113 protein-coding genes and 4 tRNA genes (2 of these 117 only partly in view) are annotated in these 112709 nt (G+C 68.4%); 70 read left to right on the top strand and 47 right to left on the bottom strand.

The features are described 5' to 3' along the window. Positions 1–311 carry the beginning of a DUF7782 domain-containing protein gene (locus tag OHB12_RS13245; protein ID WP_327119395.1) on the bottom strand. 1210 nt of this gene lie to the left of the window's left edge, so 311 of the gene's 1521 nt are visible here — the first part of the coding sequence; its start codon is at positions 309–311; the stop codon falls past the left edge of the window. Positions 312–458: 147 nt separating this feature from the next. After that, positions 459–1199, bottom strand: coding sequence for a VOC family protein (locus tag OHB12_RS13240; protein WP_327119393.1), 741 nt, complete (start codon positions 1197–1199; stop codon positions 459–461). A 99-nt stretch (positions 1200–1298) separates the two neighbouring features. Here OHB12_RS13240 and OHB12_RS13235 point away from each other — a divergent pair, with 99 nt between their 5' ends. Next, positions 1299–2645 carry an MFS transporter gene (locus OHB12_RS13235; RefSeq protein ID WP_327119391.1) on the top strand — a complete coding sequence of 449 codons (1347 nt, stop codon included), beginning with the start codon at positions 1299–1301 and terminating at the stop codon, positions 2643–2645. A 41-nt stretch (positions 2646–2686) separates the two neighbouring features. Here OHB12_RS13235 and OHB12_RS13230 read toward each other — a convergent pair whose 3' ends face one another. Continuing rightward, positions 2687–3040 (bottom strand): DUF3099 domain-containing protein, encoded by a 354-nt coding sequence (locus tag OHB12_RS13230; RefSeq protein WP_327121072.1) that lies wholly within the window; start codon positions 3038–3040, stop codon positions 2687–2689. 147 nt (positions 3041–3187) lie between these two features. On the opposite strand from OHB12_RS13230, the gene OHB12_RS13225 reads away from it, so the two are divergent. Then, complete coding sequence (locus OHB12_RS13225; RefSeq protein ID WP_327119389.1) at positions 3188–3424, top strand: DUF3039 domain-containing protein; 237 nt, start codon at positions 3188–3190, stop codon at positions 3422–3424. A 61-nt stretch (positions 3425–3485) separates the two neighbouring features. Here the strand turns inward: OHB12_RS13225 and OHB12_RS13220 are convergent, their stop codons facing one another. Continuing rightward, on the bottom strand, positions 3486–4526 hold the full coding sequence (locus OHB12_RS13220) for a YihY/virulence factor BrkB family protein (RefSeq protein WP_327121070.1): 1041 nt from the start codon (positions 4524–4526) through the stop codon (positions 3486–3488). A gap of 293 nt (positions 4527–4819) precedes the next feature. Here OHB12_RS13220 and OHB12_RS13215 point away from each other — a divergent pair, with 293 nt between their 5' ends. Next, on the top strand, positions 4820–6571 hold the full coding sequence (locus OHB12_RS13215) for a DEAD/DEAH box helicase (RefSeq protein WP_442800088.1): 1752 nt from the start codon (positions 4820–4822) through the stop codon (positions 6569–6571). A 23-nt stretch (positions 6572–6594) separates the two neighbouring features. Here OHB12_RS13215 and OHB12_RS13210 read toward each other — a convergent pair whose 3' ends face one another. Continuing rightward, complete coding sequence (locus tag OHB12_RS13210) at positions 6595–7197, bottom strand: TetR/AcrR family transcriptional regulator (protein WP_327119387.1); 603 nt, start codon at positions 7195–7197, stop codon at positions 6595–6597. A gap of 107 nt (positions 7198–7304) precedes the next feature. Between OHB12_RS13210 and OHB12_RS13205 the strand changes: the two genes are divergently transcribed. After that, on the top strand, positions 7305–8045 hold the full coding sequence (locus OHB12_RS13205) for an SDR family NAD(P)-dependent oxidoreductase (protein WP_327119385.1): 741 nt from the start codon (positions 7305–7307) through the stop codon (positions 8043–8045). Here the strand turns inward: OHB12_RS13205 and OHB12_RS13200 are convergent, their stop codons facing one another. Next, positions 8046–8813: an AraC family transcriptional regulator gene (locus OHB12_RS13200; RefSeq protein ID WP_327119383.1), complete on the bottom strand. Its 768-nt coding sequence runs from the start codon at positions 8811–8813 to the stop codon at positions 8046–8048. A gap of 55 nt (positions 8814–8868) precedes the next feature. Here OHB12_RS13200 and OHB12_RS13195 point away from each other — a divergent pair, with 55 nt between their 5' ends. Beyond that, positions 8869–9438 (top strand): class I SAM-dependent methyltransferase, encoded by a 570-nt coding sequence (locus tag OHB12_RS13195; protein WP_327119381.1) that lies wholly within the window; start codon positions 8869–8871, stop codon positions 9436–9438. A gap of 39 nt (positions 9439–9477) precedes the next feature. Here the strand turns inward: OHB12_RS13195 and OHB12_RS13190 are convergent, their stop codons facing one another. Both OHB12_RS13190 and OHB12_RS13185 read right to left on the bottom strand, forming a co-directional pair. Next, on the bottom strand, positions 9478–10032 hold the full coding sequence (locus OHB12_RS13190) for a hypothetical protein (protein ID WP_327119379.1): 555 nt from the start codon (positions 10030–10032) through the stop codon (positions 9478–9480). After that, positions 10032–11789 carry a DEAD/DEAH box helicase gene (locus OHB12_RS13185; protein WP_327119377.1) on the bottom strand — a complete coding sequence of 586 codons (1758 nt, stop codon included), beginning with the start codon at positions 11787–11789 and terminating at the stop codon, positions 10032–10034. Before OHB12_RS13185 ends, OHB12_RS13190 begins: the two co-directional genes overlap by 1 nt. Before the next feature lie 158 nt (positions 11790–11947). Here OHB12_RS13185 and OHB12_RS13180 point away from each other — a divergent pair, with 158 nt between their 5' ends. Continuing rightward, positions 11948–12664, top strand: a complete 717-nt coding sequence (locus tag OHB12_RS13180; protein ID WP_327121066.1) for a TetR/AcrR family transcriptional regulator C-terminal domain-containing protein — start codon at positions 11948–11950, stop codon at positions 12662–12664. Positions 12665–12768: 104 nt separating this feature from the next. On the opposite strand, the gene OHB12_RS13175 is transcribed toward OHB12_RS13180, so the two are convergent. Continuing rightward, positions 12769–12963, bottom strand: a complete 195-nt coding sequence (locus OHB12_RS13175) for a DUF7455 domain-containing protein (protein WP_036538000.1) — start codon at positions 12961–12963, stop codon at positions 12769–12771. Positions 12964–13240: 277 nt separating this feature from the next. Here OHB12_RS13175 and OHB12_RS13170 point away from each other — a divergent pair, with 277 nt between their 5' ends. Next, positions 13241–13600, top strand: a complete 360-nt coding sequence (locus tag OHB12_RS13170) for a DUF952 domain-containing protein (RefSeq protein WP_327119372.1) — start codon at positions 13241–13243, stop codon at positions 13598–13600. Between the two features lies 1 nt (position 13601). Here the strand turns inward: OHB12_RS13170 and OHB12_RS13165 are convergent, their stop codons facing one another. Both OHB12_RS13165 and OHB12_RS13160 read right to left on the bottom strand, forming a co-directional pair. After that, entirely contained in the window at positions 13602–14249 is a 648-nt protein-coding gene (locus OHB12_RS13165; protein WP_327119371.1) for a response regulator transcription factor, read from the bottom strand. Next, a complete protein-coding gene (locus tag OHB12_RS13160) occupies positions 14246–15439 on the bottom strand; it encodes a sensor histidine kinase (RefSeq protein ID WP_327119369.1) in 1194 nt (397 codons plus the stop codon). The genes OHB12_RS13165 and OHB12_RS13160 overlap by 4 nt, the downstream gene beginning before the upstream one ends. Positions 15440–15532: 93 nt before the next feature. On the opposite strand from OHB12_RS13160, the gene OHB12_RS13155 reads away from it, so the two are divergent. Further along, positions 15533–16015, top strand: coding sequence for a cation:proton antiporter regulatory subunit (locus OHB12_RS13155; RefSeq protein ID WP_327119367.1), 483 nt, complete (start codon positions 15533–15535; stop codon positions 16013–16015). A 4-nt stretch (positions 16016–16019) separates the two neighbouring features. Beyond that, positions 16020–17204 carry a cation:proton antiporter gene (locus tag OHB12_RS13150; RefSeq protein WP_327119365.1) on the top strand — a complete coding sequence of 395 codons (1185 nt, stop codon included), beginning with the start codon at positions 16020–16022 and terminating at the stop codon, positions 17202–17204. Position 17205: 1 nt separating this feature from the next. Here the strand turns inward: OHB12_RS13150 and OHB12_RS13145 are convergent, their stop codons facing one another. The 3 genes from OHB12_RS13145 to ppgK form a co-directional block, all read right to left on the bottom strand. Beyond that, positions 17206–17964, bottom strand: coding sequence for a rhomboid-like protein (locus OHB12_RS13145; RefSeq protein WP_327119363.1), 759 nt, complete (start codon positions 17962–17964; stop codon positions 17206–17208). A 276-nt stretch (positions 17965–18240) separates the two neighbouring features. Next, the gene (locus OHB12_RS13140; protein WP_327119361.1) at positions 18241–19623 is read right to left on the bottom strand and encodes an RNA polymerase sigma factor; all 1383 of its coding nucleotides are present in this window, start codon (positions 19621–19623) and stop codon (positions 18241–18243) included. Between the two features lie 193 nt (positions 19624–19816). After that, the gene (gene ppgK, locus OHB12_RS13135; protein ID WP_327119359.1) at positions 19817–20575 is read right to left on the bottom strand and encodes a polyphosphate--glucose phosphotransferase; all 759 of its coding nucleotides are present in this window, start codon (positions 20573–20575) and stop codon (positions 19817–19819) included. Positions 20576–20774: 199 nt separating this feature from the next. On the opposite strand from ppgK, the gene OHB12_RS13130 reads away from it, so the two are divergent. Next, positions 20775–21677 carry an inositol monophosphatase family protein gene (locus tag OHB12_RS13130; RefSeq protein ID WP_327119357.1) on the top strand — a complete coding sequence of 301 codons (903 nt, stop codon included), beginning with the start codon at positions 20775–20777 and terminating at the stop codon, positions 21675–21677. Here OHB12_RS13130 and cei read toward each other — a convergent pair whose 3' ends face one another. Next, positions 21678–22355, bottom strand: a complete 678-nt coding sequence (gene cei, locus OHB12_RS13125; protein WP_327119355.1) for an envelope integrity protein Cei — start codon at positions 22353–22355, stop codon at positions 21678–21680. It lies immediately after the preceding gene. Positions 22356–22731: 376 nt separating this feature from the next. Here cei and OHB12_RS13120 point away from each other — a divergent pair, with 376 nt between their 5' ends. Further along, the gene (locus tag OHB12_RS13120; protein WP_014351871.1) at positions 22732–23034 is read left to right on the top strand and encodes a DUF4193 domain-containing protein; all 303 of its coding nucleotides are present in this window, start codon (positions 22732–22734) and stop codon (positions 23032–23034) included. A 22-nt stretch (positions 23035–23056) separates the two neighbouring features. On the opposite strand, the gene OHB12_RS13115 is transcribed toward OHB12_RS13120, so the two are convergent. Further along, the gene (locus OHB12_RS13115; protein ID WP_327121064.1) at positions 23057–23542 is read right to left on the bottom strand and encodes a DUF3093 domain-containing protein; all 486 of its coding nucleotides are present in this window, start codon (positions 23540–23542) and stop codon (positions 23057–23059) included. 103 nt (positions 23543–23645) lie between these two features. Here OHB12_RS13115 and dut point away from each other — a divergent pair, with 103 nt between their 5' ends. Further along, entirely contained in the window at positions 23646–24122 is a 477-nt protein-coding gene (dut, locus tag OHB12_RS13110; RefSeq protein WP_327121062.1) for a dUTP diphosphatase, read from the top strand. A 5-nt stretch (positions 24123–24127) separates the two neighbouring features. Then, positions 24128–25015, top strand: a complete 888-nt coding sequence (locus tag OHB12_RS13105; RefSeq protein ID WP_327119350.1) for a DUF3710 domain-containing protein — start codon at positions 24128–24130, stop codon at positions 25013–25015. A 12-nt stretch (positions 25016–25027) separates the two neighbouring features. Here OHB12_RS13105 and OHB12_RS13100 read toward each other — a convergent pair whose 3' ends face one another. Further along, entirely contained in the window at positions 25028–25756 is a 729-nt protein-coding gene (locus OHB12_RS13100) for an alpha/beta fold hydrolase (RefSeq protein ID WP_327119348.1), read from the bottom strand. 95 nt (positions 25757–25851) lie between these two features. Between OHB12_RS13100 and OHB12_RS13095 the strand changes: the two genes are divergently transcribed. The 3 genes from OHB12_RS13095 to OHB12_RS13085 all read left to right on the top strand — a co-directional run bounded on the left by OHB12_RS13095 (position 25852) and on the right by OHB12_RS13085 (position 27714). Then, positions 25852–26226, top strand: coding sequence for an OB-fold nucleic acid binding domain-containing protein (locus tag OHB12_RS13095; RefSeq protein WP_327119346.1), 375 nt, complete (start codon positions 25852–25854; stop codon positions 26224–26226). Positions 26227–26229: 3 nt separating this feature from the next. Further along, positions 26230–26925 (top strand): DUF3159 domain-containing protein, encoded by a 696-nt coding sequence (locus tag OHB12_RS13090; protein ID WP_327119344.1) that lies wholly within the window; start codon positions 26230–26232, stop codon positions 26923–26925. A gap of 165 nt (positions 26926–27090) precedes the next feature. Then, the gene (locus OHB12_RS13085; RefSeq protein ID WP_327119343.1) at positions 27091–27714 is read left to right on the top strand and encodes a sigma-70 family RNA polymerase sigma factor; all 624 of its coding nucleotides are present in this window, start codon (positions 27091–27093) and stop codon (positions 27712–27714) included. A gap of 36 nt (positions 27715–27750) precedes the next feature. Here the strand turns inward: OHB12_RS13085 and OHB12_RS13080 are convergent, their stop codons facing one another. After that, positions 27751–28422, bottom strand: coding sequence for a potassium channel family protein (locus OHB12_RS13080; RefSeq protein WP_327119341.1), 672 nt, complete (start codon positions 28420–28422; stop codon positions 27751–27753). Positions 28423–28424: 2 nt separating this feature from the next. Further along, the gene (locus tag OHB12_RS13075) at positions 28425–29090 is read right to left on the bottom strand and encodes a potassium channel family protein (RefSeq protein ID WP_327119340.1); all 666 of its coding nucleotides are present in this window, start codon (positions 29088–29090) and stop codon (positions 28425–28427) included. A gap of 161 nt (positions 29091–29251) precedes the next feature. On the opposite strand from OHB12_RS13075, the gene OHB12_RS13070 reads away from it, so the two are divergent. Next, positions 29252–31240, top strand: coding sequence for an APC family permease (locus OHB12_RS13070; RefSeq protein ID WP_327119338.1), 1989 nt, complete (start codon positions 29252–29254; stop codon positions 31238–31240). Positions 31241–31259: 19 nt separating this feature from the next. Then, positions 31260–32765 (top strand): class I SAM-dependent RNA methyltransferase, encoded by a 1506-nt coding sequence (locus OHB12_RS13065; protein ID WP_327119336.1) that lies wholly within the window; start codon positions 31260–31262, stop codon positions 32763–32765. 4 nt (positions 32766–32769) lie between these two features. Here OHB12_RS13065 and OHB12_RS13060 read toward each other — a convergent pair whose 3' ends face one another. The 3 genes from OHB12_RS13060 to OHB12_RS13050 all read right to left on the bottom strand — a co-directional run bounded on the left by OHB12_RS13060 (position 32770) and on the right by OHB12_RS13050 (position 35011). After that, positions 32770–33573: an enoyl-CoA hydratase gene (locus tag OHB12_RS13060; protein ID WP_327119334.1), complete on the bottom strand. Its 804-nt coding sequence runs from the start codon at positions 33571–33573 to the stop codon at positions 32770–32772. Positions 33574–34083: 510 nt separating this feature from the next. After that, on the bottom strand, positions 34084–34761 hold the full coding sequence (locus OHB12_RS13055; protein ID WP_327119331.1) for an SIMPL domain-containing protein: 678 nt from the start codon (positions 34759–34761) through the stop codon (positions 34084–34086). 31 nt (positions 34762–34792) lie between these two features. Beyond that, positions 34793–35011, bottom strand: a complete 219-nt coding sequence (locus OHB12_RS13050) for a hypothetical protein (protein ID WP_327119329.1) — start codon at positions 35009–35011, stop codon at positions 34793–34795. Positions 35012–35257: 246 nt separating this feature from the next. On the opposite strand from OHB12_RS13050, the gene dxs reads away from it, so the two are divergent. Then, complete coding sequence (gene dxs, locus OHB12_RS13045) at positions 35258–37156, top strand: 1-deoxy-D-xylulose-5-phosphate synthase (RefSeq protein WP_327119327.1); 1899 nt, start codon at positions 35258–35260, stop codon at positions 37154–37156. Between the two features lie 58 nt (positions 37157–37214). Here the strand turns inward: dxs and OHB12_RS13040 are convergent, their stop codons facing one another. Both OHB12_RS13040 and OHB12_RS13035 read right to left on the bottom strand, forming a co-directional pair. Continuing rightward, entirely contained in the window at positions 37215–38465 is a 1251-nt protein-coding gene (locus OHB12_RS13040; protein ID WP_327119325.1) for a ribonuclease D, read from the bottom strand. A 136-nt stretch (positions 38466–38601) separates the two neighbouring features. After that, on the bottom strand, positions 38602–39234 hold the full coding sequence (locus tag OHB12_RS13035) for a DUF3000 domain-containing protein (RefSeq protein ID WP_327119323.1): 633 nt from the start codon (positions 39232–39234) through the stop codon (positions 38602–38604). Positions 39235–39379: 145 nt separating this feature from the next. Between OHB12_RS13035 and hemE the strand changes: the two genes are divergently transcribed. From hemE to hemQ, 3 genes are all read left to right on the top strand, one after another. Next, positions 39380–40435: a uroporphyrinogen decarboxylase gene (gene hemE / locus OHB12_RS13030; RefSeq protein ID WP_442800029.1), complete on the top strand. Its 1056-nt coding sequence runs from the start codon at positions 39380–39382 to the stop codon at positions 40433–40435. Positions 40436–40520: 85 nt separating this feature from the next. After that, the gene (locus tag OHB12_RS13025; protein WP_327119321.1) at positions 40521–41882 is read left to right on the top strand and encodes a protoporphyrinogen oxidase; all 1362 of its coding nucleotides are present in this window, start codon (positions 40521–40523) and stop codon (positions 41880–41882) included. A gap of 287 nt (positions 41883–42169) precedes the next feature. After that, on the top strand, positions 42170–42865 hold the full coding sequence (gene hemQ / locus OHB12_RS13020) for a hydrogen peroxide-dependent heme synthase (protein WP_327119319.1): 696 nt from the start codon (positions 42170–42172) through the stop codon (positions 42863–42865). A gap of 159 nt (positions 42866–43024) precedes the next feature. Here hemQ and msrB read toward each other — a convergent pair whose 3' ends face one another. The 4 genes from msrB to OHB12_RS13000 all read right to left on the bottom strand — a co-directional run bounded on the left by msrB (position 43025) and on the right by OHB12_RS13000 (position 47250). Further along, positions 43025–43468, bottom strand: coding sequence for a peptide-methionine (R)-S-oxide reductase MsrB (msrB, locus tag OHB12_RS13015; RefSeq protein WP_327119317.1), 444 nt, complete (start codon positions 43466–43468; stop codon positions 43025–43027). Further along, positions 43465–44790 (bottom strand): glycosyltransferase family 87 protein, encoded by a 1326-nt coding sequence (locus OHB12_RS13010; RefSeq protein WP_327119315.1) that lies wholly within the window; start codon positions 44788–44790, stop codon positions 43465–43467. The genes msrB and OHB12_RS13010 overlap by 4 nt, the downstream gene beginning before the upstream one ends. Positions 44791–44900: 110 nt before the next feature. Beyond that, entirely contained in the window at positions 44901–46457 is a 1557-nt protein-coding gene (locus OHB12_RS13005) for an alpha/beta hydrolase (RefSeq protein WP_327119313.1), read from the bottom strand. 31 nt (positions 46458–46488) lie between these two features. Continuing rightward, entirely contained in the window at positions 46489–47250 is a 762-nt protein-coding gene (locus tag OHB12_RS13000; protein WP_327119311.1) for a pyrimidine reductase family protein, read from the bottom strand. 35 nt (positions 47251–47285) lie between these two features. Between OHB12_RS13000 and zapE the strand changes: the two genes are divergently transcribed. Together zapE and OHB12_RS12990 are read left to right on the top strand one after the other, a co-directional pair. Then, positions 47286–48302 (top strand): cell division protein ZapE, encoded by a 1017-nt coding sequence (zapE, locus tag OHB12_RS12995; protein ID WP_327119309.1) that lies wholly within the window; start codon positions 47286–47288, stop codon positions 48300–48302. A gap of 59 nt (positions 48303–48361) precedes the next feature. Beyond that, entirely contained in the window at positions 48362–49156 is a 795-nt protein-coding gene (locus OHB12_RS12990; RefSeq protein WP_327119307.1) for a tyrosine-protein phosphatase, read from the top strand. 38 nt (positions 49157–49194) lie between these two features. Here OHB12_RS12990 and OHB12_RS12985 read toward each other — a convergent pair whose 3' ends face one another. The 3 genes from OHB12_RS12985 to OHB12_RS12975 all read right to left on the bottom strand — a co-directional run bounded on the left by OHB12_RS12985 (position 49195) and on the right by OHB12_RS12975 (position 51458). Next, a complete protein-coding gene (locus OHB12_RS12985) occupies positions 49195–49689 on the bottom strand; it encodes a GbsR/MarR family transcriptional regulator (RefSeq protein WP_327119305.1) in 495 nt (164 codons plus the stop codon). Between the two features lie 73 nt (positions 49690–49762). Continuing rightward, complete coding sequence (locus OHB12_RS12980) at positions 49763–50530, bottom strand: ABC transporter permease subunit (protein WP_327119303.1); 768 nt, start codon at positions 50528–50530, stop codon at positions 49763–49765. Between the two features lie 43 nt (positions 50531–50573). Next, the gene (locus tag OHB12_RS12975; protein ID WP_327119301.1) at positions 50574–51458 is read right to left on the bottom strand and encodes an ABC transporter ATP-binding protein; all 885 of its coding nucleotides are present in this window, start codon (positions 51456–51458) and stop codon (positions 50574–50576) included. A 99-nt stretch (positions 51459–51557) separates the two neighbouring features. On the opposite strand from OHB12_RS12975, the gene OHB12_RS12970 reads away from it, so the two are divergent. Further along, positions 51558–52310: an alpha/beta fold hydrolase gene (locus tag OHB12_RS12970; RefSeq protein ID WP_327119299.1), complete on the top strand. Its 753-nt coding sequence runs from the start codon at positions 51558–51560 to the stop codon at positions 52308–52310. A gap of 7 nt (positions 52311–52317) precedes the next feature. Here the strand turns inward: OHB12_RS12970 and OHB12_RS12965 are convergent, their stop codons facing one another. Then, positions 52318–52857: a GNAT family N-acetyltransferase gene (locus tag OHB12_RS12965; RefSeq protein WP_327119297.1), complete on the bottom strand. Its 540-nt coding sequence runs from the start codon at positions 52855–52857 to the stop codon at positions 52318–52320. After that, positions 52854–54071: an MFS transporter gene (locus tag OHB12_RS12960; protein ID WP_327119295.1), complete on the bottom strand. Its 1218-nt coding sequence runs from the start codon at positions 54069–54071 to the stop codon at positions 52854–52856. Before OHB12_RS12960 ends, OHB12_RS12965 begins: the two co-directional genes overlap by 4 nt. A gap of 290 nt (positions 54072–54361) precedes the next feature. Here OHB12_RS12960 and OHB12_RS12955 point away from each other — a divergent pair, with 290 nt between their 5' ends. Continuing rightward, on the top strand, positions 54362–55918 hold the full coding sequence (locus OHB12_RS12955; RefSeq protein WP_327119293.1) for a flavin-containing monooxygenase: 1557 nt from the start codon (positions 54362–54364) through the stop codon (positions 55916–55918). Between the two features lie 519 nt (positions 55919–56437). Further along, entirely contained in the window at positions 56438–57409 is a 972-nt protein-coding gene (locus OHB12_RS12950; protein WP_442800028.1) for a LysR family transcriptional regulator, read from the top strand. On the opposite strand, the gene OHB12_RS12945 is transcribed toward OHB12_RS12950, so the two are convergent. Next, positions 57376–58449 (bottom strand): hypothetical protein, encoded by a 1074-nt coding sequence (locus OHB12_RS12945; RefSeq protein WP_327119291.1) that lies wholly within the window; start codon positions 58447–58449, stop codon positions 57376–57378. The two genes, OHB12_RS12950 and OHB12_RS12945, sit on opposite strands and share 34 nt — an antisense overlap. 501 nt (positions 58450–58950) lie before the next feature. Here OHB12_RS12945 and OHB12_RS12940 point away from each other — a divergent pair. Then, the gene (locus tag OHB12_RS12940) at positions 58951–59895 is read left to right on the top strand and encodes a hypothetical protein (protein WP_327119290.1); all 945 of its coding nucleotides are present in this window, start codon (positions 58951–58953) and stop codon (positions 59893–59895) included. Here OHB12_RS12940 and OHB12_RS12935 read toward each other — a convergent pair. Continuing rightward, entirely contained in the window at positions 59861–61090 is a 1230-nt protein-coding gene (locus OHB12_RS12935) for a sigma factor-like helix-turn-helix DNA-binding protein (protein ID WP_327119288.1), read from the bottom strand. The two genes, OHB12_RS12940 and OHB12_RS12935, sit on opposite strands and share 35 nt — an antisense overlap. Before the next feature lie 257 nt (positions 61091–61347). Between OHB12_RS12935 and OHB12_RS12930 the strand changes: the two genes are divergently transcribed. Beyond that, positions 61348–62571, top strand: coding sequence for a cytochrome P450 family protein (locus OHB12_RS12930; protein ID WP_327119286.1), 1224 nt, complete (start codon positions 61348–61350; stop codon positions 62569–62571). A 217-nt stretch (positions 62572–62788) separates the two neighbouring features. On the opposite strand, the gene OHB12_RS12925 is transcribed toward OHB12_RS12930, so the two are convergent. From OHB12_RS12925 to OHB12_RS12910, 4 genes are all read right to left on the bottom strand, one after another. Next, complete coding sequence (locus OHB12_RS12925; RefSeq protein WP_327119284.1) at positions 62789–63007, bottom strand: hypothetical protein; 219 nt, start codon at positions 63005–63007, stop codon at positions 62789–62791. Positions 63008–63422: 415 nt separating this feature from the next. Further along, a tRNA-Val gene (locus OHB12_RS12920) sits at positions 63423–63497 on the bottom strand. 1 nt (position 63498) lies between these two features. Then, positions 63499–63569: transfer RNA gene (locus OHB12_RS12915), tRNA-Cys, on the bottom strand. Between the two features lie 46 nt (positions 63570–63615). Beyond that, positions 63616–63689: transfer RNA gene (locus OHB12_RS12910), tRNA-Gly, on the bottom strand. Between the two features lie 423 nt (positions 63690–64112). On the opposite strand from OHB12_RS12910, the gene OHB12_RS12905 reads away from it, so the two are divergent. The 16 genes from OHB12_RS12905 (at position 64113) to OHB12_RS12830 (ending at position 81160) form a co-directional block, all read left to right on the top strand. Then, a tRNA-Val gene (locus OHB12_RS12905) sits at positions 64113–64184 on the top strand. A 327-nt stretch (positions 64185–64511) separates the two neighbouring features. Next, on the top strand, positions 64512–66734 hold the full coding sequence (locus tag OHB12_RS12900; RefSeq protein ID WP_327119282.1) for a bifunctional SulP family inorganic anion transporter/carbonic anhydrase: 2223 nt from the start codon (positions 64512–64514) through the stop codon (positions 66732–66734). 286 nt (positions 66735–67020) lie between these two features. Further along, positions 67021–69270 (top strand): bifunctional SulP family inorganic anion transporter/carbonic anhydrase, encoded by a 2250-nt coding sequence (locus OHB12_RS12895; protein WP_327119280.1) that lies wholly within the window; start codon positions 67021–67023, stop codon positions 69268–69270. A gap of 99 nt (positions 69271–69369) precedes the next feature. Further along, positions 69370–69801, top strand: a complete 432-nt coding sequence (locus OHB12_RS12890; protein ID WP_327119278.1) for a TIGR02611 family protein — start codon at positions 69370–69372, stop codon at positions 69799–69801. Continuing rightward, positions 69774–70409, top strand: coding sequence for a (2Fe-2S)-binding protein (locus OHB12_RS12885; protein WP_327119276.1), 636 nt, complete (start codon positions 69774–69776; stop codon positions 70407–70409). Before OHB12_RS12890 ends, OHB12_RS12885 begins: the two co-directional genes overlap by 28 nt. Before the next feature lie 324 nt (positions 70410–70733). Continuing rightward, positions 70734–72797, top strand: coding sequence for a threonine--tRNA ligase (gene thrS / locus OHB12_RS12880; protein ID WP_327119274.1), 2064 nt, complete (start codon positions 70734–70736; stop codon positions 72795–72797). Continuing rightward, on the top strand, positions 72794–73396 hold the full coding sequence (locus OHB12_RS12875) for an HIT family protein (protein WP_327119272.1): 603 nt from the start codon (positions 72794–72796) through the stop codon (positions 73394–73396). The genes thrS and OHB12_RS12875 overlap by 4 nt, the downstream gene beginning before the upstream one ends. A gap of 20 nt (positions 73397–73416) precedes the next feature. Beyond that, positions 73417–74112 (top strand): phosphatidylinositol phosphate synthase, encoded by a 696-nt coding sequence (gene pgsA, locus OHB12_RS12870; RefSeq protein WP_327119270.1) that lies wholly within the window; start codon positions 73417–73419, stop codon positions 74110–74112. An 88-nt stretch (positions 74113–74200) separates the two neighbouring features. Next, positions 74201–75169: a phosphatidylinositol mannoside acyltransferase gene (locus tag OHB12_RS12865; RefSeq protein ID WP_327119268.1), complete on the top strand. Its 969-nt coding sequence runs from the start codon at positions 74201–74203 to the stop codon at positions 75167–75169. Next, on the top strand, positions 75166–76290 hold the full coding sequence (locus OHB12_RS12860; protein ID WP_327119266.1) for a glycosyltransferase family 4 protein: 1125 nt from the start codon (positions 75166–75168) through the stop codon (positions 76288–76290). Before OHB12_RS12865 ends, OHB12_RS12860 begins: the two co-directional genes overlap by 4 nt. Further along, positions 76290–77330 (top strand): NUDIX hydrolase, encoded by a 1041-nt coding sequence (locus OHB12_RS12855; RefSeq protein ID WP_327121056.1) that lies wholly within the window; start codon positions 76290–76292, stop codon positions 77328–77330. Before OHB12_RS12860 ends, OHB12_RS12855 begins: the two co-directional genes overlap by 1 nt. A 56-nt stretch (positions 77331–77386) precedes the next feature. Further along, on the top strand, positions 77387–77581 hold the full coding sequence (locus OHB12_RS12850) for a hypothetical protein (protein WP_327119264.1): 195 nt from the start codon (positions 77387–77389) through the stop codon (positions 77579–77581). A gap of 188 nt (positions 77582–77769) precedes the next feature. Continuing rightward, a complete protein-coding gene (gene pdxS, locus OHB12_RS12845; RefSeq protein WP_327119262.1) occupies positions 77770–78690 on the top strand; it encodes a pyridoxal 5'-phosphate synthase lyase subunit PdxS in 921 nt (306 codons plus the stop codon). A gap of 24 nt (positions 78691–78714) precedes the next feature. Further along, entirely contained in the window at positions 78715–79599 is an 885-nt protein-coding gene (locus tag OHB12_RS12840; protein WP_327119260.1) for a LysR substrate-binding domain-containing protein, read from the top strand. Positions 79600–79774: 175 nt separating this feature from the next. Further along, on the top strand, positions 79775–80257 hold the full coding sequence (locus OHB12_RS12835; protein ID WP_327119258.1) for a hypothetical protein: 483 nt from the start codon (positions 79775–79777) through the stop codon (positions 80255–80257). 168 nt (positions 80258–80425) lie between these two features. Further along, positions 80426–81160 carry an SDR family oxidoreductase gene (locus OHB12_RS12830; RefSeq protein WP_327119256.1) on the top strand — a complete coding sequence of 245 codons (735 nt, stop codon included), beginning with the start codon at positions 80426–80428 and terminating at the stop codon, positions 81158–81160. Between the two features lie 55 nt (positions 81161–81215). Here OHB12_RS12830 and OHB12_RS12825 read toward each other — a convergent pair whose 3' ends face one another. After that, positions 81216–81842, bottom strand: a complete 627-nt coding sequence (locus OHB12_RS12825; protein ID WP_442800026.1) for a hypothetical protein — start codon at positions 81840–81842, stop codon at positions 81216–81218. A gap of 125 nt (positions 81843–81967) precedes the next feature. Between OHB12_RS12825 and OHB12_RS12820 the strand changes: the two genes are divergently transcribed. The 3 genes from OHB12_RS12820 (at position 81968) to OHB12_RS12810 (ending at position 84397) form a co-directional block, all read left to right on the top strand. Further along, positions 81968–82789, top strand: a complete 822-nt coding sequence (locus OHB12_RS12820; RefSeq protein ID WP_327119254.1) for an acyl-CoA thioesterase — start codon at positions 81968–81970, stop codon at positions 82787–82789. A gap of 93 nt (positions 82790–82882) precedes the next feature. Further along, positions 82883–83533, top strand: coding sequence for a pyridoxal 5'-phosphate synthase glutaminase subunit PdxT (gene pdxT / locus OHB12_RS12815; protein WP_327119251.1), 651 nt, complete (start codon positions 82883–82885; stop codon positions 83531–83533). A gap of 111 nt (positions 83534–83644) precedes the next feature. Then, a complete protein-coding gene (locus OHB12_RS12810; RefSeq protein ID WP_327119249.1) occupies positions 83645–84397 on the top strand; it encodes a YebC/PmpR family DNA-binding transcriptional regulator in 753 nt (250 codons plus the stop codon). Positions 84398–84604: 207 nt separating this feature from the next. Here OHB12_RS12810 and OHB12_RS12805 read toward each other — a convergent pair whose 3' ends face one another. From OHB12_RS12805 to OHB12_RS12795, 3 genes are all read right to left on the bottom strand, one after another. After that, positions 84605–84964 carry a metalloregulator ArsR/SmtB family transcription factor gene (locus OHB12_RS12805; RefSeq protein WP_327119247.1) on the bottom strand — a complete coding sequence of 120 codons (360 nt, stop codon included), beginning with the start codon at positions 84962–84964 and terminating at the stop codon, positions 84605–84607. Between the two features lie 113 nt (positions 84965–85077). Then, positions 85078–85284, bottom strand: a complete 207-nt coding sequence (locus OHB12_RS12800) for a DUF5988 family protein (RefSeq protein ID WP_327119245.1) — start codon at positions 85282–85284, stop codon at positions 85078–85080. A 41-nt stretch (positions 85285–85325) separates the two neighbouring features. Next, the gene (locus tag OHB12_RS12795; protein ID WP_327119241.1) at positions 85326–86330 is read right to left on the bottom strand and encodes an NADP-dependent oxidoreductase; all 1005 of its coding nucleotides are present in this window, start codon (positions 86328–86330) and stop codon (positions 85326–85328) included. 28 nt (positions 86331–86358) lie between these two features. Here OHB12_RS12795 and OHB12_RS12790 point away from each other — a divergent pair, with 28 nt between their 5' ends. After that, a complete protein-coding gene (locus OHB12_RS12790) occupies positions 86359–87339 on the top strand; it encodes a GlxA family transcriptional regulator (RefSeq protein WP_327119239.1) in 981 nt (326 codons plus the stop codon). Between the two features lie 57 nt (positions 87340–87396). On the opposite strand, the gene OHB12_RS12785 is transcribed toward OHB12_RS12790, so the two are convergent. After that, positions 87397–88830: an alpha/beta hydrolase gene (locus tag OHB12_RS12785; protein WP_442800025.1), complete on the bottom strand. Its 1434-nt coding sequence runs from the start codon at positions 88828–88830 to the stop codon at positions 87397–87399. Between the two features lie 391 nt (positions 88831–89221). Between OHB12_RS12785 and OHB12_RS12780 the strand changes: the two genes are divergently transcribed. The 4 genes from OHB12_RS12780 to ruvB all read left to right on the top strand — a co-directional run bounded on the left by OHB12_RS12780 (position 89222) and on the right by ruvB (position 92024). Next, on the top strand, positions 89222–89644 hold the full coding sequence (locus OHB12_RS12780; protein ID WP_327119237.1) for an acyl-CoA thioesterase: 423 nt from the start codon (positions 89222–89224) through the stop codon (positions 89642–89644). Positions 89645–89763: 119 nt separating this feature from the next. Next, complete coding sequence (gene ruvC / locus OHB12_RS12775; protein ID WP_327119235.1) at positions 89764–90333, top strand: crossover junction endodeoxyribonuclease RuvC; 570 nt, start codon at positions 89764–89766, stop codon at positions 90331–90333. Further along, complete coding sequence (ruvA, locus tag OHB12_RS12770) at positions 90330–90935, top strand: Holliday junction branch migration protein RuvA (RefSeq protein WP_327119233.1); 606 nt, start codon at positions 90330–90332, stop codon at positions 90933–90935. Before ruvC ends, ruvA begins: the two co-directional genes overlap by 4 nt. A gap of 6 nt (positions 90936–90941) precedes the next feature. After that, positions 90942–92024: a Holliday junction branch migration DNA helicase RuvB gene (gene ruvB, locus OHB12_RS12765; RefSeq protein WP_327119231.1), complete on the top strand. Its 1083-nt coding sequence runs from the start codon at positions 90942–90944 to the stop codon at positions 92022–92024. A gap of 77 nt (positions 92025–92101) precedes the next feature. Here the strand turns inward: ruvB and OHB12_RS12760 are convergent, their stop codons facing one another. Together OHB12_RS12760 and OHB12_RS12755 are read right to left on the bottom strand one after the other, a co-directional pair. Then, on the bottom strand, positions 92102–92683 hold the full coding sequence (locus OHB12_RS12760; protein ID WP_327119229.1) for a DivIVA domain-containing protein: 582 nt from the start codon (positions 92681–92683) through the stop codon (positions 92102–92104). A 116-nt stretch (positions 92684–92799) separates the two neighbouring features. Then, complete coding sequence (locus tag OHB12_RS12755; RefSeq protein WP_442800087.1) at positions 92800–93402, bottom strand: TetR/AcrR family transcriptional regulator; 603 nt, start codon at positions 93400–93402, stop codon at positions 92800–92802. Positions 93403–93521: 119 nt separating this feature from the next. On the opposite strand from OHB12_RS12755, the gene OHB12_RS12750 reads away from it, so the two are divergent. The 7 genes from OHB12_RS12750 (at position 93522) to OHB12_RS12720 (ending at position 102827) form a co-directional block, all read left to right on the top strand. Then, complete coding sequence (locus OHB12_RS12750; RefSeq protein ID WP_327119225.1) at positions 93522–95012, top strand: flavin-containing monooxygenase; 1491 nt, start codon at positions 93522–93524, stop codon at positions 95010–95012. Positions 95013–95194: 182 nt separating this feature from the next. Further along, the gene (yajC, locus tag OHB12_RS12745) at positions 95195–95572 is read left to right on the top strand and encodes a preprotein translocase subunit YajC (RefSeq protein ID WP_327119223.1); all 378 of its coding nucleotides are present in this window, start codon (positions 95195–95197) and stop codon (positions 95570–95572) included. A gap of 117 nt (positions 95573–95689) precedes the next feature. Further along, positions 95690–97348, top strand: coding sequence for a protein translocase subunit SecD (gene secD, locus OHB12_RS12740; RefSeq protein ID WP_327119221.1), 1659 nt, complete (start codon positions 95690–95692; stop codon positions 97346–97348). Between the two features lie 7 nt (positions 97349–97355). Then, the gene (gene secF, locus OHB12_RS12735) at positions 97356–98591 is read left to right on the top strand and encodes a protein translocase subunit SecF (protein ID WP_327119219.1); all 1236 of its coding nucleotides are present in this window, start codon (positions 97356–97358) and stop codon (positions 98589–98591) included. 20 nt (positions 98592–98611) lie between these two features. Then, positions 98612–100333: an ABC transporter substrate-binding protein gene (locus OHB12_RS12730; RefSeq protein WP_327119217.1), complete on the top strand. Its 1722-nt coding sequence runs from the start codon at positions 98612–98614 to the stop codon at positions 100331–100333. Positions 100334–100370: 37 nt separating this feature from the next. After that, positions 100371–100943, top strand: a complete 573-nt coding sequence (locus OHB12_RS12725) for an adenine phosphoribosyltransferase (RefSeq protein ID WP_327119215.1) — start codon at positions 100371–100373, stop codon at positions 100941–100943. A 294-nt stretch (positions 100944–101237) separates the two neighbouring features. Further along, positions 101238–102827: an ATP-binding cassette domain-containing protein gene (locus OHB12_RS12720; RefSeq protein WP_327119213.1), complete on the top strand. Its 1590-nt coding sequence runs from the start codon at positions 101238–101240 to the stop codon at positions 102825–102827. 83 nt (positions 102828–102910) lie between these two features. Here the strand turns inward: OHB12_RS12720 and OHB12_RS12715 are convergent, their stop codons facing one another. Beyond that, complete coding sequence (locus tag OHB12_RS12715) at positions 102911–103324, bottom strand: nuclear transport factor 2 family protein (RefSeq protein ID WP_327119211.1); 414 nt, start codon at positions 103322–103324, stop codon at positions 102911–102913. A gap of 80 nt (positions 103325–103404) precedes the next feature. On the opposite strand from OHB12_RS12715, the gene OHB12_RS12710 reads away from it, so the two are divergent. The 10 genes from OHB12_RS12710 to OHB12_RS12665 all read left to right on the top strand — a co-directional run. Beyond that, positions 103405–103905, top strand: coding sequence for a winged helix-turn-helix transcriptional regulator (locus OHB12_RS12710; RefSeq protein WP_327119209.1), 501 nt, complete (start codon positions 103405–103407; stop codon positions 103903–103905). Between the two features lie 477 nt (positions 103906–104382). Beyond that, positions 104383–106785 carry a RelA/SpoT family protein gene (locus OHB12_RS12705; RefSeq protein ID WP_327119207.1) on the top strand — a complete coding sequence of 801 codons (2403 nt, stop codon included), beginning with the start codon at positions 104383–104385 and terminating at the stop codon, positions 106783–106785. Positions 106786–107089: 304 nt separating this feature from the next. After that, the gene (locus OHB12_RS12700; RefSeq protein WP_327119205.1) at positions 107090–108688 is read left to right on the top strand and encodes a cutinase family protein; all 1599 of its coding nucleotides are present in this window, start codon (positions 107090–107092) and stop codon (positions 108686–108688) included. 56 nt (positions 108689–108744) lie between these two features. After that, positions 108745–109698, top strand: a complete 954-nt coding sequence (locus tag OHB12_RS12695) for a hypothetical protein (RefSeq protein WP_327119203.1) — start codon at positions 108745–108747, stop codon at positions 109696–109698. A 15-nt stretch (positions 109699–109713) separates the two neighbouring features. Then, a complete protein-coding gene (locus OHB12_RS12690; RefSeq protein WP_327119201.1) occupies positions 109714–110592 on the top strand; it encodes a MinD/ParA family ATP-binding protein in 879 nt (292 codons plus the stop codon). Continuing rightward, positions 110589–111251 (top strand): DUF6668 family protein, encoded by a 663-nt coding sequence (locus OHB12_RS12685; protein ID WP_327119199.1) that lies wholly within the window; start codon positions 110589–110591, stop codon positions 111249–111251. The genes OHB12_RS12690 and OHB12_RS12685 overlap by 4 nt, the downstream gene beginning before the upstream one ends. Positions 111252–111303: 52 nt before the next feature. After that, positions 111304–111600, top strand: a complete 297-nt coding sequence (locus tag OHB12_RS12680; RefSeq protein ID WP_327119197.1) for a hypothetical protein — start codon at positions 111304–111306, stop codon at positions 111598–111600. An 8-nt stretch (positions 111601–111608) separates the two neighbouring features. Next, positions 111609–111884 carry a hypothetical protein gene (locus OHB12_RS12675; protein WP_327119195.1) on the top strand — a complete coding sequence of 92 codons (276 nt, stop codon included), beginning with the start codon at positions 111609–111611 and terminating at the stop codon, positions 111882–111884. A gap of 31 nt (positions 111885–111915) precedes the next feature. Further along, complete coding sequence (locus tag OHB12_RS12670) at positions 111916–112572, top strand: hypothetical protein (protein WP_327119193.1); 657 nt, start codon at positions 111916–111918, stop codon at positions 112570–112572. Continuing rightward, a protein-coding gene (locus OHB12_RS12665) for a hypothetical protein (RefSeq protein WP_327119191.1) crosses the window boundary here: on the top strand, positions 112569–112709 show its start. Its footprint extends 672 nt past the window's final position; the window shows 141 of its 813 coding nt (coding positions 1–141); the start codon lies at positions 112569–112571; its stop codon lies beyond the right edge, outside the window. The genes OHB12_RS12670 and OHB12_RS12665 overlap by 4 nt, the downstream gene beginning before the upstream one ends.

The following is a 112709-nucleotide window of genomic DNA, read 5'->3' as shown; positions in this document are numbered from 1 at the left end:
CCGTCGCGGACGAGCAGGCCCGCGGCGACCGCTCGGCCGATGTCCACCGGCGCCAGCGCGGCGGCCACCTCCCGTTCAGGCAGGGCATCGCCGAGCAGCAGCAGACGGATGAGGGCGCCCAGTTCGCCGGCATAGCGTGCCGCGCGGCGCACCGGAACCGGCTCCGAGCGACCCAGTGCCGCGTGCGCGTCCGCGCCGAGCACCTCGAGCAGGGTATCGGCGTCGTAACCGACCCTGGTCAGGGCGGTGCGCAGGTCTGGGCAGAGCGCGGTGAGCAGCGATCCGGTGGTGGTCGATCGGTTCGTAGGCACATCAGTACTCTGCCAGCGCAACCATCCAGCACCGACCAGGCGTGTGCCCGGTCACCGCCCGGCACGCCAGGCGCTGCCCGAGGGTCTGGGTGCCGCGTGTTCCAGGCGCGACCAGTGCCGTGCCGGTACGTGATTCGTGAGCGGGTTTCAGACACCGTTCGGGTCGCGGGCGGTGACGCAGTACGGTGCGTCGCCTGGATCGGTCAACACGATCCGGTGTTCGTGGCGGTGCACCACGGTCGCGCCGAGCGACTCATGCCAGGCAGCGGTGGCGTCGATGTCACCGGCGGACAGGTCGACGTGTGCGCTGGTCGGGCGGTCCTCGCCGAGGCGCTGGAGCAGCAGCTGCACCGGCAGCTGCTGCGCGGGGCGCAGCCGGGCGAAGTCCGGAAGTCCGCCCTCACGGAACTCCCAGCCTGTCAATGACTTCCAGAACCGGGTCTCGGCGTCGTAGTCGGCGGGTCCGATGTCCAAGCACACCTGGTCCAGGCGCGAGAGCGTGCCGTCGGGCGCGTGCACGGCGGGGGCGGGCCTGCCCTTGACGCGGCCGCTGGGGGTGAAGCAGAACGTCTGGCCGCCGGGGGAGCGCAGCACGGCGTAGTCCGGGTGGTTCGCGACCAGCTCGGCGCCCAGCTCGAGTGCGCCGCGGGCGGCGGACGCGATGTCGTCGACGTCCAGGTCGAGGTGCACGCCGCCGAGGCCGGTCACCGCCTGCATCTTGATGCCCGCCGCGGCGAACAACGCGGGATCGGGCAGGAGGGTGAGGAACTCGTCGTTCTCGCCACGGCGAGGGGAGAGCTGGGTGTCGGTGACCGTGGACCAGAACTTCGCGCAGTTGTCGAAGCGCTGTGCCGGGCGGTCCAGGAAAGCCCAGATCCACCGAATCATGTTCACTCCTGTCTTGTTGCCCCGCCACACCCTAGGTACACCTCCCTGTGTTCTCGAGAAGAGCTGCGGTGTGCCGCGTTGGCACGAATTTGGTGTTTCATGGCGTTCTGGCCACTCGCTGCGGAGGCGAACTTCCGGCACGCTCAGCGGGTGACCGAACTGCAGACGCCGCTGACCCCGGTTCCCGTCGACACCGCGCGCCGGCCGCGCCTGCACCCCGCATGGCTGGTCGCATCGGTCGGTTTTGTCGCGCTACTCGGCGCCGCCGCCTTTCGGTCGGTGCCGAGCGTGCTCATGGACCCGCTGCACGAGGAGTTCGGCTGGTCGCACGGCACCATCGGCGCGGCCGTCTCGCTGAATCTCCTGCTGTACGGTCTGATCTCGCCATTCGCGGCGGCGCTGATGGACCGGTTCGGCATCCGCAGAGTGGTGACTTGCGCGCTGGTGCTGGTCGCCGTGGGCAGCGGGCTGACAGTGTTCATGTCCCAGCCCTGGCAGCTGATCCTGACCTGGGGCCTGCTGGTCGGCGTCGGGGTCGGGTCGATGTCGATGCCGTTCGTCGCGACCATCACCGGCCGCTGGTTCGTGCGGCAGCGCGGTCTGGTCACCGGCGTGCTCACCGCGGCGGGCGCGACCGGGCAGCTGATCTTCCTGCCGCTGGTATCGGCGCTGGCGCACGCGCACGGCTGGCGGTTGCCATCGCTGATCGTGGCGGGTGCCGCGCTGGCCGTGGCGCCGCTGGTGCTGCTGTTCATCCGGGACTACCCGAGCGATGTCGGCGCGACCGCTTACGGCGCCGAGCCGGGCAGCTCGGTCGGAGTGCGTGTGCGAGCGGCCGGTGGCGCGTCCCGCGCGCTGACCGTGCTCGGCAGGATCGCGCGCAGGCCCGGATTCTGGCTGCTTGCGGGGGGATTCGCGGTCTGCGGCGCGTCGACCAACGGCCTGGTCGGCACCCATTTCGTCAGCGCGGCGCACGACCACGGCATGCCGCCGACCACCGCGGCGAGCCTGCTCGCGGTCGTCGGTATCTTCGACGTCGCGGGAACCATCGCTTCGGGCTGGCTGACCGACCGTGTCGACCCGCGCTACCTGCTGATCGGCTACTACACGCTGCGCGGCTTGTCGCTGCTGATCCTGCCCGCGCTGCTCGGTCCGGACACGCAGCCGAGCCTGTGGGTGTTCATCATCTTCTTCGGCTTGGACTGGGTCGCCACGGTGCCACCGACGGTCACGCTGTGCCGGGAACTGTTCGGCAACGATGGCCCCGTCGCGTTCGGCTGGGTCTTCGCCTCCCATCAGATCGGCTCGGCCGTGGCGGCCACCGGCGCGGGCGTCATCCGTGACATGCAAGGCACCTACAACCTGGCCTGGTACCTCGCGGGCGCGCTCTGTGGTGCCGCCGCGGTGCTGTCGGCTGTCATCCGTCGCGCTCCGCAACTGTCCTGACTCCGGAATCTCCTCGGCGCCGTGGATTCGCCGCGCCGAACTCAGCTGTCGATGGCGTTGTGCGGGCGGGACTCGATGGCGGTGCGCGGCCGGTCCCAGCGGCTGGGCTCGTCCTTGCGCCGCGGCGGGCGGTCGTTGGCGATGAGAACCGCGATCCACGGCAGGGGGATGGAGGCGGCGATGATCAGGATGGACAGCAGGGGGTTGGCGAAGGTGCTGTAGGCGACCGCGGCCAGGACCAGGCAGGGGATGCGGAACGCCATAATGATGGTGTACCGGCGGACGCGGGCGCGGTGCTGGTCCTCCAGCGACGGCGCGGCCTCGGTGATCAGCACCGGGTGTTTGTCGTCACTTCCTGGGAAGTATCCGGCGGAACGGCGGGGCTGCGTCGGCATCGTCACGTCAGGGTGCTCTTCGCGGTCGCGGCCGTCGGCGGAGGGGGAATCGCCGTTCTGCTGCATACACCGAGTCTTCCACTAGCGGTCCGTCCACGCACACACCATGGTCAGCCTCTGATCCCGTGATGCGGCATCATGGAATGCGTGAGCACCGACACCATGGTTCGCCCGGATACGACGACCGACGAGACGACGGGCGACGACATCCCGAAGTTCTTCCACTATGTCAAAAAGGACAGGATCGCCGAGAGCGCCGTCATGGGCACTCACGTGGTCGCGCTGTGCGGAGAGGTCTTTCCGGTGACCCGTTCGGCCAAGCCCGGCTCGCCGGTATGCCCGGAGTGCAAGAAGGTCTTCGACGGCCTTCGCAAGGGCGACTGAGCGCTTTCGCCCCCACGCGGCATCGACGGCCGCGGCAATGGCACGCGCAACGGTGGCGCTGTCACGAATTATCGGACGAGGATCGTGCCGCCCCGCCGGTCGAGGGCGGCACGGTGCCGCTCTGGTCAGGCGTGGTCCGGGCCCGCGGAGATTCGTCCTCGGTCGGAGCTTCGGCGTCCGCACCGCTGTCGCCGCGCACCTGATTGGCGATCCACTCCTTCACCTGCTCCATACGCGTCGCGCCGGCGGGCCAGAATTCCTGCACTGCGGCGTTGAACTCGGCGCCGAGGATCACCGCGAAGCCGAGGAAGTACGTGAACAGCAGAAACGCGATCGGGGTCGCCAGTGCGCCGTAGGTGACGCCGGTCCTGGTGACCCACGCCAGGTAGCGTCGCAGCACCTCGCTGGCCGTCATGAAGAACACCCCCGCCACCAGAGCCCCGCCGAAGAGCCGGTGCCAGGGCAGCGATGTGTGCAGCGCCAGCTTGTACAGGGTGGTGAGCCCGATGATCAGGAGCAGGCCGACACCCGGGTAATAGAAGAAATCCAGCAGCTGTAATCCGGTCGCCCGCCAGGCCGAGGGCAGCACCCGGCCGATCAGCGTCGGCCCCAGCGCCACCAGCGGCAGGATGAACACCGCCGCCACCAGGAACAACACATACAGCAGCAGCGCGAAGATGCGCTGCCACACCGGATGCCGCGCGTCCTGCTGGTCGTGCGCCTCGACGATCGCGTCGACGAACGTGGCCATCGCCGACGATCCGGCCCACAGCGACAGCACGAATCCGACCGACACCACCGCGCCCCGCCCGCGTCCGAGCACGTCTTGCACCGTCGGCTGGATCAGATCCGACACCACGGTCGCGCTGAACAGGTCGCGGCTGAAAATGATGATCTTGGACTCGACGATCTCCACCGTGTCCGGGCCGAACCATCCCCCGACGTACCCGAGGCTGCCGAGCACCCCGAGCAACAGCGGCGCGAGCGAGAGCGTCTGCCAGAACGCCGCCGCGGCCGACTTGGCGAAGATCGAATCCTCCCATGCCTTCTGCGCCACCCGCACGACCAGCGCGACCATCTGCCTGCCCGCGTGCGCCGCCATCGTGCCCGCCCGGTCGGCCCAGGCCCGGGTGCGCACCGCGACGGCGCGCGAGCGTGCGCCGGTCCGCGGCGGATCGCCGGTGAGGGTGGTGTCGTCGGTCATCGTGCCTACAGCATCGCGCACTTCGCGTGTTCGCATCGGTTTGTCGGTGCGACGTGTCGGTGGGCATCGGGTGAACCTCCAGCGTCTTGGCAGGTGACGTGTGATGCCGATCGCGCACACCGCGTCGGTTTGGCGACACGCCGTGCCGGGCGGCTAGGGTCGTCTGCGTGACTGGGTCGGGTGGCGCCGCTGTGGCGGGAGAAGCGGAGACGCCGAGCGATTCGGGAGCAGTGAGCACCGCCGTCGGCGGTGCGCTACGCGCCTGGCAGCGACGTGCGCTGACGAAATATTTGGCCACCGCTCCGCGGGACTTTCTCGCGGTGGCCACCCCGGGCGCGGGAAAGACCACGTTCGCGCTGCGCATTGCCGCGGAATTGCTGTCCGACCGCACCGTGGACCAGGTCACAGTAGTCGCGCCGACCGAGCACCTCAAGCACCAGTGGGCGCAGTCCGCGGCTCGCGTCGGGATCGCGCTGGACTCGCGGTTCTCCAACTCCACCGGAGGCACCTCGGGGGATTATCACGGCGTCGTGGTCACCTACGCGCAGGTCGCCGCGCATCCCTTCCGGCATCGGGTGCGCACCGAAAACCGCAGGACCCTGGTCGTTCTGGACGAGATCCACCACGCAGGCGATGCGAAGACCTGGGGTGACGCGACGGCCGAGGCGTTCGGAGACGCGACCCGCCGCATTGCGCTGACCGGAACCCCGTTCCGCAGCGACGACAGCCAGATCCCGTTCGTCGTCTACGAACCCGACGAGTCCGGCTTCCCGAAGTCCCGCGCCGACCACACCTACGGCTACGCCGAGGCCCTTGCCGACGGCGTCGTGCGCCCGGTGGTTTTCCTCGCCTACTCCGGCGAGGCGCACTGGCGCGACAGCGCGGGCGAGGAGTACTCCGCCCGTCTCGGTGAACCACTGAACGCCGAGCAGACCGCCCGAGCTTGGCGCACCGCGCTGGACCCGGCGGGCGACTGGATCTCCGCGGTGCTGCGCGCCGCCGATATCCGGCTGCGCCAGAAGCGCGCCTCCGGCATGCCCGACGCGGGCGGGCTGGTGATCGCCACCGACCAGGAACGCGCCCGCGACTACGCCGAACTGCTGGAACATATCTCGGGCGAGAAGCCGGCGCTTGTGTTGTCCGACGACCCGGCCTCCTCGAACCGGATCGCGGAGTTCGGCACTAACACCCAGCCGTGGATGGTCGCGGTACGCATGGTGTCGGAGGGTGTCGACGTGCCGCGCCTGGCGGTCGGCGTGTACGCGACCAGCGCCGCCACCCCGCTGTACTTCGCGCAGGCGATCGGCCGCTTCGTGCGCGCCCGCAAGCCGGGCGAAACCGCGAGCGTGTTTCTGCCTTCGGTGCCGGTGCTGCTGGATCTGGCCGCTCAGCTGGAGTTGCAGCGCGACCATGTCATCGGTAAGCCGCACCGGGAGAAGAACGGCCTCGACGATGAGCTGCTGGTCGACGCCAACAAGCAGAAGGACGAGCCGGGCGAGGACGAGAAACCCTTCGTCGCGCTGGCGGCCGATGCCGAACTCGATCAGGTGATCTACGACGGATCGTCATTCGGTACCGCCACCTTCGCGGGCAGTGACGAGGAGGCGGACTACCTGGGAATTCCCGGGTTGCTCGACGTCGAGCAGATGCGCGCGCTGCTGCGCGACCGGCAGGCCCGTCAGGTCGCCGACCGCGGCGGGGCCGCGGCCGTCCCGGACCCGGGCCCGCAGGTGGCCAGCGCCGCCGAACGCGTTGCCACTGCCGACCGGCTCGGCGAACTGCGCCGCGAACTCAACAGTCTGGTGGCCATGCACCACCACCGCACCGGCAAGCCGCACGGCGTGATCCACGGCGAACTACGCCGCGAATGCGGTGGTCCGCCCACCGCGCTGGCCTCCGCCCAACAACTGGGCGAGCGCATCGCCGCCCTGCGTCGAAAGTAGACGCCGCCCGCGCGAGTGTCGCGTCAGGTCATCGGGACAGGCCAGGCGGCCATGGCACAGTCGATGGAAGCGGTGAGGTCCGCCAGGGAGGCTCCGTCGCGGGCCTGGATGGACAGGCCGTAGAGGACCGTGGTGTAGAAGCTCGACAAGGCGGAGGTGTTCGTCCCCGCGGGCAGATCACCCTCGACGACACCGCGGTCGAGGCGCATGCGGATGCCTTCGGTTGTCTCGCGGCGCTTTTCGGTCAGGAAGTCGCGGATGCTCGCGCTGCGGGTGGTGTAGGTGGAGCCCGCGAGCACCACCATGCAGCCGTGCGGCTTGTTCTCCTCAGTGTAGGCGGCGGCGTTGTCCCGCAGCATCGCCTCGATGCCGGCCCGTGCGGTCGGCTCGTCCTGTAGCGCACGGTTGGTGTAGCCGCCGTCGGTCCGCCCGTACAAGCCGACGGCCTCGCGGAACAGCGCCTCCTTGCCGCCGAACGCGGCATACAGACTGGGGGAGTTGATGCCCATCGCGGCGGTGAGGTCGCTCATCGAGGAGCCCTCGTAGCCGTGCTCCCAGAACACCTCCATGGCACGGCGCAACGCGTCCGCGCGATCGAATGCGCGCGGTCGTCCCCGGTCGGCCATAACGGAATCCTTTCTGTGTCGATCGTTAAATATACCCATTGACACCGGTGCCTCCGATGCGGTTGGCTATTTATGTACTGATCGACACAGAATGTGGAGGAGTTTCGATGTCGGACCTCACGGGCAAAGTGGCACTGGTGACCGGCGGCAGCCGTGGGATCGGTGCGGCGATCGCCCGCCGCCTCGCCGCGGCGGGCGCGGACGTCGCGCTGACCTACCAGAACGCCCATGGGCAGGCGAAAACCGTGGCCGGTGAAGTCGAGGCACTTGGCCGCCGCGCGATCGCGATCCAGGCCGACAGTGCCGACGCCACCGCGGTGCGCACCGCGGTGGACCGGGCCGCCTCCGAACTCGGCGGGCTGGACATCCTGGTCAACAACGCGGGCATCTTCCCGGCCAAGCCCTTCGAGGAGTTCACCGTGGCCGAGATCGATAACGCGCTCAACGTGCACGCCCGCGCCGCGTTCGTCGGCGCACAGGCCGCGGTCGCACACATGACGGATGGCGGCCGGATCATCAGCATCGGCACCAATCTGTCCGAGCACGCGCCCTTCGGAGGCCTCGCGCTCTACAACCTGAGCAAGTCGGCGCTGAGCGGCTTCACCAAGGCGTTGGCCCGCGAACTGGGCCCGCGCGCGATCACCGTGAATCTGGTGCAGCCAGGGTCCACCGACACCGACATGAACCCACAGGACGGCGACCACGCGCCGCTGCAGCGCGACCTCACCGCGCTCGGCCGCTTCGGCGCCGTCGACGACGTCGCGGCCACGGTGGCCTTCCTGGCCGGCCCGTCCGGCCGCAGCGTCACCGGCGCGTTCTTCACCGTGGACAGCGGCACCAACGCCTGATCATCCGGCGAAATACCGCCCCGGCGACACTCCGACCGCACGTCGAAACGCCGCGACGTACGCGCTCGGCGTCGCGTAGCCGACCCGGCCCGCGATCCTGGCGATCGGCAGCCCGGCCGCGAGCAACGGCAGCGAGGCGGCCAGCCGGATCTGGGTGCGCCACTGGCCGAAGCTGATTCCGGTCTCCGCCACGAACAGCCGGGCCAGCGTGCGCGGGCTGGCGGCGACATCGGCGGCGAACTCGGCGAGGGTCCGTCTGTCGGCCGGATCGGCGGTGAGCGCGGCGGCCACCTGCCGTGCACGGGGATCGGTGGGCTGATGCGCGCCGATCGGGATCACCTCGACCGGTTCCAGCAGATCGAACACCACCGCCTCGGCGCGCGTCCGGCGCGCCGAGGCGGTGTCAGGTGTGGTGAGCAGGTCGAACAGCTCATGCAGTAGCCGGGTCACTCGCAGCATGGTCGGCCCGCCGAAGGACACCGAGCACCGGTCGGGTTCGAGGTAGATGCCCCGCATCGCGGCGCCGTCGGAGGTGCCGGTGCGGTGCGCGGTGCCGCCGGGGATCCACAGCGCCCTGGTCGGTGGCAGCACCCAGCGGTTGTCGCGCACCTCGACGGCGATGACTCCCTGTGACGCCCAGGCGATCTGGTGCTGAGGATGTTCGTGCAGCTCGAACCAATGCCCGGCCGGGAGCACCCCGGCGCCGAACACCATTGCGGTCGCCCCGGGTGGGGCGGGCTGAACCATGGCGTGGCCGTTCTGCGACACAGTCTGTCACCGTAGTCTGTCGTGCCCGGCACGATCTTTTCCTAGCGTTGGCGTCATGGCGATGAACATTTTCCACCGGCTGCTGTGCCGCTCGTCGATGTGGGAGCGGACCACCGCGACGCGTATCGTGCCGTGGGCGCTGTCCGGCCTCGATCTCGGGGCCGAGGCCCTCGAGATCGGGCCCGGCTACGGCGCCAATGTGTCCGCGCTGCTGGACCGGACCACGACACTCACCGGCATCGAGATCGACCAGGCACTGGCCGCACGGCTGCGCGCCAGGCACGGCGGCGCGATGACCGTGATCGACGGCGACGGTACCGACATGCCGTTGCCGCCAGAGGAATTCGACTCCGTGGTGTGCTTCACCATGCTGCACCACGTGCCGACGGCATGGCAGCAGGACGCGCTGTTCGCCGAAGCCCTCCGTGTGCTGCGGCCTGGCGGGGTGTTCGCAGGTAGCGACGGGCTCGACGGGCGCCTGTTCCGGCTGATGCACCTGGGCGACACCTGCGTGCCGGTTCCACCGGAGACCGCCGCCTACCGGTTGCGCCGGATCGGCTTCACCGATGTCGAGGTCGACACCGGGACATCGAGTTTCCGCTTTCGGGCCAGACGGCCGGACTGAGTTGCGCTCTCCGGCGACCTCGATCGACGCGCCGGTGGCTCAGCTCGGCACCGTACCGAAGAAGTCCGTCGGGTCGAGCGCGCTGATCGGTGTCCAGCGTGCCGACGGTGCGGGCACTGCCGAATCGCGCGGCGCCGCATCGAAATAGCCCTGGACCTCCAGGGCGAGCCGCGGGTTTTCATCGATTCGGCGCGCCATCTCGTAGCACAGGGCGAGCACGTGCAAACAGCGCGAGGTACGGGCGGTGCACGAGCAGTCGGTGCCCGCGAGAACCGGTGCGAGCGCGATCCCGGCTGCGACGACCGCCCGGTGCATGTCATCGGTCAGCACGGTCGTATCCGGAACGATCTCCGCGATGGCGGTGATCGTCGTCCTGGTGAGCGGCGCGATCTCCAGGTGGGCCACCGAGGCCTGGCCGCCGCGATGGATGGCGGCGCGCGCGACCCCGCCCTCGAGGGTGGCCCGCACGCCGTTGTTCCGTGCGATGCTGCGGGCGCGGGGGAGCAAAGGATCGGGCCTGGTCTGCCGCAGCGGCTCGGCGAGGCGGACCCAGTCCATGCCCCATGCGGTATAGCCGAATTCGTTGTCCGCCATCAGCTCTCCCTCTTGCGGCGCAGGATTTCGATCAGCTGGTCGTCGCCGAGTCCGGCCAGCGCGGCGATGCCCGCCGCGTCGCCGAGGTCCGTCAGCGCCGCCTTGCGGTCGTGCATGCCCACGATGTGCTCCTCGACGGTGGTGGTCGAGGTGAGCGTGGTGACGGTGACCGTGCGGGTCTGGCCGATCCGGTGCACCCGGTCGGAGGCCTGCGCCTCCACTGCGGGGTTCCACCAGCGGTCGAAGTGGATGACGTCGGCGGCGCGGGTCAGCGTGAGACCGGTGCCCGCCGCGCGCAGGCTCAGCACCAGCACCGACGGACCTTCTTCGGTCTGGAACCTGGATACGATCTCGCCGCGTTCGGTCTGGCTCAGCCCGCCGTGGAAGAACGGCGCCGCCACCCCGAACTGTTCGGCGAGGTGACGCACGAGCAGCTCGCCGGTCTGCCGATACTGGGTGAAGACCAATGTCGGACTGGCGGTTTCGAGGTTGGTGGCCAAGATGTCGGTGCACAGGTCGAGCTTTCCGGACCGGCCGGCCAGTTCACCGAGATCGCCGGTGACCAACCCAGGGTGGTTGCAGACCTGCTTGAGCGAGGTCAACGCCGCGAGTACGCGGCCATGGCGTTCGATGCCGGAACCGAATCCATCATCGACGGCCTGCGCGAGCACCAGATCGTACAGCTCCTCCTGCTCGGCGGTCAGGTCGCAGAGCAGGTCGCTGTGGATCTTCGCGGGCAGTGCCGCAGCGACCTGGATCTTCTTGCGCGCCAGCACGACCGGTTCGATGGTGTCGCGCAGCCGCGCCGCGGCGGCTGCCGACCCCTCCTGGATCGGCCGAACGAACCGCCGCCGGAACTGCGTCCTATGCCCGAACAGCCGAGGCGCCACCAGGTGCAACAGCGCCCACAGCTCTTCGAGACGGTTCTCGACCGGCGTGCCGGTCAGCGCGACCGCCGCGGCGGCGTCGACCGCACGGGCAGCCTTGGCGACCTGGGTGCGCGGATTCTTCAGTGCCTGCGCCTCGTCGAACACCGCCGTAGCCCAGCGCCGCCCGGCGAGCAGCCCTCCGTGCAGTCGCAGGGTCGGATACCCGGTGACCACCACGGTCCCCGCATCGGCGGCGATCGCGCCGCCACGCCAGACGATCGCCCGCAGTCCCGGCGCGAACCGTCCGATCTCGTGCACCCAGTTTCCGACCAGTGAGGTCGGGCAGACCACAAGCTGCGGCCCCGCCTCGGCCCGTCCGAGTAGGAAGCCGATGGTCTGCACAGTCTTGCCCAGGCCCATCTCGTCGGCGAGCACCGCGCCGCCGTGCGCGTCGGTGGTCTCGCGCAACCAACCGACCCCACGCGCCTGGTAGGGCCGCAGCTGCGCCTTCAGGGCGGAGCGCAGTTCCGCCGTCACGGCTTCGGTCTCGCGTAAGACCCGCAATGCGCGCGCCGCCGACACGATCGCGGTGCCGCAGGCGTCCGGCACCGCGTGGGCGGCTACGGGCAGAGGTGGTCCTGTGCTGTCCATAGCGGCGTCAGCGTCGGCAGTGCGCAGTGCGTCCTGCCAGAGCAGGAGCGACCGACCCGGGTATTCGATGGCCAGGTCCGCGAAGGTCTCGGGATCCACGAGCGCGGCGGCGACGTCCGCGACCTCGATCGCTCCGCCCGCGCCGACCGGGACGGCCAGCGCGAGGGTCTCGCGGTCGCCGTAACCGTTCGGTGCGGGTCCGGTGCCGCGTCCCGTCCACGTCCAGAGTGCGAACATGTGCCGATCCGGCAGGTAGGTGGCGTGTGTGCAGCGCAGAACGAACCCCTTAAATCAACGTATGGCGTACGGAGTAAAGTAACAACGTACAGCGTACTGGATTTGTTCCGAGGAGCCCCTTGAGCGAGGAAATCGACGTCGAACAGGCGAAACAGCTGATGAGCCTGCTGTGGCGGCACGAGCGTCCACCGCGCCCCGCGGGCCGCGGGCCGAAGCAGACAGTCAGTGTGGACGCGGTGGTCGCCGCCGCGATCGCGCTCGCCGACCGGGAGGGCTACGCGAAGGTCTCCATTCGCGCGGTCGCCGCTGAGCTGGGATTGCGTCCGATGAGCCTGTACACATACGTGCCGAGCAAGGACGCCCTCACGGTTCTCATGGTCGACGCCGTCGCAGACGAGGACGCCCCCATCCCCGGGGATCTCTCGCCTCGCGAGCGTATGGCCGCCCTCTCCTGCCAGGTCCGCGCCGAACTGATCGCGCATCCCTGGCTGCTGGAGGTCTCACCCTGGCGGCTCGTGCTCGGTCCCGGCCGCATGCGCCGCTACGAACGGCAGCTCGCCGCGATCGAGGGCGTCGGCCTGTCGGATGTCGGCATGGACCGGGTGATCGCCGCGCTGTCGGAATTCGCCACGGGCAACGCCAGGGTGGCTGTCGCCGCCGCCCGCGACACGCGGCGGATGAGTGACGCCCGGTGGTGGGAGGTGCACGGCCCGTTGCTCGCCGAGGTCATGCCGTCGAGTCTGTTTCCGCTGTCCTCGCGAGTGGGCGCCGTTGTCGGCGAGTTGTACCAGGCGCCGGCCGACCCCGACGGCGGATTCGAGTACGGACTCGCCAGGCTGCTGGACGGCATCCTGCGCGAGGTGTCCGCGAACTGACCGGTCCCGGACATGTCAACAGCGGGCGACCTGTTGGTCGCCCGCTGTAGACGGAAACAATGTTCTGTTGTTCGATGCTGTTGTGTCAGGACGCGAGGAGCAGATCAGAGGGCGGGAGCGGACTCCGTGTCGATCACGGCGTCGAGCTCACGCAGCCGATCCATGTGTTCGTTCGCGTGGTGCTGGCAGAAGAGCAACTCTCCACCTGCGGGCAGTACGGCACGCACTCGGGCAGCCGCCCCGCAACGGTCGCAACGATCGACCGCGGTCAGTGGGGTGCTTGTCAGGGTTCCTGGCATGACTCCTCCGTCCTGGCTCCCGGTCCTGACGACCGTTCGCCTGGTGTGGGGCCCGTGGTCACTCACCACGAGCTCGCTACCGCTACTTCTCAGCAGGGGTATGACTACTCTGTCAGACGTTCGGGACGGGGGCATTGTTCCCGTGAGTGATTCTGTGTGTTTTCGATAACACGACCAGGGATTTTCGCTACGGGCGAACATTACAGGTCATGTCGTCGACCACCGCTCGATCACCACCTCGAATCGGCCGATCCAGTTGTCCACCGGGAGATTACCCGTGACCTACGACACTCACACGCTTGTTCACCTTTGTACGTTGGCCGAGTGGCTTTCCGCTCGACCGACGGGCGAGTACCGCGCGCCGTCGCTCGACGCGGCGGGGTTCATCCACCTCTCGGCGCCGCGGCAGGTGCACCTACCCGCCAACCGGTTGTACGCGGGACGGCGGGACATGGTGCTGTTGCGGATCGACCCCGGCCGCGTGGGATCGCCGATCAAATGGGAGCCGGGCGTGCCGACCGATCCCGAGTCGATGCTCTTCCCGCACCTGTACGGCCCACTGCCGGTGGGGGCGGTCACGGCCGTCGAGGAGTACCGTCCCGACGCGGACGGTGTGTTCGTCCCCCTCGGCAAGTGAGCTATCGGTCGCGGATCTCGCGGGCTGTGATGGCGGCCTGGACCCGCGACCGCACACCGAGTTTCGTCAGCACGCGCGAGACGTGCGTTTTGACCGTCGTCTCGCCGATGAAGAGCCTGCTTGCGATCTGCGCATTGGACAAGCCGTCGCCGAGGCAGTCGAGCACCTCGCGTTCCCGCTCGGTCAGGTCGTCCAGCCCGTCCGGAAGTGGTTGCGGTGCACCATGATTTGTCGAGGCGAACGCCGAGATCACCGCCGCGGTCACTTCGGGGGCCAGCACACCGTCACCCGCCGCGACGGCGCGCACCGCCGCGACCAGCGACTGGCCCGACGCGGATTTCAGCACGAATCCCGAGGCGCCCGCGCGCAGCGTGCGGAAGACGTACTCGTCCAGGTCGAACGTGGTCAGGATGAGCACCCTGGCCGATCCGTCGGCTGTGATCCGCGCGGTAGCGGCGATTCCGTCCACGCCGGGCATCCGCACGTCCATCAGCACCACGTTCGGACGCAGCGCGGTGGCCTGGGCCACCGCGACATCGCCGTCGGCGGCCTCGCCCACCACCTCGATGTCCTCCTCGACGTCCAGGATCATCCGCAGGCCCGCGCGGATCGCGGCGTGGTCGTCGGCGATCACCACCCGAATCGTCATGACTCGCCCCCGATGCCGAGCGGCAGCCGTGCCAGCACTTCCCAGCAGCCGGAATGTGGTCCGGCGTGGAAGCTTCCGCCGAGCGCGGCCGCCCGTTCGCGCATGTTCTCCAATCCGCGGCGCCCGCCTTCTGCCTCCGGGCGCGGCGGAGGCACCGGCGCGGTCGGATTGCGGATCGACAAGCGCAGTACCTCGTCCTCGGCGTGCACGTCGACGGAGACCTCCTGTCCCGGTGCATGTTTCATGGCGTTGGTCAACGCCTCCTGGACGATGCGGTACGCGGCCTGGTCGACCGCGCTCGGCAAGGCCGCGCCGTCGAGCGTCGATCGGGCACGCACCGTGATCCCGGCCGCACGCGCCGCGTCCACCAGGATCGACAGCTGTGCGAGCCGCCGCGGCGCGGCCACCTCGTCCTCGGCGCCGCTGCTGCGCAGCAACCCGATCATGGTGCGCATCTCCTGCAGTGCGCTGACGCTGTTCGAGCGGATGGACCGGATGATCCCCGCGAGCGCGGGATCGGTGTCGCCGCGGGCCAGCACCCCCAGCGCCGCCTCGGACTGGATCGCGATGGCCGACAGATGCCCGGCGATCACGTCGTGCAGGTCGCGCGCCATCGTGGTGCGCTCGTCGGCGATGGCCGCGCGGCGGTCGAGCTCGGCGACCAGGGTCAGCGCTTGTGCGCGGGTGCGTTCGGCGTCGGCGATCTCCTTGTGCGTGCGGACCGAGTTCGCCCACCAGATCGGCGTGGCCACGAAGCTGAACACCGCCACCAGCGCCAGCGCGACCGAACGCAGGTCCCCGGTCAGCGCCAGCGTCAGCGTCACGACGAAGCCGGAGAACGCCGACCAGCACACCGCGGTGATCCGCGAGGCTCGGCCTCCGGTGTACAACACGGCGGAGTAGATCAGGTCGGCGTAGATGATCCACACCGGCACCGTCGCGCCGAGATAAGTGTCCACGGCCAGCGGGACGAGACCACCGAGCATGGCCGACACCGGTTTTCGGCGACGGAAGAATGTCGCGACGCACAGCGTGGCCAGCACACCGAAGCGCATCCACAGCGACAGCTCCCCGCCGCGCTCGGTCATGGTGGACAGCCCGGCGAGAGACAGCGCCGCGCCGCCTGTGAAAGCGGTGAGCGCGCCGAGCGCATCCCGCGCCGTCTCCGGCAATTCCGACCACCGCCTCACGCCTCGATCACAGCACAGCGCTCTCGCCGCGCCGTCGGCCGAAGTGATGACCGTGCGGTTTATCTATTCGGACATCCGGCTAATCTGGGTATCGTGAACGTCGACGTCACCGCACTACCCGGGATCGGTGTCCGCAAGGACTTCGAAGTGCGCTCCGGGCGCCGCATCGGCGTGGTCGCGCACCGCGACGGTGACATCGACCTCATCGTCTCCAAACCCGACGATCCCGATGCCTGCGCCGCGCAGATCCCGTTGACCACCGATGAGGCGGCGGTGCTCGCCAACCTGCTCGGCGCGCCACAGCTGGTCGCCAAGCTCAACGACGACCACCGTGACCTGCCCGGGATCACCACCCGCCAGCTGCCGATCGGCGACGACTCCCCCTACGACGGTCGCACCCTCGGCGAGACCGAGATGCGCACCCGCACGAAGGTCTCCATCGTCGCGGTCATGCGGGCGGGGCAGCTGCATCCCTCGCCCGGCCCCGATTTCACTTTCACCGCAGGAGACCTGCTCGTGGTCGTCGGAACCCCGGACGGCTTGGACGCCGCCGCGAAGATCTTGACGCACGGCTGAGCACGTGACTGACACCGCGCTCGCCCTGATCGAGCTCGGAGCGGTTCTTTTCGCCCTCGGCATGCTGGGGCGTGTCGCGGGCCGAGTCGGCATGTCACCGATTCCGCTGTACCTGCTGGGCGGTCTCGCCTTTGGTCAGGGCGGCTTCATTCGGCTCGGTGCGGCCAACGAGTTCGGCCATATCGCCGGCGAAATCGGCGTCGTGCTGCTGCTGTTGCTGCTCGGCCTGGAGTACACGGCGGCGGAATTGGTTACCGGGCTGCGCCGCTCGTGGGCGGCCGGCCTGCTCGACATCGTGGCCAACGCGACGCCAGGCGCGCTGGTGGCGCTGATGCTGGGCTGGGGGGTCAACGGCGCGATCACGATGGCGGGCGTCACCTACATCTCGTCCTCGGGGATCGTCGCCAAGGTCCTCGACGATCTGGGGCGCCTCGGTAATCGCGAGACGCCGGTGATCCTGTCCATTCTGGTGTTCGAGGATCTGGGGATGGCGGTGTACCTGCCGATCCTCACGACGGTCCTCGCGGGGCTGAGCTGGGTCAGCGGGTTGCCCGCGCTGGGGATCGCACTGGTGACCGTCACGGTGGTGCTCTTCGTCGCGCTGCGTTATGGCCGCTATGTCTCGGCGATCGTGGACAGCGCCGACCGCGAGGTGTTCTTGCTGAAGCTGCTCGGTGCGGCGCTGTTGGTCGCGGGCGTCGCCTCGGCTCTGAGCGTGTCGGCCGCGGTGGGCGCGTTCCTGCTCGGCATCGCGATTTCCGGCTCTACCGCGGCCGAGGCGGCGAAGCTGCTCGAGCCGCTGCGTGATCTGTTCGCGGCGATCTTCTTCGTGGCCTTCGGCCTGAGCACCGACCCGAGGTCGATTCCGCCGGTGCTCGGGTGGGCCCTCGCACTCGGGGTGATCACCATGCTGACGAAGATCGCCACCGGATGGTGGGCCGCGGGCAGGCAGGGGATCCGCCGGATGGGCCGGGCGCGGGCCGGTGCGGCACTGGTCGCCCGTGGCGAATTCTCTATCGTCATCGCGGGGCTGGCGGTGAGCATGGGCGCGGTCGACGGGCAGCTCGCCGCCCTGGCCTCGGCCTACGTGTTGCTGATGGCGGTGCTCGGCCCGGTCGCGGCGCGGGTGGTCGAACCGATGGTCGGGCTGGTGCAGCGCCGGGTACCGCCCGCGCCCGCCGTATCCTGATTCAGGGCTGTGCTGTCTCGGCACGCAGGGAGGACTTGCGCTTCAGCCAGCGCCAGAACGTGGTCGCGGCAGCGCCGACCAGCAGGCCGATCGCGGCAGCGCACAGGTGGCCGTAGTCGGTGAAGGTCGGACCGATCCACAGTGCCGCGCCGAGCACCATCAGAATCGTGGCCGCCCACGCCAGCCGGACCACGCCGCGGAACCGGAACGCCAGCGCCGCCAGTACGGCCGAAAAGCCGTAGCTGGTGCCGACATCCGCGGCGACGGCCACCTTGTGGGGGATGAGGCCGTGATCGATGGCGTTCGAGATGCCGGTGACGGTCAGCAGCGTCGCCCCGATGTGCCCGGTGGCGAATAGAAGTATCCAGCGCCCGGTGCCCAGCCATCGCTCCGCGTAGGCCATCACGATCAGGAAGCCGGCGATGGTCGTCCAGGGAAAGCCGCCGTCAGTCCAGAAGGCCGAGGCCACCAACACCTGTACCGGGTTGTGCCGCATGTTGTAAAGGTTGGTCGAGGCGGAGAAGATCAGCCTCCGCTCGATCGTGCCGCCGACGCCGCGCAGCGTCCACCAGGTGACGAACAGAGTGAAGGCGTACGCGGTGCTGGCTGGGGCAGCCCCCAGATGCTCTCGAATCGTGGGCACGATCCGACGCGGCAGTCCAGGGCGGCGTAGCCACGCCCACGCGACGCGCAATTCGGCGCGGAGGTCGATGGTTCTGGTCCAGGGCGACCGAAACTGGCTGAGGGTCGAAGCAACCACCCCGCAAGTGTGCCGTGCGCGACGTGGTCGCACCGTGTGTCCCGCCCCTTGTGTGCTGTGTCACTGGCTCGCGGATCTCGACCGTAACGTGCGTTTCGCACTTGGGCAGCATTCGCTGCCACGCATCATGATCGCCGCGATCACACCGAGCACCCGAGGTGATCGTGTCGAGCAGATACGCGCCGCACGCATGCACCCCGAATGCGCGACGCCCGCATTCATTGGACGCTGGAACATGAAGCGGCACAACGAATGCAGGCGTCGCGGTGGAGTGACCTAGTCGAGATAGTCGCGCAGGACCTGCGAGCGGCTGGGGTGACGCAGTTTGCTCATGGTCTTCGACTCGATCTGCCGGATGCGCTCACGGGTCACCCCGTACACCTGGCCGATCTCGTCGAGGGTGCGCGGCTGGCCGTCGGTGAGGCCGAACCGTAGGCGGACCACGCCCGCCTCACGCTCTGACAGTGTCTCCAGCACCGACTGCAGCTGGTCCTGCAGCAGCGTGAAGCTCACCGCGTCCACCGCGACCACGGCCTCGGAATCCTCGATGAAGTCGCCGAGCTGGCTGTCACCCTCGTCGCCGATGGTCTGGTCCAGCGAGATGGGCTCACGTGCGTACTGCTGGATCTCCAGCACCTTCTCCGGCGTGATGTCCATTTCCTTGGCCAGCTCCTCCGGCGTCGGCTCGCGGCCGAGGTCTTGGAGCAGCTCGCGCTGGATGCGGCCGAGCTTGTTGATGACCTCGACCATATGCACCGGGATCCGAATGGTGCGGGCCTGGTCGGCCATGGCGCGGGTGATGGCCTGCCGGATCCACCAGGTCGCGTATGTGGAGAACTTGTAACCCTTGGTGTAGTCGAACTTCTCCACCGCGCGGATCAGACCCAGGTTGCCCTCCTGGATCAGGTCCAGGAACGCCATGCCGCGGCCGGTGTAGCGCTTGGCCAGCGAGACGACCAAGCGCAGGTTGGCCTCGAGCAGGTGATTCTTGGCTCGGTTGCCGTCGCGGACGATCCAGTTGAAGTCGCGGCGCATCGCGACCGGCAGTTTCTCGCCCTGCTCGGTGAACTCGCGCACCTTCTCCGCGGCGTAGAGGCCCGCCTCGATCCGCTTGGCGAGCTCGACCTCCTCCTCGGCGTTCAGCAGCGCGACCTTGCCGATCTGCTTGAGGTAGGCGCGGACCGAGTCGGCCGAAGCGGTCAGCTCGGCGTCCTTGCGGGCCTGGCGCAGCGCCTCGGACTCCTCTTCGTCCCAGACGAAATCGCCGGAGGCCTTGTCCGCGGCGGTCGGCTCGTCGGTCCCTTCGCTTCCGGTCCCTTCGCTTCCGGCTTCCTCGGCGACGTCGTCGACCAGTTCGTCGCCGTCGGCGAGATCTTCCTCGGACACCTCCAGCTCGCCGAGATCGTCGATATCGAGCGACTCGTCCTCGAGCGACTCGTCGGCACCGGGCTCGCCGTCCGGTCCCGCTTTCTTGGTTGTCTTCTTCGCCGGGGCCTTGGTCGCCTTGGCGGCCTTCTTGGCGGGCGCCTTCTTGGCGGCAGCGGCCTTCTTCGCTGGAGCCTTCTTGGCGGCAGCCTTGCGGACCGGCCGTGCTGCGGTTACATCTGCGGAGTCGGCATCGGCCGATTCGGCGGTCTGACGGGTATTCGTGGCTACCACGTACGCCCTTTCGTGACGGTCTCGTGCGGCGTCACGCCAGAGTGGTTTCCGGCGGAGCGGTCTGTCGGGTTGCACCGGCGGAGCGCCGGTCGGGGTTTCTCCGGCTCAGCCGGGCACGTTCCATTGTAACGATCTAACCAGGGTACCTATGGCACGATGCCAGGAACGGTATCCACCGCCGCGTCCGCGCGCCTCAGGGGGTGATGCCCGCATCGATCGCCATGGCGGCGCCGACAATACCCGCGGTGTTCCTCAGGTGCGCGGGGATGACCGGAGTTCGGTTGGTGAGCAACGGAATCCACTGGTCGGCGTCCCTGCTGATGCCGCCGCCCGCAACGAACACGGTCGGCCAGAAGAGGTTCTCCATCCCGATCAGCACCGTGCTGACCGCTACGGCCCACTGCTCGTAGGACAGGCCGTCGCGGTCCTTCACGGATGCCGCGGCGCGGTGCTCGCTCTCGGTGCCGCCGATCTCCAGATGGCCGAGTTCGGTGTTGGGCACCAGCGTGCCGTGCACCAGCAGTGCGGAACCGATGCCGGTGCCGAAGGTGAGCAGCAGCACGAGGCCGGCGAAATCCTTTGCCGCGCCGTAGCGGTCTTCGGCCAAGCCCGCCGCGTCCGCGTCGTTCAGAACGGTGACTTCGCGGCCGCCGAGCGCGTCGGAGAACAGTGTCCGCGCGTCGGTGCCGATCCACGATTTGTCGATGTTGGCCGCGGTCTGCGCTATGCCACCGAGTACCACCGCGGGCAGCGTGATGCCGACCGGGCCCGCCCACTCGGCTTCGGCGACCAGCTCGGCCACCGCCGCGGCGACGGCGAGGGGTGTCGCCGGATGCGGCGTCGCGATCTTGATCCGCTCGTGGATCAGGTCACCGGTGGTCAGGTCCACCGCGGCGCCCTTGACACCGCTGCCACCGATATCGATACCGAATGCGTGCCCGCGAGCGGACATGACCTACCCTCGTTTCCCTGTGCTGGCCGGTGTGATGACAGCGCCGCCGCGCAGGTCCCACAGCGCCGCACGGATGCGTTGCGGTGAGGTACCCGACGACGGCGCTGTGTCGTGCACGACAAGAGTAATGCGAGATCGATGCTGCGCGTTCCCCGAGGATCTGTGATGCGATAGGGGCGTGCCGGAAATCTCATCGTCAGTGACCGACTACAGCTCCGAATCCGTCGTCGCCATCGTCGCGCGCGGCGACGAGGCCGACCTGCGCCGCGTCGCGGTCGACCTCGCCGAGACCGCCGCCGCCCATGTCCGCGCCCGCCGCCCCGAGGTGTTCGGGCCCGCCGGCGCGTACGACGACGGCGCCGTGCAGACCAAGAGCCACGCGACCGACCCGGTGACCATCGTGGACACCGAGACCGAAGATCTGATCCGAAGACTTCTCGCCGAGCAGCGTCCCGGCGACCCGATCCTCGGCGAGGAGGGTGGCGGCAGCCTCGACGACGCGACCGCGGACACCATCCACTGGGTCGTGGATCCGATCGACGGCACCGTCAACTTCCTCTACGGCATCCCCGGCTACGCGGTCTCGGTGTCCGCGCTGCGCGGCGGGCGGCCGGTCGCGGGCGCCGTGGTGGACGTCGCGCGGGCGGCGACCTACAGCGCCGGGCTCGGGCTCGGGGCACTGTGCGTCGGCGCCGACGGCGCGGTGGAGCATCTGCGGTGCACGTCGGTCGAATCGGTCTCGATGTCGCTGGTGGCCACCGGATTCGCCTACGGCAGACAGCGCAGGACCAGGCAGGCCGAGCTGGTCGCGCAGGTGTTGCCGCACGTGCGTGACATCCGCCGCTTCGGCGCGGGCGCGCTGGACCTGTGCCATGTCGCGGCAGGCCGGGTGGACGCCTACTACGAGCACGGTCTCAACGCCTGGGACTGGGGCGCGGGGGCGCTGATCGCCGCGGAGGCGGGCGCGAAGCTGACCCTTCCGCCCGCGACGGCGCCGGGCACCGATGGTGACCTGGTGCTCGCCGCCGCGCCCGGCATCGCCGACGAACTCGGGGAGCTGCTGAACCGGGTCGGCGCTACCGAGCCGATTCCCGATCGCTGATCAGCAGCGAGCCTGCCGGGCCGCGTCGAGCAGCTCGATGTCGATCGAGGTCGAGTTGCCCGGCGCCGGGTTCTTCAGCGAACGCAGCACCTCCTCGGCGTCGTTGCTGGGCCGGATGTCCCGGAACAGGGAGCCGAGCACAAGATCGACCGTGTCGTCGCCGCGCTGATCCTCGATCAGCTCGGCGCACGGCGCGACCAACTGCACGGAGGCGGCGGCCGGACGGCCGCTTACCCCGAAGCGGATCTGGCCGGTGCATTCCAGGTCGCCGTTCACGTATACCGAATCGTTGCCATATTGGGTTCCCGGCGCGCTCGCGAAACCGAGGTCGCCGAGCTGGGCGGCGACGTGCGCGGCCTGACCGCGCTGGTTGTTCGCGTTCAGTACGCGTGCCTTGCTCGCCGCGAGCGCTGCGGGTTCCACGTCCTGCAGCCGACCCGCGCCGACCCGCTGGCCGAGCGGAACCGGCTGCGGCGCACCGGGGTCGGTGGCCGGACTCGGAGAGTTGCATGCCATCGCGGTCGTGTCGGCGTCGTGTGTCGTCAAGGCCTTGATCCAGACGATCCCGCAGATCAACGCGAGAACGCCGAGCATGATGAGCCAGGGCTGGGGGCGGCGCCGAAGGAAGGGGCGACCTTGCGGATCCGTCGCCCTGCCTTCGGTGATCAGTGAAACCACCAGCACACTCTACGAAAATGTGTTGCGGGCGGTGCACAAGGTCTCGGCGAGTTCCACGGATCGTGTCGATTGCCCCTCAGTTTCGACTCGTCTGTGTTTTGATTGCGACTTTTTCCCCAGGGTCCGCTATTGTCTGGCGGCCCAGATCGAATCACCGGCGGCGAAATCGGTGGTCGGTCGCGGGAACAAGAAGGGCATGCCCTGCGTTTACCGATCGCTATCCGGAGTGGATCCGCCCGATCCGCCCTGATAGGTGACCGGTGCACGTGTGACGTGCACCACCGGCGGGGCGGTACCGGTCGCCTCGATTTCGGCAGGAATCGGGTGTGAGCGGACCGGTCCGGGATATACGGAGTTAGGACGAGGGGAAGACGACATGGCAACCGACTATGACGCACCGAGGCGCACCGAATCCGACGATGTGTCGGAAGATTCGCTGGAGGAGCTGAAGGCTCGTCGTAACGAGGCACAGTCCGCCGTCGTGGATATCGACGAATCCGATACCGCGGAGTCGTTCGAGCTTCCCGGCGCCGACTTGTCCGAGGAAGTGCTGACGGTTCGGGTGATCCCGAAGCAGGCCGACGAGTTCACCTGCTCCAGCTGTTTCCTTGTTCATCATCGGAGCAGGCTGGCCAGCGACAAGGGCGGTCAGATGATCTGCATGGACTGCGCCGCCTGATCTCCCACGAGATCGGGCACTATCAGCCCGCGCTCGGAAGACCGAGCGCGGCAAGGACCTGTTCGGGCCGTCGCGTACTGACCAGCCAGTACGGCGTCGGGTCGTCCGGGTCGTCGAGTACGAGCAGAACCATCGGCCCGACCCAGGGGCGATGTTGTACATAGGCGGCGGGGTCGAGCTGGCGGCCTAGCGCCGCGCTTTTGGCGGTGGCGGCCACGGTGGCCGCGCGGGCCACGAAATTCACCGGCAGATGTGCGCGATCGGCGCGCAGCTCCGGTGTGCCGGCCGCATCCGGTAGCACTTCGACCCGGTGCCGGCTCAACCACAGCAGCACCCAGACCGGGACAGGAAACAACAGCGTATAAGGCAGCCAGGCGCGCAATCCGGGAGCGCCCATATGGATTTCCGCGGCGAGCAACCCTGTGATGGCAAACCCCACCGGCCACCACCACAGCGGCACCCATAGGCGCTCACGGTAGGGGTGTCCGGGCTGCTTTTTCTCGTCCATGGTCACGGGGTTGGGCTGGTCCGACACGAGTCAACACTAAGTCACGAGGGCGACCAGCCTACGCGTAGGCTCGTCCAACGTGAGCGCACTTTCACCCATACCAATGCTGCGGCTCGATCCCGGCATTCCCGTGCCCACGCGCGCCCATGACGGCGACGCGGGCGTGGACCTGTGCACCACACAAGACGTCATCCTGGAGCCGGGCGAGCGAATGCTGGTCGGCACCGGTGTGGCCGTCGCGCTACCGGTCGGCACGGTCGGGCTGATCCACCCGCGCTCGGGCCTCGCGGCGAAGACCGGGCTGTCGGTGGTGAACACCCCCGGCACGGTCGACGCGGGGTATCGGGGCGAGATCAAGGTGTGCCTGATCAATCACGACCCGCGCACGCCGATCGAACTGCGCCGAGGCGACCGGATCGCGCAGCTGCTGGTGCAGCGGGTGGAGCTGGTGGATTTCGTGGAGGTCGACTCGCTGGACGAGACGACACGGGGTGCGGATGGCCACGGCTCCAGCGGCGGTCACGCGAGCCTGATCGTGCGGACGAGTGGGGCGGGCCGGGCGACCGGCAAGGAGGCATGACGGGAATGTTCGGAAAGCGAAAGAAGTCGTCGGACCAGTACGCGGACGACCGATACGACGAGGCCGACGACTACGACGACGCCGAATACGGGCCGGCCGACGTCAACGAGTACGACTACGACGACTACGGCGACGATGCCCCGACCGACGAGCGCTCGTACGCGGGAGTGGACTTCGACGCCGACACGCCGCAAGGGCAGCCCGGCCCGTACGACTTCGAGGACGTCGCCGAGCTGCTGGAGAAGGTGTCCGAGAAGCGGCTCGACCTCGGATCGGTGCTCCTACCGGTCCCACCGGGCGGACAGCTGCAGGTCGAGATGACGCCGGATGGTCAGCCGCAGGCGGTGCACTTGGCCACCGAGCACGGCCGGATCACGGTCGCGGCCTATGCCGCGCCCAAGTCGGAGGGCCAATGGCGTCTGGTCGCCGCGGACCTCGCCGAATCGCTGCGCAAGGACGGCGCCAGGGTCTCGGTGGAGAACGGGCCGTGGGGCCGCGAGTTGCTGGCCATCACCGAGGGTGCCGACCTGCGTTTCATCGGCGTGGACGGCTACCGCTGGATGCTGCGTCTGGTCGCCGCCGGCCCCTCGGGTGCGGCGAACGACGGCAGTCCGCTGGTCAGGGCGGCGAGAGCCATCCTGAGCGAAACAGTGGTCCGGCGCGGCGAAGACCCGCTGCCGGTGCGTGAGCCGCTGCCGGTGGTGTTGCCGCAGCAGCTGTCCGAGCAATTGGCCGCGGCCCATCAGCAGCAGGTCGAGGCGCAGCAGCAGGCAATGTCGGCGCAGGCGGCCGCGGCGCAGACCGGGCCGCCCAGCGTCCTGCCCCCACGCATGCCCGAGGGACCGCGGCGCGGCGCGGACGGCTCGGCCATGCAGCAGCTCGGCTTGAACTGATCAGGCCCGAGTTCAGCCGAAGGCGCCGATTCCCACGTGTCCCAGGATCGCGGGGTCGGCGCCCAGCTCGTCCAAGGTGATCCGGTGCAGCCGCGAACGCGGCACCAGCGCCGCCCACTCCTCGGCCACCGCCGCCGGATGCACCGGGTCGTCGACGGCGGTGATCACGGCGACCGGCAGGGTGAAGGTGGCCAGCCGCTCGGCGTCCGGCCACTTGTAGTCGGCGGCCTCCTGCAGCGCCTCGGGCAGATGCGGCCATTGCGCCCGCCACGACTGGGTGAGCGCGTCAGCCAGCCACCGCGGGCTGCTGGCTCGCATTCGCTCGATCACCGCGGCCAGACCGTCGGCGCGCAGCTGCGCCGCGGTGGCAGCCGCGCTCAATGCGGCTGGACATGCGGCGGTGTCGGGTCCGGTCCACCCGGGCAGCGCCGCGACCACGCCCACGACTCGATCCGGATGCTCGGCCGCCCACTCCAGCGCGATCGCGGCGCCCAGCGAGATCCCGGCCACCAGCACCGGCCCCGAGCGGGCCGCCACGTCCAGCGCGGCCCGGCAGCTGGCGACCACGTCGCGCGGATCGGGTTCCACCGCGATCAGGTCGAGACCGCGCGCGGCGCCGGCCGGGCCGAACGCGCGCCTGGCGAAATCGGCGTCGGACCCGGTACCGGGCAGCGCTACGATGTGAGCGGGGTGTGCGGAGTCGAACATCGGTCCGAGCGTAGCGGGGGTGGCCCAGCCCATCTACAGTGGCGGTGTACGGCCCAGCCGGTCGTGAATTGGAAACCGATGATGGTGTGCGACCCACGCCATCTGCTCTATGCAGGAGAGCGTGCACAATGTCCGCAGCCTCAGGTTATTTTCGACGTCTGGGCCGCAGACTGACCGAAGACATCGATCAGTTGGATGCCGAAGAGTTGGCCGAGACATCGGAGGCATCAGGAGCTTGTCGGGCGTCGGAGTGTCGGCGCGGTGACGAGGCCACGATGCTCGGTAGGCTCCGCAGTGTCGAAGCGTGTCCCAAGTCCGCGGGCGCCAGTGTGCAGGCGGAGTTCTTCGACGGCACCGATGCCATCACCTTGGTGTGGATCGGGCGCAGGCGCATTCCCGGTATCGAGCCGGGTCGGCGCATCCTGGTCCGCGGCCGCGTGGGCGACCGCGACGGCCGCAAGGTGATCTACAACCCCTACTACGAATTGCGCGGGAACAGCTGACGTATGCCATCGAGCAACGACAACGCAGGCTCAGGCGATCACACCGGGCCGGATGCGCCCGACGGCCGTGACGAAGAACGTGCCGAGCAGACCCTCCTCGAACAACTGGGCGGATTCAGCGGCCTGATCTACTCGACGCTCCCTGTTGTGGTGTTCGTCCCCGTGAACAGTGTCGCCGGGCTGGCCGTGGCGATCTGGGCGGCCCTCGGCGTGGCCGCCGCCATCCTGGTCTGGCGCCTGGTGCGGCGTAGTCCGGTCCAACCGGCCATCTCCGGGTTCTTCGGCGTCGGGATCTGCGCCTTCATCGCGTACCGGATGGGCGAGGCCAAGGGGTTCTTCCTGTTCGGCATCTACACCAGCCTCGTCTACGCCGGGGTGTTCCTCGTCTCCATCCTGGTCCGCTGGCCGCTGGTCGGCGTGATGTGGGGCGTGCTGAACGGCCACGGCTCGGACTGGCGGTCCGACCGGAGGTTGGTGCGCTTCTACGACCTGGCCACCGCCACCTGGGTTGTGGTGTTCGGCGCCCGCTACCTGGTGCAGTCGCAGCTCTACGACACCGACCGGACCGGGTGGCTCGCGTTCGCGCGCATCGCCATGGGGTGGCCGCTGACCGCGGTGGCGCTGGCCGTCACCGTCTGGGCCGTCCGCCGCGCCGGCCATCTGCCCACCAAGACGGTGGCCGCCACCGAATCGGCCTGAACGTTAACCCTCCGCCGTCGCCCGGCGAAAACCACCGGGGTGGGGTGAGTCCCACCGCCGAGGTGGGTGGTTACCCACCCTGGGGTGCCTGGTTGCCGACCAGAGTTCGTCCGACGATCAATGCGTACCGAGAACACGCACTGATCGGCAAGGAAGGACTCGGACGTGGCTACCGAAAACATCACGGCACTGCCCGAGAACGACAACATCGCTCTGTCGGAGAGCCGCCGGGTATCGGCCGAGGTGGAAAAGCTGATCGGTCCCGCGGCCGAGGGCGACCGCCAGGCGGTCACCGAGATCGTCCGGATGGTGCACCCGCTGGTCCGCCACTACTGCCGTGCGCGCCTCGGCAACACCGCCCACCTGCAGGTCACCGTCGACGATGTCGTGCAGGAAGTCCTGCTGGCCACCGTCAACGCCATCCCGCGCTACCACGACCAGGGGAAGTCGTTCCTGGCCTTCGTCTACGGCATCGCGGCCAACAAGGTCGCCGACGCGTTCCGTCGCAAGCAGCAGCACCCCGCCTACCCGATGGCCGACGTTCCTGACTTCGCGTCCTCCGCCGCCGGACCAGAGGAATGGGCGCTGGCCTCCGAACGCAGCACGGCCACAAGGGAACTCATGAAGGTGCTGGCGCCGACACACCGCAAGGTGCTGGTCATGCGGATTGTGCTCGGCTGGTCCGCGGCACAGACCGCGGAGGCCATCGGCACCAGCCCCGGCGTGGTCCGGGTCATGCAGCACCGCGCGCTGAACAAGCTGCGCGCCGAGCTGAAGGTGGCCGCGTAACCGCCGACCGATCAGGACATCAGCCGTATCGGAGGGTTATGGCCGGATGCCGTGATTGGCGAGTTCCAACCGGAGGTCTTCCTCGGCCTCCAGCGAGGTCACGAACAACAGTTCGTCGTCGCCCTCGAACGGGTCGTCGGGCTGTGGCACGATCACCCGTCCGCCGCGCAGGATCGTCACCAGGGCGGCGTCGCGCGGCAGGGTGAGCGTGCGCACCGGCTTGCCTGCCAGCGCGGTGTCCGCGGGCAGCGTTATCTCCACCAGGTTCGCCTGGCCCTGACGCAGCGTCATCAGGCGAACCAGATCGCCCACGGACACCGCCTCCTCGACCAGCGAGGCGAGCAGCCGCGGTGTGGACACCGCGACATCGACGCCCCAGGACGCGTCGAAGAGCCACTCGTTGCGCGGGTCGTTCACCCGCGCCACCACCCGGCGCACCCCGAACTCGGTCTTGGCGAGCAGGCTGTGCACCAGGTTCGCCTTGTCGTCGCCGGTGGCCGCGATGACCACCTCGTACGTCTCCAGCCCGGCGTCCTCCAGCAGCGCGAGTTCGCAGGCGTCGGCGTGCACCCAGACGGCATCCGGGACCGCGGCGGGATCGAGGTGCTCGCGCTGACGTTCCAGCAGCATGACCCGGTGCCCGCCGCGCAGGAGCTCCCTGGCGATCGATCGCCCGACGGCGCCCGCTCCGGCGATGGCTACTTTCATATTCAGTCCTCGCTCGCTGGGGGCTTCGCCGCCAGGGCGACGGCCTCGCCCACAGAGCCGGACGCCGCGGCCACGTAGACGATGTCGTCGGCCTGGACGATGGTCTTGCTGTCGGGCAGCAGTCCCTGGCCGAATCGGATGATGAATGCCACTCTGGCCGCGATGGTCTGCTCCAGATCGCGCACGGTGCGGCCGTACCACTCCTCGTGCAGCGTCAGCTGCGTCACAGCAACTGTTCCGGTGGGATCGCGCCACGTGGTGGTGCTGGGGTCGCCGACGAGCGCCCGCAGGAACCGGTCGGTGGTCCACGGCACCGTCGCGATGGTCGGAATGCCGAGGCGCTCGTAGACGGCGGCGCGCTTGGCGTCGTAGATCCGGGCGACCACGCGCTCCACGCCGAACATCTCCCTGGCCACCCGGGCGGCGATGATGTTGGAGTTGTCGCCGGAGGAGACGGCCGCGAACGCGTCCGCACGCTCGATTCCCGCGCTGATCAGCACATCTCGATCGAAACCGACACCGGTCACCTGCTCACCGGGGAAGTCTGGGCCCAGGCGCAGGAAGGAACTGGGGTCCCGATCGATCACGGTGACGTCGTGCCCCACCCGGACCAGGGCGTAGGCCAGCGACGAACCGACGCGTCCGCAACCCATGATCACTACGTACACCGTGCAACCTCGTTCCTGGAACCATGGTGTTCGGTCTGCTCTGCTGTCCGGTCGAACCGTACCCGCCGAATGATTCCACCGGCCACGTTCCCCTTCCAACCGCCGGGCAAACCTGCAAGCCACCCGCGCGATCCACCGTCCGGGGGCCTATGCTCGCTCCAGTGTCCAAATTGACGACGGCAGCGAAACGAGTGCTGCTGGGTAGGCCTTTCCGCAGCGACTCGCTGGGCCACACCCTGCTGCCGAAGCGAATCGCGCTCCCGGTGTTCGCCTCCGATGCCATGTCCTCGGTCGCGTACGCACCCGAAGAGATCTTCCTCGTGCTGTCGGCCGCGGGCATCTCCGCCTACCTGTATGCCCCCTGGGTCGGCCTCGCGGTCGCCTTCGTCATGGCCGTGGTGGTTGCCAGCTACCGGCAGAATGTGCATGCCTACCCGTCCGGCGGCGGCGATTACGAGGTCGCCACGACGAACCTCGGTCCCAACGCGGGCTTGACCGTCGGCAGCGCGCTGCTCGTGGACTACGTGCTCACCGTCGCGGTGTCGATCTCCTCGGCCGCGTCCAACATCGGCTCGGCCATTCCGTTCGTCGCCACACACAAGGTGTTGTTCGCGGTCGTGGCGATCGCGACGCTCACCGCGATCAACCTGCGCGGGGTGCGCGAATCGGGCTCCGCTTTCGCCGTCCCCACCTACGCGTTCATCATCGGCATGTTCGTCATGCTCGGCTGGGGGCTGTTCCGGATCTTCGTGCTCGGCGAGGAGTTGCGGGCAGAATCGGCCGGATTCGGGTTGGACGCCGAGGACGAGCACCTGTACGGACTCGCGTTCGCCTTTCTCATCGCGCGGTCGTTCTCTTCCGGCTGTGCCGCGCTGACCGGTGTGGAGGCGATCAGCAACGGCGTGCCCGCGTTCCGCAAGCCCAAGTCGCGCAACGCCGCGACCACGCTGCTGATGCTCGGGACCATCGCGATCGTCCTGCTGATGGGCATTATCATCCTGGCTCAGAAGATCGAAATCGTCTACGCGCACAACACTTCTGATTTGATCGGCGCGCCGGCGGACTATCATCAGAAGACGCTGATCGCTCAGCTTGCCGAGACTGTGTTCGACGGCTTCCCGATCGGGTTCTTCTTCATTACGATCGTGACCGCGCTCATCCTCGTGCTTGCCGCCAACACCGCGTTCAACGGTTTCCCTGTGCTCGGCTCGATCCTGGCGCAGGACCGTTACCTGCCCCGGCAGCTACACACCAGGGGCGACCGGCTGGCGTTCAGCAACGGTATCCTTTTCCTCGCCGGTGCGGCCATCGCGTTCGTGGTGCTCTTCGGCGCCGAGGTGTCCAAGCTGATCCAGCTGTACATCGTCGGCGTATTCGTCTCGTTCGTGCTCAGCCAGACCGGGATGCTGCGGCACTGGACACGGCTGCTGCGCACCGAGACCGATCCGGGACAGCGGTCGCGGATGATGCGGTCCAGGGTGATCAACGCGGTGGGTCTCACCGCGACCGGCACGGTGCTGGTCATCGTGCTGATCACCAAATTCTTCGCGGGCGCCTACATCGCCATCTGCACCATGGTCGCGATCTTCATCGTGATGAAATTGATTCGCAGGCACTATGATTCGGTCGCGCGCGAGCTGGATGAACACGACTGGGACGGCGTGCTACCCAGCCGCTCCCACTCCATTGTGCTGGTGTCGCGGCTGCACCTGCCCACCCGCCGCGCGCTGGCCTACGCTCGCGCCACCCGCCCCGACACGCTCGAGGCAGTGACGGTGAACGTCGACGAGGCCGACACCAGGGCGCTGGTGCGTGAGTGGGAGCAGAGCGATATCACGGTGCCGCTCAAGGTCATCGAGTCGCCCTACCGCGAGATCACCAAACCCGTCCTCGATTACGTCAAGCGTGTGCGCAAGGATTCTCCGCGCGACGTCGTGACCGTGTTCATCCCCGAGTACGTGGTCGGCCACTGGTGGGAGCAGGTGCTGCACAATCAGAGCGCACTGCGGTTGAAGGGCAGGCTGCTGTTCGAGCCCGGCGTGATGGTGACCAGCGTCCCTTGGCAGCTGAGTTCGTCCACCCGGGCGAAGACGCCGGGCGTGGTCAATGCCGCGGGCGCGGTGCGGCGCGGGTACGAGGACCGGACATGACATTCGTGGGTGGTCCGGGATGAGCGGCTGGCTGGGAAGCACCTGCGAGGTGCGGCTCGGGCCGCCTGGGCACGGCGGCTTCTGCGTCGCACGGCACGAGGGACGTGTGGTGTTCGTCCGGCACGGTCTGCCCGGGGAGCTGGTGCGCGCGCGGGTTACCGAGGATCGGGGCGGCTCATTCTGCCGGGCCGACACCGTCGAGGTGCTCGAGGCGTCAACGGATCGGGTTCCGGCTACCTGCCCGGTGTCCGGCCCCGGTGGCGCGGGGTGCTGTGATTTCTCCTTCGCCACGCCGACAGCGCAGCGCGCGCTGAAGGCCGCCGTGGTCGCTGAGCAGCTCCGGCGGCTGGCCGGGATCGACCGTGAGGTGCTGGTCGAGCCGATCACCGGTTCCGGCGACGCGACCGGGGGGTGGCGCACGCGTGTGCGGCTGGCGGTCGACGAGCAGGGGCGTGCCGGTGTGCACCGGTACCGCAGCACGGAGGTGATTGCGGATCTGCGTTGCCCGCAACCGATTTCGGGGGCGCTGGACGGCGTCGCGGATCGGCTGTGGACGCCGGGCGGGGATCTGGTGATCGCGGTGGACGGAGACGGGATTCGACACATCGTCGAGCTGGCGCCCGCTCCGGATGCCGAGCGCGGCGGCCGCGGCGGCGATCGGCGCGGGCCCGGCGGGAGTGGGCCTCGGTCGGATTCCGGCAGTGGGGAAGCTCGCCATCCGCTCGGGGGCAACAACCGTTACGGAGGCAGGCACGGCGGCCGCGGTCGGCGCGGTGCCGAACGAGACGGCCGTGATCAGCGAACCGGCGGACGACGCGGCTCGGGTGGTCGCGGCGGCGATCGGCGGGGAAGCGAGTGGACCGCAGCGGATTCCACGCGGCGCGACGAGCGGCGAAACGCGGCTGCGCGGCGGGCCGCCACCCACGCGGCCCGCGACGAGTGGGTGTTCGCGGGAAGCGGGCGGGCGGTGGAGTATGTGGCAGGCCGTCGGTGGGAGGTCGGTGCGACGGGCTTCTGGCAGGCGCATCGGAGTGCGGCACAATGCTATTCGGACCTGGTGGCCGAGTGGTCGAGCCTGTCGCCCGGTGGGCGTGCCTGGGATCTCTACAGTGGCGCAGGTGTTTTCGCCGCGCGGCTGGCCGAGCAGGTCGGCCGGACCGGTGCGGTGCTCGCGGTGGAATCCGCCCGGCCCGCCGTCGCGGACGCGGCCGCCGCACTGCGTGATCTTTCGTGGCTGGAACTGCGTGCGCAGCGCGTGGAGCGCTGGGTGGTCGAGCACGTGGACGCGGCGGCGGCGGATGTCGTGGTGCTCGACCCGCCGCGCGCCGGTGCGGGCAAGGAAGTGGTGGGCGCGGTCACCGCGAGCGGGCCGACTCGAATCATCCACGTCGGGTGCGACCCCGCGGCGTTCGCCCGCGATCTAGGCCTGTACCGAGCAGCGGGCTACCAGCTCGCGGACCTGCGCGCATTCGACGCGTTCCCGGCGACGCACCACGTCGAATGCCTTGCGCTGCTGGAGCGTTGAGCAGTCAGTCCTCGTACACAGGCGGACGGCGATCGCGGCGGGCGCGGATGGCCTCGTCGAAATTACCGGTGGTCAAGCGGACGTAGAGCTGGGCCATGCCCTCGTGCTGCATGTGGGATTCGAAACTGCCCGCCTCCATGCCGCTCCACAGCATGCGTTTGGTGAGTTCGGTGCCGACCCGGCTGAAGCCGATGATCTGCTCGGCCAGGTCGTAGCAGGTGTCCAGGAGTTTTGCCGCGGGCACCGTACGGGTGACCAGACCGATCCGTTCGGCTTCGGTCGCGTCGACGTCGCGGCCGGACAACATGATCTCGAACGCGCGGGACGCGCCGATGGCGCGGGGCAACAGGTAGCTGATGCCGAGCTCGGCGGAGGTGAGTCCATTGTTGATGCCCGCGGCGCGGAAGTACGCGTCCTCGGCGGCGATCCGGATGTCGGCGCCGACTGCCAGGCAGAAGCCGCCGCCGATGGCCGCGCCGTTGATCGCGCCGATCACCGGCTGGTGCATGCGCCGCAGCGTGATCATCACGTCATTGAGCAGATCCATCGAGCGGCGCGCGACGTTGGTGACGGTCAGCCCGTCGATGTTCGGCACCTTCCCGGCGCCCTGCAGGTCGGCCCCCGAGCAGAACCCGTGTCCCGCGCCAGTGAGCACGATGACGCGCACGTTGTTGTCGGCGCTGGCCTCCTCGAGCGCCTCGCGCAGCGGAATCATCACGTCGAACGCCATCGCGTTCATCCGTTCGGGCCGATTGAGCGTCACCAAGGCGACGTGTGGCCGCGGTGTGTCGACGAGAACGAACGACATACGACCTCCCGATCGGTGGCGACCTCAATATAGGCACCACGGGCTCGGCGACGCGGCGAATTCGAGCGCGGGACGCACGCTCCGCCCCGTGACCCGACGCTCCGCCCCGTGCTGGCAGCCCGGGGCGGTTGCCGGTTCCGGGTCCCCGGCCGCGGCTGTCCGGATGGCGAACTACACGTCGGCGCAGAAGCCGACTTCCGTCCCGCAAGGCACACCCGGCCTTCGTTGTCGACATCGACGCAGTCGCCGCAGCGGTGTCGGCCGCGGGATACCCGGTCACGTGGGCTGATCCCGCCGAGATTCTGGGTCGGCGACGGTTCCACCCCCACGATCCGGTGGGCAACCAGCTGGCGTTCTCGGCCGAGGGAACGACGGCTGCCGCCTCGGACCACCGTCAGTCGGCTGATGAGCTCGGGCAACGGTCGACGTGCTCGCCGAGAAGGCGGGCGCGCAGGCCGCGGAGCGCGGGTCCCGGTCGGCAAGGGCGCTGCGGCGACCCGCCGTGCCGCGTCAATCCAGCTGCCAGGTGACGCGGATTCCCGCGGAGATCTCGCTTTCGCCCAGTTCGACCTTGACGGGGGAGGCGCCGTAGGCGTTCATCGGGGCGGACAAGGCCGCCATGCGGGGGACGGCTGGGGGCGCGGAGGAGGTGTTCTCGGTGATTTCGAGGACTTTGCCGAGAGAGCCTTGCGCGTGGTTCGCGTATTGCTCGCCCTTGGCGACGGCGTTCTCCCATGCGGCGTCGCGCGCCTGGGCGAGCAGCGACTCTTGGTCGGCGAAGGTGAGGGTGAGGCCGCCGAGACGGACGTCGTCACCGCCCACGTCGACGCAGTTGGCGATGATCACGGCGGGGCCGGGATCGGCGTTCCCCCCGATGTCGCGCAGGGCAATGGTCAGCGATGTGCTGGCGAGGTACCCGGTGATGCGATTGCCCTGGCCTTCGGTCCACACCGTTTCGGTGTGCACCGACAGTCCGCTGGTGGCGATGTCGGCGCCTACGACGCCATCGGACCGCAGCGACTGCGCGACCGCCGCCAGGCGCGCACCGGCCTGGCTGTAGGCGAGCGCGACTTTGCTCGCCCGCGATTCGATGGAGATCGTCACCCGCATCAGGTCCGGGGTGGCGCGGGCGGTGCCGTGCCCGAAGGTCGTGACGGTGCCTGCGCGTGAATCGGACTTTTTGCTCACGAATTCCTCCTCGATGGTCGTTCCGAACTGCTCAACGGGCCGTGGTGTCGTGATCGATGAATACCCGCCCACGCGGATCGTTCGGATCGAGGCTGGAGGCCAGGTGCCGGAGCTTCGCATCGGGATCGGCCGACGCTACCCGCACGCCGACCGAGGACAGCTCGCGCCGGCTGTACGCGGTGGCCATGCACAGGCCGAATGAATCGGGTTGCACCGCAGCCAGTTCCGGGGAGGAGGTCGTCCGGCGCACCGGAGTCGTCGCCGCGGGGCGGCTGGTGTACGTGCTCGACGATCCGCGCCACGACGCCGGGTTCGATTGTCCGCGAGACCACTTGCTCAGGCTGGGCCACGCTGCCACTCTAGGCCGGGTACCGTATGTCGAGGCTCACATTTCGGCGCGATGTCGGCTGGTGGTGACCGTTCTCGTGCGAGGGCACCTGCCGCCGCTCCGTAGACTGATCCGATCAGATGCGCTATCCGGAGGGAGCGAGTTCAGGTGGGAGTGCTTTCCCGGGTCGACACGCCCGAAGATCTGCGTCGGCTGACCGTGCCGCAGTTGCGCGAGCTGGCGGAGGAGATCCGTGAGTTCCTGGTGCGCAAGGTCGCCGCGACCGGTGGGCACCTCGGCCCCAATCTCGGTGTGGTCGAACTCACGATCGCCCTGCATCGGATCTTCGACTCGCCGGCCGACCCGGTGATCTTCGACACCGGGCATCAGGCCTACGTGCACAAGATCTTGACCGGCCGCAAGTCTCAATTCGAGTCGCTGCGCAAGCAGGGCGGTCTGTCCGGCTACCCGAGCCGGGCGGAGAGCGCGCACGACTGGGTCGAGTCCTCGCACGCGTCGGCGGCGCTGTCCTACGCGGACGGCTTGGCGAAGGCGTTCGCGCTGAGCGGGCAGGACCGGCATGTGGTCGCGATCGTCGGTGACGGTGCGCTCACCGGTGGCATGTGCTGGGAGGCGCTGAACAATATCGCCGCCGCCCCGGACCGGCCGGTAGTCATCGTGGTCAACGACAATGGCCGCTCCTACGCGCCCACCATCGGCGGTTTGGCCGACCGGCTGACCGCGTTGCGCACGCAGCCCGTCTACGAGCACGCGCTGGACGCGGGCAAGCGCATCCTGAAAAGCATCCCCCGTGTCGGCGAGTCCGCGTACTCGATGGTGCATGCGGTGAAAGCCGGGATAAAGGACGCGGTCAGCCCGCAGGAGCTGTTCAGTGACCTGGGTCTCAAGTACGTCGGACCGGTGGACGGCCACGACATCGCCGCCATGGAGGCGGCGCTGCGCCGGGCCAAGGACTTCGGTGGACCGGTCGTGGTGCACGCGGTGACGCAGAAGGGCCGCGGCTACGCCCCTGCGGAGAACCACGTGGCCGACCAGATGCACGCGTGCGACCCGATCGATCCGCTGACCGGCGTTCCGGTCGGTGGCGCGAAGGCGCTCGGCTGGACCTCGGTATTCTCCGAGGAGCTGATCGCGCACGCCGAGCGCCGCGACGACATCGTCGCCATCACCGCCGCGATGCCGGGGCCGACCGGGCTGGCGGCATTCGGCGAGCGGTTCCCGGAGCGGATGTTCGACGTCGGCATCGCCGAACAGCACGCCATGGCTTCGGCGGCAGGTCTCGCACTCGGCGGCATGCATCCGGTGGTCGCGATCTACTCGACGTTCCTCAACCGCGCCTTCGACCAGCTGCTGATGGACGTGGCGCTGCTGAAGCAGCCTGTGACCGTGGTGCTGGACCGCGCGGGCATCACCGGCTCCGACGGAGCAAGCCACAACGGTATGTGGGATCTGTCGGTGCTCGGCATCATCCCCGGGATCCGGGTGGCCGCGCCGCGGGACGCCGCGACGCTGCGCGAGGAGCTGGCCGAGGCGCTGGCCGTGCACGACGGGCCGACCGCGCTGCGGTTCCCGAAGGGCAGTGTCGCCGAGGACATCTCGGCCGTCGAGCGGCTGGACGGGGTGGATGTGCTCCGGATGGCCGAGCCGGAGGGCGGCTCCGTCCAAGCGGTGCACGGCGATGCATTGCTCGTCGCGGTGGGCTCGTTCGCGTCGGTGGCGCTGGAGGCGGCCAATCTGCTGGAGGCCGAAGGGGTTTCGGTCACCGTCATCGACCCGCGCTGGGTGCTGCCGGTGTCCGACACCCTGGTGAAGCTCGCCGAGAACTACCGGCTCGTGGTGACGCTGGAGGACGGCGGCTTGCACGGTGGGATCGGCTCGACGGTGTCGGCCCACCTCCGCAACTCCGGGCTGGACATCCCGACCCGCGATCTCGGTGTGCCGCAACAGTTCCTGGACCAGGCGTCGCGCGGCGAAGTGCTCGCGGAACTCGGGTTGAACGCCCCCGACGTCGCCCGCCGGATCGGTGGGTGGCTGGCCGCTCGCTGACACCGCCTGGTCACCGAATCCGCGCGCGTCGCTCGGGTTGAGGTCGCCGTGTTCTGAGTCAGTCGACGGGCAGCAACGCGACCGTCAACACCGGCACCGCCAGCTCGCGCTGCCAAGGCCGGGCGCCACCGGCCTTCAGGAACCCGTCGACGGCCGCGGAGAGTTCGGCGGGAAGGGCCCGGTTGTAGTCGGGCAGCCCGTCCCAGCACAGGCGACGGACCAGATCCGGTGCGAGCAGGTTCTCCACCGGAATCGCGTGCTCGGTCGACAGGTCACCCATCGCGGTCCGCGCCCCGGTCAGGCGGGCGGCGGCGGACGGGTCGCGCCGCTCCCAGCGGTTCACCGGCGGCGGACCGTCGAACGGCTGGGTCAGCGGTGGCAGCTCGCTGTCCGGCAGGGTACGGCCGCGCTCCACCGCGGCGAGCCATTCACGGGAGTACCGGCGCTGGCGCGGTCCGCCGAACACCGGAAGCGCGCGGAGCTGAGCGATCGACTTCGGTTCCGCGGTCGCCGCGGCGATGATCGCGGCATCCGGGAGGATGCGCGCGGGCGCCACGTCCCGGGCGCGGGCCAGCGCGTCGCGGGTGGCCCACAGCTCGCACACCACCGCGAGCTGCCTGTTCCGGCGCAGTGTGTGGATGCCGGAGGTGCGCCGCCAGCGCTCGGCTTTCGGCGCGGGCGGCTCCATCGTGCGGACGTGCTCGAATTCCTGTGCCGCCCAATCGGATTTGCCCTGTGCCGCCAAGTCGGCGGCCACCACGTCGCGTAGCTCCAGGAGCAACTCGACATCGAGGGCGGCGTAGTTCAGCCAGTCGTCCGGCAGCGGCCGGGTGGACCAGTCGGCCGCACCATGGCCCTTGCGCAGCGCCCGGCCGAGCAGGCGCTCCACCATCGCGGCGAGCCCCACGCGTTCCAAACCGGCCAGTCGGCCGCCCAATTCGGTGTCGAACAGCCGCGCCGGGCGTAACCCGAGTTCGGCGAGGCCGGGCAGGTCCTGGTCCGCCGAATGCAACACCCACTCCAGCTCGTTGATCGCCTCGGCCAGCGGAGCCAGCTCGCCGGTGACCGGAATCGGATCTATCAGGAACGTGCCCGCGCCCGCCCGGCGCAATTGGATCAGATACGCGCGCGCCGAATAGCGGAAGCCGGAGGCGCGCTCGGCGTCCACGGCCAGCGGGCCGGTGCCTGCGGCGAGGCGGGCGGCGGCCGCGGCGATGTCGGCGGCGGTGTCCAGTACCGGTGGCACGCCCTCCGCAGGCGCGAGCAGGGGTGTCGCGGCCGAGGGTTCGGTTTCGTCTGGTACGGACATGGTGTTGCACTTTACGTGCCGTCGCGCAGGCGCCGCCGTCCTATCGGGCATCCGTGTGTCGATTGGTCGCCCTCGGTGCACCTGGTCAACCGTGGGACGGCGGCTCGGCGCTGGTCATATCTCGGCGTCGGCGCACTCACCCCTGGTCGCCGGGCATGCCCGGCCGCATCTGGGTGATCCCGGCGGGCGGCAGCCCCGCAGCGTAGGCCAGCACCTCGCAGAAGGCTTCCACATGCGGGCGCATGTCGGTGGTGACCGCGGTCCACGAGGCGCGTAGCTCCAGCTGGTGCGCGCGCGGCGGACCGGCGATGTCGCCGTAGCGCACCGAGCTGGTCGAGGTCACGGTGCCGCCCAGCGCGGTGAACGGCTCGGCCCGCGACTCCAGCGCGTCCACCAGCCAGCTCCACGCGACCTCGGGCAATAGCGGGTCGGTGGCCAGCGCGGCATCGATGTCGGCCTGGATGTAGACGACCAGCCGCAGGGTGCCGTGCCACGTGTCGTCGCCGTCCGGGTCGTGCAGCAGGATCAACCTGCCGAACGCGTCGCCCTCGGAATCAATCGGTACCACACCGGTTTCCGGGTGTTTGACCTCGGCGCCTACCGCGTAGGAATACGGCGCGAGTCGTTGCGGCGGCCGGATGGGCGCGAGCTCGATCCGGGGGTGCACGGTAGCGGTGCCCATCGCATCGACCGCGGCGCGAAACTGAGCTGGCTCGCCATGGGGTCCCTCGGTCGGTGCGGCGCCGTCGCGGAAGTCGAGCGGTGTCACGAAAAGTGACGGTAGACCTTGTGCACCCGGCGCAGTCGGAGGCGCGCCGCTGTACTCATTGCGGCGTCCGCGGGGCCCTTCGTGGTTACACACACTGACGCCTCCGGGTCCGTCGCTTCCGCCGGGCCTGCTTACGATAGCCGTGATGAGCACTCATACCCGCCGCCGGTTGACCGATGCCCCGTTCCTGGCCGCCGCCACCGGCGCGCCGCCGAGCAGGCGTCCGGTGTGGTTCATGCGCCAGGCCGGACGCTCCCTACCCGAGTACCGCGAACTGCGCGCGGGCATCGGGATGCTCGAATCGTGCTTCGATCCGGAGCTGGTGTGCGAGATCACCTTGCAGCCGATCCGCAGGCACAACGTCGATGCGGCGATCCTGTTCTCCGACATCGTCGTTCCGCTCAAGGCGGCCGGCATCGACCTGGACATCGTGCCAGGTGTCGGGCCGGTGATCGCGTCGCCGGTGCGGACCGTCGGTGACGTGCACGCGCTGCCGCGGCTGCGGCCCGAGGAGGTCGGCGCGGTGACCGACGGCGTGCGACTGTTGATCGACGCGCTGGACGAGACGCCGCTGATCGGGTTCGCCGGCGCGCCGTTCACACTGGCCTCGTACCTGGTCGAGGGCGGGCCGAGCAAGAACCACGAGCGCACCAAGGCGCTGATGCACGCCGACCCGCGGACCTGGCACACGCTGCTCGGGGTGCTCACCGACATCACCATCGCTTTCCTCCAGGCCCAGCTGTCCGCGGGTGTCGACGCGGTGCAGCTGTTCGACTCCTGGGCGGGCGCGCTCTCGCTCGCCGACTACCGCAGCTTTGTGCTTCCGCACTCCGAGCGGGTGTTCGCCGAGATCGCTGACGCGGGCGTGCCGCGCATCCACTTCGGCGTCGGCACCGGAGAGCTGCTCGGCGCAATGGGAGAAGCGGGGGCAGACGTGGTCGGTGTCGACTGGCGGGTGCCGCTGACCGCTGCCGTCCGCCGCGTCGGACCAGGAAAAGCGTTGCAGGGCAACCTCGATCCGGCCGTGCTGTTCGCCGGGTCGGCGGTGATCGAGGCGGAGGCGCGCCGCATCGCCCGCGAGGCGGACGAGGCGATCACGCTCGGTGCCGCCGGGCACATCTTCAACCTGGGCCACGGCGTACTCCCGGACACCGACCCCGGCGTGCTGACCGCGCTGGTGGAGCTCGTCCACGAACTGTGAGGCTCAGGCAAGCGCCGTGCCGGCGGGTAAGGGTGGCGACACAGGCGCGATGAGCGGCGATCGCAGGGCACGTTACGGTCGAAGTATGCGTGTAGCGGTGGTCGGCGGAGGGATCAGTGGGCTGGTGGCCGCGTATCGGCTCCGGACGCTCCTCGGGCCGGAAGCCGACGTGCTCGTGCTCGACCGGGCCGAACGGGTCGGCGGAATCCTCTACACCGGTGAATTGGCCGGCGAGCCACTGGATCTCGGAGCCGAGGCGTTCGTCGGGCGGCGGCCGGAGGTGCCCGCACTGCTGCGTGAGCTCGAGCTCGAGTCGCAGCTGGTGACGCCCGCGGGCCTGCGGCCGCTGGTGTGGTCGGCCGGTGCCGCGCATCCGCTGCCGGTGGGCACGCTGATGGGTATCCCGGCGACCGCCGAGTCGATGCGAGGGCTGGTGGACACCGCGACGCTAGACCGGGTCGCCTCCGAGCCCGGCAGGCCGCTGACCTGGGAATCCGGCTCCGACACCGACGTATACGGCCTGGTCGCCGACCGATTCGGCGCGCAGGTCGCCGAGCGCAGCGTGGATCCGCTGCTCGGCGGCGTGTACGCGGGCAGCTCGCGCTCTATCGGTGTCCGCGCCGCGCTGCCCGCGCTGGCCGCGGCCCTGGACAGCGGCGCGGCCAGCCTCACCGCTGCCGTCGGCGCCGCGCTGCCGCCGCCTTCGAATGCGCCGGTCTTCGGCGGAATCCGCGACGGCTACCGAGTGCTCCTGGACGCGCTCGCCGCCCGCTCGGGTGCGAAATTCGTTACCGCGACACCGGGCACCCGCCTGGCGAGAGGGCTGCGCGGCTGGGTGGTCGACCCGATCGGGGCCGTCGACGCGGTGGTGCTCGCCACCCCCGCGCCCGTGACCGGTCGGCTGCTGGGCGCCGTCGCCCCTGCCGCCGCGACGGAACTGGCGGGCATCGAACTGTCCTCGTCGGTGGTGGTCGCTCTCGCGCTGCCACGAGACACCATGTTGCCGCGGAACTCCGGCATCCTGGTGGCCACTGGAGAACCGTTGCGCGCCAAGGCCTTCACCCTCTCCAGCCGCAAGTGGACCCACCTCGGTCAACGCGAAACCGCCCTCGTCCGAGCTTCTTTCGGCAAATTCGGGGACGATTCGACGCTGTCGTGGTCCGACGCCGAGCTGGTCGCCGCCGCCGCCGAAGACCTGGCCACTGTCACCGGGGTCGCCATCGAGCCCCGCTCGGCGGTCGTTCAGCGCTGGCCCGGTGGCCTGGCCCAGTACGCACCCGGCCACACCGCCCGCATCGCGGCCGTCGAAGCCGAGATCGGCTCCCTGGCCGGCCTCGCCGTCGCGGGTGCGTATCTGCACGGCGTCGGCGTGCCCGCGTGCGTCGCCTCCGGCACTGCCGCCGCGCATCGGATCGCGGCGGGAGTAGAAGCGTCCACCGCGGGCTGAACCGGGTCCAAGCCGTTCCGCCTCCCGCGCGACCGAGCCGTTCTGCCCGGGTGCGTATCGGCCGTCACCGAAATCTGTTATCGGCCAAAGACTTCCGCGGTGCGGCATGGCCGCGTCGATTTCGTGGTACGTACCCTGCCCGGAGACGCCGACATCTACGCCTGCGAGCCGACCGGGTGCTTGGACGAGAGCCGGGCATAGCGGAACGTTCGATGACCGGAGGTGGCATATCGAGCAGTTCATGCCCGGGAAGCCGGGCTTCTGTGGTCGGGTGGAAAGATGGCGCTATGGCGCGACTCGACTATCAAGCCCTGAACTCCACCATCCGTTACCTGATGTTCTCGGTATTCCAGGTACAGCCCGGAGTGCTGGGCGAGGAGCGGGACGCTGCGACCAAGGAGGCCCGGGCGTTCTTCGACGGACTCGCCGACCGCGGCGTCGTGGTGCGCGGCATCTACGACGTGGCGGGCGTTCGCGCCGACGCCGACTTCATGATCTGGTCGCACGCCGAACGCGTCGAGGACCTGCAGTCCGCTTACTCGGATTTCCGCCGCACCACCGAGCTGGGTCGCGCCAGCGTGCCCGTGTGGAGCAACGTGGCGCTGCACCGGCCCGCCGAATTCAACAAGAGCCACATCCCGGCGTTCCTCGCCGGTGAGGAGCCGGGCAACTACATCTGCGTCTATCCGTTCGTCCGCTCCTACGAGTGGTACCTGCTGCCCGACGACGAGCGACGCAAGATGCTCGCCGACCACGGCAAGGCCGCGCGCGGCTACCCGGACGTGCGGGCCAACACGGTCAGCTCGTTCGCACTGGGAGACTACGAATGGATCCTCGCCTTCGAGGCGCCGGAACTGCACCGGATCGTCGATCTGATGCGCGATCTGCGGGCGACCGAGGCCCGGCGGCACGTGCGCGAGGAGGTACCGTTCTTCACGGGCCCGTGGGTGCAGATCGAGAAGCTGATCGCTGCCCTGCCTTGAGCAGGTCGGGTCCCTGGACGGGGGCCGCGCAATCGGGGCGTAGGGACGTGGCCCGTGGCTACCGACCGGCACGAACGCGTCGCGCCAGTCCATGCCCCGGGTTTTTGGGGCATGCGCGTGATACGGCGAATCCGTACCCTTCCCCACAGCGCCAGGCTGTTACTCCGCTGCGCTGTCCGAGGGGTGCAGCCGCAGAGCTACGGAGTTGATGCAGTAGCGCTTGTCGGTGGGCGTGTTGTACCCTTCGCCCTCGAACACGTGGCCGAGGTGGCTGTGGCAGTTCCCGCACAGCACTTCGACCCGATGCGTGCCGAGCGAGTCGTCCGACCGCAGAATCACCGCAGCGGACGCCGACGGATCGAAGAAGGACGGCCAGCCGCAGTGCGAGTCGAACTTCTCGGTGCTGCGGAACAGCTCGGCGCCACAGGCCCGGCACGCGTAGACGCCTTCGGTCTTGGTGTCGGTGTACTCGCCGGTGAATGGACGCTCGGTGGCGGCCTCGCGCAGCACCGCGTATTCCTCGGGGCTCAGCTGCGACCGCCACTCCTGTGGCGTGAGCTGGATCCGCGGCGCGGGCAGCGGCGTGCCGGTTTCGGAACTCATTGCTCCACGCTAATACGCTTCTGCTCCACCGGTGCCGATCCATTGCGTGACCTGGGGGAATCAATGGCGGCGGTCTCGGAAGGTACGGAGCAGGACGCGGCAGGCGAGTCCGGCGCCCCGTCACGCGAATCCGGGGCAGAGCTCATCCAGGCGGGATCGATCCCGAACGGCAGCCGTCCTTCCCGCCGCGCGGCAAGGTAGCGGTCACTCAGCACACAGAACGCCACGATCAGCAGCAGACCCCAGCCGAAGGTGATGCGCAGGTACTCCAGGTTGCGGCCGACATTCTGCCAGCGGTCCGACAGCCACTTGTCGTAGCTCATGAACCCGAAGATGGCCAGCCATGCGGGCCAGTTGCGCAGCACCGAATTGCGCAGCACCACCGTCATCAGGAGTGGGAACAGCATCATCGAGTAGTACATCTGCCCGAGCGAGCTGAGCAGGAACGACGCGGTGAGTAGCACGCCGGACGAGGTGCAGACGAAGAACAGCTCGTCATCACGGTAGTAGCGGTACAGCAGCCATAGCGTGAGCAGGACGAGCACGCCCATCACGAGGCGCATGCCCCAGGTCAACCAGGGCGGCAGACCGTAGTACTCGCCGTTGCCGACGATCGCGCTGTTGAAGTAGTCACGGGATTCGAAAATGTAGGGGAAGGTGCGGGTGAAGAACTTGTCCGCGTCCTTCGACAGCGGCCAGGCGATCGCGGTCAGCGCGATCGGCACGCCGAGAGCGGTGACGAACACCTTCCACTGCCCGCGGACCAGCGCGATCAGCAGCAGCGGGGCCAGGGTCGGTTTCACCGCGATACTCAATCCGAGCGCCGCGCCCGCCCAGAGATCCCGCCGTTTCAAGAGCAGGAAGATGAAGGCCAGCTCCGCGAGCAGCACGCAGCCGTTGACATTGGTGAAGACCAGTGTGTTGATCACGGTCTCGGACATGAACATCGCCAGCAGCAGCGCGGGCGCGGCGACCGAGTTCAGCGTGTACCGGAACAGCCGCAGCAGCAGATACCACGCGATCAGGATCGCGATCGCGTTCAGTGCGATGAACAGCCAGCGTGACTTCTCGTAGTCGATGGCCGCGATCGGCGCGATCAGCAGGGTGCCACTCGGCGGGTACAGGTAGTGCGGGTCGACCGAGTCGAAATTCGCGGTGTAGACCGGCCGCCTGTTGAGGAAGTCCAGGGATGCCTGATAGACCGGCCGGTAGTCGTCGGTGATGAAACCATTGACAGCCTTGATGAAGACCCGGTTCAGCACGGTCATGACCGCCAGTGGCCAGAGTGCGAACTTGATCACCTCGGCGGTGGTGCGAGCCATCTGGGGCTCGAGCTGTCGAAGGAACACTGGGGCACGGTACACCGGATCCGATCCTGGTGGTTGCCGGGACCTGCCCGACGCGCCGCTCAGGCGGGCCCCGCGACCAGGGTTCAGGAAGGGCAGGCGGTCCCGTCGGCGGGGAGTTGGCCGTCCTTCAGATAGTCCAGCAGTGTCCGCTGCGCACAGCCGGAGTGAGCCGCGACCGGATGGCCCCAGCCCTGCCAGGTGAGTGTCGCGTGCCGCGCCCCCGCGGCGCCCAACGCGCCGGTCACCGACGACTGGCCGCCGTTGCCGACCACTGGATCGGCGACACCGCCGAGCACCAGCACCGGGATGCCCAGCTTCTCCGGCAGTGGCGGCGCGGCCGACACCGGCCAGGCCACGCACGCCAGCAGTGCGATCGCCGCCGCCTTGCCGAACACCGGGTACTTGCCGCCCCAGGTGCCCGCGAGCTCGGTGGCCTTGGCCGGGCTCGGCGGCAGCTGCGTGTCGGTGCAGCGGCTGACGAACTGACCGTCGCCCGCGGTGGCGGCCGACTCGCGCAGGATCAGGTTACCCAGCGGCCCGCGATCGCCGCGTCCCGCCGCGGCGAGCGCGTCGGACAGTTCGCCGACCCGGTTGGCTTGGTCGGCGCGCGGGCTGCCGAGAAAGCCCGACAGCACGGTGCGCAACGCGTTCGCGGAGATGTCGCCGAGCCCGCCCGATCCGGCCTTGTTCATCAGGTCGGTGATCGCTGCGCGCGGGTCCGTACCGAGCGAACAGCCCATGCCGACGCATCGCTGGGCAAACGCGGTCAGCGCGGCCTCGGCGCCCTGGACGACCTGTTCGGCGCGGGTGGTGGCGTCCGTGCCGACCGGCTCGGGAGAGTCGAGCATCAAGCGCGCGACATGGTCGCCGTATTTGCGGGCGTAGCTGAGCGCGACCTTCGCTCCGTTGCCGGTGCCGAGCAACGCGATGTGCTCGACCTGCCACTGCCTGCGCAGCTGCTCGATGTCGTCGGCGGCGTGCGGCGCGTCGAAGGTGCCCTCGTAGGGCTGCAGGAAGTCCCGGCAGGCGAGGGTGCCGTCCTGGCTCAAGGTGGTCATCGACGCCGCCGGATCGTCGGTCCCTGGTCCGAATTGGGCGTTGTCGGCCAGGCCGCGGCGGATCTGGGGATCCAGGCAGTCGATCGGCTGGGAGGTTCCGAGACCGCGCCGGTCCACCGCTACGATCGGGCGGCTGGCCAGCAGCGCCCCCGCCGAACCCACGGCCAGCCCCGCGAGGGTGGCGGTCGAGGAGCGGTCCGAGCCGGAGGTGAGCACCAGCGGCGGCACATCGGCTGGGGTCTGCGCCAGCCGGGCCCGCATCGCGCCGGTGCGGAAACTGCCGATCACGGCCCCCGCCGCATCGATCGGGGTCGAGTACTCGGCGCAGTCGAGCACCAGGCCCGCGGGCGCGGGGCCGAGGCCGAGCAGGTCCAGGGTCGGTTGGGTGCACTCGCGCCAGCTCAGATCGGTCTTCGGCAGCTCGGCGTTCGGCGGCGGGGGCGGGGCGGCCGAGGTCGTGGCGCCGCCCGCGACGGGCGGACGCTGGACCGCGACGCCAGGGCGGTCCGAGGGTCCCGCCCCGCAACCGGCGATCACGATCGAGAGTGTCGAGGCAAGCACGGCGGCCCGAGTCCAGCGCATCGCTACAGCCTGCCAGGTTCGTGCGGTTGTTTCATCGACGGGCCCACCGGGTGAGCATCGTGCCGTCATCGTCCAGCAAGACGTGCGCGCGAGTCATATGGGTGCGGAACTCGTGCGCGGACAGCGAGATTCGCCGCGCCGTACCGCCGACCAGCAGCGGCGCGGTGGTCAGGCAGAGCTCGTCGACCGCGTCGGCTTCGAGCAGCTCGCCGAACAGATGAGGCCCGCCCTCGGTGAGTATGCGCAGCAGGCCGCGCTCGCCGAGCGCGCGCAGCAGACCCTTGGGGGTCACTGCGATGTCCCCCGCCTCGATCACGTCGGCGCCCGCGTCCACGAGTTGATGCTTGCGGTCGGCGGAGGCGATCGCGGTGGTGATGATCAGCGGCGGCACCTGGGTGTCGGTGAACAGCCGTGCACCGGGGTCGAGCGCGGCACTGGCGGTGACCACCGCGATCGGGGGCGGTGCGCCGTCGGGATGGCCGCCGATCCCATGGTCGTGGAGTGCTCGGCGGCGCCGCGGGTCGGTGCGCGCTCCGCCGTAGTTCTCCGAGCGCACGGTGCCGGCGCCCACCAGGATCACGTCCGACAGCTCGCGCAGCATCATGAACACTGTCCGGTCGGCGGGGGTGCCCAGCCCCTCGCTCAGGTTTCCGCTGGTGGCGGCGCCGTCGATGCTGGAGACGAAATTGGCTCGCACCCAAGGGGCATCGAGCTGGGCCGGAAACGCGTACAACTGCGCGAGGTCGTCCGGGCTCAGCCCTGTGAGCTGGATCGCATTGTGGATACGCTGCATGAAACTAGATCACACCACGTCTTTAGGCTTCGTTCATGCAAGAACGCCTCGTCGATCGCCACCCGGAGGTTCCGGCCGACCAGCTCGTCGCCCAAATGGTGCCCCCGCCCATGTTCGACGAGGTGAGCTTCGCCTCCTACATTCCCGACCCGAATGAGCCGAGCCAGGCGGCCGCGGTCCGCAAGGCCGACGAGTTCGCCGGCCAGGTCGCCAAGATCCACAAGGCCGCGAGCAAGAAGAGCCTGTTCGGCAAGCGGAAGCAAGTGACCGGCGCGGGTCTGTACCTCGACGGCGGTTTCGGCGTCGGCAAGACCCATCTGCTGGCCTCGATCTTCCACAGCTCGCCGGCGCCCAAATCGTTCGGCACCTTCGGCGAGCTGACCAATATGGTCGGTGCGCTGGGCTTCGCCAACGCGGTCGAGCGGCTCTCGGCCAACAGCGTGCTGTGCATCGACGAGTTCGAGCTCGACGACCCGGGCGACACCATGCTGGTTTCGCGACTGCTGGCCGAACTATCCGCGGCCGGGGTGTCGATCGCGGCCACCTCGAACACGCTGCCGGGTCAGCTCGGCGAAGGACGTTTCGCTGCCCAGGATTTCCTGCGCGAGATCAAGAAGCTCGGTGCGATCTTCGAAGCAGTGCGCGTGGACGGACCGGACTACCGCCACCGCGACCTACCGCCGGCACCCGAACCGACCTCGCCCGATGACCTCGGCGAACGGGCCGTCGGCACAACGGGTTCCACGCTCGACGAGTTCGACGCGCTGCTGAAGCACCTGAGCACGCTGCACCCGTCCAAGTACGGCGCGCTGATCTCCGGGGTGTCGTCGGTGTTCATCTCGAACGTTCACCCGGTCACCGATCAGGCGGTGGCGCTGCGCGTTGTGGTGCTCGCCGACCGGCTATACGATGCGAGCGTCCCGGTCACCGTGTCCGGTGCGAAGCTCGACGAGATATTCTCGGCCGAGATGCTCGAAGGCGGTTACCGCAAGAAGTACCTGCGCGCCATCTCGCGCCTGCTCGCGCTGTCGCGGTTCGAGGTCCCGGCCTAGGGACGCCGGGACCTCGAACCGCGGGGGAGTGCAGTCGACCAGATGATCGGAACAGTCGCATGGCCCATCGTTCGTTTCGTGCCCCGGTTGCCCTGGCCACAGGGGTGGTTGTCGCCTTCGGGCCGGTGACCGGTGCGGCGCTCGCCGATCCACCCGCCGCCTCGGCCGTCGCGTCCGATCGGTCGCTGCCTCTGCAGGGTGTGCAGAACGCACGCGACATCGGCGGGTACCGCGCCCTCGACGGCCGGACCGTGCGCACCGGCTCGGTGTACCGCAGTGGGCAGCTGAACAACGCCACCCTGGACGATCTGGCCGCACTGACCGATCGCCAGGTCCGTGTGGTGCACGACCTGCGGACGGTCTACGAGCGCGCGCTCGGCCCGGACCGGATTCCGGCGGGCGCGACGGCAAACTGGGACGACGTGATCGGCCATGCCCCGCCTGAGGTCATGGCCGCCACCCTGACCGGGGGTGAGGGGCTCTACCGTGCGTTCATCACCGCTCCAGGCGCCGACGAGGCATTCGCCGCGGTGCTGCGCGACATCATCGACACCACCGACGGTGCCGTCCTGTTCCACTGCACCGCGGGCAAGGACCGCAGCGGCTGGACCACCGCGGTGCTGCTCACCGTGCTCGGCGTCGATCGTGCCACCGTCACCGAGGACTACCTGCTTTCCAACCAGTTCCGCAACGCGAGCCCGGATGACCAGCTCAACGGCGTGCGGCAGTCCTGGCTCGACGCCGCCTTCGACCAGGTGAACCGAACCTACGGCGATTTCGACACCTATGTCCGCGACGGACTGAAGCTGACCGACGCCGACGTCGCTGCCTTGAAGGCCGAACTGCTGGCCTGAACCGCCGGCGCACCGAGGCTCCGTGGAGCCCGGATGTTTCAGGAGGGTTTGCGCTCGGCGTCCCAGCGGTCGATCAAGGCGGGCAGTTCCTTGCCCATCCAGACGAAGAACTCGTGCATCTCCCGGAGACGGGCGGCCTCCTTGCCGTTCGGGTCGTCGAACAGGGCCAACCCGCGCGAGCTCATGGCGGTGAGGTCGCTGTACATGGTGCTCTGCTTGCGGGTCAACTCGGGCAGGACGCCGGGGCGGATCGAGTAATAGTCCCTGCGGTCGCCCGGCTTGGAGGTCTTATCCACCCAGCGCATGGTGACCAGGGACTTCAGCGCGTTGGAGATGGAGCCCTTGGATGCCTGCAGCGCGTCGGCAATCTGACCGAACGTCTGCTCCGGTGGATCAGCGATCAGTAGCCAGCCCGCGGCTCGGCCGGTCATGCGGACCAGGCCCATGCGTTCGAGCACGAGCGCGAAGTCCTCGACGAAGGCCAGCTGTTGGGGCGTGGGGGTGTCCGTCCGGTTCTCTTCCGCGGTGCTCATCGGTCGAGTATCCCTTCGGTGTCGGAGAGCGCGGAGCATGGGGCGGGCCGTGGCGGCCCGCCCGGGCGGCGGATCAGACCGCCAGATCGCGGCGGTCGAAGGCGGTCAGCGCCAGCGCAACCGCCGCGGCGGCCACGGCGGCGAGCACCACCAGGTGTACGACGTTCCAGCCGTTGATCACCGGCGAGTCGCCCACCGCGTAATAGAACGGTGAGAGCTTGCGCAGCCAATCGGCGCCCAGGTTGTTGGCCAGATAGCCGCAGAGCGCGACCAGCGACGCGAAACCCATTGTCAGCGAACGCCTTCCGGTAACGGCACCGGCCAGCAGCGTGATTGTGCCCACGACGAGTGCCAGCAGTCCGAGCCCGGTGCTCGCGGCGACGATGTTCCCGGTGGGCACGTCCATCCCGCCCGCGTTCGCGCCCGCGACGACGCTCAGGGTGAGCGCCGTCGCGACCAGCGCGGTCTGCACCGCCAGCGCGGCGAACCGCTGTCCGAGCAGGCTCATCCGCGCCACCGGCTGGGCGAGCAGCAGATCGAGTGTGCCGTTCTCCTCCTGGCTCACCGACCGTGCGGCGAAGGTCACTGCGAAGATCAGCATCAGCAGCAGGCCCATCAGGGAGAAGATCATCGAATGCAGAAATCCGGTGGCGCTGGCGAAGTCGCCGATGCCCATCGCGTCATAGATCCCGTTCTGTTCGAGGTTGTCCAGCGAACCTTGCTCTTTCAGCGATTGGAACGAGGGCAGGTAAACCATCGGCACCACGGCGATGGCGATCGACCATCCGATGAGGCCGCGCCGCTGTTCTTTCAGGGTTTGCGTGAAGACCGAACGCTTCATGACGAATTCTCCTGTGCGGTGAGTTGTGCGGGGTGCAGCGCGATCAGCGGCCGTAGAGGCTGAAGAAGATCTGCTCCAGATCTGGCTCGGTGGACAGCACACTGACCAGCTCGTACTTGGCCGCCATCTTGAACAGGGCGTCCACGTCGCCTTCGGTGGTGCAGCGCACCGTCTTTCCTTCGATGCTCAGGTCGTGCACGGCGGGCAACCTGGTGAAATCGTCGGCGAAGACGTCCTCGCCGAACACCAGTTCCACCGACCGCGGCGATCGGCGGCGCAGATCCTCCACGTTCTCGGTGCCGAGCAGATTGCCCGCTCGCATGATCACCGCGCGGTCAGCGGTCTGCTGTACCTCGGTGAGGATGTGCGAGGACATGAAGACGGTCTGGCCGTTGTCCTTGGCCTCGGTCACCAGGTCGAGGAAGCGCTGTTGCAGCAGCGGATCCAGGCCGGAGGTGGGCTCGTCCAGGATCAGCAGGTCGGGGTGGTGCATGAAGGCGGCGATGATGCCGACCTTCTGCTTGTTGCCCTTCGACATGGCTCCGACCTTTTTGGACAGGTCGAGGTCGAGCAGGTCGGCCAGTTCGGAGATCCGGCGCACGGCCACGGTTCCGCGCTGATCGGCGAGGAAGGTGAGCAGGTCGCGGGCGGTGTTGCGGCCCTCGATTTCCAGTTCGCCGGGTAGGTAGCCGATCTGCCTGCGCAGGTCGGCGCCGCCGTCGCGTGGGTCGACACCGAGCACCTCGACCCGTCCAGAAGTAGGGCGGATCAGGTCGAGCAGGATGCGAATGGTGGTGGACTTGCCAGCGCCGTTGGGGCCGAGGAAGCCGAAGACTTCGCCTCGGGCTACCTCGAGGTTCAGGTCGGTCAGCGCGATGTGCTTGCCGTAGTGCTTGGTCAGACCTTCCGTGCGGATCGCGGCGGTCATGATCCCTCCTGGAGGTTGTTCAATAGGAACGATTGGTTCAGTAAATACTGAACATCTAGAACATGTCAATCCTTCGTCTGGGCCCGCTACGATCCGGGCATGGCGACGTTCGAGACATGGGACGGGCTGGAGCTCAACTACCGGGTGTGGGAGGGCGAGGGCGTTCCGGTCGTCCTTCAGCACGGCGTGGTCGCCGACACCAACGCGAACTGGATGAGCACCGGGGTGGTCGGCGCATTGCGGGCTGCCGGGCACACCGTGGTGTCACTGGACGCGCGCGGGCACGGCCGTTCCGACAAGCCGCACGAGGCGGCGCGCTACTCGTGGGACGCGATGGCGCGCGACGTGCGCGCACTCTACGACGAGTTGGGCTTCGATCGCGTTGTGCAGGTGGGGTACTCGATGGGCGGGGTGATCTCGTTGCTGGTAGCCGCGGCCGACGAACGGGTGCGGCGCCTGGTGATCGGCGGCATCGGGTCGGGCGTCCTGGACTGCGGTGGTGTCGATCGCCGCGTCGTCGACCCGCCCGAACTGCAGGCGGCGATGCGCGGCGACGGCGCGGGTGCGCCGACGAAAGCGATGATGTTCCGTGTGCTCGCCGATGCCGTGCATGCCGACCTGGACGCCATCCGGGCGGTGGTGACCGGCCTCGACGACCGCCCGATCATGAGCCTGTCCGGCATCACCGTGCCCGCACTCGTACTGGCGGGTGACCACGACCCGTTTGCGGCCGAACCCGAGCGCCTCGCGGCGGCCCTGCCGAATGGCGCACTCAGCGTGGTGCCCGGCGATCACCTGATGGCTGTGCTGGCTCCCGCCTTCCACGCCGCCCTTGTGGATTTCGTTCGGTGAACTCGGCTCAGAAGACCAGGCGCATCACGTAGTCGTGGTGCAGCTGCGCGCCGACAGTGAACGTCCTGGTGCCGACCGTCGTGAATCCGTATTTGGCGTAGAAGCGCCGCGCCTGGAGGTTCTCCTGGTTGACGCCGAGCCACAGGCCGGGATAGTCGTCCTCCTTCGCCCGGTCCAGTGCGGCCCGCATGAGCGCGGTCGACACCCCGGTACCGTGGTGGCCGGGCAGTACGTACATCTTGCTGATCTCCACCACCGGATGCAGGCCGACCGCCTGGGCCACCGCCGGATCTGCGGGATCGGCAGCCACGAGCATTGCGTAGCCGACGATGTCGTCGCCCGCGATCGCCTTGAGCACAATCCGTGCCGGATCGCTCAGATACTCGCCGAAGCGTTCCCCCGACAGCACGTCGGTCAGGAAGATCTCGATGTCCTCGGGCGTCGCGTCCGGCGGACACGAGAGTGGAAAGGTCGCGGCCGCAACGTCACTGAGGGCCTCCGCGTCCCACAGCCCGGCCCGGTCGACGGTGACTGGGATGTTGCTCATTCGTCCAGTAGAGCATGTTCCTCCGCGGGTGCGGGAAGTTCGCCCTCCTCGTGGTGAGAAAGGAACATGCGGGCGAGCACGATCAGTGCGGCGGCGAAAAACAGGGGGACCATGAACCCTGCGCGGTGTCCGAAGGCGGCCGCGACGGCGCCGACCACGCCGCCGCCGACCAGGGTTCCCGCGTAGTTGAACAAGTTGAGGCGCGCGATCAGCGCGTCGAGTGCGCTGCCGCTGGTGAGCTGTCCGGCCGCACTGAAGCACAGCGGCGCGATCACCGGCATGCCGATGCCCGCGACGAGGAATCCGAAGATCGCGACCACCGGCCCCGGCGCGGCCACCACGATCGCCAGTCCCAGCACGCCGACGCTCGCTGCGATTCGCACCACCCGCCGCGGGCCGAAGCGGCGGACCAGTGGGTCGCCGCCCAGCCGCGCGATCAGCGACGTGCCCTGATAGGCGGCCAGCGCGAGCGCCGCGGTCGCGGAATCGGCGAGCAGGTCGTCGGTGAGATACAGTGCCGACCAGTTGCCTACCGCGAGGTCGATGGCGAAGACCAGCGCCATCGCGATGCCGAATGCCAGATAGGCGTGCACCGCGACGGTTCTATCGCCGGTGGTGACCGTCTCGGCGGGACTCGTCTCCGCGTCTCGCGCGGCAAGCAGTCGCGGACCGAGCGGCAACCCGGCCACGAGCACGATCCCGGCCGCCATGAGCAGCGATTCGCGTAGCGTCACATCCAGCGCCTCACACCCGGACACGAACAGCGCCCCGGTGATCGATCCCGCGCTCCACGCCGCGTAGAACGAGGACAGGATGAACGTTCCGTACCCGTGCTGGATGAACACCGCCTGCATATTCGTGCTCGCGTCGACGATGCCTAGCGCGATCCCGTAGCAGCCCAGCGCGATCAGCAGCACGGCCGTGTTCGGCGCGAACGCCGTCATCGTGCCGGTGAGCGCGACGAGTAACAGGCCGATGCGTAGTGTGTCACGGCTCGACCGATGCAGTGCCAGCCGCTCGGCCGCCATGCTGCCGCCGCCCGCCAGCAGCGAGACCAGCACCACCGAGCCGACGATCAGCCCGTCCGACAGGCCGAAACGCTCCTTCTGCTGCGGCAGTTCGGTAAGCACGACGGCGAAGAAGAAGCCCTGCAGGCCGAATGCGAACGAGTTCGCGATCCGGGCGCCCCGCAGGACGGGCGCGATCGAACTCATCTGCGCAGGGTAGCGGGCCCGCGGCGGAGGCGCGTGCGGAACGGGGCGCCGGCGATCGACAGCGGCGGTCGGATGGACGCTCCGACCGCCCTTCGCGGCGACTCGGTTGGCGCTGCCACCGGTGGCCGAGGCCGGCCGTGGACGACGCGGACCTGCGCTGCGGGCAAGCATCCTGATCCGCGGTCTGCTCGATCTGCGGGTGGCTTTCACGAGTCGCCCGCAATACGCTGAAGCGCTGTTTCGGCCGACCCGACTTTGCTGCGCGGCGTCGGCGACGTAGTCTCCTGCGCATGACAAGCGGAAGCCGCGTCGCGATCGTGGGTGCGGGTATCGCAGGTCTCGCCTGCGCGAAAGTGCTGAAACAGGAGGGTTTTCCGGTCGAAGTGTTCGACCGCACACCCGATGTCGGTGGCGTGTGGAGTGTGACCCGGCGATACCCGGGCCTGCGGACGCAGAACTCCAAGGACACCTATCACTTCTCCGACTTCCCGATGCCTGCGGACTATCCGCGTGTGCTGGACGGACAGCAGATGCAGGCATATCTTGCCGCCTACGCCGCGCGCTTCGGGCTGACCGAGCATCTGCGTCTGCAGACCGAGGTGGTCGCCGCGGATCCGGTGGACAGCGGGTGGTTGCTGGAAATTCGCGACGAGGGCGGAATTCACCGGACCTCGTGCGACCACCTGGTGATCGCCAACGGTGTGTTCAGCGATCCGGCGATGCCGGATTATCGCGGCGCGGACTTATTCGGCGCGGCTGGCGGGCGGTTGGTGCACGCGTCGGAATTTCTCGATCTGGAATCGGTGCGCGGCAAGTCGGTCGTCGTGGTCGGCTACGGGAAGTCCGCGTGCGACATCGCGACCGCGGTGAGCGATGTCGCGGCGTCCACCTCGGTAGTGGCCCGGCGGCTGTTCTGGAAGGTGCCGCGCACGCTGGCCCGGGTGATCGACTTCGAGCACCTGATGCTGACCCGTTTCGGCGAGTCGCACTTCCACTACCTCCGGCCCGGCCGGATGGACCGGTTTCTGACCGGTCCCGGCGAATCGGTGCGGATCAGTAACTTCGACCTGATCCAGGAGCTGGCCACCAAGCAGATGCGTCTCCGCGAACTCGGTCTCGTGCCCAGCGGCCGTGTCGAGGAGATCGCCGAGAGCACCATCAGCCTCGCCACCGAGGGCTTCTACGAGCAGGTCGCCAACGGACGGGTCGTGGTGCACCGCGACACCACTATCGCCGAGCTGGGCGGCGGCCCCAAGGCGGCTCCCGCGGTGCGATTGTCCACCGGGCAGGTGCTACAGGCGGACGTCGTAGTGTGTGCCACCGGTTTCCACCAGCGGGTTCCCTTCCTCACCCCGTACGTGCAGCGCAGACTGACCGACGAGCGCGGCAACTTCCGTCTGCACCGCCAGATCCTGCCGCTGGATGTGCCGAATCTGACCTTCGCAGGCTACAACTCGTCGGTGATCAGCACGCTCAACGCCGAGGTCGCCGCGCACTGGACCGCCGCGCTGCTCACCGGCAGGCTCGCTCTGCCGCCCGCCCAGCAGCTGAACGAGCAGATCGACACCCGCCTGCGCTGGATGGAGGAACGCGCCAACGGCCACCACGCGCACGGCACGGCGATCACTCCGTTCGCCATCCAGAACATCGACGAGATGCTCGCTGACCTGCAGTTCCGCCTGCCTCGCCGGACGCGGCTCGCCCAATGGTTCCGGAGGGTGAAGCCGGAGTCCTACCGCGGCTTGAACCGGTCGAAGGCGGGTACCGGACCGACCGCGCCGCGACGGTTTCCGATTGAGGCGGAGCTGTTGGCGAGCGAAGAGGAGAGCGGCCGGGTCAGCCGATAGGCGGCAGATGCGCGGCTGTGCGCCCCGGCTGGGCGGGCGAACGGTGCTCGCCGCAATCGGTGCCGAAGCCGCTGACACCGCGCCGCGCTCGACTACGCTCACGGTGGCGGCTGGAAGATTGCTCGCCACCGTGCTCGCGCCGTCGGCCGTGGAGATGATGGTGATTGGGCCGCGGCCTGCCTCGGTCGCGCCCAGCAGCGCGTAGGTCGACGCGTCGTACACGCTCCACAGGATTGTCCAGGAAGCGGGATCCGACCCGCCGTTGTCCCACCCGAGGCGGTCGTTCACCGCGACATGCACCGGCCTCGGCGTATCCGTTGTCGGGATGGCTACGTCGATTTCCGGACTGCGTGTGCGGCGTCTGTGTTCGGGGGGACCGGGCAGTGGGGAGTAGCGACGACGAGCCGGGAATCATCTGAGGCGAGAGCGACACGACGCCCACAGCAACATTGCGACTCGCCCTGGATTGTCACGACTGCAATGTCGGTAACCAATCATTGCATTGGTGATAATCCATGGGTGGAAGCGCTGGATATGAACCTGCTCGTAGCCCTCGACGCGCTCCTGGACACCAACAGCGTCACCCTGGCCGCGCAGCGCCTGCATACCTCGCCGCCCGCGATGAGCCGGACCCTGACCCGGCTGCGCGGTGCGCTTGGCGATCCGCTGCTCGTGCGCGCGGGCAGATCGCTGGTGCCGACCCCCCGCGCGCTGGAGTTGCGCTACGAGGTCAGCACCCTGGTCGAGCAGGGACGTTCGCTGCTGGCACCGCGTGGCGACCCCGATCCGTCGGCGCTGAGGCGGACCTTCGCTCTCCAGGCGGGCGACATGGTGCTCACCGAACTGGCCGCGCCCCTGCTGTCCGCGGCGCGGGCGCAGGCGCCCGGCGTGACGCTGCGGTTCCTGCCCGACAGCCTCGAGGGCACCTCGGCTCTGCGCGACGGACGCGTCGACCTCGAGGTCGGCGTGATCGATCACGCCGACCCGGAGACCACGGTGCGCAGGGTGCTCGCCGACCGGGTGATCGGTGTGGCCGCGGCCGACCATCTGCTGGTTACCGATCGCGTCACCGTCGCCGCCTACGCCGCGGCACGGCATCTGAGCATCTCGCGCAACGGCCGAGCGCACGGACCGATCGACGACCGTCTTGCCCTGCACGGCCGCACTCGGCGTGTGGTGGCCACCGTGCCGAACCTGACCAGTGCGCTGTTCGCCGTGCGCGGCAGCGACCTGGTCTGTCCGGCGCCCGCCCTGCTCAGCGCCTCCGCGCTACCCGCGCTCGGGCTGCGCGCGTTCGAGATCCCGCTACCGCTGCCTGAGGTCGCGATCGGGATGGCGTGGCATCCGCGTAACAGTGCCGACGGCGGTCATCGCTGGCTGCGCGATCTCGTTCAAGAGATCCTGCTGCGGTCGGCCGCCGCGGTCCGGCCGCAGAAACAGCGGCGCGGTAGAACCGATCAGGATACCGGCGGTGGGCTGGAGAGCCGGTAGTCATTGGACCTGCGCGGCGGGTCGGTGCGGTCGGACTGGTAGCCGGTCGAGTCCGGGTCGCCCGCAGGCGGTCCGAAGATATCGGAACGGCTGAGCGGAGTGGCGGCGGTCCGCTTGAGTTCGTCGAGCATGGCCTGCAGCTTGTCCACATGGGAGTTCTCGACCGGCATACGGTCTTCGTCGGTGGCGCGGTGCGCGCCCGTGAGCCCGGTGGCGTGCACGTCAGGAGTGGTCCCGTTCTCGGAACGGCCGTGGTTCCCGTCCGGGGAGGCGTCGTCGACGGAGGCGATGATGCTCTCGTACGCGGGATTCTCTCGGGACGGGGAGGGCTGCGGCGTCGCGACGGGTTCACGCGGTGCGGTGAGCGACTCCTGCTGCGCGGTGATCGGTTCCCGAGCCGTCGGCAAGTCGAGCGCGGGTTCGCGAGATATCGGCGCGGTGAAGTTGGGCGCGGGTTCGCGCGGGGTGTGTGCGGTGAAGTTGGGGGCGGGGGCGGTGAAGCTCTGCCCGGAAGTGGCGTTCGGTTCCAGCGCGGTCACCACGGGTTCGCGGGGCGGGGTGAAGCCCGACGGCGGCGCGGAGTTCAGCTCCTCCGCCAGGTGAACCGACTCGCGCGGTGTGTTCTGTCGAGGCACGCCGTTTCGGTGCCCGCGCGAGCTTTCGCGCGATTCGCCCGACCCGGAAGCCTGGGCTGGTGCGGCGTGGCGCTCCCGCTGTCCTGCGCCGCGTCGACCGGCGGCTGCCCGAGGTACGGGCGCCGGGCGCTCGTCCACGCTCTCGCGATCTCCGAAGGGCGTGCCCTCGCCGGACTCCAGGCGCTCCACCCTGGTATCGATGCCGGAAATGTCCTGGCCGGCATGGAAAGCCCACGCCTCCAGCTTGGCCAACCGGCTTTCGATGGTCTGCTCGTCCGCCACGGCGGGCGCACCGTCCATCCGCGCCGCCACCGCGTCCAGCTTGTCGCTGACCTCTCGGAGGGTCGCCGCGATACTCGATAACATCGCGCCGATCGACTCACCGGTCTGCTGACCGTGCTCCATCCAATACCCACTTCCCCGTATAGGCCCAGCTCGCCACTCGGCCGGACGATTCTATCCGCCCCATCGGTCATCCGCGGTTCGCGAAGAATCGGCGGTGCACCGATCCGTTGACCTGATCAAAGCAGCGTATTCGCACGGACTTCGGTCCATGCAGGCGGACGGCACCGCGATCCCGTTTGTCCGGAGCAGTGCCGCCCGGCCGGTCTGCCATTGTCCTGCAGGATCGCCTCGCCCACGATGGGGGTGTGCAGATCCGGCCGAAGCGGGCGATCAGCAGCGGATGGCGGCACTGTGAATCCGCCGATACCAGCGCGTTTTGCGGGATCGCATGGCATTATGAAACTCCTTGTGCCGCAGCGTACATCGCCCACTCCACCGAAAGCCATCGTGCGTGGCGCACCCGAGCGCGGGGTCAAGGGGGCTGGCGAGTTAGCGAAGTCTGACGCACTCTTGATGGCGTGGGTCGCCAGGCCTGCGGTGGTTTGTGCGGGGAGTGGTCGCGTGAGAACGAAGCAGCGGGCGGACATCGCCTGTGGGCGCAGAGCGATGCTCGCCGAATTGGGTATCGGGGACGGACCGGGCCGAGTTCGCGGGTCGTCGGTCGGCTACGCGTGCAAGTGCCCGGAATGTACCGCCGCGCAGTGGGATATGCAGCGGCTGAAGTACTGGCTGTGCGGCAGGCTGCTCGCCTATGGCGCCGACGAAGCCGAGGTGGACCGGCGGATCGGGACGTTACCGGTGGACGTCTACTGGCGCACAGGTGATAGGGAGTACGCGATCGAGGTGCGCGGCGGGCCGTTGGAACGCGCGCTCGCACAAGAGCACACCGCGCGACTGCGCGCCGCCGGTTGCGCGGACGTGCTGTGGCTGTGTCCTCCCGGCTACTGGGTGCCGTACCTGCACGCGCTGGGCATCGCGGACTTCGAGCCCGCCGGCTGCGACTACCGCGCGATCACGGGCGTATTGGACACCGAACACGCGATGGCGGCGCCGCGGCGTGAGCCGTTCGAGCTGCGTGACTTCATCGAGGGATGGGTGCGCGGCGACATCGTCTGGGGCTATCGGGATGAGAGGACAGGAGGCTGGGCCACCGTGACCGATTGGGAGCACCACACGAGAACACAGGCCACCGTCATTGCCCGGCAGCGCCAGGAGCTGGTCAACCAGCGAACCGCACTGGCGGTGACCCGGAAAACGTTGCGGGACAGGCAGAAGCACTTGGCGAAGCTCACCACGCGGCTGGAACGCGCGGAGCAAGCCGCGCAGGAGCGGGCTGAGGCCCTCGCCGCGGCTCGCCGCAAGATCGCCGACCATCACCGGGTGGACAATGCCCTGCGCAGCACCATCGTCAACCTCCAGCAGACCATCGGTCACTGGCAGTTGGTCACCTGCTGCGCGATGCTGCTGATCATCACGTTCGTGGCCGGGGCGATGGTGGTGCGCTGAGCCGGAACGGCGCGCGGTCCCACCGCCAGTCGTTGCGCAGCACCACCGTGAGGAAGTCCAGCAGTTCCAGCCCGGTCGCCCCGCGCACCTCGCGCAGTGCGGTCCAGTGCAGCGGACCACGCGCGACCAGATCGCGCAGCATGCTCTCGGTTGCCGTGGCGACCGGGCGCGCGAGCAGGTCGGGGATGCCGATCCTGCTTCCCGTCCAGACCAGCCACCCCCACCCATTGGCGTGCGCGTAGGCGCGACCGGCCGCCGCTTTCACCAGGTTGACGTGGAAAGCGACATGGCCGAGCGGCTCGACATCGATGAGCACCACCCGGCCGTCGGTGAGGCGGGCGACGATGGTCGGGTAGAGGACGCGCTCCGCACCGTCGAGGTCGTAGCCGACCGCGGCGGGCTGCTCCTGAAACGTCTCGACCAGATCGCTCGCGTTGAGGATCCACAGCAGCCGGGCCTCCAGGCCGGAGTCGAACGGCACGTCGCGTCCGACCTTGTCCAGGTAGAAGCGCCCGCGTCCGTCGTCGTCGCCGTCCACCGTGCGCGCGCAGGACGTGGGCACCGCGGCGGCGTCCGTTCCTGGCCAATCGACCTGTGCCAGCCAGGGATTGAGCTGACTGGTCGCGCGCGGCTCGGCGTCGCGCAGCTTGGCGAGGCGCCGGTTCGTCTTCTTCTGCCATGCCGCGATCCGCTGGGCCACGAACCCGGCGATCCGCTTCGCGTCCTCCGCCGCGTGCCCGGCCAGCCGCAGCTTCAGGTACGACAGCTCGGTGGCGGCGATGTCGGTGTCGGTCGTGTACGTCTCCACCAGCAGCGCCCGTACCAACTGCCGATCCATGGCGTCCAGCGGGTACCGCGCGCAGAGCACAGCGGGGGCCCGGTGCCCGGTCAACGGCGCCATCCGGATCATCTGGCCGACCGCCTTGGTGTGCAGCTGCCGTACCCGGTCGCGGGACAGGTCGTAGCGCGCGCCTATCCGGGCCAGAGTTTCGGGCTTCTCGCCGCGGACCCCGAGCCGAGCGGCCAGCAGTTCTCCGTCCTTGGCTTTGCGTTCGGCCTGCATCGCGATCAGCTCGGCGAGCACCTCGTTGACCTCTTCGAGCCCGAATGAGATGTCGTCCTGCAGATCGAGCAGCTCGGGATCGGTGTCCTCGGCAGCCGTCTTCCCGCGTGTAACCCCCGCGCTGACCGTCACGCGACAACCCCCTGACTCGGTTCCGGCTCTGTGCGGCACAGCGTATCCCCGCCCACCGACATCCGATCCTGGAGTCCGCGCACCTGCGCGCCGTATCGCACTGGCGCGGACAGTCCCCTCGACTTTGGTTTTGTGACACTCGACTTCAGGTTGTAGGCAGGATCCGTCAGTAGAACGGCCTGCCGGGCCCGCTCGGCGTGATACTCGTGCACGACCTCCACGACGGCTGGGGGGCTGACGCGCTGAAGGGAAATTCCATGACAACTAGCCTGCCCGCATTCCCAGCCGCGAACGAGGATCTACTCGACACTTGTATCCGGCTCCGGGAGATCGCGCCCGTGGTCGAGGTGGAGTTCCCCGGCGGCGTGCCCGCCTACCTGGCAGTGACCCACAACGCTGTCCGCGAGATTCTCGCCGGCGACAACAAGACGTTCGCCAGAGACCCGAAGCACTGGCCTGCCCTGCACAACGGAGCGATTCCGGAGGACTGGCCACTGCGTGCCATCGTGCAGGGCGACCACCTGTCCACCAAGGATGGCGACGACCATCGCCGTCTTCGTGGCTTGATCAGCAAGGCGTTCACTCCAGGCCGCGTGCAAGCGTTGGAGCCCCGGATCCAAGCGATCATCGACGAATTGCTGGATCAGGTGGTGGCCGCCGGCGATGGGGTCGACCTGGTACCCACCTTCACCGAAGCGCTGCCGATGGCGGTGATCTGCGAACTGTTCGGGGTGCCGGAGCCGGAACGGGCTCGGCTGCGGCATTGGACCGCCACTCTCCTGGCGCACACCACTCCTCCCGAGGAGGCGTTCGCGACCCAGAACGCCCTCATGGCGTACCTGCATGAACTGGCGGAGCGCAAGCATCGGGAGCCCGGCGACGACCTCACCACAGGCCTGGTGCAGGCCCGCGACGAGGACGACAAGCTCACCACCGAAGAACTGGTCGCCGTCCTGTGGATCATGCTGGTCGCCGGCCACGAGACCACGGTCCACCTGCTCGGATATGCCATCTTGGCGTTGTCTCAGCACCCCGATCAGCTCGAGCTGGCCAAGGCCGAGGACCGCTGGGCCGACGTGGTCGAAGAGACTGTGCGATACCGTCATTCGGTCATGATGACCAGTTGGCGGTTCACGCTGACGGACGTGACCGTCGCGGGGGTGGCCATTCCCAAGGGCAACGCGGTCGGCGTGGCTTACCAGGTGTGTGGCATCGACCCGACAGAGTACGGCGAGACCGCGAACCAGTTCGACATCACCCGAAAGCAGCAGGCCGGACATCTCGGCTTCGGCCATGGGCCGCGGTACTGCATCGGCGCCGGGTTGGCCCGCCTGGAGGGCCGGCTCGCGCTCGCCTCGCTGTACCGGCGGCTGCCGGAACTCAGCCTCGCGATCGACCCGAACGACATTCCCTACTCGCCGTCCTTCTTCACGATCGGCCCGCTGTCTGTGCCGGTCGAACTCGGCGGCGTGAAGCTGTAACCACATTCCGACGCGACGGCCGAGCCCCTCGGACCACGCTCCTTCGTCCCGGCCGACTATCGGCCTCCGACCCGGCGTGGTCCGCTTCGGGCAGAGCTTCTCTGCGCTACGCCCTTCGGCAATGACCCGGAAGTAGAACCCGGGCCGGTGACGGGGCGACCAGCAGCGTCGGCATCTCGGGCTCACCCAGGCGCATGCCGAGCCGGAAGTAGGTCGTTCATCGGTGTTCGGACGGGCACGCCGCCACCGACACCATGAACAGCCCGGTCTCGCCTGCGGTCGCGCCGAACCCGTAACCGACCTGTCGTGGGGTCTGGGTGAACTGCGGGATCAACGTCACCGCGGCGAACATGCCCACGCTGATCACGAGGGTAGCGGTATTGGTTGCGGCCAGCGCCTGACTGCTGACCAGCCGCAGATCGATCGGCGGGGCCACGGAACGCAGTTCTGTCGAGACGAACCAGATTCCCGATACTGCTGCGGCAACGAATCCAATGGCTGGGAATTCAGCAGTCGACCCGTGACCTCGGCGTCGACGCACCCCGATTCGATCTCTTCCTCGACACGCTGCTACGCGGCCTGCCCGCTCGCGCATCAAGCGATGTGCCCGCGGTGGAGCAGTAAGGCACTGGAACGCCTGACGTCAGTTTCACAACGCGCTTCGTGGACAGCTTCTGGACGACGGTGTGGGCTATCAGTGCGTGTAGACCCTCGAGACCAACGCCCGCCCCGTACCGCGATGACCCTGGAGGCCAGCAGATGGCATGTCGGGTAGAGCGGGTCCGTTGGGCAAATGTTGGGCACAAACAAAATCAGACCCGGCGAAAACCGGGTCTGACCTGGTGCTACGGTGGTGCGCGATACTGGGATTGAACCAGTGACCTCTTCCGTGTCAGGGAAGCGCTCTCCCGCTGAGCTAATCGCGCGAGGTGGAGACGGGAATCGAACCCGTGTGCACGGCTTTGCAGGCCGTTGCCTCACCACTCGGCCACTCCACCGTGTAAAGGGGGACGGCGTACCAATGTTGCCTGGCCCTACCTCTCGAGCGGATGACGGGATTCGAACCCGCGACCCTCACCTTGGCAAGGTGATGCGCTAGCCAGCTGCGCCACATCCGCATTTCGACCTCTCGGAGGCTTGTTCTGGCCTCCGTGGTGCGAGACAGAACATTAGCGGACGCTTCCTGAAAGGTACAAATCCGCTGGTAGAAAGGGGGAAATCGGGGAGGTCGCCTAGTGTGGCCGCAGTGGCGTGTGTGGTTGGTGAGGATCGGGGTTCGTCGGATGGCGCCATCGATCCAGGGGCTGGGATGGCATCGAGGATGTCCGCCGTGGCCGCATGGGGCAGGTGTCGGTGAACGAAGGCTGGTCGAGATCGCCCTCAGCCGATTCGGATCGTGCGGGCAGGCCAGCGGGATGGGGCGACAGCCTTTCGTCGACGTGTTGGACCGTCCCTGTCCGGGTGGCGATTTGGTGGACTGCCCGTGGCGCGTGCTAATGTTTCGTCTCGTCCGGAGGGTATCCCGCCCGGTACGAAGCTCAGGTCTCATAGCTCAGCGGGAGAGCGTCCGCCTCACACGCGGAAGGTCGCTGGTTCGATCCCAGCTGGGACCACTCAGTCGAAACAAGACCGGTGCGGTGTCCGCCCGGTCTTCTTTCATCTCTCGGTCGATCGACATCGCCAGTCCGGCCATTTGGTCGAGCATTCAACGTCGCCGCAAGCCATTTTGCAACACTGTGACTTGAGTCACAATTTGATAGCGGTTGCTCTCGTGGGCAGCAAAAACCTTTCCATGCGCTTTGCGAAGTCTTTACTATCAGTCGGGCCTTCGCGTCACGGGTCGCCGCTCCACGAGCGGTCGAGCGGCTCGCCGCTCGCATTCGATGCCAGAACATGTTTGACCGATGAACCGGATCGACTCGATCCGGCGAAGGAGAAATATGTCCACCGACACCGATTCCGTACCGCTGACGTCGCCGCGCGTGGGCCTTTCCGCACGTCTAGCCAGTATCGGTCGCAACGACCTGCCTGCCTCGATCGTGGTTTTCCTTGTCGCCCTTCCGCTTTCGCTCGGCGTCGCGGTGGCTTCCGGCGCCCCCGTCGCCGCGGGGCTGATCGCGGCCGTCGTCGGCGGCGTCGTCGCCGGACTACTCGGCGGCTCCGCGGTCCAGGTGAGCGGGCCGACCGCGAGCCTCACCGTGGTCGTCGCCGAGAGCGTGCACCACTTCGGTTGGGCAGCAACCTGTTTCATCACGATCGGTGCCGGAGTTCTGCAGATCCTGTTCGGGCTCAGCCGCGTTGCGCGCGCCGCACTGGCCATCGCCCCGGTCGTGGTGCACGGCATGCTCGCGGGTATCGGCGTGATCATCGCGTTGCAACAGGTGCACGTGCTGCTCGGCGGGAGTTCGCTCAGCTCGTCGTTCGCCAGTCTCGTCGCCCTGCCGAATCAGCTGAGGTCCGTGCACAAGAGTGACCTGTGCATCGGCCTCGTCGTCATCGTCATCCTGATCGCATGGCGGTTCGTCCCGAGTCGGATCAGGGCGATCCCGGGACCGCTGGTGGCGGTAGTGGCCGCGACCGTGTTGTCACTGGTCGTGCCCACCCACGTCGAGCGCATCGTGCTGGACGGCTCGTTGCTGGACTCCCTCGGCCTGCCCGCGGTGCCCTCCGGTAGCTGGATGGTCATTGTGCTGACCATGGTCACGATCGCTCTTATCGCCAGCGTGGAGAGCCTGCTGTCGGCCATCGCGGTGGACAAGGCGCGGCCTGGCACCCGCACCGACTTCGATCGAGAACTGATCGGGCAGGGATCGGCCAACGTCGTCTCCGGCCTGCTCGGCGGCCTGCCGATCGCGGCGGTCATCGTGCGCAGCATCACCAACGCGCACGCGGGCGCGCGCAGCAGGGCGGCGACGGTGCTGCACGGGGTCTGGATCCTGCTGTTCGCGGTGGCACTGGCCGGGCTGGTGCGGCAGATCCCCACCGCGGCGCTGGCCGGGCTGCTCATCCTGATCGGCATGCAGCTGATCAAGCTGGCGCACATCCGGCTGGCCAGGCGCACCGGCGACCTATATGTCTACGCGACGACGGTCTCGAGTGTCGTGTTCCTGAACCTGTTGCAGGGCATGGTGATCGGGCTCGCGCTTGCGTTTGCGCTGCTGTTGTGGCGGGTGGTCCGCGCGACAATCACCGCGGAGCAGATCCCCGGCTCGCGGCGCTGGGTGGTCACCATCGACGGCACCTGCACCTTTCTCGCGCTGCCGAAGCTGACCGCGGAACTGGCCAAGGTGCCCGCCGGCGCCGACGTGACCGTGGAGATGACCGTCGACTTTCTCGACCACGCCTCCTACGAACTGATCACCGATTGGGCTTCCCGACGCGAATCCGATGGCGGCACGGTCGAATTCGCCGAGATCGGCAGCGCGCGGATGGCCACGGCCCTGGCCGGTCCGCCCGAGCGCGGGCACTCCAGGAAGGTCATCGACCAGGTGATCGGACCGTGGCGGCGCACCGGCAACCGGGAGGATCCGATCGTGGCGGGCATTGCCGCCTACCACCGCGGCCACGCTCACCTCCTGCGCCCGCACCTGGACGGGCTGCGGCATCGGCCCGACGCCGACTCGTTCTTCCTCACCTGCGCGGATGCGCGCATCGTTCCTAACGTCATCACCAACAGTGGACCGGGTGACCTGTTCACCGTCCGCAATGTGGGCAACCTGGTCCCGACCCCGGGCGGGGACGTCTCGGTCGAGGCCGCGCTGATCTACGCGCTGGAGAAGCTGGACGTGCGCGCGGTGGTGGTCTGCGGCCACTCCGCATGCGGGGCGATGGACGCACTGCACCGCGAGGTGCAGGCGGGGCCAGGGCTCGGTGACTGGCTGGCGCATGCGCGGCCGAGTCTGGAGCGCTACCGGCTCGGGCATCCGGTGGCCGACGCGGCGGCCCTTGCGGGGTTCGGTGAGGTGGACCAGCTGGGCATGGTGAACGTGGCGGTACAGCTCGAGACGCTGCACGCGCATCCGATCGTGCGCAGAGGCATCGAGGAGCGGGGCGTCGCGGTGTCGGGGCTGTTCTTCGACATCGCCACCGCAAGAGTGATCGAAGTCACAGTAGATGGCATCGCGGAGTTCGACGATGGAGAGATCGCGGCGGAGCCGGCCTGACGGCGGGCGGGAGGGGAATGCGCCGGTCCGGCTAACGGCTCGGCGCGACTGTGCGGCAGGCCACAGCGATAACAGCTAAGCGAAGAGTGGCGAATTACACACAATCCGCCAACTTCTCAGGCTTTGCTAAGTCTTTACCAATACACTTGTTACGGTTTACATCTCGACCCATCGCTGTGTCGGGAACTGCTTCACCGCGAGATGCCGGTTCGCGGTCTTGTGCCCTGCTGGACATGTTGATCGTCAACCGACTTCGGCGAACCTGCCGAGTCGGCGAAGGAGAGTCATGGCTATCGATCACGATTTAGCCCCGCCACTGTCACCGCCCACAGAGACGGGCTCGGGCCGCAGTTCCGAACCCTTTTCCGGCCGCCTCACCTCGATTCTTCGGCATGATGTGCCCTCGTCGATCGTGGTCTTCTTGGTCGCGTTGCCGTTGTCGCTCGGCATCGCCGTCGCCTCCGGCGCTCCGGTTGCCGCAGGCCTGATCGCCGCCGTGATCGGCGGTATCGTCGCTGGACTGCTCGGCGGCTCGGTCATGCAAGTAAGCGGCCCCGCTGCGGGCCTCACCGTCGTCGTAGCCGAGACGATCAGCCAGTTCGGTTGGAAGACAACCGGTTTCATCGTCTGCGCGGCCGGCGTGCTGCAAATCCTGTTGGGGCTGAGTCGGGTCGCCAGGGCCGCGCTGGCGGTGGCGCCGGTGGTGGTGCACGCGATGCTGGCCGGCATCGGCATAACCATTGCGCTGCAACAGGTTCACGTGCTGCTCGGCGGTTCGTCGCACAGCTCCGCGTGGAAGAACATCACCGAGCTGCCCGGACAGCTGATGTCGCTACACGGCGGTGGCACGTTGATCGGCGTGGTGGTGATCGCGATCATGGTCGGCTGGAAGTACATGCCCGCCAAGGTAAGAACGGTTCCAGGGCCGCTGGTCGCGGTGTTGGCCGGCACTGTGCTGTCGCTAGTGTGGCAGACCGGCGCCGAGCGAATCGTATTGAACGGTTCACTGTTCGACGCGATCGGTCTGCCGCAGCTGCCTAGCGGCAACTGGTCGGCCGTGGTGGTCACCATCATCACCGTGGCGCTGATCGCCAGCGTGGAGAGCTTGCTGTCCGCGGTGGCGGTGGACAAGATGCACTCGGGCAAGCGCGCCAACTTCGACCGTGAGCTGATCGGTCAGGGGTCCGCGAACGTGCTGTCCGGCCTGCTCGGCGGTCTGCCGGTCACCGGAGTGATCGTGCGCAGCGCCACCAACGTCCAGGCCGGCGCGCGGAGCCGGGCGTCGGCGGTGTTGCACGGCATCTGGGTTCTGGTGTTCTCGGTGTTGCTGGCCTCCGTGGTGGAGCAGATCCCGAAGGCGGCGCTGGCCGGTCTGCTCATTGTGATCGGCACTCAGTTGGTGAAGCTGGCGCATGTCAGGCTGGCCCGGCGGACCGGTGACCTGCTGGTGTATGCCTTGACGGTGCTCAGCGTGGTGTTCCTGAACCTGCTCGAGGGCGTCCTGATCGGTCTGGGGGTGGCGTTCGGCCTGTTGTTGTGGCGGGTAGTCAAGGTATCCATCACCGCCGCGCAGATCCCCGCCTCGCAGCGCTGGCTGGTCTCCATCGACGGCTCGGCCACTTTCCTCGCGCTGCCGAAGCTGTCGACCGAGCTCGCGAAGGTGCCCGCGGACGCCGACGTGACGGTCGAGATGACCGTCGACTTCCTCGACCACGCGGTCTTCGAGGCCATCGAGGAGTGGGCGCGCCAGCAGGCGAACAACGGCGGCAGCGTCGATTTCGTGGAGATCGGCGGCGCCAGGATGGCCAACGCTACCGAGGGGCCGCCCGCGCGCAGCTTCGCTCGTTCGGTCTGGGACGACATCCTCGGCCCGTGGCGCCGCGATGAGACGCACGTGAACCCGGTTGCGGCGGGCGTAGCGGCCTATCACCGCCGCCACGCACACGTGGTGCGACCACACCTGGACGTGCTACGCGACAAGCAGGACCCGGATTCGTTCTTCCTGACCTGCTCGGACTCGCGGGTTGTGCCGAATGTCATCACCAACAGCGGTCCAGGTGACTTGTTCACCGTGCGCAACGTGGGCAACCTTGTGCCCGTCGAGGGTGACGCGTCGGTCGAGGCCGCGCTGGTCTTCGCACTGGAGCAGCTCAACGTCCGCTCGGTGGTGGTGTGCGGGCACTCCTCGTGTGGAGCGATGGCGGCGCTGCATACCGGGACCGAGGTCCCTGGCGTCGACGCATGGCTCGCGCACGCGCGGCCGAGCCTGGAGCGGTTCCGCCTCGGCCATCCGGTGGCGGTCGCGGCGCAGGCAGCCGGGTTCGGCGAGGTGGACCAGCTCGGGATGGTGAACGTTGCGGTGCAGTTGGAGATGCTGCACCGGCACCCCGCGGTGCGCAAGGCGGTCGCCGAGCGCGGCGTCCGGGTGTCGGGGCTGTTCTTCGACATCGCCACCGCGCGGGTCATCGAGGTGACCGTGGACGGGCTGGCACACATTGATGATGCTGGTCGCCGCGATGCTCCGGAGCTCGTGTGATCGACGGGAACGGGCGGACCCGACCGAGTTGCACGGGTTCGCCCTATCCGGGCATATGGAAGCGGAGTTCCGTGTGGTCGATTCTCGTACCCTGGGGACGTGACCGCTGATGTGGAGACCAGCTCGACGGAGAAGCAGACCGGTTGGCGCGCCTTCCGAACCGGGCTCGCGCGCCGACCTACGCTGAACCTCGCCTACCGGATCGGGGTCGCGGTGGCCGGAGTCGCCGTGCTCGCGGTGGGCATCCTGGCAATTCCCTATCCCGGTCCCGGCTGGGCGATCGTGTTCGCCGGGCTCGGCATCCTAGCCACCGAATTCGCCTGGGCGCGGCGGATACTCGGCTGGCTGCGGGGCAAGTACCACCAGGGTATGGCGTGGTATTCCGCTCGGGGTCCGGTCATGCGAGTATTCGCTGCGTTCGCTACCGCCGCGTTGGTCGTGGCGACATTGTGGGCATTGGGAACGTTCGGGATCGTGGGTAGCTGGATCGGAGTCGAATGGGAATGGTTGCGCAGCCCCCTACAGCGGTGAACAACGTCCCGGGGCGGAGGCTCACCGAGCCCGAGTGGCTGGCCGCGCGGATCGCGGAGATGGGCCGCGCCTGGGGGACCACATCGCCAAGGATCGCGGGCACGCTGTGGTGGTGCATGGTCGCCTCCGCGCTGGTGGAAGGGACCGCGCGGGCGTACGCGCACGGCGAGCAGGCGCCGGATGCCGCGCTGGACCGGCTGGACTGCGAGGTGCGTCCCGACGGCGGCGTCGAACGGGTGCACAGCCGCTCGGCCGACGAGGCGGTCGGCCGAGCCGCGGCGTTGGGTGAGACGCTGGCCGCCGTGATCGCGCCGGTCGCCGAGGTGTCCGGCGCGGGCGTGCCGTCGCTGTGGGCGATTGCCGCCGACGCGATCGGCAACCGCTCGCTGGACGCTGGGTTGCCCGACGTGGGCGCGCGGCTGGCTGCCGAGATCGGCGGCAAACTGCCGGTGCCGCGATTCGTCGCGATCGGCGGACGCACCTTCGTGCGGCGCATCTCCTGCTGCCTGGTGTTCGAGGTGCCAGGCTGCGCGATGTGCACCTCCTGCCCGAAACGACCCGCCGCCGAGCGAAACGCATTGCTCGCGGACCTCGCCGCCGAGAGCTGAGGAAACACCGTGAATGTTCTGGCTGAAGCGACAACCGAAGTGACAACTGATCTCGTGAGGAAATGGGTAACTCGCCGGGTCGCCTAGAAGTGGAGTGGCACCCAATGCAGGACCTGAATGCGGGCCCTGCGTGTAGGCCTGAAGACCCCGAGAGGCGGGGGAGCGCCAAACCTAGGATCTGAACGCAAATCCCGCGTCACCCGACCAGTGCGGCCTGAAGACCCGGAGCGGCGGGACAGTAGCATGGTCGCGCCGGAGCCAACACGCGATCGGCCATCCAGCGGGAACCAGCCCGCACACGAGAACGCCAAGGAGAGCGCAGCCGTGACCACCTCAGCCCCCATCAGCCCAGTCGCCCTCGTCCGGGTGCCGGCCGGGACGACGGCGGGCGCCGCGGTGCGTGCGGCGGGACTGCCTACCAAAGGTCCGGACACCGTCGTCGTCGTACGCGTGGACGGTGAGCTGAAGGACCTGTCCTGGGCTCCCGACGCCGACGTCGACGTGCAGCCGGTCGCGGCGAACAGCGACGACGGCCGCAACGTCATCCGGCACTCCGCCGCGCACGTCCTGGCCCAGGCCGTGCAGCAGGAATTCCCCGATGCCAGGCTTGGCATCGGCCCCTACATCAAGGATGGCTTCTACTACGACTTCCAGGTCCAGCGGCCGTTCACCCCGGAGGATCTGGCCAAGCTGGAATCCCGGATGAAGAAGATCGTCAAAGGCGCGCAGCGGTTCTCGCGCCGGGTGGTCGAGGTCGAGGACGCCAGGGTGGAACTGGCGAAGGAGCCGTTCAAGCTGGAGCTGATCAGTGACAAGTCGGGTATCGACGACCCCGAAGTCATGGAGGTCGGCGGTAAAGAGCTGACCATCTACGACAACCTGGACCCGCGAACCGGTGAGAAGGTCTGGGGCGACCTGTGCCGCGGACCGCACATCCCGACCACCAAGTTCATCCCGGCGTTCAAGTTGACCCGCAGCTCGGCCGCGTATTGGCGCGGTGACCAGAGCCGCGAAGACCTACAGCGCATCTACGGCACCGCGTGGGAGTCCCAGGAGGCGCTCGACGAGCACATGCATCTGCTGGCCGAGGCCGAGCGCCGCGACCACCGCAAGCTCGGCCTGGAACTGGACCTGTTCAGCTTCCCCGACGAGCTCGGCTCAGGCCTTCCGGTGTTCCACCCCAAGGGCGGTATCATCCGCAAAGAGCTCGAGGAGTACTCGCGCCGCAGGCACGTGGCGGCGGGCTACGAGTTCGTCAACACCCCGCACATCACGAAGGGGCACCTGTTCGAGGTCTCCGGTCACCTGGACTGGTACCGCGACGGTATGTTTCCCGCGATGCACCTGGACGCGGAGCTCAACGAGGACGGTACTGTCCGCAAACCCGGCCAGGACTATTACGTCAAGCCGATGAACTGCCCGATGCACAACCTGATCTTCCGCGCCCGCGGCCGGTCGTATCGGGAGCTGCCGTTACGGCTGTTCGAGTTCGGATCGGTCTACCGCTACGAGAAGTCCGGCGTGGTGCACGGCCTGACCAGGGTGCGCGGTATGACTCAGGACGACGCGCACATCTACTGCACCAAAGAGCAGATGCACGGCGAGCTGACCGACACGCTGCGGTTCGTGCTGGACCTGCTGAAAGACTACGGCCTCGACGACTTCTACCTCGAGCTGTCCACCAAGGACCCGAAGAAGTCCGTCGGCTCCGACGACATCTGGGAAGAGGCCACCGAGACCCTGTCCAAGGTGGCGTCGGCCTCCGGCCTGCAGCTTGTGCCCGATCCGGGCGGCGCCGCGTTCTACGGCCCCAAGATCTCGGTGCAGGCCAAGGACGCGCTGGGCCGCACCTGGCAGATGTCGACGATCCAGCTGGACTTCAACCTGCCGGAACGGTTCGGGCTGGAGTACACGGCCTCCGATGGCACCAAGCAGCGGCCGGTGATGATCCACCGCGCGCTGTTCGGTTCGATCGAGCGGTTCTTCGGTGTGCTCACCGAGCACTACGCGGGCGCGTTCCCGGCCTGGCTCTCTCCGGTGCAGGTGGTCGGCATCCCCGTCGCGGAAGCCTTTGCGCCGCACCTGGATCGGGTTGTCGAGCGGTTGCAGGACGAGGGTATCCGCGCGCAGGTCGATCGCAGCGACGACCGGATGCAGAAGAAGATCTTCAACAACACCGCGCAGAAGGTTCCGTTCATGCTGCTCGCCGGTGAGCGCGACGTGAACGCGAGTGCCGTGAGTTTCCGGTTCCGCGACGGCACCCAGGTCAACGGTGTGCCGGTGGACGACGCGGTGGCCACCATCGTCGCGTGGATCGCCCACCGGGAGAACGCGTCGCCGACGGCCGAGGGTTTCGAGATTCGATCAGCGGACAAGGGCCGGGCATGACCGAGCGCACGGTGCCGGACGGGCTCGCGGATCTGGGCGAGACCGCGGCGTCGGACGAGCAGAAGAGTCTCGTGGACACGGGCGCCGGGGAACCGGATCGGCTGCTGCGTTTGTGGACGCCGTATCGGATGTCCTACATCGCGGAGGCGGCCACGCCGGGTCCCAAGGATTCGACGGGCCACCCGTTCACCGACATCCCGAAGATGTCCGACGAAGACGGATTGGTCATCGCCCGCGGCGAGCTGGTGTACGCGGTGCTCAACCTGTACCCGTACAACCCGGGGCACATGATGGTGGTGCCCTATCGCAAGGTGGCCAACCTGGAGGACCTCACCGAGGCCGAGAGCGCCGAGCTGATGGCGTTCACTCAGCAGGCCATCCGGGTGATGAAGAAGGTGTCCCGGCCGCACGGCTTCAACGTCGGGCTGAATCTCGGTGGCGTGGCGGGCGGTTCGCTGGCCGATCACCTGCACCAGCACATCGTGCCCCGCTGGGGTGGTGACGCGAATTTCATCACCGTCGTCGGCGGGGTGAAGGTGATGCCGCAACTCTTGCGTGAGACCAGGGCGCTGCTCTCGGCGGCCTGGAAGGAGGCGTAGATGAGCGGGGCGGATCAACTGTGCTGAGCTTCTTCGGCCGCGAAACGTTCGCCAAGGCGACGGCGCCGCTGGGCAGGGCTCTGGTCAGCACGGGACTCACTCCCGATGCGGTGACGCTGATCGGCACGACCGCCTCGATCGCCGCCGCGGTCACCTTGTTCCCGACCGGTCACCTGTTCTGGGGAACCATCGTGATCTGGCTGTTCGTCATGTTCGACATGCTCGACGGCGCGATGGCCAGGGCGCGCGGCGGAGGCACGAAATACGGTGCGGTGCTCGACGCCACCTGTGACCGGGTGGCCGACGGCGCCATCTTCGCCGGCCTGGCCTGGTGGGCGGTCTTCCATGAGCAGCACAGGCCGCTGTTCTTCGCGACACTCGTCGTCCTGGTGACCTCGCAGGTGATCTCCTACGCCAAAGCCCGCGCCGAGGCCAGCGGGTTGTCCGCGGACGGCGGCATCATCGAACGACCGGACCGGCTGATCATCGTGCTGGTCGGCGCGGGATTGACCGGCATCGGCGGATACTGGGACATCGACTGGCTCACCTATGCCGTCCACCTGGCGATGTGGATTCTCGCGGTGCTCAGTATCGTCACCGTCTTCCAGCGGGTGCTCGCCGTGCGCAATTCGCCGGGGGCGCGCGACGTGATGCCCTCCGGGCAGCCACGGAATCCGAGCGCGGGAGCCTCCGACACCACGGGGCTCCCGTCGTGACAACACCCTGTGCCGAGCGCCGATACGTCGACGAAGGCACCGGGACATCCGCGGCCGCGGGCTATGGACGAGAAGTGGTGGAGATCGCATGAGCATCGGGGAGCAGCTCGGTGCCGCCGGATACGTGGCGGGCTGGCGGCTGGTGCGTGCGCTGCCGGAGCAGACGGCCCGGCGGCTGTTCGACGTGGGTGGCGACCGGTTCGCCCGGCGTGCCAACCGGGAATTCCACGCGGGCGGTCCGCCGAATCAATTGCGACGCAACCTGGCCCGTGTGCTCGGGGTGCTGCCCGCCGACGTGCCGGACGAGCTGATCCGCGCGAGCATGCGGTCGTATGCCCGGTACTGGCGTGAGGCGTTCCGGCTACCCGCCATGGACCACAAGGCGATCGACTACCGGGTCGACGGGCTGCCGTTCCTCGATGCCGCGCTGGACGAGGGCCGCGGCGTGGTCCTGGTGCTCCCACACTCCGGCAATTGGGACATTGCCGGTGTCTGGCTGGTGCAGCACTACGGCAATCCGACCACTGTCGCTGAACGGCTGAAGCCGGAATCGCTGTTCGAGCGGTTCGTCGCGTACCGGGAGAGCCTCGGCTTCGAAGTGTTCCCACTGACCGGCGGCGAGCAACCGCCGTTCCGGCAGCTGGCGGCGCGGCTGCGGGAGAACAAGATCGTGTGCCTGATGGGGGAGCGCGACCTCACCGGTAGGGGAGTCCCCGTCCAGTTCTTCGGCGAGCGCACCTGGATGCCGGGGGGCGCGGCGAAACTGGCCGTCGAGACCGGCGCCGCGTTGCTGCCGGTGCACGCGTGGTTCGAGGTCGATGCCGAAGGGCGCGAGAACTGGGGCCTGAAAGTTGAAGCACCGCTGGATGTTTCCGGTGGCGTGGCGGCGGCTACCCAGGCATTGGCGGACCGGTTCGCCGCGAACATCGCCCGACACCCTGCCGATTGGCACATGCTGCAGCCGCTGTGGGAAAGCGACCTGTCCCTGGAGCGGCGCGCCGGAATCGCCGCCGCGCAGGCGAGCATCCGGGTCGAACAGGGAGACGAGTCGCCATGAAGGTCGGCATGGTCTGCCCCTATTCGTTCGACGTCCCTGGCGGCGTGCAGGCGCATGTGGTCGAGCTGGCGCGAGTGTTCATCGAACGCGGGCACAAGGTGAGCGTGCTCGCGCCCGCGGCCGACGACACGCCGCTGCCGGAGTTCGTGGTGTCGGCGGGACGCGCGGTCGCGATTCCGTACAACGGCTCGGTGGCCCGATTGTCCTTCGGTCCTATGGCCTACACCAGGATTCGCCGTTGGATCGACGGAAACGACTTCGACGTACTGCACATCCACGAGCCCAACGCGCCGAGCCTGTCCATGCTCGCGCTGAAGATCGCCGAGGGTCCGATCGTCGCGACCTTCCACACCTCGACGACGAAATCATTGGTGCTGAGTACCTTTCAGGGCGTGCTGCGCCCCTACCACGAGAAGATCTCCGGCCGCATCGCCGTCTCCGAGCTGGCGCGGCGCTGGCAGGTTGAGGCGTTGGGGTCGGACGCGGTAGAGATCCCCAACGGCGTCGACGTCCCCGCGTTCGCCAGGGCGCCGATGCTGCCCGGCTATCCGCGCGCGGGCGGGACGGTGCTGTTCCTCGGCCGCTACGACGAGCCGCGCAAGGGCATGGAGGTATTGCTCGGCGCGCTGCCCGACCTGGCGCGCAGGCATCCGGAGGTGGAGATCCTCATCGTGGGGCGCGGCGACGAGGACCGGCTGCGCCGTGAGGCGGGGCCGCTCGCCGGGCACCTGCGCTTCCTCGGCCAGGTGTCCGACGAGGAGAAAGCCTCGGCAATGCGCAGTGCCGACGTCTACGTCGCGCCCAATCTCGGTGGGGAAAGCTTCGGCATCATCCTGATCGAGGCGATGGCCGCCGGAACCGCCGTGGTCGCCAGCGAACTGGACGCCTTCCGCCGGGTGCTGCGCGACGGGGCGGCTGGCATGCTCGTCCCGGTGGGCGATTCGGACGCCCTGGCCGCCGCGCTGCACACCGTGCTCACCGACGAGGTGCGCAGGGAGGCGCTGGTGCACACCGCGACGCAGGTGGTGGGCGAGTACGACTGGCCAGTGGTGGCCGAGCAGATCCTGCGGGTGTACGAGACGGTGACCATCGGCGACACCCGGGTGCGGGCCGCCGGATGATCACCTTCTCCGCGACGACGGTTCTCGTCCTCGCGCTCATCGCCGCGGTGGTTATTGCGATCGGTCTCTGGGCGTACGCGACCGCCAACCGGCTCGACCGGCTGCACGTGCGCTCCGACCAGTCCTGGCAGGCGCTCGACGCGGCTTTGGCGCGGAGGGCGGTGGTGGCCAGGTCGGTCGCCTTGGCGATCGCGGGCCCCTCCGATCCGACGCTGTCCGAGCGGGCCAGACACCTGTCCGCGCTGGCGGGCCGGGCCGAGCGGGCCGGGCCCGGCGATCGGGAGACCGTCGAGAACCAGCTGTCCTCGGCGTTGTCGGCGGTCGACATCAGCAGTCTGCGCCCCCAACTGGTCGCCGAGCTGGCCGACGCCGAAGCGCGCGTGCTCATCGCGCGCCGCTTCCACAACGACGCGGTGCGTGACACGCTCGCGCTGCGTACCCGGCGCCCGGTGCGCATCCTGCATCTCGGCGGCACCGCGCCGCTGCCGTCCTACTTCGAGATCACCGAGCGGGCCACGCCCGCCGCGTCCACCGGCCTCGCCGTAGACACCATCCGCACCACCGCGCGCATCGTGCTGTTCGACGAGGACGACCGGACCCTGCTGATGCGCGGCAACGACCCCAAGACGCCGGAGGCATCGTTCTGGTTCACCGTCGGCGGCGGAGTAGAGCCGGGGGAGAGCCTGCGCGCCGCCGCCGTGCGCGAGCTCTACGAGGAGACCGGGCACCGGGCGGACCCGGACGGTTTGCGCGGCCCGATCTGGCGTCGGGTCGCGGTGTTCCCGTTCAATGGCGATCTGATCCGCTCCGAAGAGCTGTTCTTCGCCCTGCGCGTGCGCGGTTTCGAACCGCATGCGGCGAACCAGACCGTGATCGAACGTCGCTCCATCACCGGTCACAAATGGTGCACCGTCCAGGACATCGTCGAGCTGGACCGTTCCTGCGAAACCGTCTACCCGTATCACCTGGACGAACTGCTCGCCGAGGCCGCCGAGGCCGCGTCCGGATCCGCCGATCCCGAGGTCCGCTCCATCCGCTGACCGGGTCGTGCGGGCGTGTGATGTGTTTCACGATCGTGATAGCGTCGCGGTGAATCATGGGCCCGGAGGGTAGTGCTGTCAGGGACGCGCTCGAATTCGGTGTCGTGGTCCCGATGAAGGTGGGGCCGATCTCGCTCGGTGTGGAGGTAGTTGGTTTCATGTCGTATCTGTTGTTCGATTTCCTGTTGCCCCTCGTGGGGCCCGCTGCCGCGGAGTACTGGGCGCAGTTGCTGGTGGTCGGCCCGCTCTGACGCGGCACCCGGCAGGGCCGGGCAGGCCAGTGGATCGCAGGGAATGCGCGGCTGCCGCGCCTTCCCGGCGTGCGCCGCCGCGATATCCGAGATCACACCAGGCCAGTGCACTCCAACTGGCTATCAAGTGGCCTTTTGCGGACGCCTAGAATCGTGTCGTTCGAATCCGAGCGACCCGATTGGCGCACATGACTCAGGAGTTTGCCGTGACCACGCCCGAGACCACCCAGACCGTCGGTACCGCCCGCGTGAAGCGCGGCATGGCCGAGATGCTCAAGGGCGGGGTGATCATGGATGTCGTCACCGCTGACCAGGCCAAGATCGCCGAGGACGCGGGCGCGGTCGCGGTCATGGCGCTGGAGCGCGTCCCGGCCGACATCCGCGCGCAGGGTGGCGTGTCCCGGATGAGCGACCCGGACATGATCGAGGGCATCATCTCCGCCGTCTCCATCCCGGTGATGGCGAAGGCCCGCATCGGCCACTTCGTGGAGGCGCAGATCCTGCAGAGCCTCGGCGTCGACTACATCGACGAGTCCGAGGTGCTCACCCCGGCGGACTACGCCAACCACATCGACAAGTGGAACTTCACCGCGCCGTTCGTCTGCGGCGCCACCAACCTGGGTGAGGCGCTGCGTCGAATCACCGAGGGCGCGGCCATGATTCGCTCCAAGGGTGAGGCGGGTACCGGCGACGTGTCCAACGCCACCACGCACATGCGCAAGATCCGCCAGGAGATCCGCAGGCTGTCGTCGCTGCCGGAGGACGAACTGTTCGTCGCGGCCAAGGAGCTGCAGGCGCCCTACGAGCTGGTCCGCGAGATCGCCGGGACCGGCAAGCTGCCCGTCGTGCTGTTCACCGCGGGCGGCATCGCCACCCCGGCCGACGCCGCGATGATGATGCAGCTCGGCGCCGAGGGCGTGTTCGTCGGCTCCGGCATCTTCAAGTCCGGCAACCCGGCGCAGCGTGCCGCCGCGATCGTCAAGGCCACCACCTTCTACGACGATCCGGACGTGCTGGCCAAGGTGTCGCGCGGTCTCGGCGAGGCCATGGTCGGCATCAACGTCGAGGAGATCGCGCAGCCGCACCGGTTGGCCGAGCGCGGCTGGTGAGCACCGGCCGGTAGCGTCTGCCGTGTGGAGTTGCGGCAGTTGCGATACTTCGTGGTCCTGGCGGAGGAATTGCACTTCCGCCGGGCCGCGGAGCGATTGTTCATCTCGACACCAACCCTCAGCCAGCAGATCAAGGTGCTGGAACGTGAGCTGGGTGGTCCACTGCTGCTCCGGGAACCCCGGGTCGAGCTGACCGCCGCCGGTGCGGTGTTGCTGCGTACCGGCAAGGACGTGCTGCGCGCGATGGACGAGGCGATCCGGGAGACCACGCGCGCGTCCGCCGCCGGTGCGCCGGTGCTCCGGCTCGGTCTGCTGAACGGTGTTCCGCCCTGGCTGCCGACACGCATCGAAAACCTGCTCGCCGCCCGATTGCCCGGCACGCGCATGGTGTTCACCGGAGGGACCACCGCTGATCAGGTTCGCCTGCTCGACGACGACGAAATCGATGTTGCGTTGGTCCGCACACCGGTGGACCTGCCAGAGCGCTTCGCACAGCGTCCGATCGCGCGCGAGGAACTCGGCGTCCTGATGTCGGCGCGACATCCGCTCGCGGGCACCGCGCTGCTCGACCCGGCCGATCTCACCGGCCAGGAGCTGATCTTGTTCGCACGCGAATCGGCTGCCGGCCTGCATGATTCGCTGCTGCGCACGCTCGCCGAACAGGGTGCCCAGGTTAGGCTCAGCGACAGCGCGATGGGGCACGCGCAGATGCTCGCGGTGCTGCCGTCGCGGCCCGACATGATCGGGCTCAGCTCTGCGCGGGCGGCCGACGTGCCCGGCTTGGCCTGGCGGCCGCTGCGCGGCGCACCGCTCGTGGTGACCTACGCGGCCGCCTGGCGTGCGGCCGTTCGCCATCCCGCGGTCGCGGCACTGGTCGCCGCGCTGGCGGGCGAACCGTCGGCGAAATAGGGGCCCAAGGAGCGGCGTTACGCGGATTCAACCCTCACAACACCTAGAATGTTGTCTCAGAGTTCTCACAATCGTGCTCAGTAGCTTCGCAATTCGATGGCCCCTACCGGCCATGTCGTGCCCTCTCACCGTCGGGATAGATCCGAACGCAAAGGACGAACAGTTGAAGCTTCGCATGACCGGACGCCTCGCCGTTGCAGGCCTGGCTACCGCGGCCACCCTGAGCCTGGCTGCCTGTGGTAGCGACGACAAGAGCGACTCGCCTAAGCCGGCCCGCACCATGACCAGCGCCTCGGCGACCGCGAACACGCCTGCCCCGCCCACCGCCGACGAGCTCAATGCTCTGCTGCAGCGCGCCCTCGATCCGGCGGTGCCGAACGAGCAGAAGGTCGACCTCGTGCAGGGTATCGAGGCCGACCCCGGCCTGCCGAACCGCCTGGCTGATGCGTTTAAGCAGGCCAACGCCTCGGCCGTGGTCACGGGCGTCACCGCCTTCGGTGACAGCGTCACCGCGCAGGCCAAGTTCACGATCAACAATCAGGAGAACCAGGTCGATGTCCCCTTCGTCCTGGAGGGCGGCAAGTGGAAGGTGCAGAAGGCCTGGGCCTGTCAGGCGCTGAGCAACCTCAACCAGCAGTCCCCGGCCTGCGCCGCCTGACCGATATCTCCGGTTGCCGCCGAACGGCGACAACCGATCCAGGCCCGGTCGCCGCTCGCCGCGGCGGCCGGGCCGCCCAATGTGGCTACCTGCGGTGTTAGTTCACGACTAACGCGAGTTCGGCAGTGCGACATGGACACTCGGCCGCGCCGATGGTCGGCTGGAGGCATGACAATAAGCACGACAACACCGGAGCGCGTCGTCATTGTGGGTGGCGGTTCCGGCATGGGACTCGCTCTGGCCGCCGCGCTCGTCGCCGACGGTGCGGAGGTCACCATCGCCGGCCGCTCGGCCGAACGGCTCGCCACCGCCGGGCGCGCCCTTGCCGATGGGCCGGGCACGGTGCGCACCGCCGTCGCCGACATCACCCGCGAAGCCGACCTCGAGCGTCTGTTCGCCGACCTCGGACCGGTCGATCACGTGGTCGCCACCGCCGCCGACGCCACCGGCGCGTACCAGCCGGTGGCCGCCTTCGAAGCCGACCTGGCCCGAAGCCTGATTTCCGCCAAGCTGATCGGCCCGACCCTGCTGGCCAAACATGCGCGGTTCGTCTCCGGCGGCTCGCTCACCTTCACCTCCGGTATCGCCGCCTACCGCCCGGCTCCCGGTGGTGCCATGGTCGCCGCCGTCAACGGCGCTCTCGCTTCGCTCGGCTACGCCTTGGCCATCGAGCTCGGCCCTGTCCGTGTCAACGTGATCTCCCCGGGCTGGGTCGACACCCCGATCTGGGACACCATCGCAGGCCCCGCGAAAATTGAACGCCATCGGCAACTCGCCACGCGCTTGCCAGTCGGCCGCATCGGCCGGCCCGACGACATCGCCCACGCCATGCTCGCCCTCATGCGCAACCCGTTCATCACCGGCACCGTGCTGCACGTCGACGGCGGCCACCGTCTGGTCTGACCTGCCATGTCCGCTGCTCGTCGGTGGGATCGCAGGTGTGTCCGGGCGTGGAGTCCTATCCCACAGTGTCCTCATCTATCCGGATCGCAGGGCGGTCGGAATGATCCCATCGAACGAAAAATGTTGGTGTATAAGGGTTCTCACGGTCATGCCGCAGCAGTGCGGGGATTGTCCATTCCGCTTCGGGTGGGGTTCCGCGCCGGAGGGCGGCCTCGGACATGTCCAGTCGGACGGTCACGTCTGCGTCGAGGTGGCGGCCGGAGAGCATCGGGCCCGCGATGACGATCGTGGTCGCGGGTGGCGCTGTGCGGACCGTCGCGCGCGCCGAGCGGTCGGCGACTTCGTCCCAGAGGGCCGGAAGCCATCGGCCTTGGTCACGCAGGGCGTCGACCACCTCGCGACGCAGCGCCGCGAAGTCGAACCACACTGTGCGATAGGACATCTCGTCGGTACGGCCGAGCTCCATGCGCAGTGCGGCGGGCCGCACATAGTCGTGCACCGAGACCACGGCGGCGGATCGGCCGGTGTCGCGCACGGCCGCGGCGACCCGGTCGGCGAACGCAATGGGCTCGGCGGCGTCTGCGCCGTCGATGGCGATCACCGTGTGGGTGTGTGTGGTCAGGATGTGGCGGATCACCCGGTCGACGAGTCCGTGGCGGGTGATCGGCAGAAAACGCGGCACCGCTCCATCTCAGCAAACGTGAGTCGTCGCCGACATGGCGGTCGCCGTACAGCGGCAGAGGCGCGTGCCGGGGCCACCGACAGCCGAGACACGACGCGGCGGGCCGTCGGGATAATCTTCACCGCATGGCGACAATCGAAGAGGCGCTGGAGATAGAGCGGCTCGAGCGGGACATCTTCCGTGGCGCGTCCACCAAGACCCAGCTCGCACGCACGTTCGGCGGACAGGTTGCCGGCCAGGCACTGGTGTCGGCGGTCCGGACGGTGGAGCCTCGGTTCCAGGTGCATTCACTGCACGGGTATTTTCTGCGGCCGGGCAACCCTCAGGAGCCGACGGTCTACCAGGTCGAGCGGATCCGGGATGGCCGATCATTCTGCACCCGGCGGGTGACCGGTATCCAGGAGGGTGCCGCGATCTTCACTATGTCGGCCTCGTTCCACGTCGGGGATGAGGGTCCCGAGCATCAGGACGTGATGCCCGAGGTGCAGGCGCCCGAAGAGTTGCCCGATGCCAGCACCGTGATGAGTCCGGAGCTTCTGTGGGCGATGCGCGAGTGGGAGCACTGGGATATCCGTATGGTGCCGCAGGAGAACGTCGCTCGTCGCGACGGTGTGGTCTCCCCACAACAGGTGTGGTTCCGCTATCGGCACCCGCTGCCCGACGACCCCCTGTTCCATGTCTGCACCCTCGCGTACATGAGCGATATGACGCTGCTCGGCTCCTCGAAGGTCATCCACCCCCACGAGCCGACCCAGACCGCGTCGCTCGACCACGCTATGTGGTTCCTCCGCCCGTTCCGCGCCGACGACTGGCTGCTCTACGATCAGGCCTCTCCCTCGGCCGGTTTCGGCCGTGCCCTGACCGGCGGCAAGATCTTCACCCGAGAGGGTCGGTTGGTCGCCGCCGTGGTTCAGGAAGGTCTCATTCGGACGCTGCGGGAGAGCTGAACGGCGTCCACCGTTCTCGCGCCAGGGCGGTGACGGAACTCGGGTGGCGACTGTGAGCGGGCACACATCGGTGTGGCTCGTAAGCTTTCCGGCGTGAACGCTTCCTCGGTCGCCGCACCCGCCGCCGACGCCGGACAGGCGCAGTCCCGTCCCACCATCGGCGTGCTTGCGCTGCAGGGCGACGTCCGGGAGCACGTCGCGGCGCTCACGCGCTGCGGTGCCGAACCGGTGCTGGTCCGCCGCGAATCCGAACTCGCCGCGGTGGACGCGCTGGTGTTGCCTGGTGGCGAGTCGACCGCGATCAGCAAGCTCCTGGAGGCATTCGAACTGCTGGAGCCGCTGCGTGCGCGGTTGCGCGACGGAATGCCGGCCTTCGGGTCGTGTGCCGGCATGATCCTGCTCGCCTCCGATGTGCTCGACACCCGCCCGGACGCCAAGCACCTGTCCGGGATAGATATGACGGTGCGGCGTAACGCATTCGGCCGCCAGGTCGATTCGTTCGAGACCGATTTGCCGTTTGCGGGACTGAAGGAAGGCCCGGTGCGGGCGGTGTTCATCCGGGCGCCGTGGGTCGAGCACGTGGGCGAGGGCGTCGACGTGCTGGCTACCGTGCCGGACGGCCCGGCCGCCGGTCGGATCGTGGCGGTACGGCAAGGCAACGTCCTCGCGACGTCGTTCCATCCCGAGGTGACTGGCGATCTGCGGGTGCACCGGATGTTCGTTGAGCTGGTCCGGGCGGCTTAGCCGGGGCTGGGCTATCGTGAGCGCCCGAGTAGGCTAGGGGAGTTGTCGGCCCGGCTGTGCCGGTACCGCACACACGATCAGAAGTGCCATCGACCTGAAGGAAGTAGGGGAATGAGCGGCCACTCCAAATGGGCCACCACCAAGCACAAGAAGGCTGCGATCGACGCGAAGCGTGGCAAGCTGTTCGCGAAGTTGATCAAGAACATCGAGGTGGCGGCCCGGACCGGTGGCGGTGACCCGGATGGCAATCCGACGCTGTACGACGCCATCCAGAAGGCGAAGAAGGCGTCGGTCCCCAATGACAACATCGAGCGCGCCCGCAAGCGCGGCGGCGGCGAAGAGGCGGGCGGCGCCGACTGGCAGACGATCATGTACGAGGGTTACGGCCCCAACGGCGTCGCCGTGCTGATCGAGTGCCTCACCGACAATCGCAACCGTGCCGCGGGGGAGGTGCGGGTCGCCATGACGCGCAACGGCGGCAACATGGCCGACCCCGGCTCGGTGTCCTACCTGTTCCACCGCAAGGGCGTCGTCACCCTGGAGAAGAACGGCCTGTCTGAGGACGACGTGCTGATGGCGGTGCTCGACGCAGGTGCGGAGGAGGTCAACGACCTCGATGAGTCCTTCGAAATCATCAGCGAGCCCGGTGATTTGATCGCGGTGCGCACCGCCCTGCAGAGCGCGGGCATCGACTACGACTCCGCCGAGTCCGGCTTTCAGCCGTCGGTGTCCGTAGCGGTCGACGCCGAGGGTGCCCGCAAGGTGATCAAGCTGGTCGACGCGCTCGAGGACAGTGACGACGTGCAGAACGTCTACACCAACGTCGATATCCCGGACGAGGTCCTCGCCCAGCTGGACGACTAGTCGGTCGGCTGCTCGTAAGACCGCTGCATTGCGGGGTGGTACTCGCCGAATCGGGGCGGTCCGTGCCGGAACGGGCTGCCCCGAGCATGTCCAGGTAGTACTCCAACCGGGCGACCTGGGGGAGCTGGGCGGTGTCGGTGGGCAGGTGGCGGCTGAACCGCAGGTCTGTGGTGCCCGCGGGCAACAGCCACCCGGTGGGTCGTTTCGTCATGTCGTGTTCTCCCTCGTCGCGTCCTCGTCGCCGGAGCGGTGTTCGCGCTTGGTCCGGTAGACCTCGGTCTCGAGTGCGTCGAGGTGCTGTGCCCACGCGGCGGGCCGCTGGAATCGGTCGAGCCACTGGGTGAGCGCGGTCAACGGCCCGGTGTCGAGCACATAGAATCGCTGCCTGCCGACGAGTTCGTCCTGGACCAGCCCGCTTTCGCGCAGCACACGCAGGTGCCTGCTGACGGCGGGTCGGCTGATCGCGAAATGCTCCGCGATCGCGCCCGCGGTGAGCCGAGTCCCGTGCAGCATTTCCATGATCGCCCGCCGAACCGGATCGGCGATCGCACCTGAGATCTCGTCCACGACAAAAGCGTAACCATATGGTTACGCTTTTGTCCGTGGCGATCGTGGGACAGCTCGGGCCGATTTTCGCGACCGGTCGGGTGCTTACCGCCGGTGCGGAGAGGGAAGGTGCGTCACTCCGCGATCTTGGTTCGATCGCACCACTCGTAGACCGGCAGCCGCCCTTCGGGCGTGTCCTGCTCCCGCTGGGTGACTTTGAAGTGTTCGTATCCGCCCCGGAACGGGACTTTCAGCTCGATCCCCGGCGGAGTGATCGGGACGATGCGCGCGGGCAAGTCTTGCGGCCCGCCCTCGAGGACAGCCTTCACAACATTGCTCATCCTCGGATGGTAGAAGCGCCACTGCCTGGATTGTGGGAGATTCAGGGGACGGTGAGTACCAATTTGCCCACGGTGCGGCCGGTGTCGCCCAAAGCATGCGCTTTCGCCGCCGCCGAGGAGGGAAAAGTTCCGGCGATCGTCGGGCGCAGGGCGCCGGAGTCGACGAGCTCGGCGAGCGCGCGCATCCCCGCGTGATCGTCTTCGACCAGCATCCGGACCGCGCGCACGCCGAGCGCGTCCGCCTCGGCCACGAGATCGATGGTGCCGAAGGCGCGCAGCGACACCAGCAGCCCGCCAGGACGCAGGGTGCGTAGCGAGCGGATGCTGTTCTCGTCGTCGACCGAGTCCAGCACCACGTCGACATCCCGGACCACATCGGCGATATCGGTGCCGCGGTAGTCGATCACCTCGTCGGCGCCGATCCCCCGCAGGAAATCGTGATTGGGCGCGCTGGCCGTGCCGATAACGTACGCACCGCGCGCCTTGGCGATCTGCACGGCGAAGTGGCCGACGCCACCGGCCGCCGCGTGGATCAGCACCCGCTGCCTGGCGCTCACCTCGGCGGTGTCGACCAGTGCCTGCCAGGCGGTGAGCCCGGCCAGCGGAATCGCGGCGGCCCGCACGTGGTCCAGGCCGGCCGGTTTGTGAGCGAAGGCGCGGGCCGGGCCGGCAGCGTACTCGGCGAAGGCGCCGTGGCCGTTCGGGTAGGGAAGCATGCCGAAGACCTCGTCGCCCGGCCGGAACAGGGTGACGCCGACGCCGGTGGCTGCTACCTCGCCCGACACGTCCCAGCCGAGCACGAACGGCGGCTCGGGCAGAAACAACCCGGCGACGGCGCGGTGCCGCCAGTCGGTCGGGTTGAGTCCGGCCGCGCGCACCCGTACCAGGATCTCGCCGGGGCCCGGAACCGGTTGTGGGAGCTGTACTTCGGTGAGCACCTCGGGGCCGCCGAGGACATTTTGACTGATAGCGCGCATGGTCGCGGTGGTGTCGGTCTCGATCATGGATGCCAGCCTGCCGCTCGGGCAACGCAGAAGAAATGGCATGATTGCCATTCTTCGATATGATCGCGCCATGACCGTGGCAAGCACGGCCGCACCCCATCGAGTGGTGGTGCTGGCCCTGGACGGGGTGTATCCCTTCGAACTCGGCATCCCGAACAGGGTGTTCGGCAGCGCCGCAGGCAGATACGAAATCCGCACCTGCTCGATCGACGGCCGCCCGGTGCGCACCTCCGCCGACTACGACATCGCCGTCACGCACGACAGCGGAGTTCTGGAGACCGCCGACACGGTCGCCCTGCCCGCCTGCGACATCTCCATGACCCTGGGCGGTGAGCTGCCGCGACCGGTGCTCGACGCGTTCGCTCGCATCCGGCCAGGTGCCAGGATCGTCGCGATCTGCACCGGAGCCTTCATCGCCGCTGCCGCCGGACTGCTCGACGGCCGTCCGGCGACGACCCATTGGAACCAGGCCGAGGTATTCCGCCGCGCCTTCCCTAGGGTGCGCCTCGATCCCGACGTGCTCTATGTCGACGACGGTGACGTCCTCACCTCAGCGGGCGCGGCAGCCGGGATCGATTTGTGCCTGCACCTGGTGCGTCGCGATCACGGCAGCGCTGTCGCGAACGCGGTCGCGCGCCGCTGCGTCGCCCCGCCATGGCGCGACGGTGGCCAAGCGCAATACATCGAGCAGCCCGTCCCGCGCGAGACGTCGGCCGGGACCGCCGCCGCCCGGCAGTGGGCGCTGGAGAACCTGGCGCACCCGGTCACCGTCGACGAGCTGGCCGTCCGGGCGCGGATGAGCAAGCGCACCTTCGCCCGCCGCTTCCGCGACGAGGTCGGGATGAGCCCCGGTCGCTGGCTCATCCAGCAGCGTGTCTTCCGCGCCAGGCACCTGCTGGAATCCACCGACCTGACGGTCGACCGCATCGCGGGGGAGGTCGGTTTCGCCACCGGCACCTCGCTGCGCCAGCACCTGTACGAGTCGATCGGTGTGTCCCCGAAGACCTATCGGCGCACGTTCCGTGCCGAGGTCACCGTCGCGCCGAGCTGAACGATTCCGGCATGACCGGTGATCACTGCGAGGACATCGGGCGTGGTGGCGCGCGGGTCAGGTCGTGGCGGGGACGGGCAGGCCGACGCGGGCGACGATCCACGGCAGCGCCGAGGTGAACGCGGCCGAGGCGAACTGCCAGGTGTGGCCGCCCTGGCTGGTGTGGATGGTGCAGTCGATGCCGACCGCTTGTCCCGTGGCGCAGAGTTTCTCGGCGGCTCCGACCTCGCCGGTATCGGGGACTCCGTCGTGACCGCCCATGCCGACGGTGTCGTCGTCGGCGACGGGGCCGTGGTTGCCTCCTCGAGAGCGCTGCGGTGGGGTGAGGTCGTCGAACAGGCCCGCGATGCCGGTGTAGGGACCATGGGCGGCCATGACGGTGAGCGGGTCGAAGGCCGCCCACCGGGCGGCGTCACCGCCGAAGAGACGGGAGACGGTCTGGTCCTTGGTGCCGGAGGACGGGCCGAGGTCGCCCGCGATATCGACGAACGTGTGGACCAGTTCGGGGTGCATGACGGCGAGGTCGACCGCGCACGTGCCGCCCATCGACCAGCCCACCACCGCCCACCGCGCCGGATCGGCGGAGGCGCCGAAACCGGATTCGACGTAGCTCGGCACGTCCTTGGTCAGGTGATCGGCAGCGTCGCCGCGCGGCCCGTTGACGCACTCGGTGTCGTTGTTGAAGCTTCCGCTGGAGTCGACGAAGACGAGAATCGGGGCGCGCCCGCCGTTCGCCTCGGTGAACCTGTCCACGGTGGACATGATCTGGCCGCTGCGGATCCAGTCGGCCGGGGTGTTGAACTCGCCGCCGATCATCATCACTACGGGCAGCGCGGGCGGGGTCGGTCCGGCGAACCAGGCGGGCGGCAGGTACACATACTCGGTGCGGTGCGGAAAGTTGCTGCCGGAGTGGGGAATTCGCACCGGCACGATCCTGCCGTCGGCGACGGTGGTGTTCCGCAGGGCGGGCAGCGCCGACACGTCGGTCTGGTTCGGCAGCGGGCCCGCGGTCAGCGCGCCCCACGCCGATTGCACGGTGGGGTAGTAGCCGACCCACTGGTTGAGCACAATCCCGGTGCTCAGCAGCGCAAGCGGAATGGCGAGGATCGCGGCCCCACGCCGACACCAGTGCGCGCCGCGCCAGCCGAGGACCGCGACCCCCGACACCGCGGCCGTGCCGCCGACGCAGGCCCACAACAGGGCGGGCGCGGGATCGGATGCCAGCCCCTCGTTCGTCACATACCATCTGGCGGTCAGCGCCCCCACCACGCCGACCAGCACGCAGACCGGCAGCTGGATCAGCCACCACTTCCTGGAGCGCCGGGCGATGGCGAGCACGAGGAACAGCACGGCGAGCACCTCGACCATCAGCGGCAACCAGCCGTGCAGCAGCGAGATCCCGTGATGAAAGGCGTTCTGATAGTTCGGGTTCTGATTCGTCGGCGAAAGCTGCGGTGGAGCAGGAGTCGGAGGAGCGGCGAGTACTGGCACCTACGGCATTGTCGAGACACTTCCTCGAGACCACCTGTGAATCGGCTCCAGCGAACCTGGGTGGAGGCTGTCCTCGCACAGCTGCCCACACGGTTCTTCGCTTGTCCATCACGGATGCGAGGAAGGGGTGCGAGTGCGAAGAGCGCACAACGGTGTGTGCGACCAACACGGCGGTGTCGGAAGTCCGCTTCATCCTTTTCGGCGAGTCCGCCTACGCCGCTTTCGCGCGGCAGGTCTCCGACAGCTGACGCGTGGTTCGCCTCGTCGGCGCAGTCCGGCTCATCTCGGCGGACGGCGGCGATCAGGTGGGCTGTGCTGGTGGAGCGGGGTTCAGGCTGTGCTCGACGGCGGACGCCAGAACTTGTCGGTGCCGGGTGGCATAGTCGGCCCCGTGTCGTTCAGTACCCGTATCGAAGTCCGGGTTTCCGATCTGGATCCTCAGTTGCATGTCACCGGCGCGGCCTACCACCAATTCGCCGACCAATCGCGATTCGCGTGTGTCCAGGCGGCGGGCGTTTCCGTCGACGAGCTGATCGCGTCCGGGTTGGGGCCGGTCAACCTGGAAACGGTGATCAGTTTCCAGCGCGAACTACGTGGCGGCGACGCGGTAGATGTGTCGTGCACCTGGCGCTGGGGTGAGGGCAAGACCTACCGGGTCGAGCACGTCCTCATCCGTGCCGACGGCGTGGTCGCCGCGACCGTGACCAACGTCAGCGGTCTTCTCGATCTGGCATCGCGGCGACTGGTCGTCGACCCGGTCCGCGAGTGGGCCGCCAGGGCGAGTTGCCCCGAGTTGCTCGGGCTACCGGCCTGAGCGCGGGGAAGCCATCACGCACGGCTCCGGCCGGGGCCGTGTCGTGTCGCAGGAGCACGAAAGCCGAAGCCTCCGCTAAACTCTCGAACAGTTGTTCGTGTCCTGTGAGAGGGGTTTTCGTGCGGGTGATGGGCGTCGACCCCGGGCTCACCCGGTGCGGCCTCAGCATCGTGGAGGGCGGGCTGGGGCGGAAGGTTACTGCCCTGGACGTAGACGTGGTCCGCACTTCCGCGGACATGGACCTGGCCCAGCGCCTGCTCCAAGTCGCCGACGCCGCCGAGTACTGGATGGACACCCACAAACCAGGGGCCGTCGCGATCGAACGGGTCTTCGCGCAGCACAATGTCCGTACCGCGATGGGTACCGCGCAGGCGGGCGGGGTGGTCGCGCTCGCCGCGGCGCGCCGGGGTATCCCGGTGGCGTTCCACACCCCAAGCGAGGTGAAGGCGGCGGTCACCGGCAACGGCACCGCGGACAAGAAGCAGGTGACCGCCATGGTCACCCGCATCCTCGGCCTACAGGCGGCGCCGACGCCCGCCGATGCGGCGGATGCGCTCGCGCTGGCCATCTGCCATTGTTGGCGGGCGCCGCTGCTGGAGCGGATGGCTGCCGCCGAGGCCAAGGCGGCCGCGGCGCAGCGGCGGTACAGGGAACGGCTTGCCGAACAGCGGAAGGCGGTGCACGGGTGATCGCGTCGATACGCGGTGAGGTGCTGGAGATCGCACTCGACCATGCGGTGATCGAGGCGGCCGGCGTCGGTTACCGGCTCAACGCCACCCCGGCCACCCTCGGCGGACTCACCCGTGGCGCGGAGACCAGGCTCTACACCGCGATGATCGTCCGCGAGGACTCGATGACGCTCTACGGCTTCGCCGATACCGAGGCTCGCGACCTGTTCGGCCTGCTGCAGACCGTCTCCGGCGTCGGCCCCCGCCTCGCGATGGCGGTGCTGGCCGTGCTGGAACCCGAAGCGCTGCGCAAGGCGCTCGCCGAGAGCAACGTGGCCGCACTGACCAGGGTGCCCGGCATCGGCAAGCGCGGCGCCGAGCGCATGGTGGTCGAACTGCGTGACAAGGTGAATCTCGTCCCGGTGCAGTCCGGTCCGCCAGGAAGCGCGCCCGCGCCGGTGGTCACGCCGGTGCGTGACCAGGTCGTCGAGGCGCTCATCGGACTCGGCTTCGCCGCCAAACCGGCCGAACAGGCGGTCGACGCGGTGCTGGCCGACCGGCCCGCCTCCGATACCTCCGCCGCCCTGCGGGCAGCGCTCGGCCTGCTCGGCAAGAACCGGTAAGGCGCTGTGGAGTACGAAGAGGAACCTGCCGAATCGCAGGTCAGCGCAAGCTATCTGAAGTCCGACGGCGAGGTCGAGGCGAGCCTGCGCCCGAAATCGATGGACGACTTCATCGGCCAGCCCCGAGTCCGCGAACAACTCGCGCTGGTCCTGCGCGGCGCCAAACAGCGTGGCAGCACGCCGGATCACGTCCTGCTGTCCGGCCCGCCCGGCCTCGGCAAGACCAGCATGGCGATGATCATCGCCGCCGAACTCGGCACCGCGCTGCGAATCACGTCGGGACCCGCGCTGGAACGGGCGGGCGACCTCGCCGCCATGCTCAGCAACCTGGTCGAGGGCGACGTGCTGTTCATCGATGAGATCCATCGCATCGCCCGCCCCGCCGAAGAGATGCTCTACCTGGCGATGGAGGATTTCCGGGTGGACGTGGTCGTCGGCAAAGGTCCCGGCGCCACCTCCATTCCGTTGGACATCGCGCCGTTCACCCTGGTCGGGGCCACTACCAGATCCGGAGCGCTGACCGGTCCGCTGCGTGACCGCTTCGGGTTCACCGGGCACATGGACTTCTACGAGCCCGGTGAGCTGCTGCGGATCCTGCAGCGTTCGGCGCGCATCCTCGGTGTCGGCATGGACGAGGACGCGGCGGCCGAGATCGCCGGCCGTTCGCGCGGCACGCCCCGGATCGCCAACCGCCTGCTGCGCAGGGTCCGTGACTACGCGGAGGTCCGTGCCGACGGCCTCATCACCCGGTCCATCGCGCACGCCGCGCTCGAGGTCTACGACGTCGACGTCCTCGGCCTGGACCGCCTCGACCGCGCGGTACTCGGCGCGCTGGTCCGCAGCTTCGGCGGCGGGCCGGTCGGCGTGTCCACCCTCGCCGTCGCGGTCGGGGAGGAGGCCGCCACCGTCGAGGAGGTATGCGAACCCTTCCTGGTTCGCGCGGGCCTGGTCGCCCGCACCCCCCGCGGCCGCGTCGCCACCGCTGCCGCCTGGGAACACCTTGGGCTGATTCCACCGTCCGACCTGGTCTTCGGATCTATTGAAGTCCGCGGCCGCGAGCCCCATCCCACCCTGGACCTCTTCGACTGACCGGTCTTCGTACCACCGCTGGCTGCTCACCCGGTGCGTGGCATGTGTGCGCAACCGCGACCGATGCGGCGGACGCGTCAGGTGTGGCGCGGGGGGCGGCGGGTACGTCGTAGCGCGGTGATGACGAGGTCCAGGAAGGCGTCGACCTCGTCTCGTTGGTAGCCACGGGTGCCGAGCCGGGCATCGGTGAAATGGATGGAGCGGACGTCGGCGACGGTCAGGCTTCCCGGTCCGTCGTGCGCCAGGGTCGCGGCGACCAGGTCGAGGAACGCGGTGACCTCTTCCTCGTGGTAACCGCGCCGCCCGACCGGGGCCATGGTGAACCGCATCCGGCGCACGTCCTCGGGGGTGAGCAACGGGTGACCGTCGCCGTTGGCGGCGGGCACCGGCTGGTCGCCGCGCTGGCGGAACTCGAGTTCGACCCGTACCTGGTCGAGGTATTCGTCGACCTGGTCGGCGCGGTAGCCGCGCTCTCCGGTGCCGGGTGCGTCGAAGGTGACGTGCCGCAGGTCGTCGGCGGCGAGGGCGCCCCGGCCGGCCAGTGTCGCGGCGACGAGATCGAGGAAGGCGTCCACCTCGTCCGCGTGGTAGCCGCGATGCCTGAGCGGTGGGCTCGCGAAGCTGATCCGGCTCACATCCTCGGGTGTCACGGGCGACATTCTGTCAGGCTCGGTGCGCCGGTCCGCCACTTTTCGAATTCCCTGGCCTTTCGTGACCCGGGGCAGTGTCCCTCGCCTTGGCACCCACGGCGAAGTCAGGGGCTTGCCCGATGTGCTCAGTCCTTGCGGACTCCATCGACGAGCAAGCGGCGGATCGCCTGGTTCAGCCCGGCGATCGCCGACTCGTCCGGGTCGCGCAGCGAGTGGACGATGCCCGCGATCAGCATGCCCGTCACTGCCCGCGCGGTGTTCGCGGTGTCCAGGTCGGCACGCAGATAGCCGAGTTCGACGCCGTGGTCGAGATATCCCGCGGTCAGCGCGTCGGCGGTGTCGAGCAGCCCGTAGAGCCGCTGGGTGAGCTCGTCGTCGATGCCGGTGGCATGGAACAGCAGCAGCTGCGCCACCCGGCGGTCGGCGGTCAGGATTCCGGTGAGGGCGACACCGATGCGGTCGATCTGGGCGCGGTATTCGTCCAAAGTGGTCGCGGCGTCGGGGGCGTTTTCGGTGCCGAGGGCATCGATGATGCGTGCGGCCAGGTCGTCGATGACGTGGTCGATGATGTCGCGCTTGTTGCTGAAGTAGCGGTAGAAGGTCCCATGCCCGATGCCGAGCTGACCTGCGATGTCGGCGATCCCGGTGGCGTGATAGCCCTTTTCCGCGAAACAGACGAAGGCCGTATCGATGATCTCCTGGCGCAGTTCGGCTTTGCGCCGCTGCATGGCATTTCCGGCGGGCCGGGTCGCTCGTGGGGATGGCTTCGTCACCCCCACGATGATACAGTCGTCGCAAACGGAATGATGTGTCATTCCGCGAGATTGGTTCAACCAGGAGGTTCGGCGTGGCGCCTCAGTACGACGCGGTCGTAGTCGGTGCGGGATTCGGTGGCATGGGGGCTGGTATCGAGCTCGATCGGCTCGGCTCGAGCAACTACGTCATCCTCGAGCGTGAGGACGACCTCGGCGGCACTTGGCACGTCAACCATTACCCGGGTCTGGCGGTGGACATCGCCTCGGTCACCTACTCGTACTCGTTCGAGCCGAACCCGCACTGGTCGCGGTTGTTCGCGCCGGGCGCGGAGCTGAAGAAGTACGCCGAGCACGTCGCCGACAAGTACGATCTGCGCCGTCGCATGCGGTTCGGCGCCGTCGTGGACGGCGCCCGCTGGGACGAGGAGCACGAGCAGTGGGTGGTCTCCGTCGCGGGAGGTGACACCCTTACCGCCCGGTACCTGCTCACCGCGACGGGCTTTCTCTCCCAGCCCTACACCCCGCCGTTTCCCGGCATCGACTCGTTCGCGGGCAACATCATCCACACCACTGCGTGGGAGGACGACGTCGACCTCACCGGCCGCAAGGTCGCGATTATCGGTACCGGCGCCACCGCCGTGCAGCTGGTGCCCGAGGTCGCCAAGAAGGCGCAGGCACTCACTGTCTTCCAGCGCACCCCGATCTGGGTGGTCCCGAAGATCGATACCGCTATTCCCGCCCCGGTGCGGACGCTGTTCGAGCGCGTCCCCGCCACGCAGAAGATCGCACGGCTGGTCAACACCAGCCTGCTCGAGGCCATGATGGTGGTCGGTGTGCTGCACTTCAAGCAGGCCAAGCTGATGAACAAGGGCGCGGGCGTGCTGGCCAAGGCGCACCTACGGGCGTCGGTGCGGGACAAGGAGACTCGCAAGCAGCTCACGCCGCACTACGACTTCGGCTGCAAGCGGCCCACCTTCTCCAACCACTACTTCCCGACGTTCAACCAGCCGCACGTGCGGCTGGAGACGAACTCGATCGCCCGCATCGAGGCCGACGGCATCGTCACCGCCGACGGGCGCAGGACCGAGATCGACACGCTGATCCTGGCCACCGGCTTCAACCTGTGGGATGTGAACTTCCCGGCTATCGAGATCATCGGCCGCGACGGAGTTAACCTCGGAAAGTTCTGGCGGGACAACCGTTTTCAGGCCTACGAGGGCATCACGGTGCCGAAGTTCCCGAACTTTCTCAGCCTCAACAGTCCGTACTCCTACAGCGGGCTGTCCTACTTCACGACCATCGAAGCGCAGATGAAGCACATGGGCAGGCTGTTCGGTGAGTTGCGCCGCCGCGGCGAGACCACCTTCGAGGTGACCGAGCAGGCCAACGCCCAGTTCTTGGACCGTGTGACCGCCAAGCTCGGTTCCTCGGTCTTCTACGGAGGTGACTGCACCACCGCGCGCAGTTACTACTTCAACCCGCACGGTGAGGCGGCCCTTTTGCGTCCGACCAGCACCCTCAACGCCCACCGCGAAGCGGTCGGCTTCCCGCTCGACGACTACGTCTACGGCACGACCGCCTGAGCCGCCCCGGGGAACCACACATACCGTGCCGCCGACCGGAGCATGTTCCGGCGGCGGTTCCGTGTGTGACGGGGCGTTGTAGCTGCCCAGCGGGTGTGCGGGTGTGGCGCCTGTGCAATGAACTGGCAGACTGTGTGGGTACTTGTCCATCCCACCCACAACACTAGGGACTGACTTCGACGATGGAACTTCTGTTTCCGCTGCTACTGGTAGCCCTGCTCGTGCCGATGTTCCTCGGTGTCCGCCGTCAGAAGCGGGAGACCGAGAAGGTCTCGACCATGCAGGACAGCCTGAAGATCGGCGACCAGGTCATCACCACGTCGGGGCTGTACGGCACCGTGGTCGAACTCGACGACACCACGGTCGACCTCGAGATCGCCGAGGACGTGGTCACCACGTGGCTGCGCCAGGCCATCCGCGAGGTGCGCGCCGATGACGAGGTGAGCGCCGACGACGAGGTGGGTACCGAAGAGACCGGCACCGACGCCACCGGCTCGGACGCGACCGACACCATCGAGGAATCCGCCGAGCAGACCGAGACCCGGCTGACCAAAGACTGATTCTTCCGGTGTGCTTGCGCGCCGGATGTCGCCGCGGCTACCCGTCCGCGCACCCGGCGGCGCTGGTGCATGCCCGCCTGTTCCATCCTCGACTTTCCGCCTAGGAGATGACGTACTGTGCCACCTTCCCAGGGATCGGCGCACCCGCTCCGGCTGCTCGGCGTCTACGCCGCGCTGCTGGCCGTGGTCTATGCGCTGGTGTTCTTCACCGGTGACAAGTCCCCGACACCCAAGCTCGGCATCGACCTGCAGGGTGGTACCCGGGTCACGCTGTCGGCGCGCACACCGGACGGCAGCAAGCCGAGCCAGGACAGCCTGAAGAAGGCGCAGGAGATCATCGAGAACCGGGTCAACGGGCTCGGTGTCTCCGGCTCCGAGGTCGTCATCGACGGCAGCAACATCGTGATCACCGTGCCCGGCGATGACGGGCAGCAGGCGCGCGCGCTGGCGACCACCGCCAAGCTCTACATCCGCCCCGTGCTGCAGGCCGTGCCCGCGGCGGGGCGCGGCGCGTCACCGCAGACCACGCCGGGCACACAGCCTGCGCCGAGCACCGAACCAGGCACACCGGAGGCTCCGCAAGCGGAGCCGACACCCGCTGCGCAGCAGCGTGTGTTCCCGGCGCAGGCGCCGACCCCGGCGCCCGATCCCAACCTCACTCCCACCGAGGAGGCCACCAAAGAGATCCAGGCGGCCAAGGCGGTCCGGCAGAGCGCCGATCCGTCCGTGCAGCAGGCCGCGCTGGCCGCGCTGGACTGCGCCAAGGCCGATCCGCTCGCGGGCAATGACGACCCGTCCCTTCCGCTGGTGACCTGCTCGACCGACGGCACCGAGGTGCTCCTGCTCGATAAGAGCCGCATCGACGGCCAAGAGATCAAGGACGCCAGCTCGGGACTGAATCAGCAGCAGGCCAGGCACGAGGTCTACTTGGAGTTCAAGTCCGGCGGCAGCGACGCGTGGGCCGCGCTCACCGGCGAGTACGTCTACAAGCGGGTCGCGTTCGTGCTCGACTCCAAGGTGGTCAGCGCGCCGGTCGTGCAGCAGGGCCCGCAGCAGGGTGGCCGCACCCAGATCTCGGGCAACTTCACCGCGACCACGGCGAAGGAGCTGGCGAACACGTTGAAGTACGGTTCGCTGCCACTGTCGTTCCAGACCTCCGAGGCCGAGACGGTCTCCGCGACGCTGGGCCTGTCCTCGCTGAAGGCGGGCCTGCTCGCGGGCGCGATCGGCTTGGTCGTCGTGCTGCTCTACTGCCTGTTCTACTATCGGATGCTCGGGTTCGTCACCGGATTGTCGCTGGTGGCCTCTGGATTCGCGGTCTACGGCATCATGGTGCTGCTCGGCCGCTGGATCGGCTTCACCCTTGATCTTGCCGGTATCGCCGGTCTGATCATCGGCATCGGCATGACCGCGGACTCGTTCGTGGTGTTCTTCGAACGCATCAAGGACGAGATGCGCGAGGGCCGCAGCTTCCGTTCCGCCGCGCCCCGTGGCTGGCAGCGCGCCCGCCGCACCATCCTGTCGGGCAACGCGGTCAGTTTCATCGCCGCGGCGGTGCTCTACATCCTCGCGGTCGGCCAGGTGAAGGGCTTCGCGTTCACCCTCGGCCTCACCACCATCCTCGACGTAGTCGTGGTATTCCTGGTGACTTCGCCGCTGGTGCTGCTCGCCTCGCGGACCGCGTTCTGGTCCAAACCGTCGGTGAACGGCCTGGGGGCGATCCAGCAGATCGCCCGCGAGCGGAAGGCGGCCGAGGCCGCCCTCGGGAAGGCGTGAGGACGCGATGACCAACAGCCACACCACCTCGTCGCTCAGCAAGCCGAACGCGACCGAGATCACCGACGTGTTCGCGGCGGTCACCGACGCGGAACCGCCCAAGCACGGCTTCCTGAACCGGCTCTACACCGGTACCGGCGCCATCGATGTCGTCGGCAAGCGGCGGATGTGGTATCTGATCACCGCCACCATCGTGCTGATCTCCTTGGGCAGCATCATCTTCCGCGGATTCAACTTCGGCATCGACTTCGAGGGCGGTTCACGGATCCAGTTCCCGGCTGGGACAGCGACCACCGGTCAGGTCGAGGACATCTACCGCGGGACCGTCGGCACCGACCCGGTGTCCGTGCAGACCGTCGGCACCGGCGGCTCCGCCACCATGCTGATCCGATCGGAGGCCTTGAACCAGAACCAGGTGGAGGCGCTGAACAACGCGCTGTTCGCCAAGTTCCAGCCGAAGGACAAGGCAGGCAACCCGAGCCGGGCCGCGATCAGCACCTCGGACGTCAGTGAGACGTGGGGGAGCCAGATCACCCGCAAAGCGCTCATCGCGCTCGCGGTGTTCCTCGTGCTCGTCGCGGTCTACATCGCGGTCCGATTCGAGCCGCACATGGCCGTCGCGGCGCTCGCGGCGCTGGCCTTCGACGTCACCGTCACCGCGGGGGTGTACTCGATCGTCGGATTCGAGGTCAGCCCGGCGACGGTGATCGGCATTCTGACCATCCTCGGCTTCTCGCTCTACGACTCGGTCGTCGTGTTCGACAAGGTCGAGGAGAACACCCACGGCATCCTGCACCTGACCCGGCGCACCTACGGCGAGCAGGCCAACCTCGCGGTGAACCAGACGCTCATGCGTTCGATCAACACCGCGTTGATCGGCATCCTTCCGATCGTCGGCCTGATGGTGATCGCGGTCTGGATGCTCGGCGTCGGCACCCTCAAGGACCTGGCGCTGGTGCAGCTGGTCGGTCTGCTGGTCGGCACGTACTCCTCGATCTTCTTCGCGACGCCGCTGCTGGTGTCGATCAAGGAGCGCTGGGGACCGGTGGCGGCGCACACCAAGAAGGTTCTGGCCAAGCGGGCCGGCGTGGCAGGCGCCCGCGCCGGCGTCGCGGCCGAGCACAGGGCGACCATGGCGTCGGGCCGGGCCTTCGACGAGGCGCCGCGCAGGCAGCGCCCGGCCGGGCAGGCACCGAGGCCCGGCGCGCGACCGAGCGGGAAACGGCACAAGAGGCGGCACTGACAACAGAGCAAGGGGGTTCCATGCGACACCCACGCAGGGCGGTACGACTGATCGGAGCGCTTGTTGCGGGCACCCTGGCCGCCGGGCTGGCGGTCGGCTGCTCCAGCAAGAACCAGGTGCCGTCCATCGGCTACGCGACCGACGCGACCATCGCCACCTACAACGGTGGCAGCACGCTCGGGGCGAGTTCCGGGTCCGACGCGGTGTTCGCGCGAGCGCTGACCGGCTTCTTCTACACCGGGCCGGACGGCCAGCAGGTCGCCGATACCGACCTGGGCACCGCGAAAGAGGTGCCCGGCGAGGCGCAGACCATCCAGTACCGCCTCAACCCGGACGGCGTGTACTCCGACGGAGTGCCCACCTCGTGCGACGACCTGGTGCTGGCTTGGGCCGCGCGCAGCGGCCGATTCACCAAATCCGGTGAACGAGGACCGGTTCCGGTCTTCGACGCCGCGAACACTGCGGGCTACGCCGATATCGAGCGGGTCGACTGCCAGCCTGGCTCGCGGGATGCCACCGTCGTGTTCCGGCCCGATCGGCATTTCCTGGCGTGGCGCAATCTGTTCACGGCAGGCGAGCTGATGCCCGCGCATGTCGCGGCGCGGGTGGCGAACGTGCCCAATGTGGTGTCCGCCTTGCAGTCCGGTGATCCGAACACCGTGGGCAGGCTCGCCGAGTTCTGGAATACCGGCTGGGCCATCCCGTCCAGTGGCGATCTGGATCTGTCCCGGTTCCCGTCGTCGGGGCCGTACCGGATCGAATCCTTCAGCCAGGAGGACGGATTGGTGCTGGTCGCCAACGAGCGCTGGTGGGGCAACAAACCGTCGACCGGTCGAATCGTGGTGTGGCCCAAGACCGTCGACCTGAAGCAGAAGATCGGCGACAGTGCCGTCGGTGTGGTCGACGTCGGCGCGGGCTCGGTGAAAGACCTTGATCTGAATGGTTTTTCGGTGAAGACCGTGCCCGGCCGTGGTGCCGAGCAGCTGGTGCTGGCGACCGGGGGGGTGTTCGGCTCGCGCGACGCGCGACGCGCGTTCGCGTTGTGCCTGCCGCGGCAGGCTTTGTTCGACAAGCTCGGCAAGGCGCCGGACGCGCCGAAGGCCGGGCTCGGCTCCGGCCCGCTGAACGCGCATATCGTGCAGCAGGATTCGCTGTTCTATTCGGCGGTCATCGGTGCGGCAGACAAGTTCTCCGGTGGCGATGTGCCCGGCGCGACCAAGGCGGTCGCCACCTCCGGCGCGCCGAACCCGACCGTCCGCATCGGCTACTTGCGTCCGGACGATCGCCGCGCGCAGACCGTCTCGATGATCGCCGATGCCTGCAAATCGGCAGGTATCACCGTGGTGGACGCCGGGTCGCCCGATTTCACCCCCGCTCAGCTCGCCGAGGGCAAGGTCGACGCCGTCCTCGGCAGCACCGGATCGGTGCCTGGTCCGGCGGGATCGATCGTCGGTGTGGTCGCGACCAGCGCGTTGCGTACCGGTAGCGGGCTCAACTTCGGGCGGTTCGGCAACGGCCGTTACGATGCCATCACCGATCAGCTTGCGGCCGACGACAACTCGACCACACAGCTGAATCTGCTCACCGATGCCGAGAACTTGCTGTGGTCGGAGCTGCCGAGCATTCCCTTGTTCGCCACCCCGCGCACCATCGCTTTCGGTACGGGGCTGCGGAATGGGATCGCAGGCCCCACCCAGGCGGGGTCCGGCTGGAACATGGACCGGTGGGTGCTCGAGCGGTGACAGATGGTGTGGGTGATGTGATCATGGAGAGGTGTCGATGAGCAAGCACGCGGCGATCGAGTCCGAAGACATAACCGCCGAACGGTCCACCAAGGCCGCGGAGTTGGTCGATCGCCTGACCCGCTGGCACGATGACTTCCCCGCACCCGGAGTCCGTTTCGCGGATCTCACCCCTGTGCTCGCCGACCCCGAGGGCTTCCGGGCGGTCATCGACTGTCTGGCCGCGTGCGCGCCCGACGCCGACGTGGTGGCGGGCGTCGACGCTCGCGGGTTCCTGCTCGGGGCCGGCGTCGCCGCGACCCTCGGCACCGGCGTCCTCGCGGTCCGCAAAGCGGGCAAGCTTCCACCACCGGTGATCAGCCGGGAATACCACCTCGAGTACGGCACCGCTGTCCTGGAGATCCCTGCGGACGGCATCGATCTGCGGGGCCGCCGCGTTCTGCTGCTGGACGACGTTCTCGCCACCGGCGGCACCCTCGCCGCCGCGGCCGAACTCTTCGAGCAGGCGGGCGCCGAGGTCGCCGCCGCCGCGGTGGTGCTGGAGCTCACCGTCCTCGACGGGCGGGTGCGGCAGGGAGACTACCCGCTGACCTCGATCGTGCGGATCTGAGCGGGGGTTCCCCAGCGTTCCGCACCGGACGCCGCGAGCGACTCCTGTGCGGTTCTATGGCGGTCGTGAATCGAAGCCGCGCGGCAAACGATGGCGCAGCCGGTGGCGGCGGGACCGTGCGGAAGTCCAGATCAGCATGGTCCGAAAATCACTGGCGCACACGCCGACACTATGCGTAATCTGCACGAGTCTTGTTCCCGTTGATCGGAGTCATGCCGTTGCTCATCTGAGGTAGCCACTCGGGCGGCCCGCGTTCGCGCGCCGCGTATCCGTCGCAACCTCTGGGAAGCCGCTATGACCAATCTGTCTATTTCCGATCTCACCTTCTCCTGGCCGGACGGCACCTCCGTCTTCGAGGGGCTCGACGCTGTTCTCGGTCCCGGTCACGTCGGCCTGGTCGGCGGCAACGGCGCGGGTAAGTCGACGCTGCTGGAGCTGGTCGCCGGTCGGCTGAAGCCCGCGCGCGGGTCGATCACGGTCACCGGGCAGCTCGGGTATCTGCGGCAGGATCTCGGTCTCGCGTCAGGGCAGCGCGTCGACGCCGTGCTCGGTATCGCTGACATCCGAATGGCGTTGCATCGCATCGAGTCCGGGATCGCCGTCGAGGCGGACTTCGACCTGGTCGGCAATCAGTGGGATGTCGAGGAACGCGCTATCGCGCTACTGGCCGGGCTCGGCTTGCACTACGTCGCCGATTCGGTCGGGCAGCTCGATCGCACGCTGGACACGCTGTCCGGTGGCGAGACGGTACTGCTCGGACTGGTCGCCGAGCTGCTCGCCGAGCCTGACGTGCTGCTGCTGGACGAACCGACGAACAACCTGGATCAGATCGCCCGCGAACGGCTCTACGAGGTGGTCACGCAGTTCTCCGGCACGGTCCTCACGGTGAGCCATGATCGCGAGCTGCTGGAGCGGATGGCTGTCATCGCTGAGCTGCGGCACGGCGAACTGCGGTTGTTCGGAGGCAATTTCAGCGAGTACGAACGGATCGTCGAGGCCGAGCAGGAGGCCGCGAGGGCCGCGATCCGGGATGCGCGCGGCGACGTGCGCAAGCAGGCGCGTGAGCTTGTCGAGGCGCGCATCAAGCTGGATCGGAGGCAGCGCTACGGGCAGAAGATGTGGGACCAGAAGCGGGAGCCGAAAATCGTGATGGGGGAACGCAAACGGCAGGCCCAGGTGTCGGCGGGCAAGCTGCGCAACAGCCACATCGAGAAGCTCGACACCGCCAAGGAGCAGCTCGAGCAGGCGAAGGAGTTGTTGCGCGACGATCGGGAGATCCGGGTGGATCTGCCCGACACCCGGCTCTATCCCAGCCAGGACGTGATCGACCTGGACCAGGTGGAGCTGGCTTGCGGGCCGATTGTGACGTTGCGGGTGTCCGGCCCGGAGCGGATCGCGCTGACCGGACGCAACGGGGTCGGCAAGACGACGCTGCTGCGCCGCATCGCGGCGAACGGTCCGAAGGTGCCGTGGCGAATGCTGCCGCAGCGTCTCGATGTGTTCGACGAGCCGCGGTCGGTGTTCGAGAACGTGGCCTCGACGGCGCCGCACGCGTCCGCCGAGCGGATCCGGGCCCAGCTGGCCCGCTTTCTGTTCCGCGGCGCGGACGCCGATGTCGCTGCCGCGGCGCTGTCCGGAGGGGAGCGATTGCGGGCCGCGCTGGCGATGCTGCTGCTCGCCGATCCCGCGCCGAAACTGTTGCTGCTGGACGAGCCGACCAACAATCTCGATCTGCCGAGTCTGCGGCACCTCACGCAGGCCCTCGCCGGTTTCGAGGGTGCGCTGATCGTGGTCAGCCACGACCTGCGCTTCCTCGGCGACATCGGGGTGACCCGACGGCTGGAGCTCACCGCGGGCGGGCTGGCCGAGACCTCGGTGACGTAGCGGGACCGCACTGAGGCCTTCACCGCTCTCCGCTAGGCAGGGGCAGATTGCCCGCACGTGGTATCGCGGCCGACGGCCGCAATTCACGCGGCCCGGGCCGCCCGCCGTAGGACGCCGGGATGCCGGAACAATCCGGGCACCAAGCGCACCGCGAGGTAGGTGAGGGTGAGCCACGGGCGGAGGTGCGGGTTCAGCGTGCGGATGCGGCCGTGGTCGTCGAGCCCGATCACCAGCGCCTCGGTCAACCGGAACGGTCCGATCGCGGCGGTCGCCAGCAGGACTTGGCGTGCGCCGTCGCCGATCTGCTCGGTCCAGCGCAAGCCGGTCAGACTGCCGTAGGCGGCCGCAAGCAGCACCCGCAGGTCTGCCTTGCCGCGGAACACCAACCGGCCGGACAGCGGCGAGGCAAGCTCGGCATCGGGCGCGATCGTCTCCATCAGCGCGTCGATGTCGCCTGCCTCGGTCGCCGCGCGGAACCTGGCAATCGCGTCGGACATATCCGGTCACCCCTTCGCTTCTCGGTTGGCCCGAACCTAACCCAAGTAACTTGCAAAAAGCAATGGACTATCCTGCTCGTGTGCCCAAGGCTGCTTTCTCCGACATCGTCTGCTCGATCGCGCGCACGGTCGACGCGATCGGTGAGCGCTGGACGCCACTGATCCTGCGCGACTTGTTCGTCGGGCTGACCCGCTTCGAGGACATCCGCCGCGACCTCGGTATCGCCTCCAATGTGCTCGCGGCGCGCCTGGATGCGCTGCAGAAGCACGGGATCGTCGAAACACGTGCCTACCAATCGAATCCGGTGCGGCACGAGTATCTGCTCACCGAACAGGGGCGGGACCTGTATCCGGTCCTCACCATGCTCATCACGTGGGGCGACAAATGGCTCGCGGGTGCTGCGGGTCCGCCCGCCGTGGTCGTCCATCGCGACTGTGGCCAGCCGACCGCCGGCGTGGTGGTCTGCCGAGCCTGCGGGGCACCCCTCACCGCCGACAACGTCCGCTGGCAGCACGGTCCGGGCGGCCACCTCGGCCCCGGGACCATGCTCATCGGCGATCGCCTCGACCAGGCCCCCTGACGGGCGGCAAGTGTCGTATGGCCACGGCGGGCGGCGTGCGAAAGCTCTCCATAATGTGTGCCACGCACTGTTGAACCTGCGACAAACTCCCTGCCGCATGCGGTGAAGATGCGGCAAGGGGTCGGGCCGGGCGTTCACCGCCGCGACGCCCACAAGCGAACTGTAGGTATAGCTTTCAGCTATGACCACGGGCCGCCGCCGAACCGCCCGCGTGACCCGATCCTGGCCGTTGATCCGCAGGGTCGCATTCCGGTGAGCAGCCCAACTCCGGCGGCATGGAAGCGTCCGATATGTCAGGGTTGCGGCGGGTGGCCGGAACCTCTCGGGAACCGTGTCCGTCGCTTGTCCGGAGACACTCGCGCGCATCCGCAGCCAGCTGAACGGACGTGCGAGCCCAGGCCGGACTAAAGTTGGTGGTCCGGGAGTTTGCAGCGGTCGGATAGGGTGTTCCGATCGAGGCGCGGAGAGGTTGGTGGCATGACTCAGCATCTGGGCGAGGCGAAGGTCGAGCAATCGGCGTCGGACCCGCAGTCGGATGGTGCCTCCACCACCGATGCGCCCCAGCCGAAGAAGCCGCAGACGGCGGGTAGTACGACGCTGCCGCGCCAGCCGGGTGCCGCCGTCCCGACCTCGGCCTCGCGTCGCGTGCGTGCCAGGCTGGCCCGCCGCATGACTGGTCAGCGCGGTATCGCGGCGGTCAAGCCGGTGCTGGAGCCGCTGGCCACCGTGCACCGCGAGCTGTACCCGAAGGCGAACCTGACGCTGTTGCAGCGCGCGTTCGACGTGGCCGACGACCGGCACAAGCACCAGTTCCGCAAGTCCGGCGATCCGTACATCACCCACCCGCTCGCCGTCGCCAACATCCTGGCCGAGCTCGGCATGGACACCACCACGCTGGTGGCCGCGCTGCTGCACGACACAGTGGAGGACACCGGCTACAGCCTCGATCAGCTCACCGAGGACTTCGGCACCGAGGTCGCGCATCTCGTCGACGGCGTCACCAAGCTGGACAAGGTCAACCTCGGCGCGGCCGCCGAGGCGGAGACCATCCGCAAGATGATCATCGCGATGGCGCGCGACCCGCGCGTGCTGGTGATCAAGGTGGCCGATCGGTTGCACAATATGCGGACCATGCGGTTCCTGCCGCCGGAGAAGCAGGCCAAGAAGGCCAAGGAGACCCTGGAAGTCATTGCGCCTCTTGCCCATCGCCTCGGCATGGCGACGGTCAAATGGGAGCTGGAAGACCTCGCGTTCGCGATCCTGCACCCGAAGAAGTACGACGAAATCGTCCGGCTGGTCGCCGATCGCGCGCCCTCACGGGACACCTATCTGGCGAAGGTGCGGGCCGAGATCGTCAACACGCTGGCCGCTTCTCGGATCAACGCGATCGTCGAGGGCCGCCCCAAGCACTACTGGTCGATCTACCAGAAGATGATCGTCAAGGGTAAGGACTTCGACGACATCCACGACCTGGTCGGGATTCGCATCCTCTGCGACGAGGTGCGCGACTGCTACGCGGCGGTCGGCGTGGTGCACTCGCTGTGGCAGCCGATGGCAGGCCGATTCAAGGACTACATCGCCCAGCCGCGCTACGGCGTCTACCAGTCGCTGCACACCACCGTGGTCGGGCCGGACGGCAAGCCGCTGGAAGTGCAGATCCGCACGCAGGACATGCACCGCACCGCGGAGTTCGGCATTGCCGCGCACTGGCGCTACAAGGAGACCCGAGGCAAACACACCAACGACACCGCCGAGGTCGACGACATGGCGTGGATGCGCCAGCTGCTGGACTGGCAGCGTGAGGCCGCGGACCCGGCCGAGTTCCTGGAGTCGCTGCGCTTCGATCTGAAGTCGCCGGAGATCTTCGTGTTCACCCCGAAGGGTGACGTGATCACGCTGCCGCAGAAGTCGACGCCGGTCGACTTCGCTTACGCCGTGCACACCGAGGTCGGCCACCGCTGCATCGGCGCTCGGGTGAACGGGCGGCTGGTCGCGCTGGAACGTCAACTGGAGAACGGCGAGGTCGTCGAGGTGTTCACCTCGAAGGCGCAGAACGCGGGGCCCAGTCGCGACTGGCAGAACTTCGTGGTGTCGCCGCGTGCCAAGGCCAAGATTCGCCAGTGGTTCGCCAAGGAGCGGCGGGAGGAGGCCCTGGAGAGTGGCAAGGAGCAGATCTCCAAGGAGGTTCGCCGCGTCGGGCTGCCGCTGCAGCGGTTGATGAGCGTCGACGCGATGACCGCGGTCGCCCATGAACTGCACTACACCGACATCTCCACGCTCTACACCGCGGTCGGCGAGCACCAGGTCTCCGCGCACCACGTCGTGCAGCGGTTGATGGCCCAGCTCGGCGGCATCGGTGACGTGGAGAACGAACTGGCCGAGCGCTCCACACCGTCGACGACGCCGAGCAGGCAACGAGTTACCGGCGACGCGGGCGTGCTGATTCCCGGAGCGGCCGGCACGGTCGCCAAGCTGGCGAAATGCTGCACCCCGGTGCCCGGCGACGAGATCATGGGCTTCGTGACGCGTGGCGGTGCGGTGAGTGTGCACCGCACCGACTGCACCAATGCGGGTTCGCTGCGCGAGCAGGCCGAGCGGATCATCGAGGTGTCCTGGGCGCCCTCGCCGTCCTCGGTGTTCCTGGTCGCCATCCAGATCGAGGCGCTGGACCGTACCCGGCTGCTGTCGGACGTGACGAAGGTTCTGGCCGACGAGAAAGTCAACATCCTGTCCGCGTCGGTCGCCACGCACGGCGACCGGGTGGCGATCAGCAAGTTCACCTTCGAGATGGGCGACCCGAAACACCTGGGGCACTTGCTGAATGTGGTGCGGAACGTGGAGGGCGTCTACGACGTCTACCGCGTCACCTCCGCTACCTGACCGGGCCCGGCCCACCAACCTCTCGGTAGCTTTGTATTAGCTGATATCGCAATGGCTTTGGTGGGCCCGGTTGTCGGCCGGTAGTAGCCATCCGGTGCGAGCCGTCGGAAACTTATCGAAGTGTCTCCCGTCGGCGCGCGATGGTGTGTCGCGCGCATCGGCGTTTCGCGGAAGATTTCCGCCGATTCGGCGGCAATAGTCGGAATCTGTTACGGTCTACTGCGTTTCATGGCGTTGAGGGTAGTTGCGGCAAACGACTTGATTGCGGGTCGCTATGACTGGACACACGGCAAGATTCTCGGGGATGCTGGTCGCACTCGCCGTTGGTGTGGCGACCGCCGGCACCGCGGAAGCGGAGCCGTTCAATCCCGCGAACCCCTCGACGAACATCGACATCAGAACTTGTCCTGCGTTGTACGCGTTGGGAATTCAGGGCACCGGTGAGTCCTCGCCGGACGCGGCGCCCACCACCGACACCGGAATGTTGTCAACGGTGTTCCGGCCGATGATGGCCAAGGCCGCCGACCGCGGTCTGGTCGATCGGGCCTATGTGCCATATGAATCCGGCTTCGGCGGTGCGACCGCCGGTAGCGCGGTGCCGTACTGGGAGTCGGTGACCGGAGGCCTCGCTCGCCTGCGGACCATGGCCGAGACTGTCGCCGACGCCTGCGCGGATACCCGCTTCGCGGTAGTCGGCTACTCGCAGGGCGCGCACGTCGCCTCGCTGTTCGCGCAGGAAATCGGCCAGGGCCACGGCGTGCTGCCCGCCGAGAAGGTCGCCGCGGTCGCGCTGTTCGCCGACCCCACCCGCAACTCCGGCGCACCGCTGTTTCCTGGTGCGCCGGGCAGGGCGACGCCGGACGCCGCGCCGGGCACCTCGGGCGATCGGCTCGCGTCGATCGCCGCCCTGCCGCAGGCGCCGGCCACTGGCGGAGGCATCGGTCCGGAACGCGACAGGGCCGCCGACTTCGGCGCGCTCACCGGACGTGTGGCCAGTTTCTGCGCGGCGGGCGACCTGGCCTGCGACGCGCCGGACGGCGCCCCCATCCTCCGCGCGGTCGCCAACGTGGCCGGCCAGTCCACGCTGAGCGGTGGCGACCCGATCGCCTCATTGGTATCGATCGCGCAGGCCTTGGCGTACACCTCGATCAAGACCGCGACCAAGGTGGCACACGAGGACATCCAGGGCAATTCGCTGGCCACCCTGTCGATCTCGCCCGAGAAGTCGATCTCGCAGCGCCTCGCCGACGCCTCCGACCCGCGCACCCCGCTGGATATTCCCGGCGCGCTGCAGACCCTGCTGAAGGTCGGCATGATCGGACTCAACGCGGTTGTCACGGTGGTCAGGACGTTCATCAACCCGACGGCCATCTCGGAGCTTGCCACCGCTGGCCTGGCTGATCCGCCCGCCGCGCTGCGGTCGCTCGGCACCGAGCTGCTCGGCGCCATACCGCAGTTGATCCCGCCGACGACCGGCGTCCGGCTGGTCACCCAGGCGTTCGACGCGGTCGTGCAGAACATCACCGACAACAGCGATTTGCTGAACACGACCACCTGGGTGCGGTACTGGGACACCGTCCAGCGGCACCGCGGCTACGCCAGCGCGACCGTCTCGGCGAACGGTGACGCGCCCACCCAATTGGTGGCCGACTGGTTCGCCGCCGTCGCCCGCGATGTGGCCGACACGTTCGGCAGCAATGCCACGCCACAGGGGGTGGTGGAGAAGCAACCGACCGGATTCTTCGGGGAAAGCTCCGGCGCGTCGCCCACGCCGAGTTCGTCCGGTACGGGACAATTTCCGTTCGGGACAGGAGCCGATGGCGCCTCATCCGGCGGCGTGACATCGATTCCGCCCACCGATCGACCCGGCATACCCGACGCCTACCCGTTCTCCACGAACTGATCGCCGAGAGGTCCCACGATGCGATACTGCGTGCCCTGCTCTGCGGGAATGGGGGAATGTTGAAGTCGTACAAACAGCTGTCCCGCTGGTACGGCGCTCTGGAGCCGGAGAAGGGCACCCCGGAAACTGCCCACCCTGGTGAGGCGAGTTCCGCCGCTTCCGCGGAGGACGACGGGCCGGCGCGCTATCCGGACTATATTCGCGAGGACGACGAGCCGTGGGGGCGCCCGGCCGAGGACATCCCCAGCAATCTGCCCGCGCAGCGCAGCGAATTCACCGGCGGTTGGTCGGATTGGGTGGCCGGCCGCGCGCCCAGTCCCTACGACGACTACACCCCGCCGCGGCAGGCCGGTCTCGCACGCTTCCCTCGGTCGGACGGGGACAACAGGGTGGATCGTCCGCGTGCGTCGGGTGCGCTGCGCCAAGCTGCCCGCGAGCACCCCGCCGTCCGCCGGGCCCGCACGCTGATCGTCCTGATCGCGGCGGCGCTGCTGCTCGGCGCGGCCATCGCGTGTGTGCTGTTTCTGCTGCACGCCTCCGGTAACCGCGCCGCGGCGCCGAAGGATTCGCCCGTACCCGCGTCGGTCCAGTTCACCGTCGCCGGCGCCAAGACGGGTGTCAACCCGCGCGCGGTCAGCGGCGGCGCCTGTCCGACCGAACGGGGCGACTCGATCGTTCGCAGCGCGGAGGCCGGTGGTACGGACTCCGGTCCGGACGCGGTGCTGTCATTCCAGTACGCGTATTACGTCGAACGCTCCGGCGAGCGGGCAAGGGAGGCGGTCGCCCCCGACGCCGCCGTCCAGCCCGCTTCGGTTATCCAGCGCGGTATCGACACGATTCCGGCGGGCACCACGCACTGCGTGCGGATCGTGACGATCGCCGACAACCGGTATTCGGTGGAGGTCACCGAGTACCGGCCCGGCGGCGGTCCCGCCACGTACAACAAGCAGACGGTGACCACCGCGGTGACCGGCGGCCGCACTCTGATCACGGGCATCGCGGCCGGATAAAGGAGAGCAGAAGCGATGGGAGAGGACTGGAGCCGCTGGCTCGACGAGGCGCCCGAGGAGGGCGAACCGTCGGGTCGGCCGGTGCGCTCCAAGGCTCCGGTGGTGCGATTGCGGCGCGGCAAAGGCGATGGTTCCGGGGCGGACCATCCACTGCAGCGCCCGATTCTGGTGGTCGGTGGGTGCGGCGGTGCGGGTACCACCACGACCGTGTTGGGATTGGCGGGTGAACTCGGCACGGGTGGCACGCCGACAGTCGCGGTGGACGCGACGGCGGCGGGTAGTGATCTCGCGCTACGCGGTGCGGACGAGCATCTGCACCCGATCAGCCTGCAGTCCTGGTTGTACGGACGCGGGGACGACGAACCCGCGCCGTTGAAGGAATGTTTTTCGCGCGCCACCTCGGGCATCGGTCTGCTGTGGCGTGACGCTGCGCCACTGCGCAGACGTGCGACTTATCTCACGGTTGCCCGTGCGGTGCACGACGCCGGGTACACGGCGGTATACGACGGGGGAACCCCGATTGCGGGCAGGCAGCTACGTCCACTGCTCGATGACGCGGATGTCGCGCTGGTACTTGCCATTCCGGCTCGCACGGACGCGGCCAACCGGCTCCGGGTAACCCTGGAATGGCTCGACGACCAGTTCGGCGACACGGCCGAAGGACAGGGCGGCGGTATCGTCGGCGACACGACCATCGTTGTCTCCCACCAGTATCCGGGTGAGGAGTCTCGGGTAGCGGATCATTTGCGTGAGCATCTGTCCGGCTGGGTCCGTGACATCAGGGAGATTCCGTACGATCCGCACCTTGCCCGCGGTGAACTCGTCCGGCACGTTGAGCTGGCAGCCGAGACGCGTCGGGCGTATGGGCGCCTGCTCGCCGGAGTGGCATCATGACCGCCGCCATGGTTTATCCCTCTCAGCCCGAACGTACGCCCGCCGGTGTGATCGCTCCACCGGAATCCCGCCGCGCCGCCATCTGGGACCGGCCGGTGCCCGGCATCGGCCGCGCTCCGCTGGTGTGGCTGCTGGGTGTGCACGGCGGAGCGGGAGCCAGTACCCTCGCGCATGTGCTTGCGCCCGCGGCGGATTCGGGCCGCCGCTGGCCCGGCGTCTTCGACCGCGAAAGTCCGTTCGTCGTCCTCGTCGCCAGGGAGACCATCGCCGGTCTGACCCGCGCGCACGACCTTCTGCGCCAACATCTTTCGGGCTTGGCAGGCCCCTCCGACGTGCTCGGGCTGGTCACGGTCGCCGCCCGGCCCGGCAGGATCGCCCCCGAGATCCGGCGCTACCGCGACGTCGTCGGTTCGCTTGCCGGACAGCTGTGGCAGGTGCCGTGGTACGAGGAGTGGACGCTGGTCGAACCCGAGCAGCTGCCGGTGTGGTCCCCCGGCGACCCGCTGCCGCAGAAGAAACGCAAGATCGACCCGCTCGAGGAGGTACCACTCGATGTCCGGGTGCTCGGCGCCGACATTGTGGCGGCGGCTCGGACGGCACTGGAGGACGCCACATTCGACTACCAGGCACCGGATCTCAGAAAGCCGCACGAGCAGTGAACGTACGCATCGAATCGGCGACAACCACACCACTATCCGAGAAAGGCACCCGATGAGCATGATCCTCCTCGCCGTGCAGGACACGTACGGCACCGTTCTCGCGCAAGTCGGTAATCCGACGCCCGAGGCGCCTCCCGGCTCGGAGAAGATCCTGCAGCTGGTGCGTTACCTCACCTGGTTCGTCTTGCTGTCCGGTGTCTGCGGCATCACCTACGCGGGCGGCAAGTTCGCGTGGGAGAAGTGGACCGGCGGTGGCCTGGAGTCGCCGAAGATGGTGGCGGGAGCCATGATCGGCGGCGTCGTCGCCACCAGCGCGGGCACCATCATGAACGCTGTCATCGGCACCTGATGTCTGCGATGAGTACCGTGCGCATGCCGGCGGCCGAGCTGCTGGCCTACAAAAAGATGCCCGCCGAGGTCCTCGCGCCGCTCATGCAGCTGCTGAACTGGCTGTTGTGGTTCGTACTGTTGGTGTGCTTGGCCTGGATGATCGTTTCCGCAGGCAAGCTATGGATCTCGTTCCGCAGCGACTTGGCCATGAACGACTCCTCGCACGGCGTCCTGATGAGCCTGCTGGGTGCTGCGGTGGCGAGCACGGCGTCGGGGATCGCCCTGGCGTTTTTGCCCGCGTGAGCCACCGGAGCGGAACGGGGACGACGCGGAAATGAATTCCACAGTGATTCGGTCGAACGACTCCGCGGCGTGGCGGCGCGACCTCCGCCGCCCCGCCGCCGGGGTTGTCGGCGCCGCGCTGGTGCTGGCGGCGGTCGGCTGCGGAGGAGGCGACGACAAGTCAGGCCCTGACCTGACCGCAGCGCCGACCGATGTGCGGTGGCAGCCGTTCCAAGGCGTGCCGCTGCCGCAGACCGGCCAGGGGCCGAAGTCGACGGCCGACGGCGCCGCGACCGGTTTCGAGCACTCGCCGCGCGGCGCGGGCGTCGCCGCGCTGACCCATTCCGTGCGGCTCGCGGTGGCCGCGGACACCCAGTGGTCGAAAGTGGCCGCGCGGGAAGTGGCTCCGGGCCTGGCCAAGGACGAGTGGGCGATCAACCGGGTGCAGCTGTCGATCACGGGGCCGGCCGCTCCCGAGTTCACACCACGCCTGCTCGGCTACAAGATCACCAGCTACACCGATCAGAGTTCCACCGTCGACGTGTACACCGAGTACTCCGACAGCTCGCAGGCGGTGAACCACACGACCGTCGAGTGGTTCGGCGACGACTGGAGATTACGACTGCCCGACCCCGACTCGACCATACGACCCATCGATTCGATCGACGCATTACCCACCGACATCGTGAAACTGGAGGCACCGACGTGAGCGACAAGGAGTCGTACGCGCGCGACCGCGTCTCCTTCGGTGTCGTCGCGTCCGCCGCCGTGCTGACGCTCATCGTGATCGTGGGCATCTTCGTCTTCGTCGGTCGCGACGACGACGGCGGTGACGGCGCTGCCGCC

It is taken from the genome of Nocardia sp. NBC_01730, from assembly GCF_035920445.1.
GTDB lineage: Bacteria > Actinomycetota > Actinomycetes > Mycobacteriales > Mycobacteriaceae > Nocardia.
Note: the sequence above shows the minus strand (reverse complement) of the source record. Positions and strands in the feature narration are given on the sequence as shown.

Coding starts and splice junctions, on each gene's coding strand:
- OHB12_RS13240 (WP_327119393.1), bottom strand. CDS start 1,199: ATGATTCGGTGGATCTGGGCTTTCCTGGACCGCCCGGCACAGCGCTTC.
- OHB12_RS13235 (WP_327119391.1), top strand. CDS start 1,299: ATGGCGTTCTGGCCACTCGCTGCGGAGGCGAACTTCCGGCACGCTCAG.
- OHB12_RS13230 (WP_327121072.1), bottom strand. CDS start 3,040: ATGCCGACGCAGCCCCGCCGTTCCGCCGGATACTTCCCAGGAAGTGAC.
- OHB12_RS13220 (WP_327121070.1), bottom strand. CDS start 4,526: ATGGCGGCGCACGCGGGCAGGCAGATGGTCGCGCTGGTCGTGCGGGTG.
- OHB12_RS13210 (WP_327119387.1), bottom strand. CDS start 7,197: ATGGCCGACCGGGGACGACCGCGCGCATTCGATCGCGCGGACGCGTTG.
- OHB12_RS13205 (WP_327119385.1), top strand. CDS start 7,305: ATGTCGGACCTCACGGGCAAAGTGGCACTGGTGACCGGCGGCAGCCGT.
- OHB12_RS13195 (WP_327119381.1), top strand. CDS start 8,869: ATGGCGATGAACATTTTCCACCGGCTGCTGTGCCGCTCGTCGATGTGG.
- OHB12_RS13190 (WP_327119379.1), bottom strand. CDS start 10,032: ATGGCGGACAACGAATTCGGCTATACCGCATGGGGCATGGACTGGGTC.
- OHB12_RS13185 (WP_327119377.1), bottom strand. CDS start 11,789: ATGTTCGCACTCTGGACGTGGACGGGACGCGGCACCGGACCCGCACCG.
- OHB12_RS13180 (WP_327121066.1), top strand. CDS start 11,948: ATGAGCCTGCTGTGGCGGCACGAGCGTCCACCGCGCCCCGCGGGCCGC.
- OHB12_RS13175 (WP_036538000.1), bottom strand. CDS start 12,963: ATGCCAGGAACCCTGACAAGCACCCCACTGACCGCGGTCGATCGTTGC.
- OHB12_RS13165 (WP_327119371.1), bottom strand. CDS start 14,249: ATGACGATTCGGGTGGTGATCGCCGACGACCACGCCGCGATCCGCGCG.
- ppgK (WP_327119359.1), bottom strand. CDS start 20,575: ATGTCCGCTCGCGGGCACGCATTCGGTATCGATATCGGTGGCAGCGGT.
- OHB12_RS13120 (WP_014351871.1), top strand. CDS start 22,732: ATGGCAACCGACTATGACGCACCGAGGCGCACCGAATCCGACGATGTG.
- OHB12_RS13115 (WP_327121064.1), bottom strand. CDS start 23,542: ATGGACGAGAAAAAGCAGCCCGGACACCCCTACCGTGAGCGCCTATGG.
- dut (WP_327121062.1), top strand. CDS start 23,646: ATGCTGCGGCTCGATCCCGGCATTCCCGTGCCCACGCGCGCCCATGAC.
- OHB12_RS13105 (WP_327119350.1), top strand. CDS start 24,128: ATGTTCGGAAAGCGAAAGAAGTCGTCGGACCAGTACGCGGACGACCGA.
- OHB12_RS13100 (WP_327119348.1), bottom strand. CDS start 25,756: ATGGGCTGGGCCACCCCCGCTACGCTCGGACCGATGTTCGACTCCGCA.
- OHB12_RS13095 (WP_327119346.1), top strand. CDS start 25,852: ATGTCCGCAGCCTCAGGTTATTTTCGACGTCTGGGCCGCAGACTGACC.
- OHB12_RS13090 (WP_327119344.1), top strand. CDS start 26,230: ATGCCATCGAGCAACGACAACGCAGGCTCAGGCGATCACACCGGGCCG.
- OHB12_RS13080 (WP_327119341.1), bottom strand. CDS start 28,422: ATGAAAGTAGCCATCGCCGGAGCGGGCGCCGTCGGGCGATCGATCGCC.
- OHB12_RS13065 (WP_327119336.1), top strand. CDS start 31,260: ATGAGCGGCTGGCTGGGAAGCACCTGCGAGGTGCGGCTCGGGCCGCCT.
- OHB12_RS13060 (WP_327119334.1), bottom strand. CDS start 33,573: ATGTCGTTCGTTCTCGTCGACACACCGCGGCCACACGTCGCCTTGGTG.
- OHB12_RS13040 (WP_327119325.1), bottom strand. CDS start 38,465: ATGTCCGTACCAGACGAAACCGAACCCTCGGCCGCGACACCCCTGCTC.
- hemE (WP_442800029.1), top strand. CDS start 39,380: ATGAGCACTCATACCCGCCGCCGGTTGACCGATGCCCCGTTCCTGGCC.
- OHB12_RS13025 (WP_327119321.1), top strand. CDS start 40,521: ATGCGTGTAGCGGTGGTCGGCGGAGGGATCAGTGGGCTGGTGGCCGCG.
- hemQ (WP_327119319.1), top strand. CDS start 42,170: ATGGCGCGACTCGACTATCAAGCCCTGAACTCCACCATCCGTTACCTG.
- msrB (WP_327119317.1), bottom strand. CDS start 43,468: ATGAGTTCCGAAACCGGCACGCCGCTGCCCGCGCCGCGGATCCAGCTC.
- OHB12_RS13010 (WP_327119315.1), bottom strand. CDS start 44,790: ATGGCTCGCACCACCGCCGAGGTGATCAAGTTCGCACTCTGGCCACTG.
- OHB12_RS13005 (WP_327119313.1), bottom strand. CDS start 46,457: ATGCGCTGGACTCGGGCCGCCGTGCTTGCCTCGACACTCTCGATCGTG.
- OHB12_RS13000 (WP_327119311.1), bottom strand. CDS start 47,250: ATGCAGCGTATCCACAATGCGATCCAGCTCACAGGGCTGAGCCCGGAC.
- zapE (WP_327119309.1), top strand. CDS start 47,286: ATGCAAGAACGCCTCGTCGATCGCCACCCGGAGGTTCCGGCCGACCAG.
- OHB12_RS12990 (WP_327119307.1), top strand. CDS start 48,362: ATGGCCCATCGTTCGTTTCGTGCCCCGGTTGCCCTGGCCACAGGGGTG.
- OHB12_RS12985 (WP_327119305.1), bottom strand. CDS start 49,689: ATGAGCACCGCGGAAGAGAACCGGACGGACACCCCCACGCCCCAACAG.
- OHB12_RS12980 (WP_327119303.1), bottom strand. CDS start 50,530: ATGAAGCGTTCGGTCTTCACGCAAACCCTGAAAGAACAGCGGCGCGGC.
- OHB12_RS12975 (WP_327119301.1), bottom strand. CDS start 51,458: ATGACCGCCGCGATCCGCACGGAAGGTCTGACCAAGCACTACGGCAAG.
- OHB12_RS12970 (WP_327119299.1), top strand. CDS start 51,558: ATGGCGACGTTCGAGACATGGGACGGGCTGGAGCTCAACTACCGGGTG.
- OHB12_RS12965 (WP_327119297.1), bottom strand. CDS start 52,857: ATGAGCAACATCCCAGTCACCGTCGACCGGGCCGGGCTGTGGGACGCG.
- OHB12_RS12960 (WP_327119295.1), bottom strand. CDS start 54,071: ATGAGTTCGATCGCGCCCGTCCTGCGGGGCGCCCGGATCGCGAACTCG.
- OHB12_RS12955 (WP_327119293.1), top strand. CDS start 54,362: ATGACAAGCGGAAGCCGCGTCGCGATCGTGGGTGCGGGTATCGCAGGT.
- OHB12_RS12945 (WP_327119291.1), bottom strand. CDS start 58,449: ATGGAGCACGGTCAGCAGACCGGTGAGTCGATCGGCGCGATGTTATCG.
- OHB12_RS12930 (WP_327119286.1), top strand. CDS start 61,348: ATGACAACTAGCCTGCCCGCATTCCCAGCCGCGAACGAGGATCTACTC.
- OHB12_RS12900 (WP_327119282.1), top strand. CDS start 64,512: ATGTCCACCGACACCGATTCCGTACCGCTGACGTCGCCGCGCGTGGGC.
- OHB12_RS12895 (WP_327119280.1), top strand. CDS start 67,021: ATGGCTATCGATCACGATTTAGCCCCGCCACTGTCACCGCCCACAGAG.
- OHB12_RS12885 (WP_327119276.1), top strand. CDS start 69,774: ATGGTTGCGCAGCCCCCTACAGCGGTGAACAACGTCCCGGGGCGGAGG.
- OHB12_RS12875 (WP_327119272.1), top strand. CDS start 72,794: ATGACCGAGCGCACGGTGCCGGACGGGCTCGCGGATCTGGGCGAGACC.
- OHB12_RS12865 (WP_327119268.1), top strand. CDS start 74,201: ATGAGCATCGGGGAGCAGCTCGGTGCCGCCGGATACGTGGCGGGCTGG.
- OHB12_RS12860 (WP_327119266.1), top strand. CDS start 75,166: ATGAAGGTCGGCATGGTCTGCCCCTATTCGTTCGACGTCCCTGGCGGC.
- OHB12_RS12850 (WP_327119264.1), top strand. CDS start 77,387: ATGGGCCCGGAGGGTAGTGCTGTCAGGGACGCGCTCGAATTCGGTGTC.
- pdxS (WP_327119262.1), top strand. CDS start 77,770: ATGACTCAGGAGTTTGCCGTGACCACGCCCGAGACCACCCAGACCGTC.
- OHB12_RS12835 (WP_327119258.1), top strand. CDS start 79,775: ATGACCGGACGCCTCGCCGTTGCAGGCCTGGCTACCGCGGCCACCCTG.
- OHB12_RS12830 (WP_327119256.1), top strand. CDS start 80,426: ATGACAATAAGCACGACAACACCGGAGCGCGTCGTCATTGTGGGTGGC.
- OHB12_RS12820 (WP_327119254.1), top strand. CDS start 81,968: ATGGCGACAATCGAAGAGGCGCTGGAGATAGAGCGGCTCGAGCGGGAC.
- OHB12_RS12810 (WP_327119249.1), top strand. CDS start 83,645: ATGAGCGGCCACTCCAAATGGGCCACCACCAAGCACAAGAAGGCTGCG.
- OHB12_RS12800 (WP_327119245.1), bottom strand. CDS start 85,284: ATGAGCAATGTTGTGAAGGCTGTCCTCGAGGGCGGGCCGCAAGACTTG.
- OHB12_RS12795 (WP_327119241.1), bottom strand. CDS start 86,330: ATGCCATTTCTTCTGCGTTGCCCGAGCGGCAGGCTGGCATCCATGATC.
- OHB12_RS12790 (WP_327119239.1), top strand. CDS start 86,359: ATGACCGTGGCAAGCACGGCCGCACCCCATCGAGTGGTGGTGCTGGCC.
- OHB12_RS12760 (WP_327119229.1), bottom strand. CDS start 92,683: ATGTCGCCCGTGACACCCGAGGATGTGAGCCGGATCAGCTTCGCGAGC.
- OHB12_RS12755 (WP_442800087.1), bottom strand. CDS start 93,402: ATGCAGCGGCGCAAAGCCGAACTGCGCCAGGAGATCATCGATACGGCC.
- yajC (WP_327119223.1), top strand. CDS start 95,195: ATGGAACTTCTGTTTCCGCTGCTACTGGTAGCCCTGCTCGTGCCGATG.
- secF (WP_327119219.1), top strand. CDS start 97,356: ATGACCAACAGCCACACCACCTCGTCGCTCAGCAAGCCGAACGCGACC.
- OHB12_RS12730 (WP_327119217.1), top strand. CDS start 98,612: ATGCGACACCCACGCAGGGCGGTACGACTGATCGGAGCGCTTGTTGCG.
- OHB12_RS12725 (WP_327119215.1), top strand. CDS start 100,371: ATGAGCAAGCACGCGGCGATCGAGTCCGAAGACATAACCGCCGAACGG.
- OHB12_RS12720 (WP_327119213.1), top strand. CDS start 101,238: ATGACCAATCTGTCTATTTCCGATCTCACCTTCTCCTGGCCGGACGGC.
- OHB12_RS12715 (WP_327119211.1), bottom strand. CDS start 103,324: ATGTCCGACGCGATTGCCAGGTTCCGCGCGGCGACCGAGGCAGGCGAC.
- OHB12_RS12705 (WP_327119207.1), top strand. CDS start 104,383: ATGACTCAGCATCTGGGCGAGGCGAAGGTCGAGCAATCGGCGTCGGAC.
- OHB12_RS12700 (WP_327119205.1), top strand. CDS start 107,090: ATGCTGGTCGCACTCGCCGTTGGTGTGGCGACCGCCGGCACCGCGGAA.
- OHB12_RS12695 (WP_327119203.1), top strand. CDS start 108,745: ATGTTGAAGTCGTACAAACAGCTGTCCCGCTGGTACGGCGCTCTGGAG.
- OHB12_RS12690 (WP_327119201.1), top strand. CDS start 109,714: ATGGGAGAGGACTGGAGCCGCTGGCTCGACGAGGCGCCCGAGGAGGGC.
- OHB12_RS12685 (WP_327119199.1), top strand. CDS start 110,589: ATGACCGCCGCCATGGTTTATCCCTCTCAGCCCGAACGTACGCCCGCC.
- OHB12_RS12680 (WP_327119197.1), top strand. CDS start 111,304: ATGAGCATGATCCTCCTCGCCGTGCAGGACACGTACGGCACCGTTCTC.
- OHB12_RS12675 (WP_327119195.1), top strand. CDS start 111,609: ATGAGTACCGTGCGCATGCCGGCGGCCGAGCTGCTGGCCTACAAAAAG.
- OHB12_RS12670 (WP_327119193.1), top strand. CDS start 111,916: ATGAATTCCACAGTGATTCGGTCGAACGACTCCGCGGCGTGGCGGCGC.